The organism is Prescottella sp. GW823-FHT02E09 (genome assembly GCF_058797375.1).
Window position 1 is genome coordinate 112,358 of the sequence record NZ_JBXAJP010000008.1, and the last position, 94,999, is coordinate 207,356.

A 94,999-nucleotide genomic window follows, 5' to 3' on the forward strand; every position below is an offset into this window, starting at 1 on the left:
GGATCCGGTAACCGCCCCCTTCGTGTTCCCAACGCCGCGACGAGCGCGACTCCCCACACAAAAGCAGTAGCGCCAGCGAGGGATGAGGGATCTCGCTGACGCTACTGCGTCCGGGTGGCCCGACTTGATGTTGCGCTCGAGCCGGATGGAGATTCGAACCTAGTGGGAGACCGGGCAACCCGAGGTCTTGTAGTCGACCTGGTACTCCTTGATGCCGTTGAGCCAGCCGGACCGCAGTCGGCGGGTGTCGCCGGCCTCGGTGATGTCCGGGAGGACGTCGGCGATCGCGTTGAAGATCAACTCGATCTCCATACGAGCGAGGTTGGCACCCAGGCAGTAGTGGGCGCCGGTGCCGCCGAACGACAAGTGCGGGTTCGGGTCGCGCGTGATGTCGAACGTGTGCGGGTTCTCGAACACTTCCTCGTCGAAGTTGGCCGAGACGTAGCTCATCACCACGCGCTGGCCCTTCTTGATCGCGACGCCACCGATCTCGGTGTCCTGGAGGGCGGTGCGCTGGAACGAGGCGACCGGGGTGGCCCAGCGGATGACCTCGTCGGCCATCGTCTTCGGACGCTCCTTCTTGAACAACTCCCACTGCTCGGGGTTGTCCATGAACGCCTTCATGCCGTGCGTGGTCGCGTTACGGGTGGTCTCGTTGCCGGCAACCGCGAGCACGATCACGAAGAAGCCGAACTCCTCCGGGCTCAGCACGTCACCGTCGACGTCCGCCTCGATGAGCGTGGTGACGATGTCGGTGCCCGGGTTCTCCTTGCGGGCCTCGGCCATCTGGTACGCGTACCCGAGGATCTCCATGGACGCGGCCGCCGGATCGACGTCGGCGAACTCGGGATCGTCGTACGACGTCATCTGGTTGGACCACTCGAAGACCTTGCCGCGGTCCTCCTGCGGCACACCGATGAGTTCGGCGATGGCCTGCAGCGGCAGTTCCGCCGCGACCTGGGTGACGAAGTCGCCACTACCCTCGGCAGCGGCGGCCTTGACGATGGCCTCGGCGCGGGACTTCAGTTCAGCCTTGAGCCCGTTGATCGCGCGGGGCGTGAAGCCGCGGGCGACGAGCTTGCGCAGCTTGGTGTGCTCCGGCGCGTCCTTGTTCAGCAGGACGAACCGCTGCAGCTCGATGGCCTCACGCTGCATGTCGTCCGCAAACCGCGGAATCGCGGTGTTCTCCCACGTGGAGAACACGTCGCTTCGCATCGAGACGTCCCGGATGTCCTCGTGCCGGGTGACCAGCCAGTAGCCACCGTCGTTGAAGCCACCGACGCCGTCCGGCTGGTCGACCCAGTAGACCGGCTGGGTCTTGCGGACTTCGGCAAGCTCCTCGACGGGGATCCGGTGTGCGTAGATGTCAGGATCCGTAAAGTCGAACCCTGCGGGAATATTGGGCTGCGCCACTGCTGTCTCCTGCCCTCGCGGTCAGGCCGCGAAGTGATGTGTAACACGTTCTACATGCATTGAATCACAGAGCGCCGATCAGGGAAAGACTAGGGAACTATCGACGGCAGGGCCCCTTGCCTTGCCGAGAGAACCTGTTCTACTTTTCGAAGAAGAGAGTGAAAGGAGCCCGCCGTGGGCACACCAGTAATCGTCGAGGCAGTTCGCACACCGATCGGGAAGCGCGGTGGCTGGCTGTCGGGCCTGCACGCGGCCGAGATCCTCGGTGCCGCACAGAAGGGAATCGTAGACCGCGCGGGCATCGATCCGGTGTTGGTCGAGCAGGTCATCGGCGGGTGTGTCACGCAGGCCGGCGCGCAGTCCAACAACGTCACCCGGACCGCGTGGCTCGCCGCGGGTCTGCCGTGGCAGACCGGCGCCACCACCGTCGACTGCCAGTGCGGTTCCGCGCAGCAGGCCAACCACCTGATCGCGGGTCTCATCGCGACCGGCGCGATCGACATCGGCATCGCGTGCGGTGTCGAGGCCATGAGCCAGGTCCCGCTGGGCGCCAACGTCGGTACCGAGGCCGGCCCGCGTCGTCCGGCGTCGTGGGACATCGACATGCCCGACCAGTTCAACGCCGCCGAGCGCATCGCCAAGCGTCGCGGCCTCACCCGTGAGGACCTCGAGGTGCTCGGCGTCCAGTCGCAGGCGCGCGCGAAGCAGGCGTGGGAGGAGGGCCGCTTCGATCGCGAGATCGTCCCGGTCACCGCACCGGTCATCGGCGCGGACAAGCAGCCCACGTCCGAGATGAATGTCGTCAGCCGCGACCAGGGCCTGCGCGACACCACCGCGGAGTCCCTCGCGAAGCTCAAGCCGGTCCTCGAGGGCGGCACGCACACCGCCGGCACGTCGTCGCAGATCTCCGACGGCGCCGCCGCCGTCATGCTCATGGACGAGGACCGCGCCCGCGCGCTCGGTCTGAAGCCGCGCGCCCGCATCGTCAGCCAGGCCCTCGTCGGCGCCGAGCCCGAGTACCACCTCGACGGTCCGGTGCAGGCCACCGCGCGCGTACTCGAGAAGGCCGGCATGAAGATCGGCGACCTGGACCTGTTCGAGGTCAACGAGGCGTTCGCATCGGTCGCACTGTCGTGGGCGCAGGTCCACGGCCCCGACATGGACAAGGTCAACGTCAACGGCGGCGCGCTCGCGCTCGGACATCCCGTGGGCAGCACCGGTTCCCGTCTGATCACCACCGCGCTGCACGAGCTCGAGCGCCGCGACGCGTCGACCGCGCTCATCACGATGTGCGCCGGCGGTGCGCTCGCGACGGGCACCATCATCGAGCGGATCTGATCCGAAGATGACCACACAGCGCCCGTCGGGGCTCGATTCGAAGTACACGGTCGACATCATCAAGTGGATGTCGAAGATCAACGTGAAGTTGTATCGGGCCACCGGCGGGCGTCTGGGCGGCAAGTGGCGAGTGGGCAGCGCCTTCCCGTGGGGAATTCCGGTGTGCCTGCTGACCACCACGGGCCGCAAGAGCGGGCAGCCGCGCGTGAGTCCGCTGCTGTTCCTCGAGGACGGCGACCGTGTCGTCCTCGTCGCGTCGCAGGGCGGTCTGCCCAAGAACCCGATGTGGTATCTCAACATTCGCGCGAATCCCGAGGTGACGATCCAGATCAAGTCGCGCATCCGGACGATGCAGGCTCGGGTCGCGACCGACGCGGAGCGGGCCGAACTGTGGCCGCGTCTCGTGGATCTCTACGCCGACTTCGACAACTACCAGGCCTGGACCGATCGCCGGATCCCCGTCGTCATCTGCGAATAGCGCGCGGCACTCCCCCGCGCGGCCTCGGACAGGAATAATGAGGGGCGACGCCCGGCAACATCGGCGCCGGGCACCCGGTTCTCGAGGAGGAACGTCGCGACATGACAGTGAAGAACCACGACCAGGTGATCGACCGGCGCGAGATCGCTTCGGCCCTGCTGAAGGCACTCGACCGTCGTCACGAGGTCCTGGACGCAATCGTCGAGAGCAAGGATCGCGCCGCCGCCGTCGCGGCGGTCCGTGACCTGTTGGAGACTTCCGACTTCTGCGCCGAGGCCGTGCTGAACCTGCGTTTCGACCGCCTGACGGTCAAGGAACGTGACCGCATCCGCACCGAACTCGAAGACCTCGACGCGACCCTGCAGTGGCTGCCCGAGCAGCGCCCCTACAGCACCGGGGCCGGAGTTCGCCTGCGCCCGTTCACCGATTCGGGCGCGGACAGCGACCTGTTCCGCAAGCGGTCCGCCGAACGCTTCGACGACTCCGGCGCGCCGTGGGGTGAGGAGCGCGTCGAGCAGGAGCGTCGGAACGGGCTGAAGCGCATCGACGACGAGTCCGCGGCATGGTTCGTCGCCGAGTGCACCACCGGTGACACGCCGAACAGCGTCGGCCTGATCTTCGGTGAACTCGCCGGCAACGAGGTGGACGTCGCGATCTGGGTGGCCCCGGATGCCCGCAAGCAGGGTTACGGCACCGCCTCGCTCAAGCAGGCGCGCAGCGAACTGGCCGCCTACTTCCCCGGCACGACACTGATCGTCCGCACGCCGGCATGACCGACCCGAGTCGCCGAACACGCGAATGCCCGGTGGCCTGATCGCAACACATCTCGGCCACAACGCTTCACCGCGGACCCCCAGGTAGCAGCAACAATGAGGGAATCCTTGCCTGATACGTTCCGGGAGACCTCATGCCTCGACTGCTCACTCCGACCACCGCTGCCCACACGGATGCCGAATTCGCACGGATCACCAGCGCGCTGACGCGTCGAGGGTTCCTCGGCGCGAGCGCGCTGGCCGGCATCGGTCTCCTGACCTCGTGTGGAGTCGACTCGGCCGAAAGTGGGCAGAACTCGATGCGGACCGTCTCGACCGTTCTGGGGCAGGTCGAGGTACCCGCCGATCCACAGCGCGTGATCAGCGCCGACTACTACACCGGTCCGGCCATGATCGACGCCGGCCACACGCCTGCCGGTCTGCCCGCGGACTACGAGGTGACCGACGGCATTCCGGAGCCGTACGCGAGCGCCCTGCAACCGCTGCCGAAGATCGGCCGCTGGTACGAGCCGAACGCCGAGGCGATCGCGGCGCTGTCGCCGGACCTGATCGTCATGACCGATCGACTCGCCGAGGTCGATCCCGATCTGTACAAGCGGATCGCTTCCATCGCCCCGACCGCCGTGTTCGCCGAGATGGGCCAGTACGCGTGGAAGGAGCGGGCACGTGGCGTCGCGGACGCACTGAACCAGCAGGCCAAGGTTCAGGAACTCGAAGCCCGATACGACGAGCGAATCGCAAAGTTCCGCCGCGACAACGCCGACGTACTGGGCTCGGTGAAGGTCGTGTACAGCACCTACTTCGAGGACAGCGGCTTCTCGCTGTATTCACCGACGCGATACCAGACCACGGTGATCAGCGAAGCCGGATTCCAGTTCAACGATCGCTCCCGGGCCCTGCCGGAGGGCGGGAACGAGTGGTTCCCGAAGGAGCAACTCGAGCTGCTGAACGAGGCCGACGTGATCATCACCAACAGCGGCAAAGGCCCGATCGACGAGCAGCTCGCAGCCGACACTCTCTTCCAGCGACTGCGCGCCGTCCGGAACGGCCAGGTCTACTCGTTCGACTACGAGGGCGTCGCGTCGTTCGGCTGGGCGCTGACATTCCTCGAACAGTTCCAGCCCATCGCGGACGAGATTCGCGCCAAGCTCTGAGACTGGCACCGGTACAGACGCAACAACGCTCGGCCGGGATTCCCCAGCCGAGCGTTGTTGCAGGAACGACTTACGCGCCGTAGACCGGCGTGGGGGTCTCGGCCTTCTCGAGCAGGTCGGCGACGACCGGTCCGAGCTCCTTCGGATCCCAACGGTCACCCTTGTCCTGGGTGGGGCCGTGGCGCCAGCCCTCGGCGACGGTGATCTTGCCACCCTCGACCTCGAAGACGCGGCCGGTGACGTTCTTCGACTCGGCGGAGCCCAGCCACACGACCAGCGGGGAGATGTTCTCCGGCGCCATCGCGTCGAAGCCCTCCTCCGGAGCTGCCATCGCCTCGGCCATCGCGCCACCGGCGCCGACGGTCATGCGGGTGCGGGCCGCGGGGGCGATCGCGTTGACGGAGACGCCGTAGTTCTTCAGCTCGGCGGCGGCCTGGATGGTCATCTCGGCGATACCGGCCTTGGCCGCGGCGTAGTTACCCTGGCCGATGGAGCCCTGCAGGCCCGCGCCCGAGCTGGTGTTGATGATGCGAGCGTCCACCGGACGTCCGGCCTTGGACTCGGCGCGCCAGTACGCGGCGGCGTGGCGCAGCGGGGCGAAGTGGCCCTTGAGGTGCACGCGGATGACCGCGTCCCACTCTTCCTCGCTCATGCCGACGAGCATGCGGTCACGCAGGAAGCCCGCGTTGTTGACCAGGATGTCCAGGCCACCGAAGGTGTCGATAGCGGTCTGGATCAGGTTCTGGGCACCCTCCCACGATGCGACGTCGTCACCGTTGACGACGGCCTCGCCGCCGGCGGCCTTGATCTCGGCGACAACCTGCTCGGCCGGGGTCTCACCGGTGTTGGAGCCGTCGCCGCCGACACCGATGTCGTTGACGACGACCTTGGCGCCCTCGGCCGCGAAGGCCAGCGCGTGCGCGCGACCGATTCCACGGCCGGCACCGGTGATGATGACGACTCGGCCGTCAAGCAATCCACTCACTTGGTTCTCCTTAAGTTGTTGCCGCGGCCAGGAAGGCCGGGCGCTCGCCGCCGCCGTGGACGGTAAGGGTCGAACCGCTGACGTAAGCCGCCAACGGTGATGCCAGGAATGTCGCACAGTTGCCGATGTCCTCGGGAAGTGCCATCCGACCCAGCGGGACGGTGGCGCCGACGGCATCGATACCGGCCTCGTCCCCGTAGTGCAGGTGGCTCAGCTCGGTCTGCACCAGGCCGACGACGATCGAGTTGACGCGCACCTTGGGCGCCCACTCGACGGACAGGCTGGCCGCGAGCGAGTCGATACCCGCCTTGGCGGCGCCGTACGCCGCGGTGCCCGGGGAGGGCCGGCTGCCACTGACGCTGGAGATCATGACGATCGACCCGCCGTCGTCCTGCTTCTGCATGACGGCGTTCGCGATCTGCGAGATCAGCAGCGGGGCGAGCAGGTTCAGCTCGACGATCTTGGAATGGAACTTGGGGCTCGCGTCGGCCGCCATCGCGAACGGGGCGCCGCCGGCGTTGTTCACGACGGTGTCGAGCCGGCCGTACTTCGCGACGATCTGATCGACCATCGACTGCACCTGGTCGGCGTCGCGCACGTCGCACGGGATGAAGTCGATGCCGCGCAGTTCACCTCCAGGGCCCGCGACCGCGACCGGTTCGTCCGCCGGCCGACGCGCGCACGTCACCACCGTCGCGCCCGCGCGCAGGAAGGACCGGCTGATCCCGGCCCCGATTCCGCGCACTCCGCCGGTCACCAGCACGACCTTGCCTTCGAGACCGAGATCCACGTTCATCCTCCCTGAAGCGGCACGGGTCATTCGCACCCGTCTGTGATAACTTACCAAGCAATCGCTTGGTTCGGTCAACAGACGTAAGGAACATGCCATGGGCATCACTTCGACCTCGGACGGTGCCGGGATCACCACGGTCACCGTCGACTACCCGCCCGTGAACGCCATCCCCTCGAAGGGCTGGTTCGAGTTGGCCGACGCCATCCTCGAGGCGGGCAAGGATCCCAGCACGCACGTCGTGATCCTGCGTGCCGAGGGACGCGGCTTCAACGCCGGCGTCGACATCAAGGAGATGCAGGCCACCGAGGGTCACGGCGCGCTGATCGACGCCAACCGCGGCTGCGCTGCGGCCTTCTCCGCCGTCTACGACTGCGAGGTGCCCGTCGTGGTCGCCGTCAACGGCTTCTGCGTCGGCGGCGGCATCGGCCTGGTCGGCAACGCTGACGTCATCGTCGCGTCCGACGACGCGATCTTCGGCCTGCCCGAGGTGGACCGCGGCGCACTCGGTGCGGCCACTCACCTTGCCCGCCTGGTCCCGCAGCACATGATGCGCACGCTGTACTACACGGCCAAGAACGTCGACGCCCAGACGCTCAAGCACTTCGGCTCCGTGTACGACGTGGTCCCGCGCGCCGAGCTCGACGCCTGCGCGCTGAAGATCGCCGGCGAGATCGCCGCCAAGGACACCCGGGTCATCCGCCGTGCCAAGGAAGCCATCAACCGCATCGACGTGATGGACGTGCACACCAGCTACCGGATCGAGCAGGGCTTCACGTTCGAGCTGAACCTCGCCGGCGTCGCCGACGAGCACCGCGACGAGTTCGTCGCCACCGGCAACCCGAAGTCGAACACCACCGCACCCAAGGGAGACAGCAAGTAATGGCTGAGAAGCGCGAAAAGCGCCGCTCACTGGATGAGGCAGTCGCCGGTATCCAGAGCGGGATGACCATCGGCATCGGCGGCTGGGGCTCGCGGCGCAAGCCGATGGCCCTCGTGCGTGCGCTGCTGCGCAGCGACGTCAAGGACCTGACCGTCGTCGGATACCTCGGCCCGGACCTCGGTCTGCTGATCTCCGCAGGCAAGGTCAAGCGCGCCTACTACGGCTTCGTGTCCCTGGACTCGGCGCCGTTCTACGACCCCTGGTTCGCCCAGGCCCGCGTCGCCGGGACCATCGAGTCCCGCGAGATGGACGAGGGCATGGTCAAGGCCGGCCTGCAGGCCGCGGCCGCGCGCCTGCCGTTCATGCCGATCCGCGCCGGCCTCGGCTCGGACGCGCAGACCGTCTGGGGCGACGAGCTCAAGACCGTCGCGTCGCCGTACCCGGACGCCGACGGCCGCATCGAGTCCCTCATCGCGATGCCCGCGCTGAAGCTCGACGCCGCCCTGGTCCACCTGGACCTGGCCGACGAGCGCGGCAACGCCGCCTACACCGGCGTCGACCCGTACTTCGACGACCTGTTCTGCCTCGCGGCCGAGCAGCGCATCCTCAGCGTCGACAAGATCGTCTCGACCGAGGAGCTCGTCAAGTCGGTCCCGAATCAGGCCCTGATCCTGAACCGCTCGATGGTCGACACGGTCACCGAGGCCCCGGGCGGCGCGCACTTCACCTTCGCCGGCAGCTACAAGCGCGACGAGAAGTTCCAGCGCCACTACGCCGAGTCCGCCAAGACCCCCGAGGCATGGCAGGACTTCGCCGAGACCTACCTGTCCGGCAGCGAGGACGACTACCAGGCAGCCGTGCGCAAGTTCGCAGAGGAGCAGAAGTCATGACCGAGGTAACCCGCGCGGAGTACTGCGCCATCGCGTGCGCCGAACTGTTCGCCGACGCCGGCGAGATCTTCGCCTCACCCATGGCGACGCTGCCGCTTATCGGTGCCCGCCTGGCCAAGCTCACCACCGAGCCTGACCTGATCATCACGGACGGCGAGGCACTGATCCTGGCCGACGCCCCGGCCATCGGTGCCAGCGCGCCGATCGAGGGCTACATCCCGTTCTCGAAGGTGTTCGACGTGGTCGCCTCCGGCCGACGCCACGTGGTGATGGGCGCGAACCAGATCGACAAGTTCGGCAACCAGAACCTCTCCGCGTTCGGCCCGCTCGACAAGCCGACCCGCCAGATGTTCGGCCTGCGCGGCGCTCCCGGCAACACCATCAACCACGCCACCAGCTACTGGGTGGGCAAGCACTCCTCGCGCGTGTTCGCCGAGAAGGTCGATGTGGTGTGCGGTGTCGGCTACGACAAGGTCGACCCGGAGAACCCGGCGTTCCGCTTCCTGAAGAACCACCAGGTGGTCACCAACCTGGGTGTCTTCGACTTCCAGGGTCCCGGTCAGACGATGCGCGCGGTCACCCTGCACCCCGGCGTCACCGCCGAGGATGTCAAGGCGAACACCTCCTTCGAGATCGCCGGCCTGGACTCGGCGGGCATCACCCGTGAGCCCACCGCCGAGGAGCTGCGCCTGATCCGCGAGGTCATCGACCCGAAGAGCCTGCGTGACCGTGAGGTCTCGCTGTGAGCCAGGTGCTGAAGACGCCGTTCACCGAACTGGTGGGCGTCGAGCATCCGATCGTGCAGACGGGCATGGGCTGGGTTTCCGGCCCGCGTCTGACCGCGGCCACCGCCAACGCGGGTGGTCTCGGCATCCTCGCCTCGGCGACGATGACGTACGAGGAGCTCGAGGCTGCGGTCCTCAAGACCAAGCAGCTGACGAACAAGCCGTTCGGCGTCAACATGCGCGCCGACGCGTCGGACGCCTCGAAGCGCTGCGATCTGCTGATCCGCGAGGGCGTCAAGGTTGCCTCGTTCGCGCTCGCGCCCAAGAAGGAACTGATCGCCAAGCTCAAGGACAACGGGATCGTCGTGATCCCGTCGATCGGTGCCGCCAAGCACGCAGTGAAGGTGGCCTCGTGGGGCGCCGACGCGGTGATCGTGCAGGGCGGTGAGGGCGGTGGCCACACCGGCGGTGTCGCGACGACGCTGCTGCTGCCGTCCGTGCTCGACGCGGTCGACATCCCGGTCGTCGCCGGCGGCGGCTTCTTCGACGGTCGCGGCCTGGCCGCGGCGCTGTCGTACGGTGCCGCAGGTGTCGCGATGGGCACCCGCTTCCTGCTGACCAGCGACTCGGCGGTGCCGGACTCGGTCAAGCAGGAGTACCTCAAGCGCAGCCTGACCGACACCACGGTGTCGAAGAAGGTCGACGGCATGCCGCACCGCGTGCTCAACACCGAGCTCGTGGATGCGCTGGAGAAGTCCAGCTACGCAAAGGGACTCGTCGCGGCTACCAAGAACGCGATGAAGTTCAAGGCGATGACCGGCATGAAGTGGACGACGCTGGCCAAGGACGGCCTCGCCATGAAGAAGTCCGGCGACCGCACGTGGCAGCAGATCATCATGGCTGCCAACACCCCGATGCTGCTCAAGGCCGGTCTGGTCGAGGGCAACACGGAGGCCGGCGTGCTCGCGTCCGGTCAGGTTGTCGGCATGATCAACGACCTGCCCAGCTGCCAGGAACTGATCGACCGCATCATGGCCGACGCCGTGAAGCGAATCGACGCACTTGGAGATCTCAAGGCCTGACCGGCCACCCCGGTTTCCAGCTGAAGGGACCCTTCATGCGCCACCAGCGCGTGACGGGTCCCTTCGTCCGTTCAGGCGAGTTCCTCGCTCGCCTCGCTCGACTGCTGCGACCGGGAGAACAGTCCGCCGAGCACGTCCAGGACGTCAGTCCAGGCATCGATCGTCGCGGTGGCGAGACGGCGGTGGTCGATGACGCCGGGCTGCGCGAGGGCCGCGTCGAACGGCACCTCGGCGAACCCGGCGATCCTCGGCGACAGTGCGTCCCGGATCGGTCCCAGGTCGACCGGCGCGTCGGGCATCTGGTGCGAGACCACGACGATGGTGCCACCGAGCACCTGCGCGCCGTACGTCGACATCACCCAGGTGAGGGCGTCGCGCATCCGGCTCAGCGGTTCGGAGCGTGCAGGGGCGACCACCACCAGCGCCGCGCCGGAGCGGATCAGTGGGGCCAACCGGGGCGAGCGCAGCGCGGTTCCGACGTCATGGACGCGGGCGCTGTGCCGGGCGGCGAGCAACTCGTCGACGATCGCGGGATCGCTCGCCTGCGCGTTGCCGCTGCCCACCACGACCACACCGGCGGACGTCAACGCCATGCGCGACTCGAGCTGCCGGATCGAACGGGCGGGGTCGACGGCGCCGAACCCGGCACGCGTCAGGAGGTTTCCGCCGTCGCTGGTCGCGTCCACCGCCGAGACGTCCTTGCCGGTACCGAGGCGGAGTGCGGTGGCCAACCCGTATGCCGTCGTGGTGGTGGCGGCGCCGCCCGACCCGGCGACGACCATCGCGGACACCCGTTCCGGCTCGGGCACTCTGGGGGTGCGGCGCAGCGAGAGCACGTTGTTCATCGCAGGTCCTCGACCTTCGCGATCTTGAATCCCGCTGGTGACGGCGCGACCGTGACCCGTTGCCGGATGACGCCGTCCGACCCGGTCGGGGACCGCAATCCCAGATCGACCTCGAAGACGTTCGGGTCCGGAGTGGAGACGACGGTGACGCAGTGCTCGGTACCGAGGGGAACCTCGTCGATCCACTTCTGGATGTCGGGAACGGGGTTGGGCGTCACCATCAGTGACGCGACCCTGGCGCCGTCGCGGTCGACGTAGTACGCGTAGTCGAAGGCCCTGATCGCGCCGGGGCCGTCGTCGACGCCTCCCGGTCCGCGGCCGACGCTCCTGCCGTCGGCAACGGAATCCGCACACCATCCGGTGGGCTGCGCGGGTACCTGGGTGACCGTCGTGCTCGTCCGCGAGGCCACCGCCGAAGCGGCGACGGGATTGGGGGTGCCGACGATCTCGTCGCCGGTACCGCCGAGCACGACGATCGTCGTGGCCGCGGCGACGACGAGGAGCGCGGCGGCACCGCCACCGATCAGCAGCGACTTCCGCTTCCCGGACGACTTCTCGGCCGGCGACTCCGCCGGAGCGGTCACCAGCCAGGTCGGCAACTGGTCGAACTCGGCTTCCGGCTCGGGTGCGGGGCCCGTCCCGGGGTCGGACGCGTCACCGGGCCCCGCTGGCGCGGGAGCCTCGGGTGCCACGACGGGCTCGGCGACGGCGGCGACCTCGGGGGACGGTGGCTGCGCCGGTCCCGAGGATCGCCCGTCCGGTTCGAGCGGAACCGGTAGTGCTGCAATATCTTCGGTCACCGCACGTTCGGGAACCGGATCCGTCCCGTAATGCTCGGTGACGTCCGGGAACAGCGAGTTGTCCGGTCGATTGTCCGTCGCCATGTGTCCTCCCCGAGGTCGACGGGTGGGGCGGACACCGGTCCGACCCACCCGTGGCTCATGCCTGGATACCGTCCCCGACGGCTCCACTGATCATGTTCGCGGCAACACCCAGGGACGATTCGGCGACGAATGTGGTGAGCGCCCCGTCGATCTGGTCGAGGACCTGCGAGCCGCCGGGCTGCGCGGCCACGAAATCACGTGCCTGACGGTCGATTCCGGGTGCGGCGTTCACGACGTTCCTGACGGCCGACGCAGTGGCCCCGCCGACCGGAGTGGTCTCCCACTGCGCGAGGGTCTCCTGCGTCTGGGCGACGATCGCGGGCTGGTCGATATCGGAGATGGGCAGTTCCTGCGGTTCGCCCAGATCGCCGACACCGTAGGCCGTGCCGAGACCGACACCTGCAGCCGCGCCGCCGGCAGCACCGACGACAGCGGCGGGAACACCCAACGCCGCGGCACCGATCGCAGTGCCGACGGTCACCCCCGACACCGGTCCGAACCCGGGAATGAACCACGTCTCCAAACCTGCGGCGAAGCCGGCGGACCCACCGGCCTGCCCGCCCAGGAGCGCAAAGGGAACTCCGACGACAGCAGCACCCAGGACTGCGCCCACCGCTCCACCACCGATCTGCGCCGCCGCGAGACGGTTCGCGCGGGTGGTCTCGACACCCAGCGAACGCCAGAACGTCGACACCTCGGCCTCGATGACAGCGGAGGTATTGTTCGTTCGGGCGAGGTCTCCGTCGGTGATCCAGTTGGGCTGCGGCGCATGGAACGTGCCCACGCGCAGGGTTTCCCGCGGAGCGATGATCGGCGCGGTCGGCTCGACGTACGTCGGCAGGTGCAGGTCCTCGAACTGGACGGGGGCCACGTAATAGTCGTCGGGCGCGTTGTAGGTGTTGGTGTCGTAGTCGTAGTTCTCGAGGGGCTGGTACTCGATGTTCTGGTACTGGGCCGGGGGCGCCACCCAGTAGACCGGTTCCGGCTGCGTGGGAGCAGATGTGACGCCGCCCTGCGTCGACGGACCCGAGGTGACACCGCCCTGAGTCGAGGGCGACTCGGTGACGCCGCCCTGCGTCTGCGGGGCCGAGGTGACACCGCCCTGCGACGGCAACTGGTCCGGGGCGGCCGACGCCGCGCCCGATGCCGCCACGACCACTGCGGCCGCGGCGGAGGGAACCAACGCCACCCGAGCGATAGTCCTCGCCCGGCTCTTGCGGTGCTTACCCATCTGTGAACCCCCTTGATATGTCGAACTGACTCGAGTCTGAGACGTCGCGAATGATCAGACCTGGAAGAACCGCAGGCCGGCGGGCGCGAAGTACACCGATGTCGTGGTCGGGAACGTCTCGGAGATCGCGGGCGCCGACGCAGCCCACACCCGATCGTGGGCACACACGTGCCCGTTCGTCCCCCTCGGCAACAAAGCCGCCCCCATCGCGAAAGTCCTCCCCCACCGACCCGATGCCCCCGGTCGGTCCTGTGCATTGGGCAATATAACAGGGGGAAACGGTGACTTCGGCGCACCCCTGGAGACGGGACGGCAAGCATGCGGATCGGGATCCTCGCCTACGACGGCTGTCTCGCGGCCGAGATCTTTCTCTTCTCCGATCTGCTGCTGATCGCGAACCGGGTGGCGCGGGAAACGGGTGCAGCGGCGGAGGATCCGTTCCGGGTGTCGGTCATCGCGTCGGCGGCGGCTCCGGTGTCCGCGGCCGGCGGATTCCGGATCGGTGCGCAGGCGTGGCACCACGACTTCGATCGCCTGGTCGTGCCCGGCTTCGAGCTGGCGCCGTCGGCGGATCTCGATGCCCGACTGTCCGGCCGGGGCCGCGAGGCCGCGTTCCTGCGCGCCGCCGAGGCCCGGGGCACCCCGATCGCCTCGGTGTGCGTCGGCGCGTTCCTGCTCGGGGAGGCCGGCCTGTTGGACGGACGTCGGTGTACCACGTCGTGGTTGTTCGCTTCCCAACTTGCCCACCGGTATCCACGCGCGAGCGTCCGCGGTGAGGCCCTGATCGTCGACGACGACCGGATCACCACGACGGCCGCGTTCAGCGCCGCGCTGGATCTCGCGACGGCCATCGTCCGCGAGCATCTCGGCGACGGCATCGCCCGGGCCACCGCCCGCATCGCGCTCGTCGCCGAGAACCGTTCGAGCCAGGCGCCGTACATCGTCGAATCGATGCTCCCGCCGCGCCGCGGGCAGTTCGTCGAGGATGTCGGCCGGTGGCTGGTCGAACACCTGGCGGATCCCTACGACCTGCCTCGTCTTGCGACTGCGTTCCACGTCAGTACCCGAACGATGTTGCGACGGTTCGGCGCCGAGGCCGGCGAGTCACCGCTGTCGTTTCTGCGGCGGGCGCGGGTCCGCGCGGCCAAACGACTGCTCGAGACGACGGACCGACCGTTGGAGGAGATCGTGCACCTGGTCGGCTACCGGGACACCGGCACGTTCCGTCGCCTGTTCGTCGAGCAGGTCGGGATGAGTGCCGCCGACTACCGCCGACGGTTCCGCGCCGCCGATGCGGGCGGTGGCGATAACGCCCCGGAACGTGGCGATCACGCCACTCGTCCCACCGCCGTGCCACGGAGACACTGATCTCGTTCGTATACACGGAATGAGGAGGTACCGGCGGTGCCGCACCGGAGCATGAACGTCGACGATCCACTGGAGGACTTCACCCGTCGGCAGATCGAACTCGACGGCGTGACGAAGGTGGTGCACGTGGCGGGCGAGGGTCCCGCGGTGATCGTGATGCCGGAGATGCCCGGGATCAGCCCGCACGTCGCCCGGTTCGCCCGGTGGGTGCGAGACGCCGGCTTCACCGTGTACCTGCCGTCGCTGTTCGGTCGCGACGGCGCGGTGCCGACCGTCGACGAGGGCACCGCGATCCTGAAGCGGGCGTGCGTGAGTGCCGAGTTCCGCGCGTTCGCGGGGGACGAGCAGAGTCCGGTGACGGTGTGGCTGCGATCCCTGGCCCGGCTCGCGCACGCGGAGTGCGGCGGACCGGGTGTCGGGGCGATCGGAATGTGCTTCACGGGCAACTTCGCGCTGACGATGATGCTCGAACCCGCGATACTTGCACCGGTCCTGTCCCAGCCGTCGCTCCCCCTCGACCGACCTGACCGAACAGCCAGCCCCGCAGACGAACTCGAAGCCGTCCGCAAGCGCCTGGACGCCGACGACCTGACGGTCCTCGCCTACCGGTTCCGGGGCGATCGGTTCTGCCGGGCGCAGCGGTTCGCCGCCTACGCCGAGGCACTGGGCGACCGCTTCGTGGCGCGCGAGCTTCCGGACGAGGCGGCCAACCCGGCGACCTCACCGTTCTTCGAGCACGTGATCGGGAGTCCCCACAGCGTGGTGACGGCGCACCTGATCGACGACGCCGGCCAGCCGACGATCGCGGCCCGCGACGAGATCCTGGCGTTCTTCGCCCGCCGCCTCATCTGAAGGTCAGGAACTCGCCGCCGCGCCCTTCGCGGCTATCCGCGCCCGCACCTCGGGCCGGCGCAGGGGCGGCACCGTCGGCGGCGGCTGCTTGCGCGGCGGCAGTGCCGCGAGCAGTTCCGCCGTGGTCGCGGTGACCTCCTCGACGGCGCGCTCGAAGGCGGCACGGTTGGCGTCGGACAGCTTGTGGATGCCGCTGACCTTCCGGACGTACTGTCGGGCGGCGGCCTCGATCTCCTCGGGAGTGGCGGCCGGTTCGAGCCCGCGTAGCTCAGTGATGTTTCGGCACATGCCTCGAACGGTAATCCCGCGTCCGGCCGCGCGAAAGGCTGTTCCCCGGCCCGGTTACCGCGTACTTTCGGTATCAGACATCGGACGGTCGAACGGGGGGCGGGATGCGCGTCGGAGAGAACCTGGAAGCCGTGACGACGGCCATCCCGCATCCGCCCCGGCGCCTTCCCCTGCTCGGTGACGTCCTGGGCGTCTCGCTGCACACCCCGGTACAGGACTCGATGCGGATCGGCCGGCAGCTGGGGCCGATCTTCGAGCGCAACGCGCTCGGGCACCGGTTCGTGTTCGTCTCGGGCGCCGACATGGTCGCGGAACTGTCCGACGAGTCGCGCTTCGCGAAGAACGTCGCCCCCGGGATCGCGGAGCTGCGCGGCATCGGTGGCGACGGCCTGTTCACCGCCTACAACGAGGAACCCAACTGGGGCAGGGCACACAACCTGCTGCGGCCGGCGTTCACGCAATCCGCGATGCGGTCGTACCACGACATCATGGTGCAGGTGGCCGACGAGCTCACCGGGCACTGGGACGGCCGCGTCGGCGGCGCACCGGTGGACGTGTCGTCGGACATGACGAAGCTGACGCTCGAGACGATCGGACGGACGGGCTTCAGCTATTCGTTCGATTCGTTCCGCCGCGAGCAGCCGCACCCGTTCGTGGAGGCCATGGTCCGCGCCCTGACACACGCACAGCGCCGCACGTTCCGGGCCGTGCCTGTCCTCGGGAAGGTCCTCTACCGCAGGTCCGATCGACAGAACACCGCGGACACCGCGTACCTGGCGGACGTGGTGGACGAGGTGATCCGTAGCCGCCGCGACGCCGTCGAGACCGGCCCGGAGGACCTGCTCGAGATCATGCTCCGCGCGGCCCGCGAGGACGACCCGAATCGCCTCGACGACGTCAACATCCGCAACCAGGTGGTGACGTTCCTCGTCGCCGGGCACGAAACCACCTCGGGTGCTCTGTCGTTCGCGCTGTACTACCTGGCACGCAACCCCGACGTCCTGGCGAAGGCCCGCGCCGAGGTGGACGCGGTGTGGGGCGACGAGACGCCGCCGTTCGAGAAGGTGGCGAAGCTGCGCTACGTGCGGCGCGTGCTGGACGAGACACTGCGACTGTGGCCGACGGCGCCCGCATATGCGCGCGAGGCAAGGGAGGACACCGTGCTCGGCGGCCGGTATCCGATGCGGGCCGGCGACTGGGTGCTGGTGCTGATCCCGTCGCTGCACCGCGACTCGGCATGGGGAGCCGATCCGGAACGCTTCGATCCCGATCGCTTCGCCCCCGAGCATGTGCGGGGCCGGGCGCCGCACATCTACAAGCCGTTCGGCACCGGCGAACGCGCCTGCATCGGACGTCAGTTCGCCATCCACGAGGCGGTCCTCGTCTTGGGCACGATCCTGCGCCGCTACGACTTCTCCGCCGACCCCGACTACCAGTTGCGCATCCAGGAGCGGCTGACGCTGATGCCGGTGGACTTCACGCTGTCGCTGCGGCAGCGTCGAGACTGATTCCGCCAGCATCCATTCGGGCATTCCGCCCACCCGCCGGCGTCGTTACCACTACCGTGCGCGTCACACCCGCACACGAGAACGGCGAACGACATGGACTCTCCCCTGGCCACCGTGGCACTACCGGCCGCGCTCGCGATCATCATGTTCGGTCTCGGTCTGTCCTTGACAACGGCCGACTTCGCCCGTGTCGCACGACATCCCCGCGTCGTCTCGATCGCGCTCGCCTGCCAGTTGCTGATCCTGCCCGCGATCGCGTTCGGCCTGGTGCTGTTGTTCGATCTGCCGCCACTGCTCGCGGTCGGCATGATGGTCCTCGCCGCGTCCCCCGGCGGCACCACCGCCAACCTCTTCAGCCACCTCTACCGCGGCGACGTCGCCCTCAACATCACGCTGACCGCGGTCAATTCGGTGATCGCGGTGATCACGCTCCCCATCGTCACCAATTTCGCTCTCGGCTACTTCGATCCCGACGACTCCGGAACGTCGATGGGTCTGCAGTTCGGCAAGATCCTGCAGGTGTTCGCGATCGTGCTGATCCCCGTCGCGATCGGCATGTTCGTCCGCGCGCGGTGGGTGGACTTCGCACACCGTATGGACAAGCCTGTGCGAATCGCGTCGGCGGTCGTGCTGGTCCTCGTCATCGTCGGCACCATCGCCGCCGAACGCGAGAACGTGGGCAGCTACCTCGCCGATGTCGGCGCCATCACGACCCTGTTCTGTGTGGCGAGTCTCGCTGTCGGATATTGGATTCCGAAACTTCTCGGTGCCGGACAGCGCCAGTCCATCGCGTGCTCGATGGAGATCGGCGTCCACAACAGCACCCTGGCGATCGCGATCTCGATCAGCGTCCTCGACAGCGTCGACATCGCGATCCCCGCCGCCGTCTACGGCGTCGTGATGTTCCCGCTGGCGGCCGCTGTCGGGTGGATGATCAGCCGGGGCGCGGCGCCCGAAGCTACGGATGCCGTCCCGGTCCAGGATCGAACAGAGAGGGCCTCCGAGAGCGGCTGACCGCTCACGGCACGAGCACGATCGTTCCGCTGGTGGCTCGCTCGTCGATCCGGCGGTGTGCCGTGACCACCGCGTCGAACGGGATCGTCGAGTCGATGACAGGCCGGAGGGTGCCGTCGGCGACGCGATCGAGAGCGGTCGAGCGAAGCGCGGCGACGCGGTCGAGCCAAGCCGACCCGGCGCAGGCGGTGACGGTGTGCCCACCGGCGTAGAGATCCGCCGCCGCGATGCGGGGCGCGGCCCCGGAGAGCATCCCGTACGACAGCAGCCGTCCCTTCAGTGGTGTGAGAGCATCGAGCACGCGCCGCGCGGTCGATCCCCCGATCGAGTCGAACGCCGCATCGATCGTGCCGCCGGCGGCCGCCTCGAGCGCGCCCGGCACGTCCAGGGCGGCGTGGTCGAGCACGACATCGGCACCGAAGGATGCTGCCCGGGTTCGACTTTCATCGCTTCCCGCGGTTGCGACCAGCCGGCCCACTCGTCCGCGCAGCAGCTGCGTCAGATACGCGCCGATCCCACTGCCCGCCGCCTCGACCAGCACGGTGGCATCGTGCATATCGTCGGCCCGTTCCAGCAGCGCGAGTGCGACCGGGGCTCCGGCGAGTACGGCCGCCGCATCCACCGCGCCGATCGACTCCGGCACCGCCACGCACCCCGGGGCGGGCACGCACACGCACTCCGCGTGAGCACCGATTCCCACACCACTCACCGCGACCCGGGTGCCGATCAGTCGCGGATCGACGCCGTCGCCGACCTCGTCGACCAACCCCACGGCCTGGGAGCCGAACACCGCCGGCGGCGAATCCGGCGACGGCACCAGTCCGGCACGCATCCGCGTCTCGATCCACAACACCGGACTGGCCTCGGTGCGCACCCGGACATGCCCACCGGCGGCGTGCACATCGTCGACATCGCGCACCACCAGCGCGTCCGGCCCACCCTCCTGCGTCCACACAACCCCACGCATCACATCTCCCCTCAACTGGACCGACGGTTCAGTTAGAGCATGCGCCGATCTGGACCGACGGTCAAGATATATTCGATGACCCACACGCAACGACTTCCAGGAGATGCGATGCCCGACGCGCGACCGGAACGCGCCGACGCCGCCCGGAACCGGCGTGCGATCCTCGCCGCGGCCGAACGTCTGTTCGCCGAGCACGGACCGGACCGGGTGTCCGTCGACCAGATCGCCGCGGCCGCCGGTGTCGGTAAGGCGACGGTGTTCCACCGGTTCGGCAATCGCAACGAACTGGTCCGCGCGGTCGTGTTCGATCACGCGAACGCGCTGCGCGAGGCCGTCCTCGGTGCACCGACCCCACTCGGCCCCGGCGCACCGGCGGGTGAGCGACTCGTCGCGTTCCTCGCGGCCTTCGCACACCTCATCGTCGATCGCCCCGCACTCATCGCCGCCTACGACGCGGCGGGCGAGGACGAACGCGCCGACGACCTGCATCGGTTCTGGTACGACCACGTGAGCGCGCTGATTTCCGAGGCCCGGCCCGACATGGACCCGGACGGGACCGCCGTGCTGCTGCTCGGGATGATCGCCGGGGCCGCCCGCCCGCTCGCCGCCGGCGGTGCCCGCGCCGAGCGGATCGTCGACTCGATCGCAGCCGTCGCACGTTCGATCGTCGGCGACCGGGCATGATGGTGTGACGTAGACAGCACAGGCTGGAGGCCCACATTGGGTCAACCGTCCTCGCGGGGCGCACTCGAGCCGCGCCGCCCGGTCCGCTTCTGCACGACGCCGGACGGCGCGCGGATCGCGTACGCCTGCACAGGGCGGGGGAAGGCGCTCCTGGTTCCCGCGGCGTGGATCAGCCATCTGGAACTGTTGTGGCAGGACCCGGCCTACCGAGCCTTCTTCACGCCGCTGTCGGCGGTCCGGACGGTGGTGCAGTACGACCGGCCCGGGTGTGGGCTGTCGGACCCCTGGCCCGGGGTGCAGGGGCTGGACACCGACGTGGCGATGCTCCGGGCCCTCGCCGATCACCTGGAACTGGAGCGCTTCGATCTGCTGGGCATCTCCCTGGGCGCGCCGGTGTCGGTCGCGTTCGCGGCACGGTTCCCCCAGCGGGTCGACCGGCTGATCCTGTACGGCGGTTACGCCGACGGCTCGCACATCGCCACGCCGGAGGTCCGCACCGCCATGCTGGGCATGATCCGGGCGCACTGGGGGTTGGGATCGGAACTGCTGACCGACGTCTTCCTGCCGGACGGCAATGCCGATACCAAGGCCCTCTTCGCCCGACTGCAGAAGGAAGCCGCACCAACCGAACTCGCCGCCGACCTGCTCGCACAGTGCTACGAGATCGACGTGACCGATCAGCTGGCCCGGGTCGCCGCGCCGACGCTGGTGGTACACCGGCGTGGCGACCGGGCGATCCCCTACCGCGCGGGCCGGGAGCTGGCCGCGCAGATTCCCGGCGCGCGGCTGGTCTCGCTGCCCGGCAGCAGCCATTTCCCGCATGTGGGCGATGCCGTCGCCGTCGTCCGGGCGATCCTGGAATTCCTGGGGGACAGCCCCGCCGCGCCCCCGTCGGAGCGGCCGGCCCCGCCCTCGGGCGAGTTGACCCCGCGGCAACTGCAGGTGGCGGCACTCGTCGCCGAGGGCATGACCAACCGGCAGATCGGCCGACGGCTGGGCATCGAGGAGCGCTCCGCCGAGGGGCACGTCGAGCGCATCCGTCTCCGCCTCGGCGTCACGTCCCGGGCCCAGGTCGCCGCCTGGTGGGCCCGACGAGTCTCCCCCGGCCCGGCCACCGACATCGAGGTACCGGATTGAGGTACCGGCGGGGGTGATTCCCGCCTATCCGCCGGTGCTCCCCTCCGCGAGGCTCGTAGTCACATCGACTGACCGCGAACCTCGAAAGGAGCGCAGCGATGGACGCCAACTACGACGTGTTGTCCCTCGAGTTGTCCCTCGAGCCGAAGGAGTCCGCGCCGACCGCACCAGGCGCCTTCCGGCCCCACCCTCTCCGCGGGCCGTTCAACGCCCTGTTCTTCACCGCGCTGGACCGGTACCTGGATCACCTGCTGCGGCCGCAGAAGCAATCCCTGTTCGACAACCTTCCGCCCACCGTCGTCGAACTGGGCCCCGGGGTGGGCGCCAACCTGCGCTATCTCCGCGCCGGCACCCGGCTGATCGCCGTCGAGCCGAACCCGGCCATGCACGATCGTCTGCGCGCACGAGCCGCCCGCGCTCGAATCGATCTCGAACTGCACGCCAGCGGTGCCGAGCGGCTCGATCTGCCCGACGCGTCGGTGGACGCGGTGATCTCCAGCCTCGTGCTCTGCACCGTGGCCGACCCCGCCTCCGTGCTCACCGAGGTGCACCGCGTCCTGCGCCCCGGCGGGCGATACGCCTTCCTGGAACACGTCGCCGCTCCGGACGGCACCGTGCTCCGCCGGCTGCAGCGAGCCGCACGCCGACCGTGGGGTTGGACCTTCGAAGGCTGCTCCTGCGAGCGGGACCTGCAGGCAGTGATCGAGTCCGCCGGATTCGCCGAGACGACGATCGAGGCCTACCGGCTGCGCTCGCCGTTCCTCCCGGTCAACACCCAGATCACGGGTGTCGCCCGCAAACACGACTGACAGACACCGGTGCCCTCCCGATCGATGATCGGGAGGGCTCGGGAGGGCTCGGGAGGGCTCGGGAGGGCTCGGGAGGGCTCGGGAGGGCTTCGGAAGCGGCCGGGACTAGTTGTACTGCCCAGGCAGGTTGGTTGAGGGATTGCGACGACACGCTGTAGTTGGTCGTTGAACAGCGAAGGTCTCCTGTCGTGAGGTGGAAGTTGCTGAGACAACCACCGACCGACGGGAGACCTTCGTGGTCCACGCTAACGCACCCCTGACTCCGAAGGGCCGGCTACTGCTGGCCCAGCGCATCGTCGACGACGGCTGGCCCATCGTGCGGGCAGCCGAGCATTTCAACGTTTCCTGGCCCACCGCCAAACGATGGGCCATCCGCTATGTGGAGATGGGGCCGGACGGGATGGGTGATCGTTCCAGCCGCCCGCACCGCAGCCCGAACCGCACACCGGAACCCACCAAACGCAAGATCGTCGACCTACGCTGGCGCAAACGCCTCTCGCCCCAGGCGATCGGGTCCCGGCTGAACATGCCCGCCTCGACTGTGCACGCAGTGTTGGTGCGGTGCCGGCTGAATCGGCTCTCGCACATAGACATCCGCACCGGCGAGGTGATCCGCCGCTACGAGCATCCCCATCCAGGGTCGATGATCCACGTCGACGTGAAGAAGCTCGGCAACATCCCCGATGGTGGCGGCTGGCGGTTCGCCGGCCGCAAACAGGGCCGCAAGAACCGTCAGGCCACACCCGGCACCAAGCGAAACAAATACCACAACGAGCTGCTCGGTCACGCGTTCGTGCACACCGTGATCGACGACCATTCCCGCGTCGCCTACGCCGAGATCCACGATGACGAAACCGCTGTCACCGCCGCCGCCGTGCTGCAACGTGCGGTGGGCTGGTTCGGCGACCGTGGTGTCACTGTCGAGCGGGTCCTGTCCGACAACGGCAGCTGCTCGGGACTCTGGAAGCAGACCTGCGCCGAACTCGGTATCAGGCCCAAGTACACCCGGCCCTACCGGCCGCAGACGAACGGCAAGATCGAACGCTTCCACCGCACCATGGCCGCCGAGTGGGCATTCTCCCGGCACTACCAGTCAGAACACGCCCGACGGGCCGCGTTGCCGGCGTGGTTGCACACCTACAATCACCACCGGCAACACTCCGCCATCGGCAGGAACGTTCCCTTCAGTCGCTTGACCAACGTCCCTGGGCAGTACAACTAGTCCTGGATGCGCTCGATGATCGTGACGTTCGCGGTGCCGCCACCCTCGCAGATGGTGAGCAGGCCGTAACGGCCGTTCGTGCGCTCGAGCTCGTTGAGCAGCGTCGCCATCAGCTTGGTGCCGGTGGCGCCCAGCGGGTGGCCCAGCGCGATCGCGCCACCGTTGACGTTGACCTTGGCCGGGTCGGCGCCCAGTTCCTTGATCCACGCGAGCACGACGGGCGCGAAGGCCTCGTTGATCTCGACGAGGTCGATGTCGTCGAGGGTCAGGCCGGTCTTCTCCAGCGCGTGCTGCGTGGCCGGGATCGGCGCGCTCAGCATGAAGATCGGGTCGTCGCCGCGGGCGCTCATGTGGTGGATGCGCGCGCGCGGCTTCAGGTTGTACTTCTGCACTGCCTCCTCCGACGCGAGCAGCAGTGCGCTGGCGCCGTCGGAGATCTGGCTGGCGACGGCCGCGGTCAGGCGTCCCCCCTCGACCAGCACGTTGAGGCTCGCCATCTTCTCGAGGCTGGTCTCACGCGGGCCCTCGTCGGTGGTGAACTCGTCGAAGGCGACGATCTCGTTCTCGAAGCGCCCCTCGGCGATCGCGGCCTTCGCGCGCTCGTGGCTCTGCAGAGCCCACTTCTCGAGCTCCTCGCGGCTGATGTCCCACTTGTCGGCGATCATCTCGGCGCCGCGGAACTGCGACACCTCCTCGTTGCCGTAACGCTCGGTCCAGCCCTTGGACTCGGCGGTGGGGGTACTGAAGCCGTACTGGTCGCCGACGATCATCGCGGCCGAGATCGGGATCTGGCTCATGTTCTGGACGCCACCGGCGACGATCAGATCGGCGGTGCCGGCCAGGATCGCCTGCGCGCCGAACTGGATGGCCTGCTGGCTCGAGCCGCACTGGCGGTCGACCGTCACGCCGGGCACGTGCTGCGGCAGGCCCGCGGCCAGCCACGACAGGCGTGCGATATTGCCGGCCTGGCCACCGATCGCGTCGACGCAGCCGAAGATGACGTCGTCCACGTCCGACGGGTCGATACCGGTGCGCTCGACGACAGCCTTGATGACGTGTGCACCCAGGTCGATCGGGTGAACGGGCGCCAGGCTGCCGTTCTTCTTGCCGATCGGGGTGCGGATGGCGTCGACGATGTAAACCTCGGGCATAACAGCTCCTGGATTCGGATTACTTGTGGGAGTCGGGGCTGGCAAGCCCGTCCAGAACGATGGAGAGGTACTGCTTGGCGACGGCTTCGGCGGTCAGCGGGCCGCCCGGCCGGTACCAGCGCACGGCCACCCAGACCGTGTCGCGCATGAATCGGAATACGATTTCGATGTCGAGGTCCTGACGGAAGCTGCCGTCGGCGACACCGGCCTCGAGCACCCCGACCCACAGGTCGCGGAACTCCTGGCTACGCTCGGCGAGGTACGCGAAGCGTTCGTTGGCGGCGAGATGCTTGACCTCGTCCTGGTAGATCGCGACCGCGCTGTGCCGGGTGTCGATCGCCTCGAACGACGCGACCACGAGGGCCTCGAAGGTCTCCCGCGAGCCCATGCCCGCGTCGACGATCTCGTGGTAGCGCCCGAACAGGTCGTCCTGGAATCCGCGCAGAATCTCGTCCACCATGGACTCCTTGGAGTCGAAGTGGTGGTAGAGGCTGCCGGACAGGATGCCCGCCGCGTCGGCGATGTCACGCACGGTGGTGGCGCGCAGGCCGCGTTCGGCGAACAGTCCCGCGGCGAGGTCGAGGAGTTCGGCGCGGCGGCCCGACTTGCTCGAAGACTCGTCGGCGTCTCGGGGTGGAGTCATGCCACGCATCCTACCAACCAAGCGATTGCTAGGGTACCGGCGAGTTTCGCCCGGTGGACCGTTCCCCACAACGACCGAATGTCATATCGGTTCAGTCGACCTGAACCGATATGACATTCGGTCACCGTCATGGGCGGGCGGCTACGCGCGCTGGCTGGAGACCGAGACGATCTCGCCGGTCATGTAGGTGGTGTAGTCGCTCGCGAGCATCGCGATGACCGACGCGATCTCCCACACCTCGGCGGCGCGGCCGTACGCCTCGCGCGACGCCAGCGAATCGAGCAGCTCGTCGCTGGTGACCTTCGCCAGGAACGGGTGCTTGGCGATGGACGGGGAGACGGCATTGATGCGGACTCCGTACTCGGCGGCCTCGATCGCCGAGCAGCGGGTGAGCGCCATGACACCGGCCTTGGCGGCCGCGTAGTGCGACTGCGAGTGCTGCGCACGCCAGCCCAGGACCGACGCGTTGTTCACCAGCACGCCGCCGTGCTCGACCGACTTGAAGTAGCGCAGCGCCGCGCGGGTTGCACGGAAGGTGCTGGTCAGCGTGATGTCGACGACGCGGTCCCACTGCTCGTCGGTCATGTCGACGATCGTGGTCTCGCCGCCCAGGCCGGCGTTGTTGACCAGGACGTCGATGCGGCCCAGCTTCTCGGCGGCACCGGCGATGAGTGCGTCGACCTGATCGGTGCTCGAGACGTCGCACACGAACGACTCGACCTGCCGGCTGCCGAACTCGGCCGACAGCTTCTCGACGGTCTCACCGAGACGACGCTCGTGGAAGTCCGAGACGAGGACGTCGGCACCCTCGAGCAGCGCGCGGCGGGCGGTCGAGAAGCCGATGCCGGTGCCGGCAGCGGCCGTGACGACGACCTTCTTGCCCTTGAGCAGGTCGTGTCCCGCAACCTCCTCGGGGGCGACGGAGAGCGGAGACTTGATGGTGGCGGTCACGGGCGTGCCTCTCGGGGAAGGCCGAGCACGCGCTCGGCGATGATGTTGCGCTGGATCTCGTTGGATCCGCCGTAGATGGTGTCGGCGCGGGTGAACAGCCACAGGCGCTGCAGGTCGTTGAGTTCCTCACCGGGCTCGGTGTTCTCGACACCGATCAACGAGGCTGCACCCTGGACCTCCATGGCGAGTTCGCCGAGGCCGCGGTGCCAGTTGGCCCACAGCAGCTTGGCGACCGACGCCTCGCCTCCGTTGGCGCTCGCATCGACTGCCGCGAGGGTCCGCAAGGCGTGGGCGCGCATGACCTGCAGCCCCATCCACGCGCGGGAGATCTTGTTGCGGATCACCGGATCCTGAGCGGCGCCGTTACGCTCGGCCAGTTCGACGATGGACTCGAGCTCACGGGCGAAGCCGATCTGCTGACCGAGGGTCGAGACGCCGCGCTCGAAGGTGAGCGTGCCCATCGCCACGCCCCAGCCGTTGCCCTCGCCGCCGACGACGAGGTCCGCATCGGTGCGGGCATTGTCGAAGAACACCTCGTTGAACTCGGAGGTGCCGGTGAGCTGGATGATCGGACGGACCTCGACGCCCTCCTGATTCATGGGAACCAGCAGGTACGACAGACCCTTGTGCCGCGAGGAGCCCGGCTCGGTGCGCGCGACGACGAAACACCAGTCCGACAGGTGCGCGAGCGACGTCCAGACCTTCTGGCCGTTGACCGACCACTGGTCGCCGTCGAGGCGCGCGGTGGTCGACACGTTCGCGAGGTCGGAGCCGGCGCCGGGCTCGGAGTAGCCCTGGCACCACAGCTCGGTGACCGTCTTGATCCCCGGCAGGAAGCGCTGCTTCTGCTCCTCGGTGCCGAACGCGATGAGCGTCGGACCCAGCAGTTCCTCACCGATGTGGCTCACGCGAGCAGGCGCATCGGCCCGCGCGTATTCCTGATGGAAGATGATCTGCTGGCTCAGCGTCGCCTCGCGTCCGCCGTACTCCTTCGGCCACCCGAGGCAGGTCCAACCGGCGGCGGCCAGGTGGCGATCCCACTCGAGGCGTTCCTCGAACGCCTCGTGTTCACGTCCCGGCCCGCCCAGGCCCTTCAGCTCGGCAAACTTCCCGGAGAGGTTCTCTTCGAGCCATTCGCGAATTTCCCGCGCAAAGGCCTCGTCAGCAGCTGCCTGCTCGCTGGTCTCAATACCCTGGCTAACGTCCACAGCGATACGGTACCCTACCAAGCACTTGCTTTGTATAGAGGTTCTGCCTCGTTGAGGAGAGATTGTGAGCACGAATGTGACCACCGAGCCCCGGACGACCCCGGCTGCGCTGTGGCGCGCCGCTGAGCAATTCGGATCGAACGAGGCTGTAGCGGACGGATCCGACCGGACCACCTACACCGAACTGCTCGAACGCGTGCGCCTCGCGGCCCGGGCGTTCATGGCCAAGGGCGTCGAGGCGGGCGACCGCGTCGCGGTGTGGGCCCCCAACACCCACCACTGGATCGAGGCGTTCCTCGCCGCGCAGTACGTCGGCGCGACACTCGTCCCGATCAGCACCCGCTACACCGGTCACGAGGCTCTCGACCTGCTCGAGCGCACCCAGGCCAAGGCTCTCGTCGTCCCCGACCGCTTCCTCAAGAACGATCGCCTCGCGGACGTGCTGAAGGCCGCCGGCGACGAGGGCATCCCGACGCTGAAGCTCGTGCTCCGCACGCCGTCGGACGATCCCGCCGCCGGCGCGCCGACGACGGAGTTCCCCGGCGGTGAGATCCTCGAGTGGGATCAGATCGCCGCGGCCGCCGAGCCGGTCACGGCGGAGGAGGCCGACGCTCGCGCCCGCGCCGTCTCCCCCGACGACGTCGCCGACATCCTGTTCACCTCCGGCACCACCGGAAAGAGCAAGGGCGTCATGACCGCTCACCGTCAGACCGTCGGCATCGCCGACGCGTGGGCGGACTGCGCCGAGGTCGACAGCAACGACCGCTACCTGGTGATCAACCCGTTCTTCCACACGTTCGGCTACAAGGCCGGACTGATGGTGTGCATCCTGCGCGGCGCCACGATGATCCCGGCCGCGGTCTTCGACGTCCCCACGATCATGGCGACGATCGCGAACGAGAAGATCAGCGTGCTGCCGGGAGCCCCGACCATCCACCAGACGATCCTCGACTTCCCGACCCGCGACGACTACGACCTGTCGAGCCTGCGCGTGGCGATCACCGGCGCCGCCGCGGTGCCGGTCGTTCTCGTCGAGCGCATGCAGGCCGAACTCGGCTACGACGCCGTCATCACCGCCTACGGTCAGACCGAGGCCGTCGTGGTGACGATGTGCCGCATGGACGACGACCCGGTCACGGTGTCGACGTCGTCCGGCCGCGCGATCCCCGGCATGGAGGTCAGGATCGGCGAGCACGGCGAGATCCTGGTGCGCGGCGAGAACGTCATGCTCGGTTACCTCGACGACCCCGAGTCGACGAAGAAGACGATCGATCCGGACGGCTGGCTGCACACAGGCGATGTCGGCGTGCTCGACGAGCGCGGCTACCTCGACATCACCGACCGCCTCAAGGACATGTACATCTCCGGCGGCTTCAACGTGTACCCCGCGGAGATCGAGAACGCCCTCGCGCGCATGGATTCCCTCGCCGAGGCGGCCGTGATCGGCATTCCCGACGAGCGGATGGGCGAGGTGGGCCGCGCCTACGTCGTGCCCAAGCCCGGCGTCGCCGTGACCGCGGAGGAAGTCATCGCGTTCTGCAAGGAACGTCTGGCCAACTTCAAGATTCCGCGCGAGGTGACGGTCGTCGGCGCGCTCCCGCGCAACCCGTCGGGCAAGGTCCTCAAGAACGACCTGCGCGAGGGCAAGGCATGACCGTCCCCCACAGTGTTTCCGATCGGGGCGATGTTCCCGACGAGGGCGAGGTCGTCACCTACGAGGTGTGCGACCACGTCGCGTACGTGACGATGAACCGCCCCGACTTCCGCAACGCGCAGAACTCGGTGATGACGTACGCGCTCGACGCCGCGTTCGAACGGGCCGTCGAGGACGACGACGTGAAGGTGATCGTGTTGGCCGGCAGCGGCGAGCACTTCAGCGGCGGCCACGACATCGGCACGCAGGGTCGCGACCACCACGTGCACTACGAGAACAAGGCCGCCCTGTGGTGGGACCACCTCGGCAAGCCCGGCGGTGACCAGCGGTTCGCCCGCGAGACCGAGGTGTACCTGGGGATGTGCCGGCGCTGGCGCGAGATCCCGAAGCCGATGATCGCCCAGATCCACGGCGCCTGCATCGCCGGCGGCCTGATGCTCGCGTGGTGCTGCGATCTGATCGTCGCGTCGGAGGACGCGTTCTTCTCGGATCCTGTTGTCCGGATGGGTATCCCAGGTGTCGAGTACTTCGCGCATCCGTGGGTGTTGGGGTCGCGGTTCGCGAAGGAGATCCTCTTCACGGGCGACCGCTTCACCGCGCAGCGCGCGTACGAGGTGGGCATGGTCAATCGGGTGGTGCCGCGCGCCGACCTCGAGGCCGAGACGCTCGCGCTCGCCGGCCGGGTCGCGGAGATGCCGCGCTTCGGTCTGGCACTCACCAAGAAGGCCGTCAACCAGTGCGAGGACCTCATGGGTCAGCGCGCCGGTATGGATTCGGTGTTCGGCCTGCACCACTTTGCCCACGCACACAACGCCGAGGTCGGCAGGGACTCGCTGGGTGGAATGGACGTCAACAGTATGAAAGCGAAGGCGAAATAGTGGATCTCGAACTGGACGAAAAGGCCCGCGCCTTCCAGCTGGAAGTGCGCGAATGGCTCGCGGCTAACGTCCCGGCACAGCCGCTGCCGTCGATGGACACCGCGGAGGGCTTCGAGGCCCACCGCGAGTGGGAGCACAAGCTGGCCGACGCCCGCCTGTCGACCGTCTCGTGGCCCGTGGAGTACGGCGGCCGCGACGCCTCGATGATCGAGTGGGTTCTCTTCGAAGAGGAGTACTACAAGGCCGGTGCCCCCGGACGCGTCAGCCAGAACGGCATCTTCCTGTTCGCGCCGACGCTGTTCGAGCACGGCACCGAGGAGCAGCTCGCGCGCATCATGCCGAGCATGTCCCGCGCCGACGTCATCTGGGCGCAGGCATGGTCCGAGCCGGAGGCCGGCAGCGACCTCGCGGGCATCCGCTCGACGGCTCGTCGCACCGAGGGCGGCTGGATCCTCAACGGGCAGAAGACGTGGAGCTCGCGCGCGGTGTACGCGGACTGGGGCTTCGGCATGTTCCGCACCGACCCGGAGGCCCAGCGCCACAAGGGTCTGACGTACTTCATGTTCCCGCTGAACCAGGACGGCGTCACGGTCCGCGCGATCCCGCAGCTCGACGGTGAGCCCGGCTTCGCGGAGATCTTCTTCGAGGACGTCTTCGTCCCGGACGCCGACGTCGTCGGTGAGGTCGACAACGGCTGGCGCGTCGCGATGAGCACCGCGAGCAACGAGCGTGGCCTGTCGCTGCGCAGCCCGGGCCGCTTCATCTCCGCGGTCGATCGTCTGATCGAGGTGTGGAAGGCGAACACCGACGACACCGACACCGCGGCACGCGATCGCGTCGTCGATGCGTGGATCGGCGCCGAGGCCTACCGCCTGCACACGTGGGGCACCGTCACCCGCATGCTCGAGGGTGTCCCCCTCGGCGTCGAGGGCTCGATCAACAAGATCTTCTGGTCGGAGCTCGACGTCCGCATCCACGAGACGGCCCTCGACCTGCTGGGCGCCGACGGCGAGCTCGCCGGCAAGTGGCAGGACGGCTACCTGTTCTCGCTGTCCGGCCCGATCTACGCCGGCACCAACGAAATTCAGCGCAACATCGTTGCCGAGCGGATGCTCGGACTCCCGAAGGCGGATCGATGAAATTCTCCCTGTCCACCGAGCAGCGCGACTTCGCGGACAGCCTCCGCGGCCTGCTCGCCAACGCCAACACCCCGGCCGTCGTCCGGTCGTGGGGCGAGAACGACACCGCTCCGGGTCTGGCCCTACTGCAGCAGCTCGCCGAGACCGGCGTGACGGCGCTCGCCGTGCCCGAGGAGTTCGACGGCATCGGCGCGCATCCGGCCGACCTGGCCGTCGCATTCATCGAGCTCGGCCGCGCAGCAGTTCCGGGCCCGATCTTGGAAACGGCAGCGGCCGTCCCCGCTTTGCTGTCGGCCCTGGACGACCAGCAGCTGGCCAAGCGGTTCCTGCCCGCCATCGCCGAGGGCACCCTCGCGTCGCTGGTGCTGGAGCCGTCCACGCCGCGCGCCCTCGACGCCGATGTCGCCGAGCCGGTCCTGCGAGTGTCGGGCGACACCCTCGAACTGGTCCGCCCGACCACACAGCTCGAGTCGGTCGATCCGGCCCGCCGCCTGTTCGAGGTCGAGTCGGTCGAGACGCTCGCGCAGGGCGCGGACGTCGCCGCCGCCGCGGAGAAGGCCTACGACCTCGCGGTCCTGGCCGCATCGGCACAGCTGATCGGTGCCGGCCACGCGATGATCGAGACCGCCACCGAGTACGCCAAGAACCGCTCGCAGTTCGGCCGCGTCATCGGTAGCTTCCAGGCCGTCAAGCACCACATGTCCGACGCTCTCGTGGCCGTGGAGATGGCGACGCCGCTGGTGTACGGCGCGGCGATCTCACTCGCCGAGGGCCGCGAGGACTCTGCCACCGTCGCGCGCAGCATTTCGGCCGCCAAGGTCGCCGCCGCGAACGCCGCGTACGTGGCCTCGCGCAAGGCGCTGCAGGTCCACGGTGCCATCGGTTACACCCTCGAGTGCGACCTGTCGCTGTGGCTGACCAAGACGCGGGCGCTGCAGTCCGCGTGGGGCACCGCCTCCGCCCACCGCGCACGGATTGCGAGCGCGCTGTGAGTGGCGTCGGAGTGTTCACGGAGGAGCAGATCGAGCTCCGCAAGACGGTTGCCGCACTGCTGGCCAAGCGCGCCGACCCGGCCGCGCTGCGCAAGACGCTCGAGTCGGGCGACAGCTACGATCGCGGCCTGTGGGACGTCCTGTGCCAGCAGGTCGGTGTCGCGGCCCTCGCGATCCCGGAGGAGTTCGGTGGTTTCGGGGCCACGCTCGTCGAGCAGCACCTGGTGCTCGAGGAGCTCGGCGCCGCACTGACGCCGTCGCCGATGTTCGGTTCCGCGGTCCTGGCCGCGCAGGCGATCCTGGCGACGGGCAACACCGAGGCGTGCGAGCGCCTGCTGCCCGGTATCGCCGAGGGCTCCTCGATCGCGGCGCTGTGCTGGGTGGGCCCCGAAGGCCACTGGCGCAGTGACGAGGTCGCGTGCACGGCGTCCGGCAGCGACGCCGACGGCTACACCGTTTCGGGTGCCGCGCACTACGTGCTCGACGGTGCGCACGCCGACGTGCTCATCGTGGCGGCGTCCGGGGAAGGCACAGACGGCGCAATCGCGCTGTTCGAGGTGGATCCGTCAGCTGCCGGCGTCGCCCGCCGCGAACTGCCGACGATGGACCTGACCCGGCCGATGTCGTTGGTGGAGTTCACCTCCGCCGCGGCGGTCCGGCTCACCGCCGACGACGCGACGGCCGCGCTCGACCGCGTCCGCACCATCGCGATCGTCGCGCTGTCCGCCGAGCAGGTCGGCGCCGCCGCGCGCTGTCTGCAGATGACGGTGGACTACAGCAAGGACCGCGTGCAGTTCGGTCGCGCGATCGGCAGCTTCCAGGCGCTCAAGCACCGCATGGCCGAGCTGTACTTCCAGGTGGAGACGGCCCGGTCGGCGTCGTACGCCGCGGTGTACTCGCTGAGCGAAGGCCTGCCGTCCGCCGCCACCGATGCCGCGGTCGCGAAGGCGTACTGCTCGGAGGCGTTCAACATCGTCACCGGCGATTCGATCCAGCTGCACGGCGGCATCGCGATCACGTGGGAGCACGACGCGCACCTGTTCTTCAAGCGCGCCCACGGCAGCTCGCAGCTGTTCGGTCAGCCGGAGGAGTACATCAAGGGCATGGAGTCACTCGCGGGTCTGCCCGCCTGATTCGGTCCCGCACACGCCGAGGGCCGGCCCGGAACCTCCGGGCCGGCCCTCGGCGTTTTCTCCGTTCACTCCTCGGTCGGCGTCCAGCGGGCCGCGAGGACTCGATCGATCTTGTGCCGGCGGCGCGGAGCCATGATCCCGGGTAACAGGAACGTCAGCATCTGGTCGATGCGCTCGTAGAGATCCTCGCGGCCGGTCAGCACGTGCGAGACCAGTTGGACGCCGGTGAAGGCCGACACGATGAAGCGCCCCAGGTCGGCGGCCACGACCGTGTCGGCGACGTCCCCCTGCTCGATGGCTTCCTTCGCGACACGCTCACAGGCGTCGATCCAGTCCGCGTACGGCTTCCTGGGCCCGCCGTCGGCACTCATCTCCAGGGTGAGGCGGATACCTGCCCGCACGATCGGATCCTCGAGCATCTGCCGGCCCATCTCGTAGCAGAGCATGGCCAGCTGCTCGATCGCGGGCGCATCAGACGAGAGGATGGCGCGGACAGCGTTCATCGAGATGGCGTGCTGTTCCTCGATGACGACACCGGCGAGGTCGTCCTTCGACTTGAAGTGAAAGTACAGCGCCCCTTTGGTGATTCCGGACAGGTCGACGATCTCGGCGAGACTGGCGCGTTCGTATCCCACGCGGTCGAACATCTCGGCGGCACCCATGACGATCTGTTTCCGCGTGATCACCGCCCGCTGCTGCTTGAGCATTCAGCCGCACCCTTCGTATCACTTTTCCGACCGAATGCATCATTGCCGACAACAACGATTCAGACCAGAGGCTCGTGTGACCCGACAGTCCCGGTGAGCCTTCCGAGCCGGTCAGGCCACGAGCTCCTCGAGGTACTGCGCGACGCCGTCGTCATCGTTGCCCGGCAGCACCCGGTCGGCCAGCGCGCGCACCTCCGGCAGCGCGTTCTCCGGGCACAGTGCGGTACCGGCCCACAGCAGCATCGGCACGTCGTTGACGGCGTCACCGATCACCGCCACCTCCTCGGCTGCGATGCCTCGCGCCGCACAGAGCCGGGCGAGTGCGCTGGCCTTCGACACCCCGGACGCCGCCATCTCCACGTACGGCGCCCCGGAATGCGTCAGCTCGACGCCGTCGATGCCGGCCGCGACCGCGAGCCGGTACAGCTCGTGGCTGGAGACCTCCGGATGCCGGGCGACGATCTTGACCATCGGCTCCCCCATTCGCGGCAGCCGTTCTTCGAGGATCATCTCGTCCACGGTGCGGTGGTGGTCCGTGTAGTCGCACAGCGCGGCGTACTCGGGTTCGGCGACGAACGTCGTGGGCCCGACGTTCGCGAACACGACACCCGGCACGAGGGTGCGGACGCGGTCCATCGCGGCGAGAGCCTCGGAGACCTCGATCGAGACGGTGCCGGTGATCTCCGGGATGCCGTCCGCGAGATCGAGGGTCACCGCCCCGTTGGCGCAAACCGCCTCGCCCCGGAACCCGCACGAGCGGGCCAGCGCGTCCACCGAGTGACGCGCGCGGGCGGTCGCCCACACCACCTCGATGCCGGCGTCACGGGCGGCCGCCATCGCCTGTGCCGTGCGCGGCGAAACCGTCCGGTCGGACCGCAGCAGGGTCCCGTCGAGGTCGGATGCCACAAGTCTGATTCGCGTCACTTCTGAATGATCCCAGCCCCACGCCGCGGCACGATCCACACCCACCCATCAACAAGGTTGACAACCGAGTCCACCAACCCCGGCGAGAACTGCTTCCGCGGCCGATCCGAGGTCAAGTCCGTGTTCGGTCGACCGAGTGAACGGTAGGTCGCCGTGGTCGATGAGTGCGGTTCTCACGCAGCGTTGTTCGCCATAGCTGACTCCTGCCCGGCGAGGGGTCTACTCGCCGGGCAGGAAGGTGCCCCGTCCGTCAGAAGCTCGTGACTGCTCGAGGCTCGATTCCCAGTGTCGCGCAGTGGTCGTGGTACTTCTTCAGGAGCGTCTGCCAGTTCTCGTATCCGATCCGGGTACCGTCCTCCCCGACGAACTCGAGGGTTCCTTCGATGACAGCGAAGATGATGGTCGCCTCGTCACCGAGTCCGGTCGGGGCATGGGTCGACCCGGCCGTTTCGAACACCGAATCTCCCTCCTTTGCGGTCCAGCCTTCGCCGTACGTCCACTCCCCCTGCATGGTGTAGACGATGACCGTCCCCGGATGGAAGTGCTTGGTGAGCGTTCCGCCGGGCGGCAGCTTGATGAAGACGATCATCTGCCCATTCGTCGGATTGAGCTTGACGATCTTGATCTCCGCGCCGCTCGCCTCGTCCCACGGGATCCAGACGTTGCCCTCCTCGGGGATGAAGCTCGCGGTGGAGTTGTAGGGGTCATCGATAGCAGTCATGGCGGCTCTGTCCTTTCGGGCCATGGTGTTCGGGGAATGCGGCCGCAGGGCTCTCGGACGATGAAGCGGGCCCGAGGGCCGATTCCGAGACTGAAAGTTCCCTGCACGTCACCGACGGGATGTGACCGTCCGCACATCGAAGTATGGGAGGTCGCAGGACGGTATCGATTGTTCAAATCCTGTACAGCGGACCTTCGATCGACCTCGCCGACAGCTGTCGGCTCGTCCGTGCCGACCAGAGAGGCTCCACGGGCCTCGTATCACCGAGAAAGGGACGCGCCTTCGCGGAGACTTCGCGGACGAATCCTGATCGAGCGAGCAGTTGTACGGAAAGTGAACAGTCCGGCGGTTCCACTCGGTTTGCATAATTGGTCTGCAGCCAGACACGGACACTGGCTGTCCAGGAGGTTTCTATGCACGGGCGGCAGGCATGGGAGGAGTTTCAATCCGGCCAGGACCCGGACGGAGTGTCGGCCGAAGTGCTCACGTCATGGAGACGCTCACGCTGGAGCGGAGTCAACCCCGCCAGCGACGAAGTGCCGGTCGTCGATGTCGACACCGACAGTGAGTTCGTCCGTGCCGCGACCCCGGTCCTGGTCCGCACGACAGAGGTCCTCACCGGCGGTCGGGCATGTTTGGCGCTCGCCGACGCGAAAGGCCGTCTCGTGTGGCGCTGGGTGTCGGAATCCTCGATCGGCCGAGCACTCGACAACATCCACATGTGCGAGGGTGGGGCGTTCCAGGAAGAGCGGGTCGGCACCAACGGCATCGGCACCGCACTGGAGAGCAAGGACATGGCCACGGTCATCGGCACCGAGCACTACGTGGAGAGCTTTCATCCATGGGCATGTGTCGCGGCGCCGGTGGTGAATCCGATCACCCGGCGGGTGCAGGGTGCGGTCAACGTGACCTGCTTCGCCGACGAGACGAACCAGTTCCTGCGCGCCATGACCCGGTCGCTGGCAGACGCCATCGCCGCCCGGTTGGCCGAGATGTCCTCGCCCGACGAGCGCGCTCTGTTCGACGCGTTCGTCACCGGCCGGGCCCGCACGACTGCTCCGGTGGTGGCGTTGACCGAGAGGGTGATGATCACCGACGACGTCGCGGGTGGCTGGGGACTCGAACACCGGGCGGTGTGGGATCTGGTGCGCCACGCTCGACCGGGCACCGAACTGACACTGAGAGAGGGGCTTCGCGCACAGGTGCACCCCCTCGACCTCGTCGATGGCATGATCCTGACACTGCACCCCGACCCGACCGCTCCGCCGGTCCACCACCCCGAAGGGACCTCCTTGGGTCCACTCGAACATGCCGAGTCCCAGGTCATTGCAGGCATGCTCGCCGAGTGCGGCGGCAACAAGTCCGCCGTCGCATCCAGGCTCGGCATCTCCCGCGCCACGCTGTATCAGAAGCTGCGGCGCTATCGGATCGCCGGTTCGCCCGGCAGCATTCGCCTCTGAACGAAACCGTCGTCGTCGCGCGGCACCCCGGGACATGGTCCAGCGAAGCTGTCGAGCTCGTCGAGGCCCCGACTACGTCCTCGACGACGACTTCGAGGTCTTCCTCGTCAACCCATTGCGGTGAAGACGAACCCCGGCCGCTGTCGACCGGGCACAGTTGATCGCGGCGGCCGAACCGAACGGACAGGCAGTCGATACACCCTTTTCTGAATACAGAATCCGATGTACTGTCGGGACATGGAGACCCTCGTCCACCGTGATGCGCTGGCCCGGTTCGGATACGCGCTGTCCGATCCCACACGCGCACAGATCCTGCTGAGCCTGCGATCGGGCCCGGGCTATCCCTCGGACCTGGCCGACACCATCGGGGTGTCACGGCAGCAGGTCTCCAATCATCTTGCCTGCCTCCGTGGTTGCGGTCTGGTGGTCGCGGTGCCGGAGGGCCGGCGCAGCCGGTACGAGCTCGCCGACCCGGCGATCGGGCATGCACTCGGCGACCTGCTGGGCCTGGTGCTGGCGGTCGACCCGGCGTGCTGCCCGGCCGCCGCCACCGAGAACTGCTGCTGATGGCCGCCCCGGCCGGCGTCTCCTCTCCCGCACGCCGGGCGGTGCTCACGCGCCGCATCCGGTTCCTCGTCGCGGCCACCATCACCTACAACGTGATCGAGGCTGCGGTCGCCCTCACCGAGGGCGCGCGAGTGTCGTCGGCGGCGCTGATCGGGTTCGGACTGGACTCGGTGATCGAGGTCGCCTCGGCGGCAGCAGTCGCCTGGCAGTTCTCCGGACGCGATCCGGAGGCGCGGGAGAAGGTGGCGCTGCGGATCATCGCGTTCTCGTTCTTCGGGCTCGCCGCGTACGTGACGATCGATTCGATCCGCTCGCTGCTCGGCGTGGGTGAACCCCAGCATTCGACGGTCGGCATCGTGCTCGCCGCAGCGAGCCTGGCGATCATGCCGGTGCTGTCGTGGGCGCAGCGCCGGTCCGGACGGGAGCTGGGTTCGCTGTCCGCGGTGGCGGATTCGAAACAGACCCTGCTGTGCACCTACCTCTCCGCAGTCCTACTGGCGGGCCTGGTGCTCAACAGTATGTTCGGGTGGACGTGGGCCGACCCCGTCGCAGCGCTCGTCATCGCCGTCATCGCAGTACGGGAGGGCCGCGAGGCGTGGAGGGGTGATACGTGCTGCGCAGCCCCGGTCAGCGACCGAACACAGTGCCACCGTTGAGGTGGATCACCTGCGCATTCACCACACCGCCCGCCTCGCTGCACAATCACACGACCGCCGCACCGACGTCGGCGCCCGTTCCGAGCCCGCGGATCGGAATCTGCCGAATCATCTTCTGCACCTTCGCGTCGTCGCACGCCCCAGACCTTCCATCAGCCCCAGCGCGAGCGCGTTCGCTGTCGCGCTGCGCGGGCCACGCTCGACGCGTGCGCAATTACCCCGACCGGGATTCGCGGCGGCCGGAAGAAATCGGCCGAAGCAGCCCCCGCGGGTGATCGGCCGTGTGATGCTTCGCGAATGAGTACCCGATCCCTCGAGGAACTCGACACGATCGAGGACCTTCGTCAGCTCAAGTACCGGTACTTCCGGACGCTCGATCTGAAGCGGTGGGACGAGTTCGCCGACACCCTCGCCGACGACGTCGTCGCTCGGTACGGAACGCACGCGTTGCGCGATCCACTGGTGTTCGAGGGTCGCGCGGCACTCACCGGCTTCATGCGCGACTCGCTCGGCCCGGCGGTCACCACCGTCCACATCGCGAACCACCCCGAGCTCACGGTCGACGGATCGCGGGCGTCCGGCTCGTGGGCATTCGAGGACACCGTCATCGTGCCCGCCGCCAACAGCGTCATCCGCGGCGCGGGCTACTACACCGACCGGTACCGGCGCGACGACGACGGCCGCTGGCGGATCGTCGAGACGTCGTACGACCGCATCTACGAGTCGATCACCTCACTCGACGACACCCCGAGCTTCAAGTTCCTCGCCCATATGTGGTCGGCCGGTTCCCAGCAGGGCTGAGCCGGAACTCCTAGCCTGGATCCATGACCACTCCAGAGATCACCCTGAATTCCGGAACCGTCATCCCCCAGCTCGGCCTAGGTGTGTGGCAGGCGACCAACGACGAGACCGAGCACGCGGTCCGCTTCGCGCTGGACGACGCCGGATACCGGCACATCGACACGGCCGCCGCGTACGGCAACGAAGAGGGCGTCGGACGCGGCATCGCGAACTCGTCGGTCCCGCGCGAGGACATCTTCGTCACCACCAAGCTGTGGAACTCCGACCAGGGGTACCAACCGGCCCTCGACGCGTTCGATGCGAGCCTCACGCGCCTGGGCCTCGACTACGTCGACCTGTACCTCGTCCACTGGCCACTGCGCGACCCGAACACCCGCCTGCGCACGTGGGACGCGATGGAGAAGATCGCCGAATCGGGCCGCGCCAAAGCCGTCGGCGTGTGCAACTTCGAGCCGCACCACCTGCAGGAGATCGTCGACCGCGACGGCATGCTGCCGGCCGTCGACCAGGTCGAGCTGCACCCGCATCTGCCGCAGCACGCGATCCGGGACTTCGCGGCACTGCACGGCATCGCGGTGGAGTCGTGGAGCCCGCTCGGGGGCACCAGCAACTCCGGCTGGGGCGACGCCTCCAAGCCCAACACCCTGCTCGACGACCCGATCATCACCGGCGTCGGCGAACGCCACGGCAAGTCGGCCGCACAGGTGCTCATCCGCTGGCACCTGCAGAACGGATTGATCGTCATTCCGAAGTCCGTGCACGACAGCCGGATCGCCCAGAACTTCGACGTCTTCGACTTCGAGCTCACCGACCAGGACCTCGCCGACATCGCGACCCTCGACGACGGCGTGCGCGTCGGCTTCCACCCCGACGAGATGAATCTCGGGGCGCCCGCGTAGCCGAAAACCGCACGGTCGAGGTCTTCCGGCGCGCACTATGTTCTCGCAACTCCGCAGGTTCGGGAAGGAACCACGATGCGCCGTCGGCACCGAATTGCACTGGCCGCAACGTCCGCCGCCCTCGTGGTGGGCCTGGCACCGGCGACCGCCGCGGCGACCCCCAGCGAGGGCGTCACCGGCGAGATCCTTGGGCAGGCCACGGTCGGCGGGCAGGACTACATCCTGCGGCGCATCACAATCGCGCCCGACGGAACCACGGGATGGCACTTCCACGACGGCATGCTGTACGGCCTGGTCACCGAGGGCACGCTCACGCACTACAAGTCGGACTGCAGCACCGACGGCGTCTACAACGCCGGCGGCACCATCGTCGAGCCGAGCGGTCACGGCTACGTCCACATGGGCCGCAACCTCGGTCAGGCGCCGATGGTCCTGCACGTGCTGTACGTGAACCCGGCCGGCAGTCCACTGTCCGAGGACGCACCCGCGCCGGGCTGCGCGTAGTTCTTCCGACTGCTCACCGGCTGACGAACGAACTGTCGGTTCCAGCTGGGTGGTTCGCCCACGTTCACGTCCCTCGATCCATAGGGTGCCCGTTATGGGGGCTTCGAGAATCTTCGTGGGACTGTTGGCGATCGGTTTGACCGCGAGCTGCGGCTCGTCGGGCGACACCGACGACATGGCGACACCCGCGCCCACGACACCGCAGGAGGTATCGGGTCTCGTCGAACCGACCTGCCTCGCCGGCAACCTACTCGCTTGCGCAGGACTTGCGGGCAGTGCACCTCCAGCACCGGAGCCCGTCTCCATACCAGCCGATTTCGAACCCGTTCGGGTCGTCACGTGTGAGGGGAACGACAGCGGCGACGCGAACGCGACATGGATCGAGGAACACCGCCAAGGTGACCTGAGCGCCGTTCTCGACGGGTACGAATTGCCCTCCGAACCGTTGAAGACAACGCAGATCAACGGCGTCGAGCATCGGACCTGCAGGGTCGATCAGCCGATTCCACCGGTCGTCTGGCTCGTCGACGCGCGGGGGCTGGCGATGCGGCCCGTACTGCCCACCGACGAGTGCGGTGGTTACAAGTGGGACGCGATCACCGCGATCCGCGCCCTACCGGTCACCCAGGCGGTCAGTCACCTGATTCCGGTCGCGGCGCCGCCGCCGTGAACTTGACCGGCATCTCCTCGATCCCCGACACGAAGTTCGCCGCCCGTCGCGGCAAGGGCCCGCTGGTCGCGAGCGCCATGTCGGGCAGGCGGGCGAGCAGTCGCTCGAACATCATCACGCCCTCGAGCCGCGCGAGCTGGTTACCGAGGCAGAAGTGGGATCCGAAACCGAAGGCCACGTGCGGGTTCGGCGATCGACCGATGTCGAAGCGGTCGGGGTCGTCGAACATCGCCTCGTCGAAGTTGGCGGACTCGAAGAGCAGCAGCATCTTCTCGCCCTCCTTCAGGTCGGTGCCGAAGAACGTGGTGTCCCGGGTGAGTGTGCGGGCCATGTTCTTGATCGGCGACACCCAGCGCAGCATCTCCTCGATCGCCGTCGGGATGCCCGACGGATCGGCCACCAACCGGTCGCGCTGATCCTGGTGCCGCATCAGCTGTTCCATGCCGCCGCTGAGGACGTGCCTGGTGGTCTCGTCGCCGCCGATGAGAATCAGCAGCGACTCGTTCACGATCTCCTGGTCGTCGAGACGCTCGCCGTCGATCTCGGCGTGCACGAGGATGCTGATCAGATCGTCGGCGGGGTTCTCCCGCCGCTCCGCGATGGCGCGGAACGTGAACTCGTTGAACGCGACGTAGGCGTCCATCATCGCCTTCAGCTGCTCCTCGGTCGCGTTGCTGCCCAACGCCTTCACCAGATCGTCCGACCAGCGTAGGAATGTCTCACGCTCCTCGGGCCGGACACCGAGCATGTCGCCGATGACCGCCATCGGCAGCGGCGCCGCGAGATCGGCGACGAAGTCGCACTCCCCCTTCTCGCACACCGCGTCGATCAACTGATCGCAGATCTCACGGATCCGGCCGATCTTCGCCTCCACCTTCCTGCGGGTGAAGCCGGTGTTGACGAGCCGCCGACGCTGCAGGTGCGCGGGATCGTCCATGTCGATCATCTGCGGCAACGGTCCGGTCTCCGGGCGGATCCCGCCCGCGTTGGAGAACAGTCCCGGATCGCGCTCGGCGGCGATCAGTGCGTCGTACGTGGTCGCTGCCGCCATCCCGTTCCGGTCCCGGAACACCGGCTGATGCGCCCGCATCCACGCGTACGCCGCGCGGGGGTCGCCCAGTTCGCCGGCGTAGAACCGTCCGTCGAGCAGATCGGTGTCGTCCACGTTCACGATCGTCATCCGGTGCTCCTCGGTCCGTACGGACAACTCCACAGCCTCGACAATCACCCAAACCTGCCCCGATCGTAGAACTTGTTCCTACTATCGGCGGGGTATCGGACACACGAGGGGAGACGTGATGAGTTCGGACGGCGGATCCGGGTCCTTCACCGGAAGATCGATCCTGGTCACGGGCGGTGGCAGCGGCATCGGCCTGGGCATCGCGCAGGCCCTCGTCGCCGAGGGCGCGCACGTCACGATCTGCGGCCGCAGCGCGGACAAGCTGTCGACCGCGGCCGAGAAGGTCGCCGCGACCGGAGCGTTCGCATCGGGTGGGTCGATCTCCACCGTCGCCGCGGACGTCACCGAGGAGGCCGACGTCGAGCGTGCCGTCGCCCGTGCGGTGGAGACCTCCGGTCGCCTGGACGGCGTCGTCGCGTGCGCCGGCGGCAACGAGACCATCGCGCCCGTCACGCAGCTCGACGTGGATGCCTGGCGCCGCACTGTCGACCTCAACGTCACCGGCACGATGCTCACCATCAAGCACGGCGCCCGCGCGCTCGTCGCGGCCGGCGGGGGTGCGATCGTCGCCATCTCGTCGATCGCCGCGAGCAACACGCACCGCTGGTTCGGCGCCTACGGTGTCTCCAAGGCCGGTGTCGACCACCTCGTCCAACTCGCCGCGGACGAACTGGGCGCCAGCGGGGTTCGCGTCAACGGCATCCGCCCCGGACTGACCCGGACCGATCTGGTCGCGATGATCACCGACGGCGGACCGGTCCTCGACGACTACCTGGCGTGCACTCCCCTCGCCCGGGTGGGCGAGGTGGGCGACATCGCCGGACTCGCCAAGTTCCTGCTCGGTCCGGAGTCCACGTGGATCACCGGACAAGTCGTCAACGTCGACGGCGGCCAGATGCTGCGCCGCGGACCCGACTTCACGTCGATGCTCGAACAGGTCTACGGCGCCGACGGACTGCGCGGGGTGGTGTCGGAATGAGTTCGCACGAGGTACTCGGGCGACGGGTCGACATGCCGGTCGAGGTCCGTACCGCCACCGCGTTCATGGCGATGTACTCGGTTCCGACCGCGGCCGCGCAGTCGCTCATCGACCACACCGGCCTCGAGATCCTGCAGTTCCGCCCCGGGCGCGGGCTGTGCGGCCTGGTGTTCGTCGACTACGTCGACGGAGACCTCGGCCCGTACAACGAGTTCGGCGTCACCTTCATGGTCCGCGACCACCGCGGCCGGGGGCGGTCGTCGGTGCTCGGCGACCTGCGGGCACTGGTCACCGGCCGGGCCGGCGCGCTCATCCACCAACTGCCCGTCGACGGCGAGTTCACCCTCGCGGCGGGCCGCGGGATCTGGGGATTCCCCAAGATCCTGGCCGACTTCGAGGCCGACCACACCAACGACGTCCGCCGCGGCAAGGTCAGCCAGGACGGCCGGCTCATCGCGGCGCTCACCGTCAAGCAGGGCATCCCGACGCCCGGCGGCGGCGCCAACACGTCGCTCGAGGCGTACTCGCACCTCGACGGGGTCACCCGGCACACGGCCTGGGACATGAATCCCAGCGGCGTCCGGTCGCGACTCGGCGGCGCCGAACTGCGTCTGGGCAACCACCCGATCGCCACCGAACTCCGGTCTCTCGGCCTGCCGCGGCGGGCGTTGATGACCACCACGATCCCCGACCTGCAGATGACCTTCGGGGACGCGGCGAAGGTCTGAACCGGGACGACATTCGGCGAAAGAGACCCTTGCGAAACGAGACCGACTGGTGTCTGCTTGAGGACTTGGACGTTTGATCAAGTAATGATTCTCGACCTCGCGCAAAGGACTTCGTCGTGACGATCAGTCGACGCACCGTGCTGGCCGGAGCAGCGGCCGCACCGGCGCTCGCAGCAGTTGCCGGCACCACCGCCCAGGCACTGCCCCGAACCACCGCCGCACCCGCTCGCCGCTCCGCCGACTCCCGAGAGTTCCGGGTGGGCGTCGGGCTGTCCGACATGACGGGCCCCGTCGCCGAGAACGGCATGATGGGCTACTCCAGCTTCGATCAGCGCGCCGAGGGTCTGCATCAGCGGACCCGGGTCCGCGCCTATGTCTTCGCCGACGCCGACGACAACCGCGTCGTCTACGCGTGCGCCGACACGTGCATGGTGTTCCAGGCCGTGCACGACGCGGTGCTCGCCCGGCTCGCGGAGAAGTTCGGCGGCCTGTACACCGAGAAGAACGTGATGCTCACCGCCGTGCACTCGCACGCCGCGTGCGGCGGTGCGTCGCAGGACTACGCGTACAGCCTCGCGACACTCGGCTTCCAGCCGCAGGTTTTCGGCGCCGAGGTCGACGGCATGGTCGAGGCGATCGTCGCCGCGCACGACAACCTGGCCGCGGGGGTCGTCTCGTACGGGCGCAGCGAACTGAAGGACGCGAGTGTGAATCGTTCGCGTGCAGCATTCGATCGGAACCCACAGCGCGACAAGGACTACTACCCGCTCGGCATCGACACCTCGATGCGGGTGCTCAAGATCAGCCAGGGCGGCGACAACGTCGGCGGCATCGGCTGGTTCCCCACGCACGGCGCGTCGCTCACCAACAAGAACCTCCTGATCTCGGGCGACAACAAGGGTGCGGCCGCGTACTTCTGGGAGCACGACGTCGCGGGTGTGCGCTACCTCGACGGTGCGCCCGGATTCGTGGCGTGCTTCCCGCAGACCAACACCGGGGACATGTCGCCCAACCTCGACCTCGAACCCGGACACGGCCCCACCGCCGACGAGTTCGAGAACGCCCGGCTCATCGGCGAACGTCAGGTGACCGCGGCCCGGACCGCGTTCAAGGCGGCGGCGCCGCTGTCGTCGACCACCGTCGACAGCCGAATCATGTACCTGGACATGGCCGACCAGTTGGTGGACGGCAAGTACACGTCCGACGGCCAGTCCCGCCGCACCGCACCTGCGTGCATCGGCGCCGCGATGGCCGCGGGCAGCACCGAGGACGGCCCCGCGATCGAGATCTTCACCGAGGGCACCCGCAACCCGATGATCGACGCCCTCGGCGGCATCGACACCCCCACGCCGCAGTGGCTAGCCGACGCGCAGGCCCCCAAGCTGGTGCTGGTGCCCGTCGGCCTGCTGCCCCCGGACGGCTGGGTCCCGCACGTGCTCAAGATCCAGCTCATCCGGATCGGCGACATCTACGTGGTCGGCGGACCGGCCGAGTTCACGATCGTGTCGGGCCTGCGGATCCGCCGGACCGTCGCCGAGGAACTCGGAGTCCCGTTGGAGAACGTCATCTTCCAGGGCTACGCCAACGCGTATGCGAGCTACTGCACGACGCCCGAGGAGTACGACGCCCAGCAGTACGAGGGCGGATCGACGCTCTTCGGCCGGAACACCCTGCCCGCCTACCAGCAGGGGTTCGCCAAGCTCGCCGCGGCGATGAAGACGGGCGCGGACGTCCCGCGCGGCCCCGCCCCGCGCGACCTGTCCGGATTCCAGCCCGGCTTCGGGCAGGACTTCCCGTTCGACGAGCCACTACCCGGACGCGCATTCGGCGACGTCGTCGTCCAGCCCACCGGCAGCGCCGGGGTCGGCGATCAGGTGGCCGTCGAGTTCGTGACCGGACATCCCAAGAACGATCTGCACCGCCGCGGAACGTTTTTCGAGGTGCAGCGCCGCGACGGCGGTCGTTGGCTGCGGCACGCCGATGACGGCGACTGGGCCACCAAGTACCGGTGGCGCCGCGAAGGACCGAATACGTCGATCGCGCGCATCACGTGGGACGTCCCGACCGGGACCCCGTCGGGCACGTACCGCATCCAGCACTTCGGCGACCGCAAGGCCCCGGACGGTGTGGTGTCACCGTTCACCGGCACGTCCGCGGAGTTCACCGTCCGCTGAGCCGCCGTCTCACAGCTGAAGGGTCCCTTCGTGCACTGCCGGCGGACGGGACCCTTCAGCCCTTCGGGGTCTCGAGAATCGTCTTGGCATTCGACAGATTGCCGTGAACGTCTCGGGCGTAGAGCTTCATCGCCACCGAATCGGCGAACCTGAACATGCCGGGGCTGGGCTTGGCGTCCACTTTGAACGTCACCCGCGTCGACCCGTCACCGCCGCTGTCGAAGTCGAGTTCACGGGCGTACTCGACCCGCGAGTCGCGGGACTCGAACCCGATCTTCCGGTTCTCCTCGTACGCGGTGATCTCCTCCGTCGCCTGGACCGTCACCCCGGCGACCTTCAGGGTCGTCGATGCGACCGAACCGACCTCGTCGGGAGCCCCGGACAGCATCCGGTAGTCGACCACGTCGCTCGACCATTCGGTGGCCTTGTCCGGGTCGGACAGGTAGTCGAACACCTCGGCGACCGGGCGGTCGATGACGACGGAATCGCTCATACTGAGCGTCTTGGCCATGGATCTCACATCCTCAGCTGGCAGGTGTGCTCGACGCGCCACGCAAGCCTCGAGCGCGTGAACGCGGATCAGGCACTGGAGCAGTCGATTTCGCGGTTCACCTACGACGTCGAGGGAGCGGCGACCGCGGGATGGCGCGCGGCCCGACAGGCTGCGACGCATGTCCCGATCATCAGCGTAGTCCCGTACGCGACGGTTCTGAAGCCCCACCGCACGAGCTGATGGGTCCCTCCATACGCTGCCGGCGCATGAAGGGACCCTTCAGCCGTCAGGGTTCTCGAGGATCGTCTTGGCATTCTCGAGACTGCCCCGCACGTCTCGGGCGTACAGCTTCTGGGCGATGGCGTCGGCGAACTTGAACAGCCCCGAACCGGTTTCGGCGTCCTGCACGTACGTCACCTTCGTGGCGCCGTCGCCGTCGCCGGCGAAGTCGACCGAGCGGGTGTATGCGATCCGTGAATCACGGGACTCGAACTCGACCCGCTTGTTCTCCTCGTATGCCGTCAACTCCTCCGTCGCCTCGATCTTCGCGCCCGCTACCCTGGCGACCAGGGTGGACACCGAGCCGACCTCATGGGGGTCACCGGAGGTCGTCCGGTACTCGACCAGATTGCTCCACCATTCGACGATCTTCTCCGGATCGGTAACGTACTCGAACACTTCGGAAACGGGCCGGTCGATGACGATCGATTCTTCCGTCCTCAGCGTCTTGGCCATGGATCTCACATCCTCAACTGGAGGCAACCGTCGACGCGTCACGCAAAGCGTGAACAAACCCGCGCCGATCAGGCACTCGGGCAATTGATTTCGCGGTCAGAAACTCGATTCGAGAGATACGGCAACCGCCGGACCACGTGGCACCCACCGGGCAACATCGCGTGCACCGATCCCAATCCTAGACCCGCACCCGTCCGCAATGAAGGCCCCCGAACGAGCTGAAGGGTCCCCTCATGCGCTACGAGCGCGTGAACGGACCTTCAGCTGTCGGGATTCTCGAGAATCGTCTTGGCGTTCTCCAGGTTGCTACGCACGTCTCGGGCGTACAGCTTCTGGGCGATGGCGTCAGCGAACTTGAACAGGCCCGAACTGGGTTCGGTATCCATCGTGAAGGTCACCCGAGTCGCACCGTCCGCGTCGCCGTCGAAGTCCACCTCTCGGGTGTATCCCATCCGTGACTCCTTGGACTCGAAGCCGATTCGCTTGTTCTTCTCGTACACGGTGACCTGCTCTGCCCCCTCGATACGCGAGCCGGCCGCCTTTGCAGTGAGCGCCATGACAGCGCCGACCTCGTCGGGACTGCCGGAACGCACCGCGTATTCGATTATGTTGCTGCTCCATTCAGCGACCTTGGCTGGATCGGCGAGGTACTCGAACACCTCGGCGATCGGACGGTTGATGACGACGGACTCGTTCATCCTGAGCGTCTTCGCCATGGATCTCACATCCTCAACTGGAGGCGACCGTCGACGCGTCACGCAAGCCGTGAACATACCCGCGCCGATCAGGCACTCGGGCAATTGATTTTGCGGTTCGCATTCACTTCCGGGAGATGCGACCGCCGGATCACGCGGGGCCCACCGGGCCACCTCGCGTGTACCGATCATCAGCCTAGTCCCGTGCGCGATGCGTTTGAAGGCCCCGAACGGGCTGAAGGGTCCGTTCACGCGCTGCGAGCGCGTGAACGGACCCTTCATCGTCGGTGGATCAGCTCAGCGGGACGCCGCCATCTCGGCGCCGATTCCAGTCTCCGCACGGACCAGCATCTCCGCGAACTTCTCGTCGGCGTCCTCGCGCGACTCGATCCGACGCTCCCCCAGAAGTGATCCGACGACGCAGGCCACGAGGCCGAGCGGCAGTGTGATGATCACAGGAAGCTGGATGTGCAGCGGCGCTGGACCACTGCCCATCCACAGTGCCTCCGTGAACATCAGGCTGACGATCGTCGAGACGAGTCCGACGACGATGCCCCACACCGCGCCGGTGCTGTTGAACCGCCGCCAGTTCAGACTCAGGAGCAGACTCGGCAGGTGCGCACTCGCCGCGACCATGAACGCCATGCCCATGAAGTACGTGATGTTGGTGGTGTCGCCGATCGCCATCGTCAGCAGGATCGCGATGATGCTGAAGGCGACGGCGCCGAATCGGGCAACCTTGGCCTCCCCCGCGTCGTCCGCAGTGTGCGCGGCGACATCCGCAGTCTTGCTGTCATTTCTGCGGGTCAACGTCGGCCACACGTCGTGGGCGAACGTGCCCGCCGCCGAGATGACCACGCCCGCGACCACCGCCACGATGCTCGCGAAGGCCACCGCCGATACCAGCGCCAGAGCAATGGAGCCGCCGACCGTGCCGATTCCGCCGCCCAACTCGGTCACCAACACCGGCGCAGCGAGATTGCCTCCGGCCCCGACTCGTTCGGCGCCGCCGTCGCCCAGCAGTGCTGCGGCGCCGAAGCCCATCAGCACCACGACGAGGTAGAAGCCGCTGCACAACGCGACAGTCCAGCCGAGCGAGCGTCGAGCGGTTGCAGCCTCCGGCACGGTGAAGAAGCGAATGAGGATGTGCGCCATACCGGCCGTCCCGAGCGCGAACGTGAGTCCGTACGAGATGAGGTTGACGGCCCCTCCCGATGCGAAGATCAGCCCCGGGGACAGGACCGCCTCACCGGCAACGGCGTGCTCGGTGGCGTTCGACAGCACCTTCGGGAAGCTGAAGCCGAACTTCGACAGGATGCCGAGGCCGACGATCAGTGCCAGCACCGACAGGATCGAGGACTTGATCACCTGCACCCACGTGGTGGCGAGCATGCCGCCGACGAAGACATAGATGCCCATGAGGCTTCCGGCGACGATCACCGACAGCCAGAACGGAATCCCCGATACCGACTCGAGCAGCACGCCGGCCGCCACGAGCTGCGCGAGGAGCACGAACATGCCCGTCGCAATCGTGCTGAACGCGACGACCACCCGTACCCGCCGCGCCTGGGTGCGGAACACCAGCACGTCCGCGAGGGTGTACTTGCCGACGTTGCGCATCTTCTCGGCGAGCAGGAAAAGCACCGGGAGGAACGACACCACCGACGCACACAGGATCACGGTGCCGTCGACGCCCTTGTAGAAGATCAGCCCGGTTGTCCCGAGAAAGCTTCCCGCCGAAATGAACTCACCTGCGATGGCAAATCCGTTCTGCCACCCGGTGATCGAACGGCCTGCGGCGAAGAAGCCGTCTGCGCTTCGACTCCTCCGCGAGGCTGCGAACGTGACCCACAAGGTCAGCGAGATCACCGCCGCACAGATGGCGATAGCGAGGAAGTCGGGTTCGCCGGTCATGCCGCATGCTCCTGTCGGTCCGGGCCGATTGCCGCGAGGGCGGCGTCGGCTGCGGGCTGGATGTAGGTCCGGGTCAGGCGGAAGTACAGGTAGACCAGCACCCAGGTGCCGGCGAACTGGGAGAACATGAGCCACAACGACAGCGGAATGCCTGCAACGTTGTTGCCCCCGAGCTGGTCGGGGAAGAACGCGAATCCCAGCAGGAAGACGGCGAGCAGCACGATCGCCGACGCACCGAGACTGTTGGTCACCACACTCCGACGACGGCGCAGTTCGACGAACTCGGCGACGTCGAGGATGTCCGACCATCGCACGGACTCGGCGGCTCCTGGACGGTCGCCGTGGACGGTGGCGCTCACGGGTTGACCGCCGCACGCCGAGCAGTGTCGAGTGCGAAGAGGTTCTCGTCCCAACCCTCGGCGAGCGGGCCGAAGAAGTGGAACCGCACCTGCTTGACGCGATAGACCCAGCGGCCGTCGACGCGGACGACCTGGTCCTCGTAGCGGCCGGCCGCGATCGACGGCACGCCGTCGGTGACGCACGGCTGCCAGAGGAAGGATCGAACGGTCGCGCGGTCGCCGTCGAGCTCGATCTCCATGTTGGTGATGAAGTGCCAGAACGATGTGAGACCGCCCTCGGCCAGTCCGGCGAAGAAGTCGCGCATCTCGGAGCGCCCCTTCGGGTGCGACAGCCCGTCGAACTCGCCGTCCTCGGTGAACAGGTCCATCAACTCGTCCCAGCTGCCGTCGTCCAGGTGGCGGCAGTACCGGGCATCGAGCTGACGGATGGCCTCGATGTCCTCCAGTCTGCGAATCCGGTCTTCGAGTCGGTCTTCGGAAGTGCTCATGGGGTAAGCCTCCTCGTGAGGGGTATGAGCATGGGGGTGGGGCGAATACCGACGCCCATTGATTAACGGGCGTTCATGTGAGGCAGACCATAAGGCCCGTGGGCCGACTTGGTCAAGGCCCACGGGAGCGCGCTTGATCAGCGCAAGCTCTCCGCTCTACCCTCCGATACATGAACATCCGATCGGGCGCGAATGCCCTGGCCAGGACGCGCACCGCGGCACACGAAGGCGTACGCGAGCGCATCCTCGAGACCGCGCTCGACGAGTTCTACACCGCCGGCTTCCATGGTGCGACATTGCGAAACATCGCCACGAATGCCGGTTGCAGCGCCGCCAACGTCTACAACCACTTCGAGAACAAGGCTGAACTGCTGGTCGAGATCCTGAGGGCCGCGAGCGACGAACAGTTCACCGCAACCCGCCAAGCACTGCGAAAAGCCGGTTCCGAGCCGGCCGACCAGTGGCGCGCGGCTGTCACCGCCCACGCGCTGTACACCGCCCGCAACCAGCGAGCCTGCGTCGTCGCCAACACCGAACTGCGTTACCTCGAGGAAGTCGACCGCAAACGCGTAGTCGGGTCCCGCGACGCCCAGGAGCACCTGTTCGTGGCGATCGCCGAGGACGGCATCTCCCAGGGCGTCTTCGATGTTCCGCATGTTCACCAGGCAGTCACCGCAGTGTTGACCATGTGCGCCGGAATCGCACTGTGGTTCCGGGTCGACGGTGAACTCTCCGCCCGGGAAGTAGCCGACACCCACGGCATTTACGCCCTCAACCTGGTCGGATACCGATCTCGCTGACGGAGACGTCCGCTCCCCCACCCGAAGACACCGGACGTCGGATCGATTGACGCGTCACGCGACCACATGCTCTACTTGGTTAACAAGCGTTAATCTTTACTAGGGAGAGCGCATGACTCACCGACCTTCACAGCCGCGTGTCGATTCCCCGCGGTACCTCACCGAAGAACGTCTGGCGATACGGGACCTGGCGCGCGAGTTCGCCATGAAGCAGGTGCTGCCGATCGCGAACGAACTCGATCCGATACAGGGCACGATTCCCGATTCGCTGAAGCAAGCGATGGCCGACATCGGCTTCTTCGGGATCATGATCCCCGAGGAGCACGGCGGCCTGGGCCTCGGCGTGTTCGAGTACTGCCTGGTCGCCGAGGAACTCTCCCGTGCCTGGATGAGCGTGTCCGGCCTGCTGGCCCGCGGCAATGGCATGGGCGGCGGGTTCACCCCGGAGCAGGAGGCGGCGCTGCTACCCCGGGTCGCCCGCGGCGAATACCTCGGTGCGTACGCGCTGTCGGAGGCCGAGGCCGGATCCGACGTCGCGAACATCTCGTGCCGCGCAACTCGCGACGGCGACGAATGGGTGGTCAACGGGACCAAGATGTGGTGCACGTACGCCGACGACGCCGACTACCTGGTGCTCTTCGCACGCACGGATCCGAACAAGGATCCAGCCAAGCCCCACCGCGGCATCAGCACCTTCCTGATAGAGAAGGAGCGCGGCTCGTTCCCCGAGGGAATCTCCGGCAACAAGGTCCGCAAGATCGGCTACTTCGGTTGGAGCACCTGGGAGTTGGCCTTCGACAATTTCCGAGTTCCGGCCGACAAGATGCTCGGGCAGGAGGGAGAGGGCTTCTACCTCGCCGTGAGCGGTCTCGAAGTGGGACGCGCACACACCGCTGCCCGTGCGATCGGCCTGGCCCGTGCCGCCCTCGAGGACTCGATCGAGTACGTCCACACCCGGCGACAGTTCGGCAAGCCGATCGGCGACTTCCAGCACCTACGGTTCAAGATCGCCAAGATGGCCGCCGACATCGAGGCGGCCCGGCAGTTGATGTACTCCGTCGCCACCGACATCGACACCGGACAGCGCTGCTCACTGGAGGCATCGATGGCCAAGCTCGTCGCCACCGAGATGGCCGAACGGGTCACGAGCGAAGCCGTGCAGATCCACGGCGGCGCCGGCTACACCACCGACTTCCAGGTCGAAAGGCACTGGCGGGACGCCCGCCTGACGAAGATCTTCGAGGGCACCAGCGAGATCCAGATGCGGATCATCTCCGACGAACTGCTCGGCCGGGCCTCGTCATGAGTGTCGACACGCACTCCCGTTCGACGCATCTGGTCGGTGACCGCCGGAAGAGTCGGCATGCCCGGGTCACCTCGCTGCTCGCAGAGTCCGGCACCGCTCTGCCCGCAGACACTTCCCTTCTGGGGCCGACCGTCGCGGAACTGTTGGCACCGCTTCCCGCTTCCGCGCCTGCGGTGCGCGAACACCTGTCCTGGACCACGCACGATCCGGTCGGCCTCCACGACAGCGTCCGCGCCGAATCCGTGATCACCCGGGTGGTGGCGGAACACGACACCACGATGCTGGTTCGACGGGTCACCCTGCACGACAATGTGAACACGCTGAGGGAAGAGTCGGTGGAGACGTGGCGGCTTCGCGATGGCGGGTCCGTTCCCACGGTGTCCGCCACCGACTTCTGTACCGCCCGCTGGGGTGCACTCGTGCGCGATTCGCTGGCGGCAGACCCCGACTTCTCGTCGTCACTCGCGACGTGGGACGGGACGATCGGACTGCGCTGCGACGACCGTGAGATCCACCTTCGGGTCTATCGAGGCCGGATCATCGACGTCACCCGGCGTACCCCCCAGGGCGCGACCTTCACCTTCGTCGCCCCCGGGCACACCTGGGTGGACGTCGTCCTCGGTGACCGTGAGGACTTCATGCGGCGCGCCATCACCGGTGAATTCTCCTCCACCGGTAGTGGTTACGAGTATCTGCGGCTGACCAAGCCACTCAACATCCTCATCGCACACGCTCGAATGATCGCCCGGGAGGCACAGTCGTGATCGAGGCACGCTACGTGACGATCGACTCGGCTCTGGGCTTCGTCGAAATCGTCCACCCGACAGGTGGCTCCACTGCGACGGACGAGTCCACCCCGACCGTCCTGTGTATCCACACCGCCGGCCAGAACGGCGTGCAGTGGCGTCATGTCGCGTCCGCTCTCGCCGCCAAGGGGTATCGGGTGGTCGTACCCGACCTACCGGGACACGGCAGATCCGAGCCCGCCGCGAAGGGGCCCGTCACCGATCTCACAGTGTACGGCGACTGGCTGTGGAAGTTGCTCGACGCCCTCGGCATCGAGCGCCCCTACGTGATCGGCTGCTCGATCGGCGGAAAGTTGACACTGGACCTTGCCACACGGCCGGAACGCCCCCTGGCCGGCGCGGTCGCGATGGCCGCCGAAGCCGGGCCCGGCCGGGTGAACATCGCAGGCCTGCGCCGTGAGTTGGAGGACGTTGCCGGACCGTCGCGCGGCGAACGGACGTACCTCGGCACCCTGGCCTCGGTGGGCGACACCGTCTCCGCCGACCGCGCCGATCTGATCGCCACCATGCACCGCCGCGAGGATCCGGCGATCTCGTCGTCCGACCTGATCGGCTGGGGTGGCCACGACGTCCGCGAACGACTGTGCCTGACGACGTGTCCCGTGCACATGGTTGCGGGAGAACAGGATCCATGGATCGTTCCCGACACGGTGAAGGCCGATGCAGCGCGCATCCGCGGCGCCCGTTTCACGTTGTTGACCGGAATCGGACACTATCCGATGGAGGAGGTCGAGGACTTCGCCGAGGTCGCGGCCGCATGGCTGGACGAATTGGCTGACGTCCCCCTCTCCGAACGTGCGGAGGCAGCATCATGACTCGTGCGACTCTCGCATCGTTCCTCGACCAGTTCGTCGCTGCGGCGCCGGATGCGACCGCAGCGATCGATCTGGTCGGGACGGACGCCGTCGCCACCACCAGGACACGGCTTCGCGACCGCGTGCGGGCACTGGAGGCCGAGCTCGTCCGGGTCGGTCTTCGACGCGGTCAGTGTGTCGCGGTGTTCCTGCCCAACTGGTCGGACACGGTCGTCTGGCAGTTCGCAGCGTCGGCCCTCGGGGCTCACGTCATCGGTATCAACACCCGCTACAACGTCGGTGAGGTCGAGCACGTGCTCCGCGCGGCGCGGCCCGCCGTGGTGGCCGTCGCCGAGCGATTCCACGGACTCGACCTGTTCGGCATGCTCAGCCAGGCCGTCTCGGCTACCCACGGCGACGTCGACGTCCCGGCTGTGGCACTGGTGCGGGCACCGGGTACCGATCCCTCGGACGAATTCGTCTCCACCGCCTTCGATCTCGGTTCCGGTTCGTGGCAGGCAGGTAGCGGCGACCTGTGCGGGGCGACGGCGCCACGTACGCCGGCGACCGCAACCCAGACCGTGGCGGGCGATATCGGCGATCCCGATGACCCGCTCGCGGTCGCCTTCACGACGTCCGGTTCGACGGGCACTCCCAAGCTGGCCGCACACCGGGAATCTGCCGTCGTAGGGCATGCCCACGCGGATGCTGCCGGAATGGGCATCGCGCACGGTGACGTGACGCTGTGTGTGCTCCCGTTGTCGGGTGTGTTCGGCTTCAACACCGCCATGGCGACCCTCGCGGGCGGCGGAACCGTGCTCATGGTTCCGGTTTTCGACCCCGTCACCACTCTGCGCGCGATGGAATCCGAGCGGGTGACGCACGTCGTCGGTGGCGACGATCTCTACGGCAGACTCCACGACGCGTGGCAGGACGTCCGCGCAGACCTGTCGTCACTGAAGTGGCTCGGCATCGCGGACTTCCTCGGGCGCTCGCACGAGATCGCGCGCTGGGCGCGGGACGAGTTCGACGCTTTCACCACCGGCGTGTTCGGGTCATCGGAAGTGTTCTCGCTCATGCTCTTCTGGACCGACGATGATCCTGAATCGGTGCGGTGGAACGGCGGCGGGCGGCCCGTGAGCCACGACATCGCGGTTCGGATCGCCGACCCGTACGACGACTCCGTGCTGCCGGACGGCGAACAGGGTGAACTCCAGGTTCGCGGCCCGAACGTCGCGGACGCGTACCTGGGTGGCCCGGCCGCCGCAGCACAGGCTTTCACGGCGGACGGATGGTTCCGCAGCGGCGACCTGGCGGTGGCCACCGGCGACGGCGGGTTCACGTACGTGTGCCGGGCGGGGGACGCCCTGCGATTGCGCGGGTTCCTCGTCGACCCCGCCGAGATCGATACCCGCCTCGCGATGCACACCGACGTGCAGAGCGCGAAGGTCGTCGGTATCACCGGGCCCGGTGGTTACACCCAGGCAGTCGGGTTCGTCGTTCCCACCGAGGATGCCGCGGTCACGTCCGCCGACCTCAGGCAGTGGTGCGCGGAGACGCTGGCCGCGTTCAAGGTACCGGTGGCCGTGCACGTGATCGAGAAGATGCCCACCACTGTGGGCGGCAACGGCACGAAGATCCGGGCCGTGGAACTGCGCGAGTGGGCGCAGCAGTGGACAGATCGTGAAAGGGATTTCCGCAGTGAGTAATTCACCGTCAGCCTCCGATGTAGTCGTCTGCGAGCCGCTGCGCACCCCGGTCGGGCGGTACGGCGGGGTGTTCCGCGACGTACCCGCCACCGATCTGGGCGCCGGGGTGATCACCGATCTGCTGCGGCGCACAGGCATTGCACCCGAGGCGATCGACGACGTGATCTTCGGACAGTGCTATCCGAACGGCGAGGCCCCGGCAATCGGCCGAGTGGTCGCACTCGACGCCGGACTTCCGGTCACCGTGCCGGGCCAGCAGCTGGATCGGCGCTGCGGCTCGGGTCTGCAGGCGGTGCTCGACGCGGCCATGCGTGTCCAGACGGGCGTCGCCGATCTCATCATCGCCGGTGGAGTCGAATCCATGAGCCGCGCCGAGTACTACACCGAGTCCATGCGCTGGGGTGCCAAGGGTGCGCCCGCAGCCCTGCACGATCGTCTGGGCCGCGGGCGCGTGACCGCGGGTGGACGGAACTACCCGGTTCCCGGCGGCATGCTCGAGACCGCCGAGAACCTGCGCCGGAAGTACGGCATCAGCCGGCAGGAGCAGGACGAACTCGCGGTGGCCTCGCATCGGCGCGCGGTGACCGCGATCGAGACAGGAAAGTTCGCGGAGGAGATCGTGCCGATCGACGTCGTAGTCAAGGGCGGCGGTACCGACACGATCACGAGGGACGAGCACCCCCGCGCCGAAACCACTGTCGAATCACTCGCCCGTCTGCGCCCGGTCATGGCGAAGTCCGACCCCGAGGCGACCGTCACCGCCGGCAACTCGAGCGGTCAGAACGACGGCGCGGCTGCATGTTTGGTGACGACCCGAGCACATGCAGAGCGGTTGGGACTGAATCCGCTCGCTCGGCTGGTCACGTGGGCCGTCGCCGGTGTGGAGCCGTCGCTCATGGGTATCGGTCCGGTGCCGTCGACGGCACGGGCACTCGAGCGTGCCGGACTGGACATGTCCCGGATCGACCTGATCGAACTCAACGAGGCCTTTGCCGCACAGGCACTGGCCTGCATGCGGGAGTGGAAATTCGGTGCGGTCGACCGCGAACGCACCAACGTCAACGGATCCGGCATCTCGCTCGGTCACCCCGTGGGCGCCACCGGCGTGCGTATCCTCACGACACTGCTGCGCGAGATGCAGCGCCGCGAGGTGCGCTACGGGCTCGAGACGATGTGCATCGGCGGCGGACAGGGGCTGACCGCGATCTTCGAGAGGGTGTCATGACCGCACGACCGCTGCACGGAATCCGCGTGGTCGACATGTCGTCGTTCGTCGCCGGGCCCACTGCCGGACGCGTCCTCGCCGAACTCGGCGCCGAGGTGATCCGCATCGATCCGATCTCCGGCGCCGTCGACGGCAACCGCTGGCCCGTCACCGAGGACGGTGCCAGCCTCTACTGGGCGGCCCTCAACCAGGCGAAGAAGTCGGTGACCGTGGACCTGCGCAGTGAGGCCGGCCGCGGCTTCGTCACCGATCTCGTTGCCGACTCCGGGATCCTGCTCGAGAACGCCGCGCACGCACCGTGGCTCGCCAACACCGTCCTGACCGAGCGCCGTCCCGATCTGATCCATCTGCACATCGAAGGCCACGCCGACGGATCACCCGCCGTCGATTACACCGTCAACGCGGAAGTCGGCTTGCCGCTCATGACGGGCCCGCAGGGATCCGACGCCCCGGTCAATCACGTTCTGCCCGCGTGGGACCTTCTCACCGGGCTCTACGCCGCACTGGGACTGGTGACGGCGCTGCGCCGTCGGGAGCAGACTGGTGAGGGCTCGTATCTCCGGCTCGCACTGGATGATGTCGCATTGTCTGCGGTCGCGAGCATGGGATGGGTCGCGGAAGCCGACCGCAGCGGCGCGGGGCGGGATCGGCAGGGCAACGCGCTCTTCGGTAGCTACGGCGCGGACTTCGCCACCGCCGACGGGCGGGCCGTCATGGTGGTCGGGCTGACGACCGGTCAGTGGCGGGCGCTCGTCGATGTCACCGGAACCTCCGAGGTCTTCTCCGCACTCGAACGGCATCGCGGACTGAACCTGGCCGTGGAGGCCGATCGGTACGCGGCCCGGGATGCGATCACGGCTGTCCTGCGTCCGTGGTTCGCGTCTCGCTCCCTCGACCAACTCGAGGTCGAGTTCGACGGCACCCGCGTGCTGTGGAGCGCCTACCGCACCCTCGCCGAGGTGGCGGCCGACATCCGCAGCGCCGCGGATGTCGCCGTCGTCCAGGAGATCGACCAGCCGGGAATCGGGGCCATGCTGACCTCGCGTTCCCCGCTCCGCTGGTCCGGCAGCTACACCGACGCCGCCGCAGCTCCGGTGCCCGGGGCGCACACCCGCGAGGTAGCGACTGCGGCGGGGATGGACGAGCGCGCCGTCGACGACCTCGTCGAGATGGGCGTTCTCGGGGAAGCCGAGGCGAAATGAGCAACACCACTGGACGGAACCGCCGACGTTGTGCGCTGATCGCCCCCGGCTCGGACGAGCGCAAGATCCTCAAGGCCCTCGCGTCGACCGCCGACGAGGTAGTGCTCGATCTCGAGGACGCCGTCACGTCTGCTCGCAAGGACGAGGCACGCACCCTGGTGTTCCGACTCCTCGGGGAGCACCGACTCGATCGATCGGTCACCGTCCGTGTCAACGGACTGGGCACCCCGTGGGGTGCGGAGGACATGGGGGCGATCGGCATGCTCGACAGCGTCGGGATCGTGCTGCCGAAGGTCGACACCGCGACCGACCTGATCGCCGCCGACCGGCTGCTGACCGAACTGGGCTCGCCCGCCCGGCTGCAGGCACTCGTGGAGACTCCCCAGGGTGTCTCGTCGATCGACGAGATCTGCACCGCAACCTCGCGCCTCGACAGTGTCGTGATCGGATATGCCGACCTGGGCGCCGCGCTCGGTCGAGGTGGCGTGTTCGTTCCCGAACGCTGGGTGCACGTCCAGGACCGCATCCTGATCGCCGCCCGCACCGCCGGTATCCAGGCGATCGACGGCCCACACCTGTCCATCGCCGACGACGCCGACTTCCGCGCGGCGGCGCAGTGGACCCGAGATCTCGGCTTCGACGGAAAATGGGTCATCCACCCCGAACAGGTCGAATCCCTCACGGAAATCTTCACGCCCACAGCCGAAGCCGTACACCAGGCCCGTCGCATCCTGGACGCGATGGCCGAGGCGGCATCCGCCGGGGCCGGAGCAGCGCAACTGGACGGGCAGATGCTCGACGAGGCCGTCGCGGTTGCTGCCCGGCGCACACTTGCGCAGATCGGAGTCTGACGACATGACTGGACCACACATCGTCGGGGGCCCCTACTTCGACGAACTGTCGGTCGGCACAGTGTTCGACTCAGCCCCCGGCGTCACCCTCACCGACGGCCTCTCGGCAGCGCATCAGGCGATCCTCGGTGACCGGATCCGAGTGGCGCTCGACGCCCACTTGTCGCAGGCGGTCACGGGCGCCCCCACCGCGGTAGTCCACCCGGGTTTGGTGTGCGACATCGCAATCGGGCAGTCGACTCTGGCCACTCACCACGTGAAGGCCAACCTCTTCTACCGGGGACTACGCTTCCACCGGTTCCCTCACCTCGCCGACACCCTGTACACGCGGACGGAGGTGGTCGGCCTACGCGAGAACTCAGCTCGTCCGGGTCGCCGCCCCACCGGGCTGGCCGCGCTCCGGATGACGACCACCGACCAGGACGGACGGACCGTCCTCGACTTCTACCGATGCGCGATGCTCCCGCTGAGCGACACCCCCGACCAGGCACGCGTCGTTCACGCGGACGACCTGTCCTCGATCGGCCCGTCGACCACCCCGGCGTGGTCGGTCCCCGACGACTGGAACCTGAACACGTACCGGGACCGGGTTCCCGGCGAGCGCTTCTCCCCCGACCTGGTCGGTGCGGTGTTCGCCAGCAGCGGCGACGTCGTCACCAGCGCACCGGAACTGGCGCGGCTCACCCTGAACATCGCCGCCGTCCACCACGACGAGCGTGTGGGCGGATCCCGGTTGGTCTACGGCGGGCACACGATCGGCATCGCGCTTGCACAGGCGGTGCGGGCGCTGCCGAACCTGGCAACCGTGCTGGGCTGGGAATCCTGTGACCACACCGGACCGGTGCGGGAGGGCGACATTCTCACCAGCGCCCTCGAGGTGGTGGCGGCCGACCCGATCGGTGACGCCTGGGCCGTGGACCTCCGCTCGATCGTCCACGCCCATGACGGCGGCGCGGATCGTCCGGTGCTCGACTGGCGCTTCACCGCCCTGATGGCCTGACCCTGCCGCCCCCGAACCGGCTGAAGGGTCCCTTCACACGCTGCGAGCGTGTGAAGGGACCCTTCAGCTTTTTCCCCAATTCCATCATCTGATGGAGCTATCCCCCGATGTGCGGAGCCCTACAACCAGGTGTCCTCGCTGGCGGTCGTGAGGAACGCCTCGAGGTCGTCCCGCCACGGCGCCGGCACCGTCTTGTCCGGCTCGATGCCGGTGTACTGGCCGCGGTAGAACAGCAGCGGCCGCTCCGTCTTGATCTCGCTCATCGAGTGGACCCGTCCGAAGACCACGTAGTGGTCGCCGCCGTCGTGCACCGTCTCGACCGTACAGTCGATGTGCGCGAGCGAGCCGTCGAGGATCGGTGATCCCAACGGCGATGGAGTCCAATCGATTCCGGCGAACTTATCAGTTTCCCGGGACCCGAACCGGGCGCAGGTGGACTGCTGGTCCTCGGAGAGAACGTTGACGCAGAATCGCCCGGTCCGCTCGATCGCCGCCCACGACCGGGACCCCTTGGTGGGGCAGAACAGCACCAGCGGCGGTTCGAGCGACAACGCGGCGAACGACTGGCACGCGAACCCGACGGGGGCGTCGTCGTCGACCGTGGTGATGATCGTGACACCGGTGCAGAACTGTCCGAGGACGGTCCGGAACTCGCGCGGATCGATCTCCGCACCCGTTCCCACCCCGGACATCTCCTGCGCGGACATTACTTGAACCCCACCGTGAAGTCGTGCCCCCACAGGCTCACGGCGGTGCTCTCCTTGGCGATCCACTTGTCGTCCTCGACCTCGAGTCCCTCGCAACCGAATTCGACATCGAATCCGCCCGGGGTCTTCATGTAGAACGAGAGCATCAGGTCGTTGACGTGCCGGCCCAGTGTCGCCGACATCTTGACGTTCTTGCGGAGCGCGCGATCGAGGCACAGTCCGACGTCGTCGGAGTTCTCGACCTCGACCATCAGGTGCACGATCCCGGTGGGGTTCGGCAACGGCGCGAACGCGAGGCTGTGGTGGCGCGGGTTGCAGCCGAGGAAGCGCAGCCAGGCCGGCTCACCGTCCGCCGGACGCCCGACGACCTGCGGAGGCAGTCGCATCGAGTCGCGCAGCTTGAACCCGAGCACATCGCGGTAGAACTCGAGGTCAGCCTCGTCGTCCTTGGTCGCGAGCACGACGTGCCCGAGACCCTGCTCGCCGGTGACGAACTTGTGCCCGTACGGGCTCACGATGCGGCGGTGCTGCAGCGCGACGGTGTGGAAGACCTCCAGACGAGCACCGGACGCGTCGCGGCACTTGATGAACTCGACGACGTTGCGTTCGGCCGCCTCCTCCTTGGTGCCTTCCTCGAACTCCCAGTCGGCCTTGGCCAGACGCTCACGAATCTCCTGCAGGCCCTCGGCGTTCGCGCATTCCCATCCGGCGGCGTAGAGCCCGTCGCGCTCCCCGGGCACGATGACCAGGCGAGCCGGGTAGTCGTCCATGCGCAGGTAGAGGTTGTCGGGGTTGGCACCCTTGCCCTCGATCATGCCGAGCACCTTGAGCCCGTACTCGCGCCAGGCGGCCATGTCGGTCGCCTCGATGCGCAGGTAGGCGAGTGAACGGATACTCATCAGTTGCCTCCATCTCGGGCGGAGCCTCGGGCAACGTCACTGTCGAGCAGGAAGTCGCTTGCGAGCCGGTTGAACTCGTCGAACTTCTCGAGCTGCGCCCAGTGCCCGCAGCCGCCGAACACGTGGAGCTGGACCCGCGGAATCATCTTGAGCGCCACCAGGGCGCCGTCGATCGGATTGACCCGGTCCTCGCGGCCCCAGATCAGCAGCACCCGCTGGCGCAGCTTGTACGCGTCGCGCCACAGCATGCCGAGCTCGAACTCGGAGCTGGAGAACGACTTCCCCATGGCCTTCGCAGCCGCCAGCGATTCCGGCGTGCTCGCCGCCGCGAACCGCTCGTCGATCAACTCGTCGGTGATCAGGTTCTGGTCGAACACCATGATCCGCAGGAATGCCTCGAGGTTCTCCCGCGTCGGCTGGTAGCTGAACTTGCCGAGGTTCTTGACGCCCTCGGTGGGATCCGGTGCGAACAGGTTGACGCTGAGACCGCCCGGGCCCATCAGCACCAGCCGTCCGGCCCGCTCCGGGTAGTCGAGGGCGAATCGGACCGCGGCGCCACCACCGAGCGAATTGCCCAGCAGGTGAACACGATCGGTGATACCGAGCGTGTCGAGCAGATCCTTCAGCGCCGACGCGCTGTGCCGGAAGTACTGCGGGTGCTCGGTGGGCTTGTCGGACTGACCGTAGCCCGGCTGGTCGACGGCGATCACGTGGAACTGCTTCGCCAGAACGGGAAGGTTCCTGGCGAAGTTCGACCAGGACGACGCACCCGGGCCGCCGCCGTGCAACAGCACGATCGTGGGGCCGTTGCCGACACCCGCCTCGTGGTAGTGCAGCTTCAGGTCCGGACGGACCTGCGCGAAACGGGAAGTCGACTCGTACGTGAGTTCTTCGGTTGTCGTCATCTGCCGCCCCTAGACCATCGTGTCGGTGAGCGGCAGGCCGAACTCGGCGCCACCGAACATCACGTACGCGCGCTCGGCGTCGTTGGCCGCGTGGACGCGACCCGCATGGGCGTCACGCCAGAAGCGCTGGATCGGAGTGCCGTTCGCCAACGCCGTCGCGCCGGAGTTCTCGAAGAGCAGATCGATCGAGGCGATCGCCCGGCCGGTCGCACGCACCTGGTCGCGACGGGCGCGCAGGCGGAGCTCCATCGGGACCTCCTCGCCGGCCAGCAGGTGCGCGTACTCGTCGGCGACGTTGCCGGACAGCTGACGCCACGCGGCGTCGATGTCGCTGGCCGCCTCCGCGACCCGCACCTTGGCGAACGGATCGTCCTTGGCCTTCTCGCCGGCGTAGGCCGCGCGCACGCGCTTGCCCTGGTGCTCGACGTGGGCGTCGTAGGCGCCGTAGGCCATTCCGACGATCGGCGTCGAGATGGTGGTGGGATGGATAGTGCCCCACGGCATCTTGTAGACCGGCGCGGTGTTCTGCTCGAGCCCGGGCGCGGTGAGGTTGCTCATCGCCTTGAAGCTCAGGAAGCGGTGGCGCGGCACGAAGACGTCCTTGACCACGACGGTGTTGCTGCCAGTGCCACGCAGCCCGACCACGTTCCACACGTCGTCGATCTCGTAGTCCTCGCGCGGGATCAGGAAGCTGCCGAAGTCGACCGGACGGCCGTCCTTGATGACCGGTCCACCGACGACGACCCAGGTCGCGTGATCGGAACCGGACGACCAGGCCCACGCACCGTTGACCTTGTAGCCACCCTCGACGGCCTCACCGGCGCCCATCGGCGCGTACGACGAGGAGATCCGGACGTCGGTGTCCTGGCCCCACACGTCTTCCTGCGCCTGCTGGTCGAACAGAGCGAGATGCCAGTTGTGGACACCGATGATGCCGGCGACCCAGCCGGTGGAACCGCACGCGCTCGCGAGGTTGCGGACCGCGGTGTAGAAGGTGACCGGATCGGCCTCGTAGCCACCCCACTGCTTCGGCTGGAGCAGGCGGAAGAACCCGGTCTCCTGCAGCGCCTTGATGGACTCGTCGGGGATACGGCGCAGATCCTCGGTCTCCTGTGCGCGTTCACGCAGCACCGGCAGTAGCGCGTCGATCCGCCGCATCACCTCGCGGCTGTCCTGGTCACCCACTGGACGCTCCCGTCTGTAAGAGATGTTCACTTGACCTGAGACTAGAACACGTTCTCTTCCGTGTCGAGGAAACCGGAATTCCACTGGTAACCGGCAGTCGATGCAGATCCCAAGCACTCGAAATCTAGCGGAATCCGACGAAGTTCTATAACGTGTTCTAGCAACAGCTAGAAGGGATGTGAGGTACTGATGGCGCAGATTCGTGAGATCGATGTGGGAGCTCCGCAGACGCGTTTCGCACGCGGTTGGCACTGCATCGGCCTGGAGAGCGAATTTCTCGACGGCAAGCCGCACGCCGTCGAGGCGTTCGGCACCAAGCTGGTGGTCTTCGCCGACAGCCAGAACCAGCTGCACGTGCTCGACGCGTACTGCCGGCACATGGGCGGCGACCTGAGCCAGGGCGAGATCAAGGGCGACTCCGTCGCGTGCCCGTTCCACGACTGGCGCTGGGGCGGCAACGGCAAGTGCACGGACATCCCGTATGCCCGTCGCGTGCCGCCGATCGCGCGGACCCGTTCGTGGACCACGTTGCAGCGCAACAAGCAGCTGTTCATCTGGAACGACCCCGAGGGCAACCCCCCGCCGGACGACGTCACGATCCCCGAGCTGCCGCAGGTCATGACCGACGAGTGGACCGACTGGCAGTGGAACCGGATCCTCGTCGAGGGCTCCAACTGCCGCGAGATCGTCGACAACGTCGTGGACATGGCGCACTTCTTCTACGTCCACTTCGGCTTCCCGAAGTACTTCAAGAACGTCTTCGAGGGCCACGTCGCGACCCAGTACCTGCAGAACCACGGCCGGCCGGACGTCGGGAACATGGGCACCCAGTACGGCGACTCGGTGCTCGACTCCGAGGCGTCCTACTTCGGCCCGTCGTACATGGTCAACTGGCTTCACAACAACTACAGCGGGTACAAGGTCGAGAGCGTCCTGATCAACTGCCACTACCCGGTCACGCACGACTCGTTCATGCTCATGTACGGCGTGAGCGTGGAGAAGCCGAAGGGCCTCGACGACGCGACCAGCAACAAGCTCGCCCGCAAGTTCACCGAGGGTGTGGCGATGGGCTTCGAGCAGGACGTCGCGATCTGGAAGAACAAGACCAAGATCGAGAACCCGCTCCTGTGCGAGGAGGACGGTCCGGTCTACCAGCTGCGCCGCTGGTACGACCAGTTCTATGTCGACGTCGCCGACATCGACGAGAAGGCGACGCAGCGCTTCGAGTTCGAGATCGACACCACCAAGGCCGTCGAGGCCTGGCAGCGTGAGGTCGACGCGAATCTGGCACGGCAGGCGGAGCAGAAAGCCGCCGCCGAGGCTGCGGAGAACGAGCACAAGACGGGAGTGTGACGATGACCTCGACCTGGGCCAAGGCCCCGAACTTCGCCGACAGTCCGGCCCGGGTCGAGACTGTCCGTGCACAGACCGCCGTAGATCTGCAGACCTACCTCGAGGACGGGATGCAGGAGGTGCAGTGCCGCGCGTGCGGCACGTGCGTCCTGGTTCGCAAGAACAGCTTCAAGCACACCAGTATCCAGTGGCAGGCCGACCCCGCCGAGGTGTGCCCGGAGTTCACCGAGTCCGGTGGGCAGACCGGGTCGCGGCAGACCTGCCCGCGGCTGCTCAACAGCATCGAGCACGCCGTGATGGAGGGCATCCTCGACGTGCGCGACACACGGGCGCAGTAGGCGATCACCCGCAGCGAGGGGCACGCATCCAGTAGGATGCGTGCCCCTCGCTTCGTTCCGTCGCCCGACGGCACCTGGAATCGCCCGCGGCCCGAATCAGTGCGCGTCGGCCTCGCGCTGTAGCTCGAGGGCGATGTCGATCAACTGGTCTTCCTGGCCGCCGACGAGTTTGCGCCGGCCGGCCCGGACCAGCATCTCGGCGGCGGAGACGCCGTAGCGGTCGGCCTGACGCTCGGCATGCCTGAGGAAGCTCGAGTACACCCCGGCGTAGCCCATCATCAACGCCTGCCGATCGAGCAGGCACTCGGACGGCATCACCGGGCGCACGACGTCCTCGGCGGCGTCGGCGATCGCAAAGAAGTCGATGCCGGTCTCGATGCCGATCTTGTCGCACACACCGACGAACGCCTCGACCGGAGTGTTGCCGGCACCCGCTCCGAAACGTCTTGTGCTGCCGTCGATCTGCTCGGCACCCGCACGCACCGCCGCGATCGAGTTCGCGACGCCGAGCCCCAGGTTCTCGTGCCCGTGGAAACCGACCTGTGCGTCGTCGCCGAGTTCCTGCACCAGCGCCTCGACCCGCTCGGAGACCTGCTCGAGCACGAGCGCCCCGGCCGAGTCGACGACGTACACACACTGGCAGCCCGCGTCGGCCATGATGCGGGCCTGCCGCGCCAGCGTCTCGGGCGGGACGGTGTGCGCCATCATCAGGAAGCCGACGGTCTCGAGGCCGCGGTCGCGGGCCAACCCGAAATGCTGGATCGCGACGTCCGCCTCGGTGCAGTGCGTCGCGATACGGCAGATCGAGGCGCCGTTGTCCTGCGCCTCGACGATGTCCTCCTTGACGCCGACACCCGGCAGCACGAGGACCGCGATCCTCGCCTGCTGCGCCGTCTCCACCGCGATCCTGACCAGTTCCTGCTCGGGTGTCTTCGAGAACCCGTAGTTGAACGAAGAACCCCCGAGACCGTCGCCGTGGGTGACCTCGATGACCGGGACACCGGCGCCGTCGAGCGCAGCGACGATCGAGCGCACGTCGTCACCGGTGAACTGGTGACGCTTGTGGTGCGATCCGTCGCGCAGCGACGTGTCGGTGACCCGGATGTCCCGCGCGCCGTCGACGTGGACGGCGTCCTTCCGGTCTGCCCTGGCGAGAGTCTTGTCGCCTGTGTCGCCCATTGTCGCTCACGCCCTCACGCCGAGTAACTGCCGGGCGATCTCCTCGCCCACCGCGGTCGCCGCCGCGGTCATGATGTCGAGATTGCCCGCGTACGGGGGCAGGAAGTCGCCCGCGCCCTCGACCTCGACGAACGTGGTGACCGTCGCGTGCCCGCCGGAGACGACGGTCGGATCACCGAACTGCGGCTCGTTGAGCAGCCGGTAGCCCGGCACGTACTGCTGGACGTCCGCGACCACCCGACGGATCGACTCGGCGATCGCATCCCGGTCGGCGTCCTCCGGAATCGCGCAGAAGATGGTGTCGCGCATGATCATCGGCGGATCGGCCGGGTTCAGGACGATGATCGCCTTGCCCTTGCGGGCGCGGCCGATCACCTCGACACCACGGCTGGTGGTCTTGGTGAACTCATCGATGTTGGCGCGGGTGCCGGGCCCGGCCGAGACCGACGCGACCGACGCGACGATCTCTGCGTACGGGACATCGACGACGCGCGAGACCGCGTGGACGATCGGAATGGTCGCCTGACCGCCGCACGTGATCATGTTGACGTTGGGCGCATCGAGATGCTCGCGCAGGTTGGCGGACGGCACCACGGCGGGCCCGACCGCGGCCGGGGTCAGGTCCACCGCACGGATGCCGTGTTCGGCGTACCGGGGCGCCGCCTCACGGTGCACGTGCGCCGACGTCGCCTCGAACACCATGTCCGGCTTCTCGGACTGCTCAAGCAGTCGGTCGATGCCGTCCGCGAAACTCTCGAGGCCCATCGCGCGGGCGCGCGCCAGACCTTCGCTGGCGGGATCGATGCCGATCATCCAGCGTGGTTCGAGCCACTCGGATCGCTGGAGTTTGTAGAGCAGGTCGGTGCCGATGTTCCCCGACCCCACGATTGCGACGCTTGCCCTGTTCATGCGCACTCCTACTCGAAACGCAGGGAGACCGAACCGAACCCGGAGAAGCGGGAGAAGTCGGATCGACAGCACGTCCTGCTCCTCGTCGGAGTCGGTGCGTCCCGGGGTTCTCGGTGATGACGGGCGGTCGACACTCCGAACCTCACCCACCGACACCGCGAACCGGCTGGAACGTGTGTTCGTTTGCGAACCACACGATCGGGCGCTCCCAGCAATACTTCCTGGCAGAAAGCATGGACTGGCAGCCACCTCATTCTATAACGTGTTCTACATGAGCAAGCAGGAATACGACATCGTCGTCGTCGGCAGTGGCGCCGCCGGCATGACCGCCGCACTTACCGCCGCCCACCAGGGCCTCAGCGTGGTCGTCGTCGAGAAGGCAGCGCACTACGGCGGCTCGTCCGCACGATCGGGCGGAGGTGTCTGGATCCCGAACAACGAGGTGCTGCAGCGCGACGGAGTCACCGACACGACGGACGCGGCACGCACCTATCTACACAGCATCATCGGCGACGTGGTCGCCCCCGAGAAGATCGACACCTACATCGACCGCGGCCCCGAGATGCTGTCGTTCGTGTTGAAGAACAGTGCGCTGGAACTGCAGTGGGTGCCGGAGTACTCGGACTACTACCCGGAGGCACCGGGCGGACGCCTCGGTGGACGCTCGGTCGAGCCCGTGCCGTTCGACGGCAACCGACTGGGCGACGACCGTCGGAACCTCGAGCCGGACTACGTGAAGGCGCCCAAGAACTTCGTCATCACGCAGGCCGACTACCGCTGGCTGAACCTGCTGATGCGCAACCGCCGCGGACCGGTGCGGGCGATGAAGGTCGGCATGCGCTTCCTGGCCGCGAAGGCCCGGGGCAAGGACCTGCTGGTGCGTGGACAGGCCCTCATGGCCGGACTGCGTCTGGGTCTGCGCGACGCCGGCGTCCCGATCCTGCTGAACACCCCGCTCACCGACCTCTTCACCGAGGACGGCGTCGTGCGCGGCGTGAAGGTCGTCGTCGACGGTGAGGAGCAGATCATCCACGCCCGCCACGGAGTCGTCCTGGGCTCGGGCGGTTTCGAGCACAACGACGAGATGCGCAAGAAGTATCAGCGCGACCCGATCGGCACCGAGTGGACCGTCGGCGCCAAGGCCAACACCGGTGACGGCATCCTCGCGGGTCAGAAGCTGGGTGCGGCAGTCGACTTCATGGACGACGCGTGGTGGGGCCCGTCCATCCCGCTCACCGGCGGACCGTGGTTCGCGCTGTCGGAGCGCACGCTGCCCGGCTCCATGATGGTCAACACCCGCGGCAAGCGATTCGGCAACGAGGCTGCACCGTACGTCGAGGCCACCCACATGATGTACGGCGGCGAATTCGGTCAGGGCGAGGGTCCGGGCGAGAACATCCCCACCTGGATGATCCTCGACCAGCGCTACCGCAACCGGTACACCTTCGCCGGTATCACGCCGCGCTCGCCGTTCCCGGGCCGTTGGCTCAAGGCCGGAGTCGTCGTCAAGGCGAACACGATCGCCGAACTCGCCGAGAAGACCGGGCTTCCGGTCGACACCCTCGTCGAGACGGTGAAGCGTTTCAACGGGTTCGCACGCAACGGCAAGGACGAGGACTTCGGTCGCGGCGACAGCGGCTACGACCACTACTACGGTGACCCGCGCCTGAAGAACCCGAGCCTCGCCGAGATCGACAAGGCGCCGTTCTACGCCATCAAGATGGTGCCGGGCGACCTGGGAACCAAGGGCGGCATCGTCACCGACGTCAACGGCCGCGCGGTGCGTGAGGACGGTTCCGTGATCGAGGGCCTGTACGCCGCGGGCAACTGCAGTTCCCCCGTCATGGGCCACACCTACGCCGGCCCCGGCGCGACCATCGGTCCCGCGATGACCTTCGCGTACCTGGCCGTGCTCGACATCGCCGACCGTGCCCGCGCCGCAGCACAGTCCGTGACGAACTGACAGGAGAACACAGTGCCCATCGACCCGTCGATCGCGATCGGGGCCGAGCTCCCCGCGCAGGAGTTCTCCTGGACCCCGTCGGACGTCCAGCTGTACCACCTGGGCATCGGAGCGGGTGCGCGCCCACTCGATCCCCGCGAACTCAGGTACCTCGACGATGCCAAGCCTCAGGTCCTGCCGACGTTCGCGACGGTGGTCGCGAACATCCACGCGACCGAGGCCCCGCGTGTGTCGTTCCCCGGCGTCGAGATCGACCTGGCCAAGGTCGTGCACGGCAGCCAGGAAGTGACCGTCCACCAGCCGATTCCGGCGAGCGGTTCAGCCCGCACCACCACTCGGATCGCCGAGGTGTGGGACAAGGGCAAGGCTGCGGTGATCGTCCAGGAGTCGTCGACCGTCGCACTGGACGGCTCACCGCTGTGGACGGCGCGATCGTCGATCTTCGCACGTGGCGAGGGTGATTTCGGGGGTGAACGTGGCCCGTCGGAGTCGGTCGCACTGCCCGATCGGGAGCCCGACGCCGAGGTGATCTCGCAGGTCCTTCCGCAGCAGGCCCTGCTGTATCGGATGTGCGGAGATCGCAATCCGCTCCATTCGGATCCCGGATTCGCCTCCGCGGCGGGCTTTCCTGCGCCTATCCTGCATGGACTGTGTACATACGGGATTATTTGCAAGGTAGCGACCGATACCGTCCTTGACGGAAATGCCGATCGTGTCAAGGGATTCCGCGCCCGCTTCGCGGGGGTAGTCTTTCCCGGCGAAACGCTTCGGACACGAATCTGGCAAGAGGCCGACCGGCTGCTCATCTCTGCAACAGTTCCCGAGCGCGACGACTCGCCGGCGCTGGCGGACGTCGTGCTCACCGTCGCGTAGGCAACACGAAGCTGTACCGGTCGGGTCGATGTGCTCGTCGACCCGACCGGGCATATCTGCACCCGGACTTCATTCCCCCTCACACACCTTGGAGTACACGAATGACGCTCAACGACGAGCAGTCCCGGCTGTCGCGGCGAGGATTCCTCGCCGCGGGCGCCGGTGCCCTTGCCGCCGGAGCCGTGGTCGGCGGCTGGACACCGGCCTTCGCGGTTCCCGCCGGATCCGCCGGTTCCCTGGGTTCCCTCGGATCCTCCGGTCCGGTCGCGCCGCTCCCGACGCCGCCGAACTTCCCGCCGAACATCGCACTGTTCCAGCAGGCGTACCAGAACTGGTCCAAGGAGATCATGCTGGACGCCACCTGGGTCTGCTCGCCCAAGACGGCGGACGACGTGGTCGTCCTCGCCAACTGGGCGCACGAGAACGGTTACAAGGTCCGCCCCCGCGGCGCGATGCACGGCTGGACCCCGCTCACCGTCGAGAAGGGTGCGAACGTCGACAAGGTGATCCTCGCCGACACGATGACGCACCTGAACGACGTGTCGGTGCAGCCGAACGGGTCCCCGGCCACCGTCACCGCCGGTGCGGGCGCCAGCATCGAAGCGATCGTGACCGAACTGCAGGTACACGGCCTCGGTTGGGCCAACCTGCCGGCTCCCGGCGTGCTGTCCATCGGTGGCGCCCTCGCGGTGAATGCCCACGGCGCGGCCCTGCCCGCCGACGGCGAGGCACCGGTGGCCGGCCACACGTTCGGTTCGCTGAGCAACCTCGTCACCGAACTCACTGCGGTCGTGTGGGACGGCAGCAAGTACGCACTGAAGACGTACCAGCGCAACGATCCCGACATCACCCCGATGCTCGCCAACCTCGGGCGCTGCTTCCTCACCTCGGTGACGATGCAGGCCGGCCCGAACGTCCGCCAGCGGTGCCAGAGCTTCACCGACATCACCTGGCAGGAGTTGTTCGGGCCGAAGGGCGCGCAGGGTCGGACGTTCGAGAAGTTCATTGCCGAATCCGGTCGCGCCGAGGCAATCTGGTACCCCTTCACCGACAGGCCGTGGATGAAGGTCTGGTCGAACTCCCCGACCAAGCCGGACTCCTCGAACGGCAGCCTCGGCAGTGCCGGTTCGCTCGTCGGCAAGCCTCCGCAGTCGCGTGAGGTCACCGGCCCGTACAACTACGTGTTCTCCGACAACCTGCCGGAACCGATCACCGACATGATCGGTGCGATCAACGCTGGAAACCCCGGTATCGCACCGCTCTTCGGTCCCGCGATGTACGAGATCACCAAGCTCGGCCTGGCCGCGACGAACGCCAACGACATCTGGGGCTGGTCCAAGGACGTCCAGTTCTACATCAAGGCCACGACGCTGCGTCTCACCGAGGGCGGCGGCGCCGTCGTCACCAGCCGTGCCAACATCGCGACCGTGATCCACGACTTCACCCAGTGGTTCAACGAGCGCATCGAGTTCTACCGCGCGAAGGGCGAGTTCCCCCTGAACGGCCCGGTCGAGATCCGCTGCTGCGGACTCGATCAGCCGGCCGACGTCAAGGTGCCGTCGGCGGGCCCGCCGACCATCTCGGCGACCCGTCCGCGTCCCGACCACCCCGAGTGGGACGTCGCCATCTGGCTGAACGTTCTCGGCGTCCCGGGCACCCCGGGCATGTTCGAGTTCTATCAGGAGATGGAGCAGTGGATGCGGTCGCACTACAACAACAGCGACGCCACGTTCCGCCCCGAGTGGTCGAAGGGCTGGGCATTCGGCCCCGACCCGTACACCGACGAGAACATCGTCAAGACCAAGATGCGTGCCACCTACATGGAGGGCGTGGCGAACGTCCCGAACTGGGACACGGCCAACGCGCGGTTCAACGAGATCGACCCGCACCGCATCTTCACCAACTCGTTCATGGATCAGCTGCTGCCGTAGGGTAGCCGGATCCCGATCCACCGACGCCGGTGGTGCCTGGTCAGTGTCCAGGCACCACCGGCGTCGTCGTGGACGGGACCGAACCGGCATTCGGAGTACCGTCGAAGGTGATGCACGACAACCGATGGTGACCTGAGCCTAGGGAGCGCTGTCATGACCGCATCCACGCCGGATCCGACTCCGCCCCCGCCGGAGTCGACTCCTCCCACGCCGCCGGCCCCCTCACAACCGCCCGCGCCGCCGCCACCACCGCCGCCGACCAATGCCGGCTGGGCGGTCGCGGCGCTGGTCGCCTTCTGGCCGCTCGCGTTCGCCGCGTTCAGCAACGCGTTCGAGGTGTATCCGAGGTGGGCCCGAGGCGACTTCGCGGGAGCCCAGTACGCATCCGAGCGCGTCCGCAAGCTGGGCCAACTGTCGCTGTGGATCCTCGGGGGAATCCTCGTGCTGCTCGCGATCGCCTACATCGTGATGGCGGCGGTGTGGATCTCGCACGGCGGGTACGACGACAACTGGCACCGCGGCCGGATGGACTGGTAGCCGCTCAGCGCATTCGGATCGCGTCACCCTCGTCGACGACAGCGCGTGCCTGCACGGCCGATCGCCCGGTCGGGATCGGCACGCAGGTGACGACGACGAGCGCCACCGCGGCCACCGCGGCGCCGAGCCAGAACAGTCGGTCCAGCCCGATCTGGGCCGGAACCACGACGGACCCCGCCATCACGGTCGACGCGGCGAGGACCGCGGCACCCACCGCGCTCGCGGCGGAGGTTCCGACGGAGCGGATCAGGCTGTTGACGCTGTTCGCGGACGCCGTCTGGTCGAGGGGAGCCGACACCGTGATGAGCACCGGCATGGCGGCGAGCGCCAATCCGACGCCCACCGACACGACGAAGGCACTGACCCCGATGACGAGCACACCGGTGCCGAACACGCCGCGTTCGACGAACCCGAGCACGATCGCCGCGCTACCGGCGGCGAGCGTCACCCGTGCACCCCACCCACGGATCATGGCCGCCGACACCGGGGCCAACAGGATCATCACCAGGCCTCCGGGCAACATCACCAGTCCGGCCGCCGCCGCGCTCAGGCCGAGTCCGTACCCGGTCGACGCGGGCACCTGCAGTTCCTGTGTGGAAGCGTACGAACTGAGGAACATCGCGAACCCGAGCAGCAGCGCACACAGATTGGACACCAGCACCGGGCGCAGCATCGTCGTCCGGAGGTCGACGAGCGGGTGGGAGATCCTCAGCTCCAACGGAACCCAGATCATCAACCCGAAGACGCCGCCGACGACGAGGCCGATGGTCGGCCAACTCCCCCACCCCCACGTGCCGCCCTTCGAGATCGCGAGCAGCACAGCCGTCAACGCCGCGGTCAGCAGCACCGCGCCCCGGTAGTCGAACCGCCCGGACGCGCGCGTGTCCGACTCCGGAACCACGAACGGCAACAGCACCGCCATCACCACCGCGAACCCCGCCGGAATCCAGAACAGCGACTGCCAGCCGAGGTGTTCGTAGAGGACCCCCGAGAGCGGCATCCCGAGCACACTGCCGACACCGATCGTCGCACTCATCAGCGCGACCCCGCTGCCGAGCCGTTCCGGCGGCAACACGTCGCGCATCATGCTGATCCCGACCGGCATCAGCGCCAACGCGAAACCCTGCAGACCACGCCCGGCAACCACCGTGGCGAAGCCAGGCCCCACGGCGGCGAGCACCCAGCCCGCCACCATCAGTCCGAGACACACCAGCATCATCGCGCGCTTGCCGAACATGTCGGCGAGCCGGCCGATCAGCGGTGTGCCGACGGCACCGGTCAGCAGCGTGATCGTGACCAGCCACGACGCGCTCGTCGGCGGGACACCGAGGTCGACCGCGAATGCCGGCAGAACCGGCACCACGAGCGTCTGCAGGAGCGCGACCAGGATCCCGCTCAGGCTGAGGGCCCCGATGACGAGCCCGCTCCGGGTGTTTCCCGGAACGGGCCTCGGGATCGCGATCACCCGGTGACGCGTGCTGCGTTACCCGCATCGATCGGAAGGACGGTGCCGCTGATGTGTGCGCTGGCCTCGGCGGCGAAGAAGAGGACGGCCCGGGTGATCTCGAACGGGTCGAGCCACGGCACCGGCTGCGCGTGCAGACTCTGGAACACGGGTGCGACATCGTCCATCGTCGGTGCCTCGAGGTCCGGACGCATCATCGAGTACAGCGCCTTGTTGTGGATCATCCCGGTCGAGATGTTGCCGGGTGCGATCGCATTGACCGTGATGCCGTTCTGCGCCAGATCCAGTGCCGCGCTCTTGGTCATGCCGATGACGCCCCACTTGGACGCCGCGTACGCAGCCATGTTGGTGTTGCCCGCGCGACCGAGCATCGACGAGATCGTCACGATGCGGCCGTAGCCACGCTCGATCATGCCGGGAGAGACCGCGCCGAGGGTGTTGAAGACGCCGGTGAGGTTGGAGCCGATGGCCTCGTTCCACTGCGCCGACGTCATCGACTGGATGGGGGCCGCGACCGAGACGCCGGCGTTGGCGACGGCGATGTCGACGCGACCGAACTCGGACTCGGCGCGCGCGACCAGGGCGTCCATCGCTTCGCGGTCGGCGGTGTCTGCCTTGACCGAGATGACGCGGCGACCGGCGGCCTCGACCAGACGTACCGTCTCGGCCAGGTCGTCCTCTGTCGCGAGCGGATAGAACACCGAATCACTGTCCTCACAGCGATCGCAGATGACGACGTCGGCGCCACGCTCGGCGAACGCCACGGCGTGGGATCGCCCCTGTCCCCGGGCGGCGCCGGTGATCAGTGCGACCTTGCCTTCGAACTCCTCCATTGCTGCTCTCCTCGAGATCGGGGACCGCGAATCACGCAAGTCCGAAACTATCCCTACCTGCTGCCGCTGTGACGACGCGCACAGATCCCGGCCAGTGGGAGGCACGGACGTCCCCTCCGCGCAACCACCGACCACCGCGTGCGACGGCGGGATGCGACGAGATCGTCACCGACCGACGACGAGGATCACGACCGCCGACGCCGCCGCGAGCACGACGACCGTGACCGCCAGCCCCGCCATCAGCGCGAACGGATAGACCACCCGCTCGTCCCCGAACGCGGTACTCATGCGCTCGTAGCGGCGCCGCGCGGTCACCACGACCACCGACGACGACACGATCGCCCACATTCCGACCATCTGGACGACGACCGATGACCCCGGGACGTAACGCAGGCACAGGAACGCGACCGCCGCCAGGCTCGCCGCGGTGCGCACCCACGCGAGTGTCGTCCGTTCCGGCTGGAGTCCCGGATCCCGGTGGGCGGCGGCCGCGGACGTCACCGACTCACCAATACGACGAGCAGCGTGACGCCGGCACCCGCGATCAGCCCCACCAGGAGCGCGGCAAGGGCCGGCACCGGCAGGCTCCGGCCCATCCGCATCGCCGCCTCGACGCCCATCCAGCGCAGGAACGCGAACACGACGAGCAGGATGGCGCCGACGAGCAGACCCACCACGAGGACCGTGTGGACGGTCGGGCCGACGACGTCGGCGCCGAACGCCTCGAGACCGACGGCCGCCGCGATCAGGCCGAGTGCCGTGCGAACCCAGGCCAGGAACGTGCGTTCGTTGGCCAAGGTGAACCTGGGATCGGGATCGTCCCCGTCCCGGAACGCTCTCGGACGCCAGCCGTGCAGTGTCACCGTGACGATCCCTTCTCACACACCGTGTGGTTCAACGGAAGTAGCGCTTCAGCACCGCTGCACGCCGTCGACCGAGAATGTCGCGGCGCTCCTCCGCCCCGAGTCGCGCGGTCGTGGCGGGCAGTGCTGCGAGCACCTTGTCGAACCTCACCTTACGCACCGTCGGCGCCGGCAGATCCGGGGTGGACGCGAGCCACCACCGGTACACGCACCGGGTGAAGGTGTTCCCGGCCGTGGCGAGCCAGTTCGCGACGCCGGGGTCGCGGTGCGCCACGACGGCCCGGAACACCCCGTCCTCGTCGAGCACGGCCTGGTGACCGTTGAGCGAGGTCTGGCGATACGTGTAGTCGAGCGACTGCCCCCAGTAGTCCCCGAGGTGGATGTTCCAGAAGTGACAGTCCGGCGGCGTTACCTCGAGAATCAGGGCCTCGTCCGGACCGATCTCGAAAGATCCACCACCGTAGGCGATATGACCACCGTCGGAAGCGTACGTCGAGCTGACCGGCGGCTGCGTCCGCAGGACGTTGCGTTCGGCGTCGCGCAGACGGTACATCGCGGCCCAGTATTCGGCGAAGCCCCCGACGAAACGTCCGACCGACTCGACCTGCCCCGTGACGGCCACCGGCTCGGCCACCGGCCCCGGCCCGTCGATGTCGAGTCGCTCGATCGAGATGTGGTACGGATCCTCACCGTCCCAGTCGTAGAAGTACTGCCGGGTGATCAGGTTCCCGGTCCGCGGATCCATCGGAAGCCAGTTACCCTCGTGCGGCTGCGCGCTGATGACGACTTCGAAATCCCCGTTGTCCTGCAACGTGATTCCACCAGGGTTCGACGTCGCACCCAGCGTGGATCCGGTGGCCGCCTCGAACGCGGCACGGTAGTCCTTCGGTGCATCGCCGCCGGACTGCACCTTCTCGTAGAGGTTGACGGTGTCGTACAGCGTCAGCCCGATGTACCGGGCCCGACCACCGGTGCCGGTGAGCCGGTAGGATCCGTTCGGGTCGAGGACGGCATGACCGAAGAGGCAGTCCGGCGACTCGGTCGCGTACCGCTTCGTGTTGTCCTGCAGGTGACCGACTTCCGGATAGTCCGGATCCGCGCTGAAGACGACCTGCTCGAGTCCCGCGTTGAGCAGGTTCAGCAGGTAGCGATACCCGGCCGCCCGCATGGCGGGATCGTCGGAGACAGGATTGCTCGCGATCACCTCGGACGCTCGGCTCAGATTGTCACACAGGCTCCGCCACGACGCGTCCAGCTCCGCGTTGCGCAGCATCCGTCCGGACAGATCATCGAGAGATCGAACCATGGTTTTCTTCACTCCCAGTGTCGGTTCGAGGAACCCAGGTCAGGCGGGGACATCCCCGAGAATGGCCACGCGCTCCATCACCCGACGGTGCGGGAAGTAGTCGCTGGCGGCGTAGTGCTGCGTTGCGCGGTTGTCCCAGAAGGCGATCGAGTTGGGCTGCCACTTGAATCGGCACTGGAAGTCGGGAACCTTGGCCTGATCGAACAGGTGCCGCAGCAGTGGTTCTCCCTCCGCCGGGTCCATGTCCGGGATGTGCGTCGTGAACAAACTGTTGACGAACAGGGTCTTACGACCGGTTTCGGGATGAATCCGGACGATCGGGTGCTCGACCGGCGGATACGCCTCCTTCATCTGCGCGAGCTTCTCGGGTCCCATCGATCGACCGAAGGACGGCACGAAGTCGTGGATCGCCAACCTGCCCTCGATCTTCGCCTTGACCTCGTCGGACAGGCAGTCGTACGCATTGCCCATGTCGGCCCACAGCGTGTCGCCACCGGCCCCCGGCACCTCGAGAGCCCGCAGAACCGACCCGAGCGGCGGGCGCTTCTGCCACGTCACGTCCACGTGCCAGATGTTCTCGGTGCCGGGGTTGTCCTCGCCGCGCTCGAAGTGGACCACTTCGGGGACCTCACCCTGCGGCAGCAGCGGGTGGATCTCCAATTCTCCCCAATGTCTTGCGAAGTCACGGTGCTGCAGCCCGGAGATCCGCTGATCCCGGAAGAAGACCACCTTCCATTCGAGCAGCGCCCGACGCAACTCCTCGATCACCGCACTGCTCGGATCCCGCAGGTCGACGCCGTGGATCTCGGCGCCGATGAAGGGCGTGACCGGACGCACCTCGAACTGCGCGTACGGCTTCGACTCGAAACCGTCTGCATTGCGGCGCATTCCGCGCGGTCCGAACTCGATGGAGTGGCCGCCGATCTCCACTGTCCGCGACGTCGTCATGGCTGACAATTACTGCCTCCGATGCTGTGGGTCGCCGGCGACGCCGGCTCAATCCATGGGTGTACAAGGCGCTTCGAGAGCGCCGACCGACATGTCGATCAGATGCGCGACGATCTCGTCGAAACTCGAGTTGGCCACGGAACTTCTGTTCGCCCCGCGCTGCTCGAACATCGCGAGCGCTGATATCGCCATGTTCAGCATCAGCCCGGTCCGTGCTGCTGCGACCTTGCGGGGAAGGTGGGTGAGCGCAGCTTTCAGGCGAGTCGATACTTCCCGACTCGCCTCCGTGACCTGCGCCAGGTCCGGAGTCGAGAAGTCCAGTGATGGCGAGACCCGTGCAATGAACTGCGCGTAGTAGGACTCCGTGCCGGCCGATCGCAGATAGTCCGCGAGCGGTAACACGACGGCCTCGACGAGTGCACGGATGTCGTGCCCGCGGCCCTCCTGGTCCAGTCGCGCGAGGTATTCGGTGCGACTCTGGTTGACGATGTTCATCCGTCGCCGGAACACCTCGAGGATCAGCCCGTCCCGACCACCGAAGTGGTACTGGACGGCAGAGTTGTTCTTCTGCCCGGCAGCAGACGCGATATCCCGCATCGACACTCCGTCGATGCCGCGCTCGGCGAACATTCGTTCCGCCACTTCGATCATGACAGTTTTGGCATTGCCGGAGTTCGACACGATTCCACCCTAGTAAGTCAGTGCCTTAAACGTCAAGGCTCGCGTTCGTTCCGCGTGATACTAGAGCTTGCTCGCCGCAGGATCCCACAGCTTGCGCGCGGTCTCACCGATGCGGTTGAGCGAGAACACGGTCAGGAACAGGACCGCACCCGGGATGAGGACGATGTAGGGGTAGTCCTGGAAGTCCGCCTGTCCGGCCGCGATCATGTTGCCCCAGGTGGGTTCGGGTCGGGGGATGGACAGCCCGAGGTAGCTGAGCGAGGCCTCGGCGACGATCAGGACCGCGACGACCATGAAGCTGTAGGACAGCACGGGCAGCACCAGGTTCGGTGCGATCTCCTTGATCATGATCCGGCGCCCGCCGGCGCCGAGCGATCGTGCAGCGGTGACGAATTCCCGGTTCGCCAGGCGCAATGTGTTGGCGCGGACGAGCCGGATGTAGGTGGGCACGACCATGATGCCGAGAGCGATGGTCACGTTGCGGACGTTCGGCTCCAGGACCGCGACGAGCGCCATCAGCAGGATCAGCGGCGGAAACGCGAGCAGGGTGTCGCTCAGGATGGAGACGGCAGTGTCGGTCTTGCCGCGCAGATAGCCGGCGATCATCCCGATCGCGCCCCCGACGAGGACACCGCAGACCACGCCGCCGATGCCGACGACGAGGGACACCCGGGCGCCATAGACGATGCCGCCGAGGATGTCGAGACCTTGACTGTCCGTCCCGAGCGGATGGGCCGAGAACAGATTCGGTGGCTGCATCGACGGGGTGAGCAGCGTCTTGGACGGATCGCGGGACTCGCTGAGTGGCAGCCAGTCCGCGATGATCGCGCACAGTGCCAGCAGCCCGATCCAGATACCGGCCAGAACCGTGCCGATGTCGATACGGGACTTCGTGCGCCGACGCCGTCGCACGCGACGGGTGTCCGGAGCGGGCTGGGATGCCCGAGGGGCCGGCGGGGTGGTGACCGGTGCGGTCAGGGTGGTGTCAGGCACGGCGAATCCTTGGGTCGATGGCGGCGTATCCGAGGTCCACGAGGGCGTTGATCAGCACGTAGACGAGGGCGATGATCAGCACGCCGCCCTGAACGACGGGGAAGTTCTTGAGCTGCACGGCCTCGACGATCATCGTGCCCATGCCGGGCAGGTTGAACATGGTCTCGACGACGACGGTTCCACCGATCAACCGGCCGAGGCTCACCCCGGCGATCGTCATGAGCGAGACGGTCGACGGCCGCAGCGCCTCGCGGACGAGAATGTGTCCGGTGGGCATGCCCTTCGCCTTCGCCGAGAGCACGAAGTCCTCCTGCAGGGTGCCGATCATGTCGGCGCGCAGGACCCGGGTGAAGATCGCGATCTCGCCGAGCGCGAGGGTCAGCGCGGGCAGGAACACCGTGCGCAGGTTCTCCCCCAGCCCGGCCGGGTCGGTCAGTCGGGAGAATCCCTGACGCGGGAAGTCCGGCAGGAACAGTCCGATCACGCACAGCACGACCGCGACGGCCATGCCCGCGAGCAGGGCCCGACCCCAGGCCGCGCCGACCCGGCCCCCGGTGAGGTTGCTGCGCATCGGCCCCAGCGCCACCCAGATTCCCGCGACGATACCGACGCCGACGATGAGCTGTTGCGCCAGTGAATGATTGAACACGAGCAGGTAGATCAGCAGCAGACCCGCGAGGAAGCTCGGGATCGAGATCAGCGCGAACGACGCCGCCGACGAGAAGCGATCGAAGGCCCGACCGGCCCGATACGCCGACCACACACCGACGGGGATCGCGATCGCCAGCGACAGCACGATCGCCACGAGCGCCAGCTCGAGCGTCACCGGCAGCCGGGACGCGATGATGTCGGTGACCTCCTGGCGCGGTGGCAGCAGCGATGTTCCGAGGTCACCCTGGAGGGCGGCTCCGGCCCAACTGAAGAACCGGTCCATCAGTGGGCGATCCAAACCGAGTTCGAGCCGAACCGCCGCGTACTGCTCGGCGGTGCCGTTGTCACCGACCACCGCCGCGGCCGGATCACCGGGCGTCAGTTCGAGCATAAGGAAGGTCAGGGTGCACACAAGTGCCACCACGACCAGGACATGGGCGATTTTGCCCAGGGCAAAACGAAGCAAGGGTGAAACCCCTTTCGACTGAGATCGACGCAGTCAGCGGATCAATGCAGTGCATTAAACCGATCAAGCACTTGCTTGACAACCCCTCGATTCCTGGGTGAGACTCCTCACAGCCGCCGAGTTAAGAATGTTTCTTACATTGCCCGTTGGCGCGCTGACCAAGGCCAGTCCCACTGAGCGAAACCGTCAGCCGTCGCACGTCTGGAGAGTCGATGCCCCAACCAGCTCCACCGCTGCTCACCGTGCAGAAACTACGCACCACGATCACCACCCCCGCCGGGCCGCTCGTGGCCGTCGCCGACGTCGACCTGACCCTGGACCGGGGCGAGTCGCTCGGCATCGTCGGCGAGTCGGGTTCCGGAAAGTCGATGTTGGTGCGATCGATCATGGGGATCGCGCCGTCGGCGGCGAAGGTGGACGCGACCAGCCGGATCGAGTTCGGAGGACGGGACGTCACCACGCTCGACCCGAAGGAGGCCCGGAAGTTCTGGGGCACCGAGATCGCGATGATCTTCCAGGATCCGCTGACCTCGCTGAATCCGGTCCGGACGATCAGCCGGCAGATCACCGATCCGCTCCGGTACCACCTCGGGATGGGCAAGAAGGAAGCGCGAGCGCGGGCGCTCGAACTCCTCGATCGAGTCCGGATCCCTTCGGCGGCAGCACGTCTGGACGAGTACCCGCACCAGTTGTCGGGCGGTATGCGCCAGCGCATCGGCATCGCGATCGCGCTGTCCTGCAAGCCGAAGCTGCTGATCGCCGACGAACCCACCACCGCGCTGGACGTCACGGTGCAGTACGAGATCCTCGAGCTGCTGCGGGCCATCCAGGCCGAGCAGCAGATGGCGATGATCCTCGTCAGCCACGATCTCGGGGTCGTCTCGCGCTACACGGACCGGATCGGGGTGATGTACGCCGGTCGCCTGCTCGAGACGTCCGCCACCGGGAGTCTGCGCGATCAGGCGCGCCACCCGTACACCGAAGCGCTGCTGCGCTCGATTCCCCGCACGGATCTGCCGCCACACACGCGGTTGCAGGCGATCGACGGGCGGCCGCCGGATCTGCTGCACCTCGATCCTGGGTGCCGCTTCGCGCCGCGGTGCCACTACACCCAGGACCGTTGCCGAACGGTCGAGCCGCTACTGGGCGACGATCCCGACCGGGATCATCCCGCCGCGTGCCACTTCCCCATCGGCACAACCGCTCCCGCACTGATCGGAGAACACTGATGGCCGGCTCGGGCACCGCGCACCTGCGCGAGGACGCGATGTTCGCCGCCCGCGACGTCGTGGTCGAGTACACCACCTCCAAGGGCACCGTGCGCGCGGTCTCGGGTATCAGCCTCGACATCGAACGCGGTGAGACCCTCGGCCTCGTGGGTGAATCCGGTTGCGGCAAATCGAGTCTCGGACGCGGCATCCTGCAGTTGCCGCCACCGAGCGCGGGATCGGTCGTGGTGGGGGGTACCGATCTGTGCGCGCTCACCGGCAACGCTCTCAAGGCTAGGCGCCGGCACGTGCAGATGGTGTTTCAGGACCCCATCTCCTCACTCAACCCGCGACGCAGGGTCGGCGACATCGTCGCCGAGGCCCTGCACGTCCAGCGCCCCGAGATGTCCGCCGACGACGTGCGCGCCAAGGTCGACGAGGTGCTCGAGGCGGTCGGACTCGACCCGGCACGCGCCCGCTCGCGCCGACCGCGGGAGTTCTCCGGCGGTCAGTGCCAGCGCATCGCGATCGCCCGCGCGCTGATTCTCGAGCCCGAACTGCTGGTGTGCGACGAACCGGTCTCCGCGCTCGATGTCTCGGTCCAGGCCCAGATCCTGAACCTGCTCGAGGACATGAAGGACCGCTACGGCCTGACCATGCTGTTCATCTCCCACGACCTGGCGGTGGTCCGCAACATCAGCGACCGGGTCGCGGTGATGTACCTGGGCAAGATGTGCGAGATCGCGCCCACCGAAACGTTGTACGCGCAGCCGGCCCACCCCTACACACAGCTGCTGCTGTCCTCGATCCCCACCCTCGACGACGACGCACCGACCCCGGTCCGCAAGGTGGACGCCGAACTCCCGTCACCGCTCAACCCACCGTCGGGCTGCCGATTCCGCACCCGCTGCCCGCTCGCCACCGAGAAATGCGCCGAGGCCGAACCGGAGCTGCGCGAAGTGCAACCCGGCCAGTACGTCGCATGCCACCATCCACTGCTGGAGAACCGATGAGAACGATCGTCAAGACCACCTCCCTCGCCGTCGCCGCGGCGCTCGCACTCGCGGGCTGCGGATCGGGTTCGGCCACTTCGAACACCACGTCCGGCAACGGAACCGGCGACACAGTGACCCCGGTCGACGACGGTCAGCGCTGTACCGCCGAACGTGTCGGCGGCACCATCACGATGGGCGAGTACTCCATGCTCCCCACGTTCGCACCGGGTCAGGGCGGCTTCGGCGTCCGCGGTGGTGCCCAGTCGGCGGCAGTCTTCGACCGCCTCATGCGGTGGGATCCGGCGACCAACGAGTACACACCGAAGATGGCCGAAGCGCTGACCGCCGACGACGACACCCACACCGCATGGACCCTGAAGCTGCGCCCGAACGTCAAGTTCTCCAACGGCGATCCGGTCACCGCCGACGCCGTGAAGTTCACGATCGGCCTGCACCAGGACCCGCAGATCCGCTCGACTGCACTGTCGGACGTCAAGTCGATCACGAACGTCGAGGTCCTCGACCCCACCACAGTGAGGTTCACCCTCGACTCCCCGTGGGCCACGTTCCCCTACCTGCTGGCCGGACCCGCCGGTGAGGTCGTCAATCCCGCCGTCTACCAGACGATGCCGGCCGATCAGTACGCCCTCGACCCCGCCGGCGCCGGCGCCGGCGCGTACACCGTCAAGCGCAACGCCCCCGGTGAGGAAGTCGTCCTCGAACCCAACCCGAACTACTACGGCGGTCCAGTCTGCGCGAACCTCCGTTTCGTACTCGTCCCCGGCGCTCAGGCCACCTACGACGCCTTCACCACCGGAGAACTCCAGGTCGGAATCCTGCGCGAGGCACCGGTGATCGCCCAGGCCAAGAGGAACGGCACCTTGGGATTCTCCGATATGTCGAACTCCGGCAAGATCCTCACGATCAACAACGGCAACGGCGGCTACACCGGCATCACGACCGACGTGCGCATTCGCCACGCAATTGCGTCCGCGCTCGATCCCGAGCTGATCGACCAGCGCCTCAACGGCGGCACCGGACAGCCCACGTCGGCGCTGGTCGGCGAGACGTCGTTGCTGTCGACCGGCGCCCAGGGCACGCAGTACGACCCGGAGAAGGCCAAGGCCCTCGTCGCCGAAGTCAAGGCCGAGAAGGGGTGGAACGGCGGCATCAACCTGCTGATGCCGTCGACCCCCGTGGGCACCGAGCAGGGCATCGTGACGAAGGCCCTCCTCGACGCCGTCGGCTTCGACACCAAGATCACCAATGTTCCCGTCGCGCAGGTCACCGCACAGGGGTTCAAGGGCAACTACGAGATCGCGACGGGCGGTATGAGCCTGCGGGATTCGCAGCCGGCGTCGGCGCTGCAGAGCTTCCTGGGCAGCACCGGATCCACCAACATGCCGGGCGCCCGCATCCCCGAACTGGACGCTGCCATCGCGGAGCTGAGAGCCGCCGCCGGAATCGACGAGCAGAAGGCGATCATGGCGAGGATCCAGACGATCGTAAACGAGCACCAGCCGGTCGTCAGTTACGGCGCGGTCGAGGAGTTCGTCGCGATGAGCCCGAACGTCAAGGGTGTCGTCCCGACCCTCACCTCGACGATGCTCTTCGATGGAGCATTCGTCGAGAAGTAATACCGCACAGATGATTCCACTACCGGAGGGCGGGCATACACACCGCGTAGCGCCCGCCCTCCCACACCCCGAGGAGTGAAGTCGATGCCCGCGAGTGTTCCCGAGTTCGAAGGCCGAATCGAAACCACCATCTCCAACTCCGAGCCGTGGTGGCCGCCGCGACCGCAGCCACCGGCCGGCGCACCCAACATCGTCGTGATGATCGTCGACGACATGGGCTTCTCCGACATCTCCCCGTTCGGTTCCGAGATCCCCACCCCGCACCTCGATGCCGTCGCGTCCGAGGGCGTGCGCATGGCGAACTTCCATGTGACACCCACCTGTTCGCCTACTCGGGCGGCCCTGATGACCGGCTGCAACGCTCATGCAGTCGGGATCGGCGCCGTCGCCAACATCGATCCCGGGTTCCCCGGATACGCCGCCGAACTACCGCCCGACCAGCCGACCCTTGCCGAGACGGTGCGGGAGCAGGGCTACAGCACACTGATGATCGGCAAGTGGCACCTCTGCAAGGAGAGCGATCTCGGTCCCGGCGGCGATCGGCACTCCTGGCCTCTGCAGCGAGGATTCGACCAGTTCTACGGATTCCTCGAGGCCCAGACCAACTTCTTCCATCCGCACCAGCTGTACGAGGGCAACAACCCGCTGCACGTCGACCAGTACCCCGAGGGCTATTACCTGACGGACGATCTCACCGACCGCGCCGTCCGGATGATCTGCGACACCGTCACGGACGAGCCCGAGAAGCCGTTCATGATGTACTTCGCGCACGCGGCGGTCCACACTCCGCTGCATGCCAAGCCGTCGGAGATCGAGGTCTTCCGGGGCGCGTACGCCGAGGGCTGGGACCGCATCCGCGAGCAGCGCTTCGCCCGCCAGAAGGAACTGGGCCTGGTCCCGGCCGACGCGACCATGGCTCCCCGGTCCGACGAGACCGGACCCGACGTCCCGGCATGGGACGACCTCGACGACGACGGAAGGCTCCTCGCCGCGCGGTACATGGAGGTGTACGCGGCGATGGTGACGAGCATCGACGCGAGCGTCGGACGCATCCGCGACGTGCTGGACCGGCTCGGGATCCTCGACAACACGATCTTCGTGTTCCTGTCCGACAACGGCGCGGCCGGCGACGGTGGCACCGACATCGGCGTGATCAACCATCTCGGCAACCTCGACCGCTCGGGCAAGAAGACGGTGGCCGAACGGATCCCGGAGGAGATCCTGCGGATCGACGAGATCGGCGGACCGTACTCGTGGCCTGCCAACCCCGTCGGCTGGGCCACGACGTCCAACACCCCCTTTCGCCGGCACAAGTTCAGCAGCTTCCGGGGCGGTCACCAGGTTCCGTTCCTGATCTCGTGGCCGAAGGGGCTGTCCGAGGTCGGCGGCGAGATCCGTACCCAGTACGCCCACGTCACCGACATCCTGCCGACCGTGCTGGATCTCGCGGGTGTGCCGGTCGCCTCCGAACGGAACGGGCTCGCGGCCCGCCCGCTGGACGGAACGAGCTTCGCTGCGACGCTGCGAGATCGGGCGAGCGCTACGGCTCACACCGAGCAGTACTACGAGTGCTTCGGCGAACGCGCCTACTACCGGGACGGGTGGGAGGTCGTCGCGATCCGCAAGCCGCTGACACCGTTCGACCAGGACCGCTGGGAGCTCTACGATCTCGCGTCCGACCCGACACAGTGCCACGACCTGGCCGACGATCATCCCGACCGCGTTGCCGAACTGGTGAAGTCGTGGCAGGCCGCGGCCGGGGACAACCAGGTGTTCCCGATGGCGGACGGCACTCCCCTGCACTGGTTCCAGCGACCGCCCAGCGACGACAGGTTCACCCGGCCCCAGGTGATCCTGCCGGAGACCTCGACACTCGAACGGTTCCGCTCGAGCCAGCTGATCGACGGTCGCTCGTTCGACATCGTCGTCGAGATCGACGACTTCACCCGCGCCGACAGCGGTGTCCTCGTCTCGCACGGCGGCCAGGAGGGCGGATACATCCTCTACATCGACGGCGGCCGACTCCGTTTCGTGGAGAACGCCTTCGGTCGGATGATCGAGGCCCCGACGGTCGAACTTCCCGAACACTGCCGGGAGATCACGGTGTCGGTCACGGCCCCGGGTAAGGCGCGCTGGCTCGTGGACATCGCGATCGACGGCCGACCCATGATGCGGGGTTCGGAATTCGTCCAGCTGTCCTGGTTGGTGCCGTACAACGGCATCAACGTCGGCATCGACCGGCGTTCCCCGGTGTCGAGGGAACTGGCGCTCGAGTACGGGACGTTCCCGTACACCGGCCGTATCGACCGGGTGACCTACGTTCCGGGCGTGCTCGCGCCGGACGCGTTCCCCATGATGATCGACCATTTCCGCGAACTCGGCCGAGCCACCCAGTAGCGCACGTACGCACCGCACTTCCCGCTTCAGAGGGGCACCATGAATCGCCATTCGATCCCGATCGTCCACAACGAACCTCCGGTTCCCACTGCGGTGGACTACCGCAACCAGCAGGAACCGTTCACCCGGCCGCAGCCGGTCCGGCCACCGGCCGGTGCACCCAACGTCCTGCTGATCATGCTCGACGACGTCGGCTACGGCACCGCTTCGACGTTCGGTGGTCCGTGCCGCACACCCACTGCCGACCGGCTGGCCGCGGACGGTGTGAAGTACACGCGGTTCCACACCACCGCGCTGTGCTCGCCGACTCGCGCGGCGACACTGACCGGGCGCAACCACCACAGCGTGGGCTTCGGTGTGATCGCCGAGCAGGCCACGGCGGCACCGGGATACAACGGCACCCGTCCGGCCTCGGCCGCGACGGTGGCCCGGGTCCTGCAGGGCAACGGGTACGCGACGGGCGCCTTCGGCAAGATGCACCAGACGCCGACGTGGGAGATCAGCGAGGCCGGGCCGTTCGACCGATGGCCCACCCGTGAGGGTTTCGATCGCTTCTACGGTTTCCTCGGCGCCGAATCCGACCAGTTCGCTCCGGTCCTGTACCGCGACTTCACCGTCGTCGATCCGCCGTGCTCGCCCGAAGAGGGCTACCACATGTCGGAGGACCTGGTGGACCGCGCGATGGAGTGGATCGCGTCGGTCGAGACGATGGACCCGGACAAGCCGTGGTTCTGCTACCTGCCGTTCGGCGCGTGCCACGCTCCGCTGCAGGTGCCGGACAGCTACCTCGACAAGTACCGGGGCGAGTTCGACCACGGCTGGGACCGTCAGCGGGAGATCACCCTCGAACGGCAGAAGCAGCTCGGGGTGGTCGCGCCGGACACCGAACTCGCGCCGTGGGCACCGGGCCTGCCGCACTGGGACGACCTGGACGACGACCAGAAGAAGGTCTCCGCCCGGCTGATGGAGCTGTACGCGGCGTTCCTCGAGCACACCGATGACCAGGTCGGCAGGCTCGTCGACCACCTGCAGCAGTCGGGCGCGCTCGACAACACCCTGGTGCTGTACATGTTGGGCGACAACGGCGCGTCCGCCGAGGGCGGCATGGAGGGCTCGTTCAACTACCTCGCCGGCCTCAACGGCTACAAGCAGACCACCGCCGAGGTGCTCGAGCGGATCGACGAACTGGGTACCCCGACGAGCTACCCGCACTATCCGGCGTCGTGGGCGATGGCCCTCGACACCCCGTACCAGTGGACCAAGCAGGCCGCGTCCCACTACGGCGGCACCCGCAACGGACTGATCGCGCACTGGCCCGCGGGGATCACCGAGTCCGGTATCCGCGACCAGTGGCATCACTGCGTGGACATCACCCCGACGATCCTCGAGGCGGTGGGCGTGCCGGCGCCGGACACCGTCGACGGCGTCCCGCAGAAGCCGATGGAGGGTGTCGCGATGAACTACACGTTCGCCGACGCCGACGCCGAAGACCGGCACACCACGCAGTACTTCGAGATCTACGGCAACCGCGGCATCTACGACCACGGGTGGACGGCGGTGACGCTGCACCGGGCGCCGTGGCTGATGGCGACGTACGGACTGCAGCTTCCCGCGTTCGACGAGGATCGGTGGGAGCTGTACGACACCACCGTCGACTGGTCGCAGGCCCGCGACCTGGCCGCCGAGCACCCCGAGAAGCTCGAGGAACTCAAGCAGAAGTTCCTCGTCGAGGCGGCGCGCTACCAGGTGCTGCCCCTCGACGACCGCACCGTGACGAGGAACGCGGCGCCGAAGGACCGTCCGCCGCACCCGCTGCGCGGCCGGACGAGCATCACGCTCTACCCGCACATGAACGGCCTGCCCGAGAAGGCGGCGCCGCCGTTCTTCAACCGCTCGTACACGATCACGGCCACGCTCGAGACCGGTGGAGGCCCGTCCGAGGGCATCCTGGCGAGCGTGGGCGGCCGGTTCGGCGGCCTCGCGCTGTATGTTCTCGATTCGAAGCCCGTGTTCTGCTACAACTTCAGCGGCGGCGGTCTGACGTTCGTGCGCAGCGAGGTGCCCCTGACCGCCGAGAGCCGGGAGGTGTCGATCACGTTCACGTACGACGGCGGCGGCATCGGCAAGGGTGGAACAGCGACGCTCTCCGTCGACGGTGTCGTCGTCGGCGAGGGTCGGATCGAGCAGACCACCCGCGCCATGTTCAGCATGAACGAGCAGTTCGACATCGGCGTGAATCGCGGTAGCGAGGTGTGCGACGAGTTCGCCGGCCGCTTCGCCTTCACCGGCAAACTGCATCACGTCCGCGTCGACCTGCCGGACGACGGTCGGCCCGAGACGGCCGCGGAGCAGCGGCGGATCGCACTCGCGACCCACTGATCGAACGAGAAGCGGGGTGGTGCATCGAATTCCGATGCACCACCCCGCTTTCGCGTGTGGAATGTCAGACCGTGAGCACGAGTCCCGACGTGGGAACGCCGGTGCCGGCGGTGACGAGCACGTTCTCGACGTCCGGCACCTGGTTCACCGAGGTGCCGCGGATCTGGCGGACACCCTCGGCGATGCCGTTCATGCCGTGGATGTATGCCTCACCCAGCTGCCCGCCGTGGGTGTTGATCGGCAGCCGTCCGCCCAGTTCGATGGCTCCGTCGGCGATGAAGTCACGGGCCTCGCCGCGACCGCAGAAGCCGAGTTCCTCGAGCTGCATCAACACGTACGGGGTGAAGTGGTCGTACAGCACCGCGGTCTGCATGTCCGACGGCCGCAGCCCGGACTGCTCCCACAACTGGTCGGCGACGAGCCCCATCTCGGGCAGACCCGTCAGACCGTCGCGGTAGTAGCTGGTCATGATGTACTGATCCGGTCCGCTGCCCTGTGCGGCCGCCGCGACGATCGCCGGCTTGTTCGGCAGATCCTTCGCTCGCTCGGGCGACGTCACGACGATCGCGATACCGCCGTCGGTCTCCTGGCAACAGTCCAGCAGGTGCAGCGGCTCCGCGATGAACCGTGAGTTCTGATGGTCCTCGAGCGAGATCGGCTTGCCGTAGAAGAACGCGGCGGGGTTGACCGCCGCGTGCTTGCGATCCGCGACCGCGATACGGCCGAAATCTTCACTGGTGGCGCCGTACACGTGCATGTATCGCTGCGCGACCATCGCGACGAACGACGCCGGCGTCCCCAGCCCGTGCGGGTAGGAGAACGCGTTGTCGGTGCCCGACGAGTTGACCTGCTGCACCAGACCGGCGTTGACCTGACCGAAGCGCGCGCCCGAGCGCTCGTTGAACGCGCGGTACGCCACCACGACGTCGGCGACACCGGTGGCGACGGCCATGGCCGCCTGCTGGATGGTGGCGCACGCCGCGCCACCGCCGTAGTGGATGCGGCTGAAGAACTTCAGGTTCGGGATCCCCACCGAACGAGCCACGGCCGCTTCGGTGTTGGTGTCCATCGTGAAAGACGTCAGACCGTCCACGTCCGACGGCTTCAGACCCGCGTCGTCGAGCGCGGCCTGCACCGCCTCTGCCGCGAGCCGGAGCTCGCTACGGCCCGAGTCCTTCGAGAAGTCGGTGGCACCGATGCCGACGATCGCGGCCTTGCCGGACAGCCCGCTCATGCGTCGTCTCCGTTCATGACGAGAGTGACCGTGGAGGTGATGTGGTCGCCGAGGCTGTCCTTGCCGACCACCTTGACGGTGACCAGTCCGTCCTCCGCCGCAACGACCTCACCCGACAGGTTCAGCGTGTCGTACGCGTACCACGGCACGCCGAGTCGCAGCTTGATCGACGTGATCCGTGCCCGCGGGCCGGCCCAGTCGGTGACGAACCGCTGCACCAGGCCGGTGTCGGTGAGGATGTTGACGAAGATGTCCTTCGACCCGCGCTGCTGCGCCTTGTCCCGGTCGTGGTGCACGTCCTGGAAATCCCTGGTGGCCAACGCCGTCGAGACGATGAAGGTGGGATCGCCGTGGATCGAGAGGCCCGGCAGCGTGTCGCCGACGGAGATGTCGAGTGCGCTGGTCATCTACGACTCCTTCACCGGACGCCACGCGTACAGCGTCCAGGGTTCGTTACCGGTCTCGTCATCACCCGGGAAGTCCAGGAACTGGACCTGCACCGGCATGCCGACTGCGACCTCGGACGGGTCGACGTCGCGCAGCTCGCCGAGCATGCGGACGCCCTCCTCGAGTTCCACCAACGCCACCACGAACGGCAGCGAACGACCGGGCACCTTGGGCGCGTGGTGGACGACGAAGCTGAACACCGTTCCGCGACCCGACGCGACGACGTAATCGGTGATCTCCGACTTGTCCTTCCACAGCGCCGGCACCGGCGGGTGCTGCAGCGTCCCGTCCGGGCGCTGCTGGATCCGCAACTCGTGCGCGGACACGCCGTCCCAGAAGAACTGGGTGTCGCGCGACGGCGTGGGACGCAGCATTCTGGTCGGATCCAGATCCTCGGGGACCGAGCCGGTTTCGACGGCGGGCGCATCCTTCGCGGGCGGCATGAACTTCAGGATCCGGAACATCATCTCGGCGACGATCTCGTCCCCGACCTTCCAGAAGTTGCGCGTCGTGAAGAACCAGCCCTCGCCGAGTCCGGTCTTCTTGGGGCCCACGACCTCCTCGAGCGTCGACTCGATCGTGACCTCCTCGCCGGGACGGAGGTAGCGGTGGTAGATCTGATCGCAGTTGGTCGCGACCACCGACGTGTAGCCGGCGTCGTCGAGGATCTGCGTCATCCGGCCCAGCGGATCGTCCTCCTCGCGGACCGCACCGAGACCGCGCATGGTCCACACCTGCGCCATCGCGGGGGGTGCGACGATTCCGCCGTGACCCGCTGCGACAGCGGCACTCTCGTCGACATAGATCGGGTTCTCGTCGCCGATCGCCTCGAGCCAGTTGCGGATCATCGGCATGTTCACCGGATCGCGACCGGCACGGGCCTTGCTCGCGCCACCGGCCTTGACCTGCTCGGCACCCGCGAGGATCTCTGCAGTCGTGTCTTTTCCGGTCATCGCGGCACCCTCGGCAGTCCCAGACCGGCCACGGCGATGAGCTCGCGCATGACCTCGTTGACGCCGCCACCGAACGTGATGACGACGTTGCGCTTGACCTGGACGTCCAGCCATCGCATCAGCGCGGCGGTCTCGGGATCGCCGGGATCACCGTGTGCGCCCACGATCTCGTCCGCGATCCGACCCACCCGCTGAATACGTTCGGTGGCAAAGACCTTGGTGGCCGACGCGTCGGCTATGTCGACGTCACCGGTCGCGGCGGCGACCTGCCAGTTCAGCAGCTCGTTCAGGCGGTACGTCGCGTGGATCTCGCCGAGTCCGCGTCGGACGTCCGGAAGCGACAGCAGATCCCGCTTCGCGGCCCACTCGTACACCTTCTCGTACAGCCCGGCGACACGGCCGGCCGGCCCGAGCATGACGCGCTCGTGGTTGAGCTGGGTCGTGATGAGCTTCCAGCCCTTGTTCTCCTCGCCGACGAGCATGCTCGCCGGCACCCGCACGTCCGAGTAGTACGTGGCGTTCACGTGGTGCGCGCCGTCCGCTGTGATGATCGGCGTCCATGTGAAACCGGGGTCCTTGGTGTCCACGATGAGGATCGAGATGCCCCGGTGCCGCGACTCGGCATCGCCGGTGCGGACCGCGAGCCAGATGAAGTCGGCGTCGTGACCACCGGTGGTGAAGATCTTCTGTCCGTTGACGACATAGTCGTCGCCGTCGCGGACGGCGGTGGTGCGCAGGGCCGCCAGGTCGGTACCGGCGTCGGGCTCCGAGTAGCCGATCGCGAAGTGCACCTCGCCGGCCAGGATCGCCGGGAGGAACTTGCGCTTCTGCTCCTCGGTGCCGTACGTCATCAACGTCGGGCCGACGGTCTGCAGCGTCACCGACGGCAGCGGAACATCCGCTCGCACAGCCTCGTTGACGAAGATCTGCTGCTCGATCTCGCCGAAGCCACGGCCACCGAACTCCACCGGCCAGCCGACGCCCAGCCAGCCGTCCTTGCCCATGCGGCGGATCACGTCCCGGTACGTCGGGCCGTGGCGTTCGGTGAGCATGATCTCGGCCTCGGCCGGCGAGATCAGTCCGGAGAAGTAGCGGCGCAGTTCCGCCTGCAGCTCACGCTGTTCGGGTGTCAGATCGATGAACACCGGGCCCCCACGAGGTCGAGTCGGTACGAGGCTCCGCCGACGAGACGGGCCAGATCCTTGGCAATGGAGAAGTAGCGGTGCATGGGATAGGTGACGTCGACGCCGAGCCCACCGTGCAGGTGGTGCAACGTGCGCATCGCGGCGGGCACCTCGGCCGCGATCCAGTACGCCATCACGTCGAGATCGTCCTCGGCGTCCAGCCCTTCGGACACCCGCCACGTGGACGCCAGCGCCGAAACGTGCAGCGTGCGGGACGTGACGTACACGTCGGCGATCTGCTGGGCCACCGCCTGGAACGCCGCGAGCGGCTTGCCGAACTGCTCGCGGGTGGTCAGATGGTCGGCGGCCAGTCCGGTGGCACCGGCGAGAAGCCCGTCCGCGAACGCGCCGATACTCGCGAGCGCGATCCGGTTGAGGGTCGCGACACTGTCGAGCCCCTCCCCCAGGACGTCGGCGGAGGGCACCCGCACCGCGTCGAGCCTGATCGAGAACTCCGGTCCACCAGCGGAAGTCGCACTCTTGGTGAGCGTGACGCCGGGGGCATCCGGCGCCACCACGACGACACCGGCATCGGTGGGCACCAGGATCCGGTACGCGATGTCCGCGAACGGCACCGCGACCTTGTGTCCGCTCACGACGACGTGGTCGCCGTCCACGACGGCGGTGGTCGCCGGCTTCGCAGGGAACGCCGAACCCTGCTCCGCGACGGCCGCGGTGAGGATCCGTCCGCCCGCGACGCCGTCGAGCAGGGCGCCCTGCTGCGCGGTGGTCCCCAACGCGAGAACCGGGAGGACGCCGAAGCCCAACGTGGCGAGCGCCGGTACCGGCGCCGCACCACGGCCGATCTCGGTGAGCATGGTCGCCACCTCGGCGACGCCCAGTCCGTCACCGCCGAGCCGCTCGGGCACCGCGAGCGAGAGCAGGTCCGCCTTCGCGAGCGCCTGCCACAACTCGGCGTTGAAGCCACCGGTGTCGGCCGGGTCGGAGTGCTCGCGCGCCAACAGGCCCACGACTATCTCCGCCACCGTTTCCTGAGTCTGATCCTGAGTGAAGTCCACGCTGCCAATCCCGCCTGTGATTTAGAACGTGTTCCTGTTCTATCACCTGCAGGTGAATGACGAAAGGCCCGGGGGGGGGGGGGGGGGGGGGGGGGGGGGGGGGGGGGGGGGGGGGGGGGGGGGGGGGGGGGGGGGGGGGGGGGGG

94 protein-coding genes are annotated in these 94,999 nt (G+C 67.7%); 52 read left to right on the forward strand and 42 right to left on the reverse strand.

What is annotated here, in order from left to right:
- Positions 1–159: 159 nt before the first annotated feature.
- Positions 160–1,413 carry a cytochrome P450 gene (locus AC1RIF_RS20740; RefSeq protein WP_492603249.1) on the reverse strand — a complete coding sequence of 418 codons (1,254 nt, stop codon included), beginning with the start codon at positions 1,411–1,413 and terminating at the stop codon, positions 160–162.
- 174 nt (positions 1,414–1,587) lie between these two features.
- Here AC1RIF_RS20740 and AC1RIF_RS20745 point away from each other — a divergent pair, with 174 nt between their 5' ends.
- The 4 genes from AC1RIF_RS20745 to AC1RIF_RS20760 all read left to right on the forward strand — a co-directional run bounded on the left by AC1RIF_RS20745 (position 1,588) and on the right by AC1RIF_RS20760 (position 5,156).
- Positions 1,588–2,751 carry a steroid 3-ketoacyl-CoA thiolase gene (locus AC1RIF_RS20745; protein ID WP_492603250.1) on the forward strand — a complete coding sequence of 388 codons (1,164 nt, stop codon included), beginning with the start codon at positions 1,588–1,590 and terminating at the stop codon, positions 2,749–2,751.
- 7 nt (positions 2,752–2,758) lie between these two features.
- The gene (locus AC1RIF_RS20750; RefSeq protein ID WP_492603251.1) at positions 2,759–3,229 is read left to right on the forward strand and encodes a nitroreductase family deazaflavin-dependent oxidoreductase; all 471 of its coding nucleotides are present in this window, start codon (positions 2,759–2,761) and stop codon (positions 3,227–3,229) included.
- 101 nt (positions 3,230–3,330) lie between these two features.
- On the forward strand, positions 3,331–4,002 hold the full coding sequence (locus tag AC1RIF_RS20755) for a GNAT family N-acetyltransferase (RefSeq protein ID WP_492603252.1): 672 nt from the start codon (positions 3,331–3,333) through the stop codon (positions 4,000–4,002).
- A gap of 134 nt (positions 4,003–4,136) precedes the next feature.
- Positions 4,137–5,156, forward strand: coding sequence for an ABC transporter substrate-binding protein (locus tag AC1RIF_RS20760; protein WP_492603253.1), 1,020 nt, complete (start codon positions 4,137–4,139; stop codon positions 5,154–5,156).
- 70 nt (positions 5,157–5,226) lie between these two features.
- Here AC1RIF_RS20760 and AC1RIF_RS20765 read toward each other — a convergent pair whose 3' ends face one another.
- Positions 5,227–6,141, reverse strand: a complete 915-nt coding sequence (locus tag AC1RIF_RS20765) for an SDR family oxidoreductase (RefSeq protein ID WP_492603254.1) — start codon at positions 6,139–6,141, stop codon at positions 5,227–5,229.
- Between the two features lie 10 nt (positions 6,142–6,151).
- The gene (locus AC1RIF_RS20770; RefSeq protein ID WP_492603255.1) at positions 6,152–6,931 is read right to left on the reverse strand and encodes an SDR family oxidoreductase; all 780 of its coding nucleotides are present in this window, start codon (positions 6,929–6,931) and stop codon (positions 6,152–6,154) included.
- A 97-nt stretch (positions 6,932–7,028) separates the two neighbouring features.
- Between AC1RIF_RS20770 and echA20 the strand changes: the two genes are divergently transcribed.
- Genes echA20 through AC1RIF_RS20790 form a run of 4 tightly spaced genes read left to right on the forward strand, consistent with a single transcriptional unit; the run spans position 7,029 to position 10,511 of the window.
- On the forward strand, positions 7,029–7,814 hold the full coding sequence (echA20, locus tag AC1RIF_RS20775) for a (7aS)-7a-methyl-1,5-dioxo-2,3,5,6,7,7a-hexahydro-1H-indene-carboxyl-CoA hydrolase (protein WP_492603256.1): 786 nt from the start codon (positions 7,029–7,031) through the stop codon (positions 7,812–7,814).
- Complete coding sequence (locus AC1RIF_RS20780; RefSeq protein ID WP_492603257.1) at positions 7,814–8,704, forward strand: CoA transferase subunit A; 891 nt, start codon at positions 7,814–7,816, stop codon at positions 8,702–8,704. Before echA20 ends, AC1RIF_RS20780 begins: the two co-directional genes overlap by 1 nt.
- Positions 8,701–9,450: a CoA-transferase subunit beta gene (locus AC1RIF_RS20785; protein WP_137723229.1), complete on the forward strand. Its 750-nt coding sequence runs from the start codon at positions 8,701–8,703 to the stop codon at positions 9,448–9,450. Before AC1RIF_RS20780 ends, AC1RIF_RS20785 begins: the two co-directional genes overlap by 4 nt.
- Complete coding sequence (locus AC1RIF_RS20790) at positions 9,447–10,511, forward strand: NAD(P)H-dependent flavin oxidoreductase (RefSeq protein WP_492603258.1); 1,065 nt, start codon at positions 9,447–9,449, stop codon at positions 10,509–10,511. The genes AC1RIF_RS20785 and AC1RIF_RS20790 overlap by 4 nt, the downstream gene beginning before the upstream one ends.
- A gap of 71 nt (positions 10,512–10,582) precedes the next feature.
- Here the strand turns inward: AC1RIF_RS20790 and AC1RIF_RS20795 are convergent, their stop codons facing one another.
- From AC1RIF_RS20795 to AC1RIF_RS20805, 3 genes are read right to left on the reverse strand one after another with little or no spacing between them, the layout of a single operon-like run.
- A complete protein-coding gene (locus AC1RIF_RS20795) occupies positions 10,583–11,356 on the reverse strand; it encodes a hypothetical protein (RefSeq protein ID WP_492603259.1) in 774 nt (257 codons plus the stop codon).
- Positions 11,353–12,240 carry a DUF8176 domain-containing protein gene (locus tag AC1RIF_RS20800; protein WP_492603260.1) on the reverse strand — a complete coding sequence of 296 codons (888 nt, stop codon included), beginning with the start codon at positions 12,238–12,240 and terminating at the stop codon, positions 11,353–11,355. Before AC1RIF_RS20800 ends, AC1RIF_RS20795 begins: the two co-directional genes overlap by 4 nt.
- 55 nt (positions 12,241–12,295) lie before the next feature.
- Complete coding sequence (locus AC1RIF_RS20805) at positions 12,296–13,471, reverse strand: hypothetical protein (RefSeq protein ID WP_492603261.1); 1,176 nt, start codon at positions 13,469–13,471, stop codon at positions 12,296–12,298.
- Between the two features lie 318 nt (positions 13,472–13,789).
- On the opposite strand from AC1RIF_RS20805, the gene AC1RIF_RS20810 reads away from it, so the two are divergent.
- Both AC1RIF_RS20810 and AC1RIF_RS20815 read left to right on the forward strand, forming a co-directional pair.
- Positions 13,790–14,839, forward strand: a complete 1,050-nt coding sequence (locus AC1RIF_RS20810; RefSeq protein WP_492603262.1) for a GlxA family transcriptional regulator — start codon at positions 13,790–13,792, stop codon at positions 14,837–14,839.
- 36 nt (positions 14,840–14,875) lie between these two features.
- Positions 14,876–15,691, forward strand: a complete 816-nt coding sequence (locus tag AC1RIF_RS20815) for a dienelactone hydrolase family protein (protein WP_492603263.1) — start codon at positions 14,876–14,878, stop codon at positions 15,689–15,691.
- Positions 15,692–15,694: 3 nt separating this feature from the next.
- Here AC1RIF_RS20815 and AC1RIF_RS20820 read toward each other — a convergent pair whose 3' ends face one another.
- Positions 15,695–15,979 carry a DUF2277 domain-containing protein gene (locus tag AC1RIF_RS20820; RefSeq protein ID WP_492603264.1) on the reverse strand — a complete coding sequence of 95 codons (285 nt, stop codon included), beginning with the start codon at positions 15,977–15,979 and terminating at the stop codon, positions 15,695–15,697.
- Between the two features lie 104 nt (positions 15,980–16,083).
- On the opposite strand from AC1RIF_RS20820, the gene AC1RIF_RS20825 reads away from it, so the two are divergent.
- Together AC1RIF_RS20825 and AC1RIF_RS20830 are read left to right on the forward strand one after the other, a co-directional pair.
- A complete protein-coding gene (locus AC1RIF_RS20825) occupies positions 16,084–17,487 on the forward strand; it encodes a cytochrome P450 (RefSeq protein WP_492603265.1) in 1,404 nt (467 codons plus the stop codon).
- Positions 17,488–17,580: 93 nt separating this feature from the next.
- A complete protein-coding gene (locus AC1RIF_RS20830) occupies positions 17,581–18,501 on the forward strand; it encodes a bile acid:sodium symporter family protein (protein ID WP_492603266.1) in 921 nt (306 codons plus the stop codon).
- Positions 18,502–18,505: 4 nt separating this feature from the next.
- Here AC1RIF_RS20830 and AC1RIF_RS20835 read toward each other — a convergent pair whose 3' ends face one another.
- On the reverse strand, positions 18,506–19,468 hold the full coding sequence (locus AC1RIF_RS20835; protein ID WP_492603267.1) for a quinone oxidoreductase family protein: 963 nt from the start codon (positions 19,466–19,468) through the stop codon (positions 18,506–18,508).
- Between the two features lie 108 nt (positions 19,469–19,576).
- Here AC1RIF_RS20835 and AC1RIF_RS20840 point away from each other — a divergent pair, with 108 nt between their 5' ends.
- From AC1RIF_RS20840 to AC1RIF_RS20855, 4 genes are all read left to right on the forward strand, one after another.
- Positions 19,577–20,152, forward strand: coding sequence for a TetR/AcrR family transcriptional regulator (locus tag AC1RIF_RS20840; protein WP_492603268.1), 576 nt, complete (start codon positions 19,577–19,579; stop codon positions 20,150–20,152).
- A 36-nt stretch (positions 20,153–20,188) separates the two neighbouring features.
- Complete coding sequence (locus tag AC1RIF_RS20845; RefSeq protein WP_492603269.1) at positions 20,189–21,289, forward strand: alpha/beta fold hydrolase; 1,101 nt, start codon at positions 20,189–20,191, stop codon at positions 21,287–21,289.
- Positions 21,290–21,387: 98 nt separating this feature from the next.
- A complete protein-coding gene (locus tag AC1RIF_RS20850) occupies positions 21,388–22,098 on the forward strand; it encodes a class I SAM-dependent methyltransferase (RefSeq protein ID WP_492603270.1) in 711 nt (236 codons plus the stop codon).
- A gap of 235 nt (positions 22,099–22,333) precedes the next feature.
- Positions 22,334–23,320 (forward strand): IS481 family transposase, encoded by a 987-nt coding sequence (locus tag AC1RIF_RS20855; RefSeq protein WP_492603271.1) that lies wholly within the window; start codon positions 22,334–22,336, stop codon positions 23,318–23,320.
- On the opposite strand, the gene AC1RIF_RS20860 is transcribed toward AC1RIF_RS20855, so the two are convergent.
- The 4 genes from AC1RIF_RS20860 to AC1RIF_RS20875 all read right to left on the reverse strand — a co-directional run bounded on the left by AC1RIF_RS20860 (position 23,317) and on the right by AC1RIF_RS20875 (position 27,273).
- Positions 23,317–24,471 (reverse strand): acetyl-CoA C-acetyltransferase, encoded by a 1,155-nt coding sequence (locus AC1RIF_RS20860; protein ID WP_492603272.1) that lies wholly within the window; start codon positions 24,469–24,471, stop codon positions 23,317–23,319. The two genes, AC1RIF_RS20855 and AC1RIF_RS20860, sit on opposite strands and share 4 nt — an antisense overlap.
- Before the next feature lie 19 nt (positions 24,472–24,490).
- Positions 24,491–25,114, reverse strand: coding sequence for a TetR/AcrR family transcriptional regulator (locus AC1RIF_RS20865; protein ID WP_114723695.1), 624 nt, complete (start codon positions 25,112–25,114; stop codon positions 24,491–24,493).
- 141 nt (positions 25,115–25,255) lie between these two features.
- Positions 25,256–26,065 carry an SDR family oxidoreductase gene (locus AC1RIF_RS20870; protein WP_492603273.1) on the reverse strand — a complete coding sequence of 270 codons (810 nt, stop codon included), beginning with the start codon at positions 26,063–26,065 and terminating at the stop codon, positions 25,256–25,258.
- Positions 26,062–27,273: an acyl-CoA dehydrogenase family protein gene (locus AC1RIF_RS20875; protein ID WP_492603274.1), complete on the reverse strand. Its 1,212-nt coding sequence runs from the start codon at positions 27,271–27,273 to the stop codon at positions 26,062–26,064. The genes AC1RIF_RS20870 and AC1RIF_RS20875 overlap by 4 nt, the downstream gene beginning before the upstream one ends.
- Positions 27,274–27,349: 76 nt before the next feature.
- Between AC1RIF_RS20875 and AC1RIF_RS20880 the strand changes: the two genes are divergently transcribed.
- From AC1RIF_RS20880 to AC1RIF_RS20900, 5 genes are read left to right on the forward strand one after another with little or no spacing between them, the layout of a single operon-like run.
- On the forward strand, positions 27,350–28,927 hold the full coding sequence (locus tag AC1RIF_RS20880; protein ID WP_492603348.1) for a FadD3 family acyl-CoA ligase: 1,578 nt from the start codon (positions 27,350–27,352) through the stop codon (positions 28,925–28,927).
- The gene (locus AC1RIF_RS20885) at positions 28,924–29,805 is read left to right on the forward strand and encodes an enoyl-CoA hydratase (RefSeq protein WP_492603275.1); all 882 of its coding nucleotides are present in this window, start codon (positions 28,924–28,926) and stop codon (positions 29,803–29,805) included. Before AC1RIF_RS20880 ends, AC1RIF_RS20885 begins: the two co-directional genes overlap by 4 nt.
- Positions 29,805–30,944 (forward strand): acyl-CoA dehydrogenase family protein, encoded by a 1,140-nt coding sequence (locus AC1RIF_RS20890; protein WP_492603276.1) that lies wholly within the window; start codon positions 29,805–29,807, stop codon positions 30,942–30,944. Before AC1RIF_RS20885 ends, AC1RIF_RS20890 begins: the two co-directional genes overlap by 1 nt.
- Positions 30,941–31,936, forward strand: a complete 996-nt coding sequence (locus AC1RIF_RS20895) for an acyl-CoA dehydrogenase family protein (RefSeq protein ID WP_492603277.1) — start codon at positions 30,941–30,943, stop codon at positions 31,934–31,936. Before AC1RIF_RS20890 ends, AC1RIF_RS20895 begins: the two co-directional genes overlap by 4 nt.
- A complete protein-coding gene (locus tag AC1RIF_RS20900) occupies positions 31,933–33,069 on the forward strand; it encodes an acyl-CoA dehydrogenase family protein (RefSeq protein ID WP_492603278.1) in 1,137 nt (378 codons plus the stop codon). Before AC1RIF_RS20895 ends, AC1RIF_RS20900 begins: the two co-directional genes overlap by 4 nt.
- A gap of 65 nt (positions 33,070–33,134) precedes the next feature.
- Here AC1RIF_RS20900 and AC1RIF_RS20905 read toward each other — a convergent pair whose 3' ends face one another.
- The 3 genes from AC1RIF_RS20905 to AC1RIF_RS20915 form a co-directional block, all read right to left on the reverse strand.
- Positions 33,135–33,776, reverse strand: a complete 642-nt coding sequence (locus tag AC1RIF_RS20905) for a ScbR family autoregulator-binding transcription factor (RefSeq protein ID WP_492603279.1) — start codon at positions 33,774–33,776, stop codon at positions 33,135–33,137.
- A 111-nt stretch (positions 33,777–33,887) separates the two neighbouring features.
- Entirely contained in the window at positions 33,888–34,700 is an 813-nt protein-coding gene (locus tag AC1RIF_RS20910; RefSeq protein WP_492603280.1) for an HAD family hydrolase, read from the reverse strand.
- Positions 34,701–34,950: 250 nt separating this feature from the next.
- Complete coding sequence (locus tag AC1RIF_RS20915; RefSeq protein WP_492603281.1) at positions 34,951–35,421, reverse strand: 2,4'-dihydroxyacetophenone dioxygenase family protein; 471 nt, start codon at positions 35,419–35,421, stop codon at positions 34,951–34,953.
- Between the two features lie 413 nt (positions 35,422–35,834).
- Between AC1RIF_RS20915 and AC1RIF_RS20920 the strand changes: the two genes are divergently transcribed.
- The 7 genes from AC1RIF_RS20920 to AC1RIF_RS20950 all read left to right on the forward strand — a co-directional run bounded on the left by AC1RIF_RS20920 (position 35,835) and on the right by AC1RIF_RS20950 (position 40,978).
- Positions 35,835–36,881, forward strand: coding sequence for a helix-turn-helix domain-containing protein (locus AC1RIF_RS20920; protein ID WP_492603282.1), 1,047 nt, complete (start codon positions 35,835–35,837; stop codon positions 36,879–36,881).
- Between the two features lie 237 nt (positions 36,882–37,118).
- Positions 37,119–37,448 (forward strand): ArsR/SmtB family transcription factor, encoded by a 330-nt coding sequence (locus AC1RIF_RS20925; RefSeq protein ID WP_492603283.1) that lies wholly within the window; start codon positions 37,119–37,121, stop codon positions 37,446–37,448.
- Positions 37,448–38,104, forward strand: a complete 657-nt coding sequence (locus AC1RIF_RS20930; RefSeq protein ID WP_492603284.1) for a cation efflux transmembrane domain-containing protein — start codon at positions 37,448–37,450, stop codon at positions 38,102–38,104. The genes AC1RIF_RS20925 and AC1RIF_RS20930 overlap by 1 nt, the downstream gene beginning before the upstream one ends.
- Positions 38,105–38,401: 297 nt before the next feature.
- Positions 38,402–38,905: a nuclear transport factor 2 family protein gene (locus AC1RIF_RS20935; protein ID WP_492603285.1), complete on the forward strand. Its 504-nt coding sequence runs from the start codon at positions 38,402–38,404 to the stop codon at positions 38,903–38,905.
- A 23-nt stretch (positions 38,906–38,928) separates the two neighbouring features.
- On the forward strand, positions 38,929–39,804 hold the full coding sequence (locus AC1RIF_RS20940; protein ID WP_492603286.1) for an aldo/keto reductase: 876 nt from the start codon (positions 38,929–38,931) through the stop codon (positions 39,802–39,804).
- A gap of 75 nt (positions 39,805–39,879) precedes the next feature.
- A complete protein-coding gene (locus tag AC1RIF_RS20945) occupies positions 39,880–40,308 on the forward strand; it encodes a cupin domain-containing protein (RefSeq protein WP_492603287.1) in 429 nt (142 codons plus the stop codon).
- A 94-nt stretch (positions 40,309–40,402) separates the two neighbouring features.
- On the forward strand, positions 40,403–40,978 hold the full coding sequence (locus tag AC1RIF_RS20950; RefSeq protein ID WP_492603288.1) for a hypothetical protein: 576 nt from the start codon (positions 40,403–40,405) through the stop codon (positions 40,976–40,978).
- On the opposite strand, the gene AC1RIF_RS20955 is transcribed toward AC1RIF_RS20950, so the two are convergent.
- On the reverse strand, positions 40,941–42,158 hold the full coding sequence (locus tag AC1RIF_RS20955; RefSeq protein WP_492603289.1) for a cytochrome P450: 1,218 nt from the start codon (positions 42,156–42,158) through the stop codon (positions 40,941–40,943). The two genes, AC1RIF_RS20950 and AC1RIF_RS20955, sit on opposite strands and share 38 nt — an antisense overlap.
- Before the next feature lie 118 nt (positions 42,159–42,276).
- On the opposite strand from AC1RIF_RS20955, the gene AC1RIF_RS20960 reads away from it, so the two are divergent.
- From AC1RIF_RS20960 to AC1RIF_RS20970, 3 genes are all read left to right on the forward strand, one after another.
- Complete coding sequence (locus AC1RIF_RS20960; RefSeq protein ID WP_492603290.1) at positions 42,277–43,137, forward strand: SDR family oxidoreductase; 861 nt, start codon at positions 42,277–42,279, stop codon at positions 43,135–43,137.
- Positions 43,134–43,865 (forward strand): acetoacetate decarboxylase family protein, encoded by a 732-nt coding sequence (locus tag AC1RIF_RS20965; protein WP_492603291.1) that lies wholly within the window; start codon positions 43,134–43,136, stop codon positions 43,863–43,865. The genes AC1RIF_RS20960 and AC1RIF_RS20965 overlap by 4 nt, the downstream gene beginning before the upstream one ends.
- A 116-nt stretch (positions 43,866–43,981) precedes the next feature.
- Positions 43,982–46,039, forward strand: a complete 2,058-nt coding sequence (locus tag AC1RIF_RS20970; RefSeq protein WP_492603292.1) for a neutral/alkaline ceramidase — start codon at positions 43,982–43,984, stop codon at positions 46,037–46,039.
- A gap of 55 nt (positions 46,040–46,094) precedes the next feature.
- On the opposite strand, the gene AC1RIF_RS20975 is transcribed toward AC1RIF_RS20970, so the two are convergent.
- Complete coding sequence (locus AC1RIF_RS20975) at positions 46,095–46,550, reverse strand: SRPBCC family protein (protein WP_492603293.1); 456 nt, start codon at positions 46,548–46,550, stop codon at positions 46,095–46,097.
- Positions 46,551–46,607: 57 nt separating this feature from the next.
- Here AC1RIF_RS20975 and AC1RIF_RS20980 point away from each other — a divergent pair, with 57 nt between their 5' ends.
- A complete protein-coding gene (locus tag AC1RIF_RS20980; RefSeq protein ID WP_492603294.1) occupies positions 46,608–46,772 on the forward strand; it encodes a hypothetical protein in 165 nt (54 codons plus the stop codon).
- A gap of 39 nt (positions 46,773–46,811) precedes the next feature.
- On the opposite strand, the gene AC1RIF_RS20985 is transcribed toward AC1RIF_RS20980, so the two are convergent.
- The 5 genes from AC1RIF_RS20985 to AC1RIF_RS21005 all read right to left on the reverse strand — a co-directional run bounded on the left by AC1RIF_RS20985 (position 46,812) and on the right by AC1RIF_RS21005 (position 50,723).
- A complete protein-coding gene (locus AC1RIF_RS20985; RefSeq protein WP_492603295.1) occupies positions 46,812–47,267 on the reverse strand; it encodes an SRPBCC family protein in 456 nt (151 codons plus the stop codon).
- 260 nt (positions 47,268–47,527) lie between these two features.
- Positions 47,528–47,983, reverse strand: a complete 456-nt coding sequence (locus AC1RIF_RS20990) for an SRPBCC family protein (protein ID WP_492603296.1) — start codon at positions 47,981–47,983, stop codon at positions 47,528–47,530.
- 276 nt (positions 47,984–48,259) lie between these two features.
- Positions 48,260–49,876 carry a solute symporter family protein gene (locus AC1RIF_RS20995; RefSeq protein ID WP_492603297.1) on the reverse strand — a complete coding sequence of 539 codons (1,617 nt, stop codon included), beginning with the start codon at positions 49,874–49,876 and terminating at the stop codon, positions 48,260–48,262.
- On the reverse strand, positions 49,873–50,235 hold the full coding sequence (locus tag AC1RIF_RS21000; RefSeq protein ID WP_492603298.1) for a DUF485 domain-containing protein: 363 nt from the start codon (positions 50,233–50,235) through the stop codon (positions 49,873–49,875). The genes AC1RIF_RS20995 and AC1RIF_RS21000 overlap by 4 nt, the downstream gene beginning before the upstream one ends.
- Positions 50,232–50,723 carry a nuclear transport factor 2 family protein gene (locus AC1RIF_RS21005; RefSeq protein WP_492603299.1) on the reverse strand — a complete coding sequence of 164 codons (492 nt, stop codon included), beginning with the start codon at positions 50,721–50,723 and terminating at the stop codon, positions 50,232–50,234. Before AC1RIF_RS21005 ends, AC1RIF_RS21000 begins: the two co-directional genes overlap by 4 nt.
- 170 nt (positions 50,724–50,893) lie before the next feature.
- Between AC1RIF_RS21005 and AC1RIF_RS21010 the strand changes: the two genes are divergently transcribed.
- The 9 genes from AC1RIF_RS21010 (at position 50,894) to AC1RIF_RS21050 (ending at position 60,416) form a co-directional block, all read left to right on the forward strand.
- Positions 50,894–51,523: a TetR/AcrR family transcriptional regulator gene (locus AC1RIF_RS21010; RefSeq protein WP_492603300.1), complete on the forward strand. Its 630-nt coding sequence runs from the start codon at positions 50,894–50,896 to the stop codon at positions 51,521–51,523.
- 112 nt (positions 51,524–51,635) lie between these two features.
- Entirely contained in the window at positions 51,636–52,829 is a 1,194-nt protein-coding gene (locus AC1RIF_RS21015; protein ID WP_492603301.1) for an acyl-CoA dehydrogenase family protein, read from the forward strand.
- The gene (locus AC1RIF_RS21020; RefSeq protein ID WP_492603302.1) at positions 52,826–53,593 is read left to right on the forward strand and encodes a hypothetical protein; all 768 of its coding nucleotides are present in this window, start codon (positions 52,826–52,828) and stop codon (positions 53,591–53,593) included. The genes AC1RIF_RS21015 and AC1RIF_RS21020 overlap by 4 nt, the downstream gene beginning before the upstream one ends.
- A complete protein-coding gene (locus tag AC1RIF_RS21025; protein ID WP_492603303.1) occupies positions 53,590–54,450 on the forward strand; it encodes an alpha/beta fold hydrolase in 861 nt (286 codons plus the stop codon). Before AC1RIF_RS21020 ends, AC1RIF_RS21025 begins: the two co-directional genes overlap by 4 nt.
- Positions 54,447–56,138 carry an AMP-binding protein gene (locus AC1RIF_RS21030; protein WP_492603304.1) on the forward strand — a complete coding sequence of 564 codons (1,692 nt, stop codon included), beginning with the start codon at positions 54,447–54,449 and terminating at the stop codon, positions 56,136–56,138. Before AC1RIF_RS21025 ends, AC1RIF_RS21030 begins: the two co-directional genes overlap by 4 nt.
- Positions 56,131–57,363 (forward strand): acetyl-CoA C-acetyltransferase, encoded by a 1,233-nt coding sequence (locus AC1RIF_RS21035; RefSeq protein ID WP_492603305.1) that lies wholly within the window; start codon positions 56,131–56,133, stop codon positions 57,361–57,363. Before AC1RIF_RS21030 ends, AC1RIF_RS21035 begins: the two co-directional genes overlap by 8 nt.
- A complete protein-coding gene (locus AC1RIF_RS21040; protein WP_492603306.1) occupies positions 57,360–58,565 on the forward strand; it encodes a CoA transferase in 1,206 nt (401 codons plus the stop codon). The genes AC1RIF_RS21035 and AC1RIF_RS21040 overlap by 4 nt, the downstream gene beginning before the upstream one ends.
- Entirely contained in the window at positions 58,562–59,416 is an 855-nt protein-coding gene (locus AC1RIF_RS21045) for an HpcH/HpaI aldolase/citrate lyase family protein (RefSeq protein ID WP_492603307.1), read from the forward strand. Before AC1RIF_RS21040 ends, AC1RIF_RS21045 begins: the two co-directional genes overlap by 4 nt.
- 4 nt (positions 59,417–59,420) lie before the next feature.
- Positions 59,421–60,416 carry a MaoC family dehydratase gene (locus AC1RIF_RS21050; protein WP_492603308.1) on the forward strand — a complete coding sequence of 332 codons (996 nt, stop codon included), beginning with the start codon at positions 59,421–59,423 and terminating at the stop codon, positions 60,414–60,416.
- 119 nt (positions 60,417–60,535) lie between these two features.
- On the opposite strand, the gene hsaB is transcribed toward AC1RIF_RS21050, so the two are convergent.
- Genes hsaB through hsaA form a run of 4 tightly spaced genes read right to left on the reverse strand, consistent with a single transcriptional unit; the run spans position 60,536 to position 64,112 of the window.
- Entirely contained in the window at positions 60,536–61,123 is a 588-nt protein-coding gene (hsaB, locus tag AC1RIF_RS21055) for a 3-hydroxy-9,10-secoandrosta-1,3,5(10)-triene-9,17-dione monooxygenase reductase subunit (protein ID WP_492603309.1), read from the reverse strand.
- Positions 61,123–62,022, reverse strand: a complete 900-nt coding sequence (gene hsaC, locus AC1RIF_RS21060) for an iron-dependent extradiol dioxygenase HsaC (protein ID WP_492603310.1) — start codon at positions 62,020–62,022, stop codon at positions 61,123–61,125. The genes hsaB and hsaC overlap by 1 nt, the downstream gene beginning before the upstream one ends.
- Positions 62,022–62,927, reverse strand: coding sequence for a 4,5:9,10-diseco-3-hydroxy-5,9,17-trioxoandrosta-1(10),2-diene-4-oate hydrolase (gene hsaD / locus AC1RIF_RS21065; protein WP_492603311.1), 906 nt, complete (start codon positions 62,925–62,927; stop codon positions 62,022–62,024). Before hsaD ends, hsaC begins: the two co-directional genes overlap by 1 nt.
- Before the next feature lie 9 nt (positions 62,928–62,936).
- Positions 62,937–64,112 carry a 3-hydroxy-9,10-secoandrosta-1,3,5(10)-triene-9,17-dione monooxygenase oxygenase subunit gene (gene hsaA / locus AC1RIF_RS21070; protein ID WP_492603312.1) on the reverse strand — a complete coding sequence of 392 codons (1,176 nt, stop codon included), beginning with the start codon at positions 64,110–64,112 and terminating at the stop codon, positions 62,937–62,939.
- Between the two features lie 189 nt (positions 64,113–64,301).
- Between hsaA and AC1RIF_RS21075 the strand changes: the two genes are divergently transcribed.
- Complete coding sequence (locus AC1RIF_RS21075) at positions 64,302–65,465, forward strand: 3-ketosteroid-9-alpha-monooxygenase, oxygenase component (protein ID WP_492603313.1); 1,164 nt, start codon at positions 64,302–64,304, stop codon at positions 65,463–65,465.
- Between the two features lie 2 nt (positions 65,466–65,467).
- The gene (locus AC1RIF_RS21080) at positions 65,468–65,803 is read left to right on the forward strand and encodes a hypothetical protein (RefSeq protein ID WP_492603314.1); all 336 of its coding nucleotides are present in this window, start codon (positions 65,468–65,470) and stop codon (positions 65,801–65,803) included.
- A gap of 96 nt (positions 65,804–65,899) precedes the next feature.
- On the opposite strand, the gene dmpG is transcribed toward AC1RIF_RS21080, so the two are convergent.
- Together dmpG and AC1RIF_RS21090 are read right to left on the reverse strand one after the other, a co-directional pair.
- A complete protein-coding gene (gene dmpG / locus AC1RIF_RS21085) occupies positions 65,900–66,982 on the reverse strand; it encodes a 4-hydroxy-2-oxovalerate aldolase (RefSeq protein ID WP_492603315.1) in 1,083 nt (360 codons plus the stop codon).
- Between the two features lie 6 nt (positions 66,983–66,988).
- Positions 66,989–67,891 (reverse strand): acetaldehyde dehydrogenase (acetylating), encoded by a 903-nt coding sequence (locus AC1RIF_RS21090; protein WP_492603316.1) that lies wholly within the window; start codon positions 67,889–67,891, stop codon positions 66,989–66,991.
- 271 nt (positions 67,892–68,162) lie between these two features.
- Between AC1RIF_RS21090 and kstD the strand changes: the two genes are divergently transcribed.
- The 4 genes from kstD to AC1RIF_RS21110 all read left to right on the forward strand — a co-directional run bounded on the left by kstD (position 68,163) and on the right by AC1RIF_RS21110 (position 73,195).
- The gene (gene kstD / locus AC1RIF_RS21095; RefSeq protein WP_492603317.1) at positions 68,163–69,854 is read left to right on the forward strand and encodes a 3-oxosteroid 1-dehydrogenase; all 1,692 of its coding nucleotides are present in this window, start codon (positions 68,163–68,165) and stop codon (positions 69,852–69,854) included.
- 12 nt (positions 69,855–69,866) lie between these two features.
- Positions 69,867–70,727, forward strand: coding sequence for an enoyl-CoA hydratase ChsH3 (chsH3, locus tag AC1RIF_RS21100; RefSeq protein WP_492603318.1), 861 nt, complete (start codon positions 69,867–69,869; stop codon positions 70,725–70,727).
- A 101-nt stretch (positions 70,728–70,828) separates the two neighbouring features.
- Positions 70,829–72,658 (forward strand): cholesterol oxidase substrate-binding domain-containing protein, encoded by a 1,830-nt coding sequence (locus tag AC1RIF_RS21105; protein WP_492603319.1) that lies wholly within the window; start codon positions 70,829–70,831, stop codon positions 72,656–72,658.
- 153 nt (positions 72,659–72,811) lie between these two features.
- On the forward strand, positions 72,812–73,195 hold the full coding sequence (locus AC1RIF_RS21110) for a CD225/dispanin family protein (RefSeq protein WP_492603320.1): 384 nt from the start codon (positions 72,812–72,814) through the stop codon (positions 73,193–73,195).
- A gap of 4 nt (positions 73,196–73,199) precedes the next feature.
- Here the strand turns inward: AC1RIF_RS21110 and AC1RIF_RS21115 are convergent, their stop codons facing one another.
- The 9 genes from AC1RIF_RS21115 to AC1RIF_RS21155 all read right to left on the reverse strand — a co-directional run bounded on the left by AC1RIF_RS21115 (position 73,200) and on the right by AC1RIF_RS21155 (position 81,401).
- On the reverse strand, positions 73,200–74,660 hold the full coding sequence (locus AC1RIF_RS21115) for an MFS transporter (RefSeq protein ID WP_492603321.1): 1,461 nt from the start codon (positions 74,658–74,660) through the stop codon (positions 73,200–73,202).
- Positions 74,657–75,493, reverse strand: a complete 837-nt coding sequence (locus tag AC1RIF_RS21120) for a mycofactocin-coupled SDR family oxidoreductase (RefSeq protein WP_492603322.1) — start codon at positions 75,491–75,493, stop codon at positions 74,657–74,659. Before AC1RIF_RS21120 ends, AC1RIF_RS21115 begins: the two co-directional genes overlap by 4 nt.
- Before the next feature lie 165 nt (positions 75,494–75,658).
- Positions 75,659–75,994: a DUF202 domain-containing protein gene (locus tag AC1RIF_RS21125; RefSeq protein ID WP_492603323.1), complete on the reverse strand. Its 336-nt coding sequence runs from the start codon at positions 75,992–75,994 to the stop codon at positions 75,659–75,661.
- The gene (locus tag AC1RIF_RS21130) at positions 75,991–76,356 is read right to left on the reverse strand and encodes a YidH family protein (RefSeq protein WP_492603324.1); all 366 of its coding nucleotides are present in this window, start codon (positions 76,354–76,356) and stop codon (positions 75,991–75,993) included. The genes AC1RIF_RS21125 and AC1RIF_RS21130 overlap by 4 nt, the downstream gene beginning before the upstream one ends.
- 31 nt (positions 76,357–76,387) lie before the next feature.
- Positions 76,388–77,662 carry a DUF1214 domain-containing protein gene (locus tag AC1RIF_RS21135; protein WP_492603325.1) on the reverse strand — a complete coding sequence of 425 codons (1,275 nt, stop codon included), beginning with the start codon at positions 77,660–77,662 and terminating at the stop codon, positions 76,388–76,390.
- A gap of 39 nt (positions 77,663–77,701) precedes the next feature.
- Complete coding sequence (locus AC1RIF_RS21140) at positions 77,702–78,610, reverse strand: TauD/TfdA dioxygenase family protein (RefSeq protein WP_492603349.1); 909 nt, start codon at positions 78,608–78,610, stop codon at positions 77,702–77,704.
- Positions 78,611–78,658: 48 nt separating this feature from the next.
- Positions 78,659–79,291 (reverse strand): TetR/AcrR family transcriptional regulator, encoded by a 633-nt coding sequence (locus AC1RIF_RS21145; protein WP_492603326.1) that lies wholly within the window; start codon positions 79,289–79,291, stop codon positions 78,659–78,661.
- A gap of 60 nt (positions 79,292–79,351) precedes the next feature.
- The gene (locus AC1RIF_RS21150; RefSeq protein ID WP_492603327.1) at positions 79,352–80,284 is read right to left on the reverse strand and encodes an ABC transporter permease; all 933 of its coding nucleotides are present in this window, start codon (positions 80,282–80,284) and stop codon (positions 79,352–79,354) included.
- Positions 80,277–81,401, reverse strand: a complete 1,125-nt coding sequence (locus tag AC1RIF_RS21155; protein ID WP_492603328.1) for an ABC transporter permease — start codon at positions 81,399–81,401, stop codon at positions 80,277–80,279. The genes AC1RIF_RS21150 and AC1RIF_RS21155 overlap by 8 nt, the downstream gene beginning before the upstream one ends.
- 212 nt (positions 81,402–81,613) lie before the next feature.
- Here AC1RIF_RS21155 and AC1RIF_RS21160 point away from each other — a divergent pair, with 212 nt between their 5' ends.
- The 5 genes from AC1RIF_RS21160 to AC1RIF_RS21180 all read left to right on the forward strand — a co-directional run bounded on the left by AC1RIF_RS21160 (position 81,614) and on the right by AC1RIF_RS21180 (position 90,017).
- A complete protein-coding gene (locus tag AC1RIF_RS21160; RefSeq protein WP_492603329.1) occupies positions 81,614–82,630 on the forward strand; it encodes an ABC transporter ATP-binding protein in 1,017 nt (338 codons plus the stop codon).
- Positions 82,630–83,622 (forward strand): ABC transporter ATP-binding protein, encoded by a 993-nt coding sequence (locus AC1RIF_RS21165; RefSeq protein WP_492603330.1) that lies wholly within the window; start codon positions 82,630–82,632, stop codon positions 83,620–83,622. Before AC1RIF_RS21160 ends, AC1RIF_RS21165 begins: the two co-directional genes overlap by 1 nt.
- Positions 83,619–85,241 (forward strand): ABC transporter substrate-binding protein, encoded by a 1,623-nt coding sequence (locus AC1RIF_RS21170; protein WP_492603331.1) that lies wholly within the window; start codon positions 83,619–83,621, stop codon positions 85,239–85,241. The genes AC1RIF_RS21165 and AC1RIF_RS21170 overlap by 4 nt, the downstream gene beginning before the upstream one ends.
- A gap of 84 nt (positions 85,242–85,325) precedes the next feature.
- A complete protein-coding gene (locus tag AC1RIF_RS21175) occupies positions 85,326–87,638 on the forward strand; it encodes an arylsulfatase (protein ID WP_492603332.1) in 2,313 nt (770 codons plus the stop codon).
- Positions 87,639–87,677: 39 nt separating this feature from the next.
- A complete protein-coding gene (locus AC1RIF_RS21180; protein WP_492603333.1) occupies positions 87,678–90,017 on the forward strand; it encodes an arylsulfatase in 2,340 nt (779 codons plus the stop codon).
- Positions 90,018–90,081: 64 nt separating this feature from the next.
- Here AC1RIF_RS21180 and AC1RIF_RS21185 read toward each other — a convergent pair whose 3' ends face one another.
- The 5 genes from AC1RIF_RS21185 to AC1RIF_RS21205 are packed head-to-tail and all read right to left on the reverse strand — an operon-like array spanning position 90,082 to position 94,854.
- Positions 90,082–91,251 carry a lipid-transfer protein gene (locus AC1RIF_RS21185; protein WP_492603334.1) on the reverse strand — a complete coding sequence of 390 codons (1,170 nt, stop codon included), beginning with the start codon at positions 91,249–91,251 and terminating at the stop codon, positions 90,082–90,084.
- Entirely contained in the window at positions 91,248–91,658 is a 411-nt protein-coding gene (locus AC1RIF_RS21190; RefSeq protein ID WP_492603335.1) for a MaoC family dehydratase, read from the reverse strand. Before AC1RIF_RS21190 ends, AC1RIF_RS21185 begins: the two co-directional genes overlap by 4 nt.
- Positions 91,659–92,651, reverse strand: a complete 993-nt coding sequence (locus AC1RIF_RS21195) for a bifunctional MaoC family dehydratase N-terminal/OB-fold nucleic acid binding domain-containing protein (protein ID WP_492603336.1) — start codon at positions 92,649–92,651, stop codon at positions 91,659–91,661.
- Positions 92,648–93,796, reverse strand: coding sequence for an acyl-CoA dehydrogenase family protein (locus AC1RIF_RS21200; RefSeq protein WP_492603337.1), 1,149 nt, complete (start codon positions 93,794–93,796; stop codon positions 92,648–92,650). Before AC1RIF_RS21200 ends, AC1RIF_RS21195 begins: the two co-directional genes overlap by 4 nt.
- On the reverse strand, positions 93,781–94,854 hold the full coding sequence (locus tag AC1RIF_RS21205) for an acyl-CoA dehydrogenase family protein (protein ID WP_492603338.1): 1,074 nt from the start codon (positions 94,852–94,854) through the stop codon (positions 93,781–93,783). The genes AC1RIF_RS21200 and AC1RIF_RS21205 overlap by 16 nt, the downstream gene beginning before the upstream one ends.
- Positions 94,855–94,999 lie beyond the last annotated feature (145 nt).

Excerpts from the sequence above, each read along its gene's own strand:
- AC1RIF_RS20840 (WP_492603268.1), top strand. The coding sequence starts at position 19,577 with ATGCCCGACGCGCGACCGGAACGCGCCGACGCCGCCCGGAACCGGCGT.
- dmpG (WP_492603315.1), bottom strand. The coding sequence starts at position 66,982 with ATGGGCGACACAGGCGACAAGACTCTCGCCAGGGCAGACCGGAAGGAC.
- AC1RIF_RS21080 (WP_492603314.1), top strand. The coding sequence starts at position 65,468 with ATGACCTCGACCTGGGCCAAGGCCCCGAACTTCGCCGACAGTCCGGCC.
- hsaC (WP_492603310.1), bottom strand. The coding sequence starts at position 62,022 with ATGAGTATCCGTTCACTCGCCTACCTGCGCATCGAGGCGACCGACATG.
- AC1RIF_RS21105 (WP_492603319.1), top strand. The coding sequence starts at position 70,829 with ATGACGCTCAACGACGAGCAGTCCCGGCTGTCGCGGCGAGGATTCCTC.
- AC1RIF_RS21110 (WP_492603320.1), top strand. The coding sequence starts at position 72,812 with ATGACCGCATCCACGCCGGATCCGACTCCGCCCCCGCCGGAGTCGACT.
- AC1RIF_RS20945 (WP_492603287.1), top strand. The coding sequence starts at position 39,880 with ATGCGCCGTCGGCACCGAATTGCACTGGCCGCAACGTCCGCCGCCCTC.
- AC1RIF_RS20915 (WP_492603281.1), bottom strand. The coding sequence starts at position 35,421 with ATGACTGCTATCGATGACCCCTACAACTCCACCGCGAGCTTCATCCCC.
- AC1RIF_RS20940 (WP_492603286.1), top strand. The coding sequence starts at position 38,929 with ATGACCACTCCAGAGATCACCCTGAATTCCGGAACCGTCATCCCCCAG.
- hsaD (WP_492603311.1), bottom strand. The coding sequence starts at position 62,927 with ATGACGACAACCGAAGAACTCACGTACGAGTCGACTTCCCGTTTCGCG.
- AC1RIF_RS21160 (WP_492603329.1), top strand. The coding sequence starts at position 81,614 with ATGCCCCAACCAGCTCCACCGCTGCTCACCGTGCAGAAACTACGCACC.
- AC1RIF_RS20995 (WP_492603297.1), bottom strand. The coding sequence starts at position 49,876 with ATGACCGGCGAACCCGACTTCCTCGCTATCGCCATCTGTGCGGCGGTG.
- AC1RIF_RS20985 (WP_492603295.1), bottom strand. The coding sequence starts at position 47,267 with ATGGCCAAGACGCTGAGGACGGAAGAATCGATCGTCATCGACCGGCCC.
- AC1RIF_RS20885 (WP_492603275.1), top strand. The coding sequence starts at position 28,924 with ATGACCGTCCCCCACAGTGTTTCCGATCGGGGCGATGTTCCCGACGAG.
- AC1RIF_RS21135 (WP_492603325.1), bottom strand. The coding sequence starts at position 77,662 with ATGGTTCGATCTCTCGATGATCTGTCCGGACGGATGCTGCGCAACGCG.
- kstD (WP_492603317.1), top strand. The coding sequence starts at position 68,163 with ATGAGCAAGCAGGAATACGACATCGTCGTCGTCGGCAGTGGCGCCGCC.
- AC1RIF_RS21050 (WP_492603308.1), top strand. The coding sequence starts at position 59,421 with ATGACTGGACCACACATCGTCGGGGGCCCCTACTTCGACGAACTGTCG.
- AC1RIF_RS21195 (WP_492603336.1), bottom strand. The coding sequence starts at position 92,651 with ATGACCGGAAAAGACACGACTGCAGAGATCCTCGCGGGTGCCGAGCAG.
- AC1RIF_RS20820 (WP_492603264.1), bottom strand. The coding sequence starts at position 15,979 with ATGTGCCGAAACATCACTGAGCTACGCGGGCTCGAACCGGCCGCCACT.
- AC1RIF_RS21190 (WP_492603335.1), bottom strand. The coding sequence starts at position 91,658 with ATGACCAGCGCACTCGACATCTCCGTCGGCGACACGCTGCCGGGCCTC.
- AC1RIF_RS20950 (WP_492603288.1), top strand. The coding sequence starts at position 40,403 with ATGGGGGCTTCGAGAATCTTCGTGGGACTGTTGGCGATCGGTTTGACC.
- AC1RIF_RS20960 (WP_492603290.1), top strand. The coding sequence starts at position 42,277 with ATGAGTTCGGACGGCGGATCCGGGTCCTTCACCGGAAGATCGATCCTG.
- AC1RIF_RS20990 (WP_492603296.1), bottom strand. The coding sequence starts at position 47,983 with ATGGCGAAGACGCTCAGGATGAACGAGTCCGTCGTCATCAACCGTCCG.
- AC1RIF_RS21140 (WP_492603349.1), bottom strand. The coding sequence starts at position 78,610 with ATGACGACGTCGCGGACAGTGGAGATCGGCGGCCACTCCATCGAGTTC.
- AC1RIF_RS20830 (WP_492603266.1), top strand. The coding sequence starts at position 17,581 with ATGGACTCTCCCCTGGCCACCGTGGCACTACCGGCCGCGCTCGCGATC.
- AC1RIF_RS20965 (WP_492603291.1), top strand. The coding sequence starts at position 43,134 with ATGAGTTCGCACGAGGTACTCGGGCGACGGGTCGACATGCCGGTCGAG.
- AC1RIF_RS20835 (WP_492603267.1), bottom strand. The coding sequence starts at position 19,468 with ATGCGTGGGGTTGTGTGGACGCAGGAGGGTGGGCCGGACGCGCTGGTG.
- AC1RIF_RS20930 (WP_492603284.1), top strand. The coding sequence starts at position 37,448 with ATGGCCGCCCCGGCCGGCGTCTCCTCTCCCGCACGCCGGGCGGTGCTC.
- AC1RIF_RS20895 (WP_492603277.1), top strand. The coding sequence starts at position 30,941 with ATGAAATTCTCCCTGTCCACCGAGCAGCGCGACTTCGCGGACAGCCTC.
- AC1RIF_RS20810 (WP_492603262.1), top strand. The coding sequence starts at position 13,790 with ATGCGGATCGGGATCCTCGCCTACGACGGCTGTCTCGCGGCCGAGATC.
- AC1RIF_RS20925 (WP_492603283.1), top strand. The coding sequence starts at position 37,119 with ATGGAGACCCTCGTCCACCGTGATGCGCTGGCCCGGTTCGGATACGCG.
- AC1RIF_RS20780 (WP_492603257.1), top strand. The coding sequence starts at position 7,814 with ATGGCTGAGAAGCGCGAAAAGCGCCGCTCACTGGATGAGGCAGTCGCC.
- AC1RIF_RS20975 (WP_492603293.1), bottom strand. The coding sequence starts at position 46,550 with ATGGCCAAGACGCTCAGTATGAGCGATTCCGTCGTCATCGACCGCCCG.
- AC1RIF_RS20860 (WP_492603272.1), bottom strand. The coding sequence starts at position 24,471 with ATGCCCGAGGTTTACATCGTCGACGCCATCCGCACCCCGATCGGCAAG.
- AC1RIF_RS21170 (WP_492603331.1), top strand. The coding sequence starts at position 83,619 with ATGAGAACGATCGTCAAGACCACCTCCCTCGCCGTCGCCGCGGCGCTC.
- AC1RIF_RS20750 (WP_492603251.1), top strand. The coding sequence starts at position 2,759 with ATGACCACACAGCGCCCGTCGGGGCTCGATTCGAAGTACACGGTCGAC.
- AC1RIF_RS21175 (WP_492603332.1), top strand. The coding sequence starts at position 85,326 with ATGCCCGCGAGTGTTCCCGAGTTCGAAGGCCGAATCGAAACCACCATC.
- AC1RIF_RS21185 (WP_492603334.1), bottom strand. The coding sequence starts at position 91,251 with ATGAGCGGGCTGTCCGGCAAGGCCGCGATCGTCGGCATCGGTGCCACC.
- AC1RIF_RS20955 (WP_492603289.1), bottom strand. The coding sequence starts at position 42,158 with ATGACGATCGTGAACGTGGACGACACCGATCTGCTCGACGGACGGTTC.
- AC1RIF_RS20805 (WP_492603261.1), bottom strand. The coding sequence starts at position 13,471 with ATGGGTAAGCACCGCAAGAGCCGGGCGAGGACTATCGCTCGGGTGGCG.
- AC1RIF_RS20800 (WP_492603260.1), bottom strand. The coding sequence starts at position 12,240 with ATGGCGACGGACAATCGACCGGACAACTCGCTGTTCCCGGACGTCACC.
- AC1RIF_RS20795 (WP_492603259.1), bottom strand. The coding sequence starts at position 11,356 with ATGAACAACGTGCTCTCGCTGCGCCGCACCCCCAGAGTGCCCGAGCCG.
- AC1RIF_RS20935 (WP_492603285.1), top strand. The coding sequence starts at position 38,402 with ATGAGTACCCGATCCCTCGAGGAACTCGACACGATCGAGGACCTTCGT.
- AC1RIF_RS21075 (WP_492603313.1), top strand. The coding sequence starts at position 64,302 with ATGGCGCAGATTCGTGAGATCGATGTGGGAGCTCCGCAGACGCGTTTC.
- AC1RIF_RS20920 (WP_492603282.1), top strand. The coding sequence starts at position 35,835 with ATGCACGGGCGGCAGGCATGGGAGGAGTTTCAATCCGGCCAGGACCCG.
- AC1RIF_RS21180 (WP_492603333.1), top strand. The coding sequence starts at position 87,678 with ATGAATCGCCATTCGATCCCGATCGTCCACAACGAACCTCCGGTTCCC.
- AC1RIF_RS20865 (WP_114723695.1), bottom strand. The coding sequence starts at position 25,114 with ATGACTCCACCCCGAGACGCCGACGAGTCTTCGAGCAAGTCGGGCCGC.
- AC1RIF_RS20825 (WP_492603265.1), top strand. The coding sequence starts at position 16,084 with ATGCGCGTCGGAGAGAACCTGGAAGCCGTGACGACGGCCATCCCGCAT.
- AC1RIF_RS21015 (WP_492603301.1), top strand. The coding sequence starts at position 51,636 with ATGACTCACCGACCTTCACAGCCGCGTGTCGATTCCCCGCGGTACCTC.
- echA20 (WP_492603256.1), top strand. The coding sequence starts at position 7,029 with ATGGGCATCACTTCGACCTCGGACGGTGCCGGGATCACCACGGTCACC.
- AC1RIF_RS20755 (WP_492603252.1), top strand. The coding sequence starts at position 3,331 with ATGACAGTGAAGAACCACGACCAGGTGATCGACCGGCGCGAGATCGCT.
- AC1RIF_RS21020 (WP_492603302.1), top strand. The coding sequence starts at position 52,826 with ATGAGTGTCGACACGCACTCCCGTTCGACGCATCTGGTCGGTGACCGC.
- AC1RIF_RS21090 (WP_492603316.1), bottom strand. The coding sequence starts at position 67,891 with ATGAACAGGGCAAGCGTCGCAATCGTGGGGTCGGGGAACATCGGCACC.
- AC1RIF_RS21040 (WP_492603306.1), top strand. The coding sequence starts at position 57,360 with ATGACCGCACGACCGCTGCACGGAATCCGCGTGGTCGACATGTCGTCG.
- AC1RIF_RS21010 (WP_492603300.1), top strand. The coding sequence starts at position 50,894 with ATGAACATCCGATCGGGCGCGAATGCCCTGGCCAGGACGCGCACCGCG.
- hsaB (WP_492603309.1), bottom strand. The coding sequence starts at position 61,123 with ATGTCCGCGCAGGAGATGTCCGGGGTGGGAACGGGTGCGGAGATCGAT.
- AC1RIF_RS21030 (WP_492603304.1), top strand. The coding sequence starts at position 54,447 with ATGACTCGTGCGACTCTCGCATCGTTCCTCGACCAGTTCGTCGCTGCG.
- AC1RIF_RS21045 (WP_492603307.1), top strand. The coding sequence starts at position 58,562 with ATGAGCAACACCACTGGACGGAACCGCCGACGTTGTGCGCTGATCGCC.
- AC1RIF_RS21120 (WP_492603322.1), bottom strand. The coding sequence starts at position 75,493 with ATGGAGGAGTTCGAAGGCAAGGTCGCACTGATCACCGGCGCCGCCCGG.
- AC1RIF_RS20760 (WP_492603253.1), top strand. The coding sequence starts at position 4,137 with ATGCCTCGACTGCTCACTCCGACCACCGCTGCCCACACGGATGCCGAA.
- AC1RIF_RS20905 (WP_492603279.1), bottom strand. The coding sequence starts at position 33,776 with ATGCTCAAGCAGCAGCGGGCGGTGATCACGCGGAAACAGATCGTCATG.
- AC1RIF_RS21005 (WP_492603299.1), bottom strand. The coding sequence starts at position 50,723 with ATGAGCACTTCCGAAGACCGACTCGAAGACCGGATTCGCAGACTGGAG.
- AC1RIF_RS20785 (WP_137723229.1), top strand. The coding sequence starts at position 8,701 with ATGACCGAGGTAACCCGCGCGGAGTACTGCGCCATCGCGTGCGCCGAA.
- AC1RIF_RS21165 (WP_492603330.1), top strand. The coding sequence starts at position 82,630 with ATGGCCGGCTCGGGCACCGCGCACCTGCGCGAGGACGCGATGTTCGCC.
- AC1RIF_RS20850 (WP_492603270.1), top strand. The coding sequence starts at position 21,388 with ATGGACGCCAACTACGACGTGTTGTCCCTCGAGTTGTCCCTCGAGCCG.